This is a genomic window from Phenylobacterium sp. (assembly GCF_036677185.1).
Classification (GTDB): domain Bacteria; phylum Pseudomonadota; class Alphaproteobacteria; order Caulobacterales; family Caulobacteraceae; genus Phenylobacterium.
Genome location: NZ_JAKFEN010000013.1, coordinates 111,065 through 223,569 on the forward strand (window position 1 = coordinate 111,065; position 112,505 = coordinate 223,569).

Consider the following 112,505-nt stretch of genomic DNA (forward strand, 5'->3'; position numbering starts at 1 on the left):
TCCAGCCTTTCTGAAGGTCATGGAAAAGGCTGACCATCGGCGGCTACGGGGAAAATGGGGCGACTTGCCCAGGTATGATCCGATACGCAGAGCTTGGATTGGATCGCCTGACTGGATGAAGGCGGTTCCGGCTTGGATCGCTGCTCGCGGTTATGACACCCTCACGAAGCCGCAGATCAATGAGGCGACGTCCAAGCCGCTGCCTCGATCGCCTTATGGCGAGCGGCCATTGAGGTAGGTCCTCTTGCCCGGGAGACGAGCTGATGGTCGGAGAAACGCGCTCAGCGCGCGCGCGATTGTCGAGCACTGAGGCCTTTGCCTTCCCGCTCTTCTGTTTCACACACGATTCCGACATTTGGACCGTCAGAGACCGGTTCGAACTAACCACCTGCGGGCCCGAGACGCTGGAGACTAATATCCAGGTCGGGATGGAGATGGTCGATGTCGAAGGTCGGACTTGGAAGGTCATCGCGGTCGAACACCTCGGATACGCGCCATTCCGGTGGCGCAAAATCTTCGCGCCTCGAATGAAACGTGTCGACCATATGCTTGAGGCGGGGCCTGTGTGGTCGTTGGCCACCGTTCAGGATCGGGTCTGCGCCTCAATGGATGCTTTTCCAGAGTACTTTTGCGAGCCCAGCGAATTCGAGACGGTGCTCGTGGAGCGAAAGGCGGAGGTCCGCGCGGCGAAATCCATCGCCGACATTCACGAGCTGATAGGCCCTGACTATTTCAGCTACTAGGCCCACCGCCTCCACGGTGGGAGCCACGTCCCCCTGCGACGGTTAATCCATTCGACTTGCAAGGCTTGCCCGGCCGATACTCCGAGTTGATTCGGACCGGCGGGCTTATGCGACAGTTCACGTCGGTGGCGCTTGCGGCCACCTATCTCTGCCTTGCGCTGATCGTCGCCCTCCTCCTGTGGCGGAACGGCGGCGGCTGGGCCGCTGGCGTCGCGGCCCTTGTGGGCGGCCTGGCGCTCTGCGCCTCCATCCACGCCATGATCTCCGCCAACCTGAAGATGCGCACCCTGCAGCGGGGCCTCGACATGGTGCGCGAGGCCAACACCATCCTGCTGCTGCAGATGGAGAAGATCGACACCCGCCTGTCGGAGGTCGTCGAGACCATGACCGACGAGGCCGTCCGCCGCTCCGAGGAGTTGCACGACGAGGTCCACATCCTGGAGGACCTGGTCCAACGCATGGGCCAGCGGCTGGAGGAGCGGGTAGCCAGCGCCCCCGTCCCCGACCGCCAGCACGACAGCCGCCGCAGCCACCAGTCCGCCGCCCTGCTGGGGACCGTCCGCGACGCCCTGGCCGAGAACCGCGTCGACCTCTACCTGCAACCGATCGTCGGCCTGCCCCAGCGGCGCACCGTCTTCTACGAGAGCTATTCGCGGCTGCGCGACGAGACCGGCCGGGTGCTGATGCCGGCCGAGTACCTGACCGTGGCCGAGCCCGAAGGGCTGATGACCTCCATCGACAACCTGCTGCTGTTCCGCTGCGTGCAGATCGTCCGGCGGCTGGCCAAGCAGGACCGCAAGGTCGGGATCTTCTGCAACGTCTCCACCTCCAGCCTGGCCGACGAGACCTTCTTCCCGCAGTTCCTGGAACTGCTGGCCGCCAACAAGGACCTGGCCGGGGCCCTGATCTTCGAGCTGGGACAGGCCGCCTTCGACGCCCGCGGCTCGGTCGAGGCGCGCAACATGGGCAAGCTGGCCGAGCTCGGCTTCCGCTTCAGCCTGGACAAGGTCATCGACCTCGACATCGACTTCCAGGACCTGGCCCGATCCGACGTGAAGTTCCTGAAGATAAGCGCCCAGGTGCTGTTGGACGAACTGACCGAGACTGACGAGGGCCTGGTGCTCCGCTCCATGCCGGATTTGGCGGCCCAGGACTTCGCCGCGCTCACCCGCCGCTACGGGGTCGACCTCATCGCCGAGAAGGTGGAGAGCGAGCGCCAGATCGTCGACATCCTGGAACTCGATATCCAGTACGGCCAGGGCCACCTGTTCGGCGAACCGCGCCCGATCCGCGACGCCGTCCTGGCCGAGACCGATCCCCCCGCTGACTTCCTGCGCCCCACCCTGCGCAGCCGGACCGGCCGGCGCGCCTAGGATTGACCCGCAGCGCGGCGCCCGCTACCGCCCCGGCATGACCGAGCCCAAGCTGATCTCCGGCCTCGCCGAGCTCTCCGACCGCTACGACGTCCTGCTCTCCGACGTCTGGGGCGTGATCCACAACGGGCGCGAGAGCTTTCCCGACGCCTGCGCCGCCCTGGTGAAGTGGCGCGCCGAGCGCGGGCCGGTGATCCTGATCTCCAACGCCCCGCGCCCCTCCAGCGCCGTCCATGACCAGCTCGACCAGCTGGGCGTGCCGCGCGACGCCTGGTCGGCCTTCGTCTCCTCGGGCGACGCCACCCGGCTGATGCTGGGCGCCCGCGCGCCCGGCCCCGCCTGGGCCATCGGCCCGGACCGCGACGCCCCGCTCTATGAGGGGCTCGACCTCACCTTCGCGGGCCCCGACGAGGCGGCCTTCATCTCCTGCACCGGACCCTATGACGACGAGGTCGAGGGGCCGGACGACTACGAGGAGCGCTTCAAGGCGACCATCGCGCGCGGCCTGCCGATGATCTGCGCCAATCCCGACATCGTGGTGCAGCGCGGCGACCGGCTGATCTATTGCGGCGGGGCTCTGGCCCAGCGCTACGCCGAACTTGGCGGCGAGGTGATCATGGCCGGCAAGCCCTTCGCCCCGATCTACGGCCTGTGCCTGGCCGAGGCCGAGGTGATCCTGGGCCGGAGCGTCGATCATGCCCGCGTGCTCTGCATCGGCGACGCGGTGGCCACCGACGCCAAGGGCGCCAACGACCAGGGCCTGGACGTGCTGTTCATCGCCAGCGGCATCCATGGCGCGGAGACCATCGGGCCCGACGGCCTGGACGCCCAGGCGGTGGGGTCCCTGCTCGCCAAGGACGGCGCGCGGGCCAGCTACGCCATCGCCGATCTGGCGTGGTGAGCAAAAGCCGCTAACTAGAGCATCTAACCGGGAGCGGGCGGCGTGCAGGGACTGTTCTTCGAGGATCTGGCCGAGGGCCAGTCGGCCGAGACCACCAAGATCGTGGGCGCGGCCGACGTGGAGGCCTTCGCCGCCGTGTCAGGCGACACCAACCCCGTCCACCTAGACGAGGCCTATGCCCGGACCACCCCGTTCCAGGGCCGCATCGCTCACGGCATGCTGTCGGCGGCCTATATCTCCGCGGTGCTGGGCACTCGCCTGCCCGGGCCGGGCGCCATCTACCTCTCGCAGTCGCTCCGCTTCCGCCGGCCGGTGAAGCTGGGCGATCCGGTGGTGACCCGTGTCACGGTCCAGAGCCTGGACGAACGCCGCGGATACGCCACCCTCGCCACCGTCTGCCAGGTGGACGGCAAGACCGTGGTCGATGGCGAGGCCGTGGTCATGGTCCCGCGGAAGCCCAAGTGACGCCCATGCGGATCGTTCACGGCTGGAAGGGGTTGTCGGAGGCCGATAAGGGCGCGGCCGTGGCGCTCGGCAATTTCGACGGCGTCCATCGCGGCCACCAGAAGGTCATCGCCCAGGCGGCCAAGGCGGCCGGCGCGCTCAAGGCCCCCCTGGGGGTGATCAGCTTCGACCCCCATCCGCGCCAGATCTTCCAGCCGTCCGCCCCCAGCTTCCGGATCATGAAGCCCGACCAGCAGGCCCGGGCGCTCGCGGCCCTGGGCGTCGAGATCTTCCACGTCCTGCCCTTCGACGCGGAAATGGCCAACCTCACCGACCGGCAATTCGCCGCCGAGGTGCTGGCCAAGGGGCTGGGCGTGCGCCACGTGGCCGTCGGCTTCGACATCTCCTTCGGCAAGGGCCGCACCGGCAGCCCCGAGCTGATGGCCAAATATGGCGTCGAGCTGGGCTTCACGGTCTCCATCGCCGAAGCCCTGGGCGAGGGCGAGACCAAATACTCCTCCACCGGCGTGCGCGAGGCGCTGCGCGACGGCCGGCCTCAGGACGCCGCGGCCATCCTCGGCCGGCCGTTCGCCATCGAGGGCATGGTCGAGCGCGGTCGCCAACTCGGTCGGACCCTGGGCTTCCCCACCGCCAATGTGGCGCTCACCGACTATGTGATCCCCAAGTTCGGGTCCTACGCCACCCGCACCCGCCTGCCCGACGGCCGCGAGATCGCCGGCGTGGCCAATATCGGCGTCAATCCCCAAATCCCCGGCGAGATCGCCCCGCGCCTGGAGGTCTGGCTGTTCGATTTCGACGAGGACATCTACGATCAGGTGATCGAGACCGACCTGATCGCCTTCCTACGGCCCGAGGCGAAGTTCGCGGACCTTCCGACCATGGTCGCCCAGGTCATGGCCGACGCCGCCCAGGCCCGCGCCCTGCTGTTGCCGGACTTCTGAGACCTTGGGTTTCGCGCCGGCCTCTGCTACGACCCCGGCGATGACTTCGGTTCGGAAATCCCTGCGAATTATCCGCCCGGCGTGACGCCGCCGGACGATCGATCCAGCGCGCGCCGGGTTTCACCCGCACCCTTTTTGTTTCCGAGCCAAGCTGGAAAGTCCTATGGCCGACGACGCCGAAACCCCTACGCGGGACTACCGCGAGACCGTCTTTCTTCCCGACACCCCGTTCCCGATGCGCGGCGGCCTGCCCCAGAAGGAGCCCGAGATCCTCGCGCGCTGGGCGCAGATGGATCTCTACAACACGATCCGCGCGGCCCGTCAGAAGGCCGGCGCGCCGTTGTTCGTGCTGCATGACGGCCCGCCCTACGCCAATGGCGCCATCCATATCGGCCACGCCCTGCAGAAGACCCTGAAGGACTTCGTGGTCCGCTCGCGCTTCGCGCTCGGCCACGACGTCGACTACGTGCCCGGCTGGGACTGCCACGGCCTGCCGATCGAGTGGAAGATCGAGGAGGAGCTGCGCGGCCAGGGCCGGCGCAAGGACGAGGTCTCCAAGGCCGAGTTCCGCGAGCGCTGCCGCGAATACGCCGCCCACTGGATCGAGGTCCAGATGGAAGGCTTCAAGCGCCTGGGCGTGCTGGGCGACTGGGAGAACCGCTACGCCACCATGGACTATGGCAGCGAGGCGGCCATCGTCGCGGAGTTCCATAAGTTCGTGGCCTCGGGCCAGCTCTATCGCGGCTCCAAGCCGGTGATGTGGAGCCCGGTGGAGCGCACGGCCCTGGCCGACGCCGAGGTCGAGTACCACGACCACATCTCGCCCACCGTCTGGGTGAAGTTCCCGGTGGTCGACTACACGCCCTACGAAGGCCTGTCGGGCGACGCCGACCAGGACGAGGCCATGCCGGCCGGCACCGCCGAGGCCCAGGCCCAGGTGGACTCCTCGCTGAACGGCGACCAGGCCTGCATCGTCATCTGGACGACCACGCCCTGGACCCTGCCGGCCAACCGGGCGATCTCGTACAACCGCGCGATCTCATATGGGGTCTACGAGGTCGAGGCCATGGAGACCGGCCTGGAGTTCGAGCCCTGGGCCAAGTCCGGCGACCGCCTGATCCTGGCCGACAAGCTGACCGCCGACGTCTTCGCCGCCGCCAAGATCGCCTCGGCCCGCCGTTTGGAGACCTTCGACCCGGCCGGCATGGTCTGCGAGCATCCGCTGGCGGCGCTGGACACCCACTACAGCTTCCAGGTCCCGTTGTTGGACGGCGACCACGTCACCGATGACGCGGGCACCGGCTTCGTCCACACCGCCCCCGGACACGGGGCCGACGACTATGCGGTCTGGCTGGCCCACGGTCATCGGGAGATCCCCGAGACCGTCGATCCGGACGGCGCCTACTATCCCAATGTCGCGCTGTTCGGCGGCCTGAAGGTGCTGGAGACCGAGGGCAAGAAGGCCGGCAAGTTCGGCCCCGCCAACGGCGCGGTGATGGACAAGCTGATCGAGGCCGGTCGCCTGCTGGCCCGAGGCCGGCTGTCCCATTCCTATCCGCACTCCTGGCGTTCCAAGGCGCCGGTCATCTTCCGCAACACGCCGCAGTGGTTCATCCGCATGGACGAACCCCTGAAGGACGGCCGCACCCTGCGCGAGACCGCCATCGAGGCGATCGAGGCCACCGCCTTCCATCCCGAGGCCGGGCGCAACCGTATCCGCGCCATGGTCGAGAGCCGGCCGGACTGGCTGATCAGCCGCCAGCGCGCCTGGGGCTCGCCGCTGGCGATGTTCGTCGACAAGGAGACCGGCCATCCGCTGCACGACGAGGACGTCAACGCCCGCATCGTCGAGCTGATCGCCAAGGAAGGCGCCGACGCCTGGTTCACCCGGCCGGTCGCCGACTTCCTGGGCGTCCACGATCCCGAGCGCTTTGAGAAGGTCGAGGACATCCTCGACGTCTGGTTCGATTCCGGTTCGACCCACGCCTTCACCCTGGAAGGCCGCCAGAACACGCGCTGGCCCGCCGACCTCTATCTGGAAGGCTCCGACCAGCATCGCGGCTGGTTCCAGTCCTCGCTGCTGGAGAGCTCCGGCACGCGCGGCCGGGCGCCCTACGACGCGGTCCTCACCCACGGCTTCACCGTCGACGAGAACGGCGAGAAGATGTCGAAGTCGAAGGGCAACACCATCGAGCCCCAGACGGTGATCAAGGACTCCGGCGCGGAGATCCTGCGCCTGTGGGCGGCCATGGCCGACTACACCGACGACCAGCGGATCGGCAAGACGGTGCTGGCCACCACCACCGACGCCTATCGCAAGCTGCGCAACACCGTGCGCTATCTGCTGGGCGCGCTCGCGGGCTTCACGGACGAGGAAGAGGTCGACTATGCCGACCTGCCGCCCCTGGAGCGCTTCATCCTCCATCGCCTGTGGGAGTTGGACGGCCAGGTGCGCGCCGCCTATCGCGACTACATCTTCCAGGATGTCTCCCGGCCGGTGCTGGAGTTCTGCCAGAACGAGCTGTCCTCGCTGTTCTTCGACATCCGCCGCGACGCCCTCTATTGCGACCAGCCCGACAGCCTGCGCCGACGCGCCGCGCGCACGGTCATGGACCTGGTCTTCGAGCGCCTGACCATCTGGATGAGCCCGCTCATCCCGTTCACCACCGAGGAAGCCTGGACCACCCGCTTCCCCGACGCCGGCTCCAACAGCCTGCGGGTGTTCCCGGAGACGCCCGCCGAATGGGCCAATCCCGCCGAGGCCGAACGCTGGGCCAAGGTGCAGGCGGTGACCTCGGTGGTCACCGGCGCCCTGGAGATCGAGCGCCGCGAGAAGCGGATGGGCGCGGCCCTTGAGGCCGCTCCCAAGGTGCATGTGGCCGACCTGGGCGTGATCGCCGCCTTCGACGGACTGGACCCCGCCGAGGTGTTCCGCACCAGCCAGGCGACCCTGGTTCAGGGCGACGGTCCGGCCGGGGCGTTCCGCCTGGCCGAGTCGCCCGGGGTGGCCGTTGAGCCCCTTCGGGCCGAAGGGACCAAGTGCGCCCGCTCCTGGCGAATCCTGCCGGAGGTGGGCTCCGATCCCCGCTATCCCGACCTCAGCCTGCGGGACGCCGAGGCGGTGGCCGCCTGGGACGCGGCGCGCGCGTGAGCACCCCCTCCGTCTCCAAGTTCGGCTGGTGGGCCTATCTGCTGGCCGCCGTCATCATCGCCGCCGACCAGGCGTCCAAGTACTGGATCCTGGCGGTCTATGACCTGCCGTCGCGGTTCTCGGTCCCGATCGCCGGGCCGTTCTCCCTGACCATGGTCTGGAACAGGGGGGTCAGCTTCGGCCTGTTCCGCGCCGACCAGGACCTGACCCGCTGGCTGCTGAGCGCCTTCGCGGTGATCGTCGCGGGCGTGCTGGCCTGGTGGGCGCGCCAGGCCCCCCGCGCCTCCCTGGCGTTGGGGCTGGGCCTGGTGATCGGCGGGGCGCTGGGCAACGCCATCGACCGGATCCGGTTCGGCGCGGTGGCCGATTTCCTGGACTTCCAGCGGCTGGGGTTCTTCCCCTGGGTGTTCAACGTCGCCGACAGCGCCATCACCGTGGGGGTGGTCTTCTTATTGCTCGATTCCCTGCGTAAAGAGCCTGCGACCTAATCCGCGTTGGCGTGGTTTACGCTTTGCGTTATTCAAACTCCCTTCCCGGCCGGGGGGCGGCCTTAGGAGCTATGTTTTTATGAGCTTGAACCGTGTGATCGTGGCGACCGCCCTGCTGGCGGCGACGGGTCTTTCGGCCTGCAGTTCCACGCGCAACGCGCTCGGCATGACCAAGGTCACCCCCGACGAGTTCCGTGTGGTCTCCAAGGCGCCCCTGGTGGTGCCGCCGGATTACGCCCTGCGTCCGCCCGCCCCCGGCGAGCCGCGCCCGCAGGAGCTGCAGCCGGAGAGCGCCGCGCGCAACGCCCTGCTGGGCCAGCGCGACGCCCAGGCCCGCTCCGACGGCGAGAAGCTGCTGGTGGCCAAGGCCGGCGCCGACAAGGCCGACCCGCTGATCCGCTACGTGGTCGACGACGAGACCGGCGACCTGTCGCACAAGGAAAAGAGCTTCGCCGACCGGGTGATGTTCTGGAAGAGCGACAAGGCCCCCGCCACGGCGGCGACCACCGCCGCGGCCGGCGACAATGTCGAGGCCCCGATCGACGCCGCGGCCGAAGAGGCCCGGGTCAAGGCCCTGACCGGCGGCGGCGCGGTGGTCATCTCCCGCGAGAAGTCGTCGCGTATCAAGCTGCCGGGCCTCTAGACCACGCGCTCAAGTCCTCGAGCAGGGTCCGGGCCGCGCGGCTGAGAAAGCCGTTGCGGCGCACCACCGCCACCACCGGCTGAGCCGCGTCGAGGTCGCCGACCGCGATCTCGGCCAACTGGCCGGAGGCTAACTCCTCGTCGACGTCGCTGCGCGGCATCAGGGCCAGGCCGAAGCCGGCCGCGGCCAGCCGCTTCTGGGCGGTCAGGCTGTCGATCGCGGTCCAAGCGACATCGCCCATGCCGCGGGTCAGGAACAACGCGAAGATGTGGCTGGCGGCGATCTCCGGACGTCCGCCGGAGTCCGGGAAGGCGAGCCAGCGCTCGGCCCGCAGCTCCGCCAGCGCCGCCACCAGCCGGCCCGCCAGGGGATGCCCCGGAGCGCAGACCACCACCAGGGGCTCCATCGTCACCAGCCGTGCATCCAGGTCGAGAGACGGATCGTGGTGATAGCGGAGGCCGACATGCGCCTCCCCGCCCCGGACCAGGTCGCTCACCTGGGCGCTGGTGGCGGTGCGCAGGGTCAGGTCGACCCGGGGATGATCGCGCCGGAAGCGCGCCAGGGCTGAAGTCAGCCGGTCCCCGGCCAGGGTGCCCACGACAACCAGCGACACCGGGCCGGCGTCCTCAGTGGCCAGGGCCGAGACGGCGCCGCGGGCGTCCTCGATGGCCGCCAGGGCGCGTTCGGCATAGGGCAGCAGGACCCGCCCCGCCTGGCTGAGCGCCGCCCCGCCCGCGCTCCTGTCGAATAATGACGCGCCAAGCTCCTGCTCAAGCAAGGCGATGCGTCGGCTGATCGCCGGCTGCGATCTCAGCAACAGCCCCGCGGCCTGCGAGAACCCGCCGGCGCGATGGACCGCGATGAACGTCCTCAGCCCGTCACCGTCCATGGTGAGCTCCATGCAAATAACTGATCTATGATCGCCATACTATGCATTCGACGGATCAGCGGGTCCAGGCGAGGATGGGCTCGAAATCCCTCGGAGCCCGCCCATGGCCGATGATCGCCAACGCACCACCGCCGCCGCCTTCAAGGCCCTGCACGCCGCGCCCGGCGGCTTCGTCATGCCCAACGCCTGGGACGCCGGCAGCGCGTTCATCCTCGCCCAGGCGGGTTTCAAGGCCATCGCCACCACCAGCGCGGGCGTGGCCTTCTCCCTGGGCAGGCCGGACTACGCCGTGCCGGACAGCCGGCTGGCGGTCGGCCGCGAGGAGATGTTCGACCGCATCCGGCAGATCACCGACCTGGTCGACGGACCGGTGAACGGCGATCTCGAAGCCGGCTACGGCGATGCGCCGGAGACCGTCGCCGAGACCATCCGTCTGGCCATCGGCGCGGGCCTGGCCGGTGGCAATATCGAGGACGCCAAGCCGCGATCGGCGGGGCTCTATGAAGAAGACCTCGCCGTGGAGCGCATCGCCACGGCGCGCGAGGCGATCGGGGACAATCCCTTCGTGCTCACCGCCCGCACCGACGTCTTCCTGCTCCCGGACGGCGACCTGGGCGCCTGCGTCCGGCGGGCGAACCGCTATCTCGAGGCCGGCGCCGACTGCGTCTTCACCCCCGGGGCCCGCGACCTGGAAACCATCGCCACCCTGGCGCGGGAGATCCACGGCCCGCTGAACATCGTCATGGGCCTGGGCGCGGCGCCGAGCGACGCCACGGCCATCCTGGCGGCCGGCGTGCAGCGGATCAGCCTCGGCGGCACCTTCGCCCGCGCGGCGCTGGCCTTCATCCGCCGCGGCGCCGAGGAGTTGCGAGATCGCGGAACCATCGACTTCGCCGCCGGCCAGATTCCGCAAGGCGAACTGAACGCCCTGTTCGGCGCGGCGCGAGCCTAGGGCTCACCCGGAGTCTTCACCTCGAACCCCTTGGCCTGCAGGCGGTCCAGCACCCCGCCCTGGCTGAGCAGGGGACGCAGCTGCACCACCGCCACGGCGTGGCCGGGCTTGGCCAGGGCCCGCTCGATGGCGGCGACCTGCTCGGCCTTGAAGCGGGCGTCGAGGTTGAGCGCGCCCGGCACGCTGGCCAGGCACCGCTCGTAGCCGCGCTCCTGGTTCAGCGCGCCGCGAACGTCGCCATCGGCCCAGGCGGCGCCCGCACGACGCGCGCCGGCGGAACCGGCCTCGATCTCGTCGAGCGCATCCTCCAGGCAGGCGCGTTGCGCCGCGGACCCCATGCGCGTGGCCTGGCCCAGCACCGGGCCCAGGGACAGGGACCGGCTCTCGGTCTTGATCTTCCGGGCCTTGGCCATCCGCGCCACGGTCTTGCCGGGGTCGGCCGCGGTCAGCTTGACGCTGTCGCGGTAGTCGCCGACCAGGATCAGGCCCACCAGCAGCTCGTTCTTGTAGGCGTAGCGCTTGGCCGGCTGGCCTGCGCCCTCGCGGGCGGCGACGAAGCGGCGGCGGATGTCGCCCGACAGCCGCTCCTCCATCGGCTTGCCCTTCAACCGCACCCACTGCAGGGCGAGCCCCGGCACGCTGAGCAGGCTGATGCTGACGCTGTTGAACGGCAGGATGACGGTGTGGGCGCCGTTCAGCCGCCGCTCCAGAACCGCCTGGTCCCAGGCCTGACCCTTGGGCAGCACGCCGGGCGCGCCGAGCACATAGACCGTGGTGTCAGCGTCGGAGACGCGCCACCAGGCCGGGCCCTTGTCGATGGCGGTCACCACCAACTCCTCGAGCAGCACGGCGTCGGGATCGAGCGGGTCGGGGACGGCGGGCGCCTGGGCCGAGGCCGGGACCGCCAGGGCGAGGATCAGACAGCCGACGGCCACGGCTTTGGCGAAACTCATGGTGCTCCTTCCGGACGCGCCCCCCGGAATCGAACTATATAGAATGGATATCGAAATCGCGTTCAAAGCTTGACCATGACGATCCGCCGCCTCCCGCCGGAAACCGTGAACCGCATCGCCGCCGGCGAGGTGGTGGAACGGCCTGCCAGCGCGGTCAAGGAGCTGGTGGAGAACGCCCTGGACGCCGGGGCGCGGTCCGTCGAGGTCCAGGCCGACGGCGGGGGCCTGACCCGCATCCTGGTGGCCGACGACGGCGCGGGGCTCACGCCCGACGAGCTGCCCCTGGCGGTCGAACGCCACGCCACCTCCAAGCTCAGTCCCGACGCGGCTGGCGACTACGACCTGCTGCGCATCGCCACGCTCGGTTTCCGCGGCGAGGCCCTGCCGTCGATCGGTTCGGTGGCGCGGCTATCGATCTCGTCGCGGGCCAGGGGTTCTGCCGACGCCTACGCCATCCTGGTGGAAGGCGGCGCCATGGGGGCGGTGGCGCCCTCGGGGTTCCCTGGTCCGCACGGGGCGCGGGTCGAGGTGCGCGACCTGTTCTACGCCACCCCGGCGCGGCTGAAGTTCATGAAGTCCGAGCGATCGGAAGCCATGGCCATCGCCGAGGAGATCAAGCGCCAGGCCATGGCCCATGAGGCGGTCAGCTTCGCCCTGGACATCGATGGGCGCCGGGTCCTGCGCCTGCCGGCCGAGAGCCAGGGACCCGACGGACGCCTGGCCCGGCTGTCGGCGATCATGGGCCGGGAGTTCTCCGAGAACGCCATCGCCATCGACCAGGAGCGCGACGGGGTGCGGCTGTCGGGCTTCGCGGGCCTGCCCACCTACAACCGCGGCAACAGCGCCCACCAGTATTTGTTCGTGAACGGACGACCGGTGCGTGACCGCCTGCTGCAGGGCGCGCTGCGGGGCGCATACGCCGACTTCCTGGCCCGCGACCGCCATCCGCTGGTGGCGCTCTATCTGGAGCTTGACGGGTCGCTGGTGGACGTCAATGTCCACCCCGCCAAGGCCGAGGTGCGGTTCCGCGATCCGTCCCTGGTGCGCGGCCTGATCGTCGGCGGCCTTCGCCACGCCCTGGCCGGCGCCGGGCACCGGGCCTCGACCACCGTGGCCAGCGAGACCCTGAGCCACATCCGCCCCGGCTGGTCGCCGCAGCCGCAGCCCTCGGCCCAGGGCTTCTCCGCCTGGCAGATGGGCGGCTGGAGCCAGGTCGCCCAGGCCATTCCGGGCCTCACCGAGGTCTCGGCCCGCGCCGAGCCCGAGACCTGGAACCCGCCGTCGGTGGGCCTGCAGGAAGCCCCCGCCCCCTCGGTGGTCTTCGACCCCGTCGACTTCCCGCTGGGCGCGGCCCGGGCCCAGGTGCACGAGACCTATATCGTCGCCCAGACCCGCGACGGGGTGGTGATCGTCGACCAGCACGCCGCCCATGAGCGCCTGGTCTACGAACGGATGAAGGTGGAGATGGCCGACGGCGGCGTCGCCCGCCAGGTGCTGCTGCTGCCCGAGGTGGTCGAGCTCGACCCCGCCGAGGCCGAGCGTGTCACGGGCCGCGCCGAGGAGCTGCAGGCGTTGGGCTTGATGGTGGAGGCCTTCGGCCCCGGCGCGGTGCTGGTGCGCGAGACCCCCGCCCTGCTGGGCGAGACCGACGTGGCCGGCCTGATCCGCGACATCGCCGACGACCTGGCCGAGAACGGTCAGGCGCTGGCCCTGCGCGAACGGCTGGAGGAGGTCTGCTCCACCATGGCCTGCCACGGCTCGGTGCGGGCCGGCCGCCGGCTCACCGCGCCGGAGATGAACGCCCTGCTGCGCCAGATGGAGGCCACCCCCCATTCCGGCCAGTGCAACCACGGCCGCCCCACCTATGTGGAGCTGAAGCTGGCCGACATCGAGCGGCTGTTCGGGCGCAGATAGGTAAATCCCGCTCATCCCGGCGAAGGCCGGGACCCAGATTCATCCGGAGCGCTTGGTGGGTTTCACCTGGGTCCCGGCCTTCGCCGGGATGAGCGGTTGAGGTTTCTGCGGGTCACCACCAGGTCAAATCCGTCCGCTTGCCGTCGAGGATGACGCCCTTGAGGCGGGCGCGGCCGTCGTCACCCACCGAGATCACCGCGAAGGCCGGGACCGCCTGGCCGTTACGGCGGGCGCGCAGGGCCTTCTCCATGGCCTCGGCCTCCTGCTGGTCGGCATGGAAGCGGTCCACGCCGACGTCCAGGGTGACGGCGTTGGTCACGGCGTCGTCGGCCATCACGCGCGAGCAGTAGACGCCGCCCTGGACGGCCAGGTCGCCGCCGGCGGCGAGCGCGGCCTGCCGGGTCGCGCCGGACCCGATGAACCGCCCGTCGGCGGCGCGCAGCGACAGCCAGACGTGCTCCTCGATGGGCTGGGTCCGGGTGGGGCAGGCCTGGCCGGGATCGAGCCTCTGGATCAGTTGCAGGGCCACATAGTGGCCGGTCAGCAATTCGCGCGGGTCGAAGGCCTCCATGGGCAAGGCCACCTCGCGCCCGGCCGCGCGGGCGCGGCCCTCCGAGATCACCAGGACGACCAGCACGGCCGTCAGCAACAGTCCGGCCGCGAGGATGCGGAGAGGAAGGACCCTGATCATGCCTTGGCCCTCCCGCGCATCACGAAGCCGGCCGCCAGGGCGATCAGGGCGCAGGCGCCGAACAGGGCCGCCGCCGTCATCAGGCCGAGGCCCAGGTCGAACAGGATCGTGCAGACCGCGGCGATCATCGCCACCACTCCGGCGGCGGTGATCATCGGCTGACGGTCGTGCATGCCGAGCGCGATGACGCCGCCGGCCAGGACCAGCCAGGCCGCGCGGTGGGCGATCAGGGCCGCGCCCTTCAGATCGTCGAAGCCCGCCACGGCGAACAGCAGCAGGGCGCCCCAGACGAACCACAGCATGAAGATCACCGCGGTCCGGCGATCCGAGACCTGCCGCGCGGCGCCCGCCATCGCGGCCAGGATCGCCCCGCCCGCCAGGAAGCCCGCCGCGCCCCATTCCCGTTCATAGAGCGAGATCAAGGCGATCAGGCCGACGATCATGGCCAGACTCGCCACATGGGCCAGGGGCCTGGAGTTCCAGAGCCAGGCCAGACCCAGGCCCACCGGGGCGGCGAAGATCAGCCAGCGGGTGTTTCCGCCGTCGAACCGGCCGGCGAATTCGCCCACGCCGATCAAGACCAGGGCCGCGACCCCCGCACCACTGGAGCGGCCGGCGATGGCCAGCAGGCCGGCCGCCAGGCCCGCGGCGCGCAGCGCCCGCTGCGGGTCACCGGCGATGTCGAAGACCTGTCCCGTCAGGCCGATGGCGGCGGCGTAGATCAGGGCGGCGACCATCAACAGCGTGTTGGTCAGGATCGGCCGCGCATCGGCCCGCGAGGTCCAGGCCGCGCCGCCCGTCACCGCCAGGAACACCGCCAGGATCAGGCCGAACCGCGCCAGCCTGGGGATGGCGTCCCAGTTGGCGGCGACGAAGGCGATGGCCGCGATCCCCAGCAGCAGGGCGCCGACCACGCCGAGCGCAACGGAGGCGTCGACGCGCCGGCCGTCGGCGACGCTGGCCAGGATGGCGCCGCGGTTGTCGGCCGGCACCAGGCCGTCCTCGATCCATCGGTCCAGGTCCCGTTCCAGCCGAGCCTTGTAGCCCGCCATCGGTGTCTCCCCGCGTCCGCCCGGACCCTCGCCCAAGTGGAGCTTGGGCGCAACCTCAGGCCGCGGCCTGGCGGCCCTCGGTCTCGAACAGGCCGTTGATGGCGTCCAGCAGGCGTTCGGCCTTGATCGGCTTCTCGACCACCCCGTCCATCCCCTGGGCGAGGTAGCTGGCCGCGTCCCAAGGATCGGCGTTGGCGGTGAGCGCCAGAATGGGGATGTCGGCCGCCGCGCCCGCCATGCCGCGGATCTTCCGCGTCGCTCCAACCCCGTCGAGATTGGGCATCTTGATGTCCATAAGGATCAGGTCGAAGCGACCGCTGGCGGCGGCGGCCGCCGCCTGCTCCCCGTCCTCGACGCTCTCGGTGGTGCAGCCGAACATGCCGCACAGGGTCTCGGCCACCAGCCGGTTGGTGGCGTTGTCGTCGGCGATCAGCACGTGCAGGCCGCCGGCGGAGCCCCCGATCAGGTCCGGCTCGTCCGCGATGTCCTCCCCGGTCGGGGCCGGGACGTCGAACAGCGGAAACTCAAAGCGGAAGGTGGCGCCGACGCCCGGGTTGGAGCGGGCCTCGATGCTCCCGCCCATCTGCTGGACGAGCTGGCGGCAGATCGAGAGGCCGAGCCCGGCCCCGCCCTCGCGCACCCCGGCCTCGGTCTGGCTGAAGGGCTGGAAGATGTTGGCCAGGCGATGTTCGGGCACGCCCACCCCGGTGTCGCGGACCACGCCCTCAAGATGGACGTGGATGTCGTCGCGCCGGACCTTCAGCGCCACCTCGACCCCGCCCGAATAGGTGAACTTCAGCGCATTGCCGATCAGGTTGTTGAACACCTGCTTGATCCGCACCGCGTCGCCCAACGCCCACTGATCCGGCGCGCCCTCATAGCTGAAGGCGAGGCTGAGGTTCTTCTGGTCGGCCCGGGCGGTCCACAGGGCGGCCAGGTCCTCCAGCAGGGCCGGGACGCAGAAACCGTCCTCCGCGAGCTCCAGCTGGCCGGCGTCGGCGCGGGTCAGGTCCAGGGCGTCGGTCAGCAGCCGCAACAGGGTCTGGCCCGAGTCCTGGATGGTGGTGACGTAGGGTTTCAGCTCGGGGTTGGCGAGCTTGCGCTGCAGGATGTCGGCGATGGCCAGCACCCCGTTCAGGGGCGTGCGGATCTCGTGGCTCATCACCGCTAGGAACTGCGACTTGGCGGTCAGCGCCGTCTGGGCCTCCAGCTTGGCCTGGTTGAGGGTCTCGGCTAGGCGGGTCATCTCCTGGGCGTGGGCGCGGTTGGCCGCGCTGGTGGCCTGCAGCAGCGACAGGGTCGAGCCGACCCCGGCGTAGCGGCCGCCGTTCAGCACCACGAAACCCTTCATCACCTCGTTGGAGCGATCGGCCAGCACCTCGCCACAGAACTCCGCCACCGGGGTGTCGCCGTCGGCGACCAGCGGACTGGGGTTCATCAGCAGGGAGATCGGGCGAAGGGCGTAGAGCGCCCGGCCATAGTGGGCGGCCATGGCCACGAAGAAGGCGTTGCGCTCCACTAGCCCGACCGGCGCCCCCGCCTCGTCCACGACCGCGATGGCCAGGGTCTCGGGCTCGGCCTGGAAGCGGTCATAGACGTCCTGCCCCAGGGTCTGCGGCGAGATGGGCGCGATCGGCTGGATCAGGTCGAGGAGGGTGGCGGTCATGGGGAGCCTTCCGCTGTTCCAGCGTGGCTGTAGACAACCTCGACTAATGATGGGTGAATCTTACTTCACACCATGCGATTTTGACCTGACCCTTTCTGTTATAAAATCGTCACATAAGCGTCATGATTTCGAATAACTTGAACCGTCCAAGAGATATCGAAGTAATCATTGCGATTCCAGTCTCGGACTGGACGATCTCGCGGAGCTTCGCCATGATCTCCGCGTCCAAGCCCCGAGGGGAGTTCATGTCTGAGATTGCGTTCGAGGCCCGGGCCTAACCGCCGAACCGGCGTCCTCGTCTGAAATCGGCTGTCAGGTCCGTATCGTCCGCGCCCCCTCCTGGAGCGGGCGCGTGGTTTCACGCCTGACCTCGGACAACCCAGTGAACATATCGAAAGCGCAGCAACGGACGCTGCACGCCCTCGCCCAGGGCGGAACCATCGTGCTCGAACGCGACGAGCGGGGCCGCATCGTCGGCGCCTATTGCCAGACCCGCGACGGGTGGGCCCTGGCCGACTGCGACCTGCTGGTCTTCAAGGCTTTGCGGAAGAACGGCCTGATCGTCAGCCGGGGTGGCGGCCCCTATCGGATCAACCGCGAGGGGCTCGCCAACCTGCGCAGCCAGCTCGACAACCGGACCTCAAGCCGGCTGTGGTGAGTACCTGACAAAGTGGACGCGCGCGGCGCCATAGTCGCGCGCGTCCAGCTTCTCGAAATTCTCGACCGTGAAATCGGCCTCGTCCGAGCCGCGCTCGAAGACGATCAGGGCGCCCGGCGCCAGCCAGCCGCCGGCGGCGAGCTTGGCGAGGGCGATCTCCCCCAGGCCCTTGGCGTAGGGTGGGTCGAGGAAGGCCAGATCGAAGGCCGGGCCGTCGCCGCCCGGCCGCTGGCCGAGGTCGGTGGCGTCGCGGCGATGCACCCGGGTGCGGCCGAACAGGGACAGCGCGTCGACGTTCTCGCGGATCGCGCCGCGGGCGGCTTCGTCGGTCTCCACGAACAGGCAGAAGGCCGCGCCGCGCGACAGGGCCTCGAAGCCCAGGGCCCCCGCCCCGGCGAACAGGTCGATGACCCGGAGATCGCGCAGGCCCGGCGACCAGGCGGCATGCTCGAGGATGTTGAACACCGCCTGGCGGGCGCGGTCGGAGGTCGGCCGGGTGCGGTCGCCCGAGGGCGCGGCCAGGGCCTTGCCGCGAAATTCTCCCGAGACGATGCGCAACAGAGGCTCCTTGCCGTTTCGCCGCGACCTTGCCGCGCCGCCGCCCGCGATCCAAGCTCGCGGCCGAATAAATCGATGGGAGGACGCGATGGGCCTGGTGAGCGTGGAACGCAAGGCCGGGACGGCGGTGATCACCTACGCCAACCCGCCGCTCGGGACCATGACGGCCCAGGGCTCGAACGAAATCCTGGCGGCCTTCGAGGCCTGCGTGGCTGACGACGCGGTGCGCGTGGTGGTGCTGACCGGCGGCCTGCCGGGCATCTTCATCCGCCACTACGACGTGGGCGAGCTGTCGGTGATGAGCGACGCCATCCAGGACGCCCCACCGCCAGCCGCCGAGGCGACCCCGCCGCGCCCGGGCGGCGCCTTCGGGGCCTTTGTCGACCTGCTGGCCAGCGCCCCCAAGCCGGTGATCGCGGCGATCAACGGCCTGTGCATGGGCGGCGGGTTCGAGATCAGCCTGGCCTGCGACCTGCGGATCGCCGCGCTGGACGCCGCGGCCATCGGCCTGCCGGAGACGCGGGCCGGCATCTTTCCCGGCGGCGGCGGCACCCAGCGCCTGCCCCGGGTCATCGGCGAGGCCAAGGCCCTGGAGATGATCCTGCTGGGCAAGGTGGTGACCGGCGAGCAGGCCGCCGAGATCGGCCTGGTGCACGAGGCCGTCGCCGACCCCCTGGCGCGGGCCCTGGAGATCGCCGCCGAGTTGGAGACGCGCGGCAGGGACGGCCTGGCCTACGCCAAGCGCCTCACCCGCGCCGCTTTGGACCGCCCCCTGGCCGAGGGGCTGGCGGACGAGCGCCGGAGCTTCGTGGAGATCCTGAAGACGGCTTCGGCCCGCGAGGGCCTGAGGGCCGCGCGTCCGCCCGCGGCGATCCAGGACCTTTAGAGCCGACAGGCGACTTGCCGCGATAGGGCGAGGGCTTGCCGTCGGCGTCGGGACGCGGCGACCGCGGGCGCTCGAAGGACTTGCCGCCCTCCTCGCGCTTGGGGCCGGCCTTGTAGTCCGGGCGCGGACCGCGCGGCGGGCCGTCGGAGCGCGGCGCGCGCGGACGGTCAGACGATGGGCCGCCCTCACGTTTCGGGCCGGCCTTGTAGTCGGGGCGGGGACCTCGCGGCGCGTCGGAACGGGGCGGCCGCGGGGCGTCGGAGGCGTAGGCGCGCTTCGGACCTTCGCCGCGCGGCGGACGGTCGGGGCCGCGCGGGCCGCCTTCGCGTTTGGGTCCGTCCTTGTAGGCGGGACGCGGCTTGTCGGAGGCGTAGGACCGCGGGCGGTCGCCGGAGGCGCCTTCGCGCTTGGGCCCGTTCTTGAAATCGCGGGCCGGGCGCGGGCCGTCGGCGGAATAGGGCCGGCGGTCGATCAGGGTGGAGCCCTTGGACTTCGGACGTCCGGCGGCCCGGGGCGCGCTCGAGCGCGCCGGGACCGAGGGGGCCAGCGGCGCGCCGGGGCTGAAGGTGCGGATGCCGCCCGGCTTGTCGGCCACCAGGCGCGAGGACCGGGCGCGGGGCGCCAGGGGAACCTCGCCGTGCGGCTTGGCCGGGCCCGCCGCCGGGGTCTCGACGCCAGGGCGCGGGGCGCGGCGGCGCTGGCCGGCATGGGCCTTGACCTCGATCTTGGGCGTCGCCCAGCCGGACTTGTAGACGGTCTTCTTCTTCGGCTCCGGCGCACCGGTGCCGCCGGTGGGAGCACGGCGCCCGCCGCTGGAGCGGCCGGACTTGTCGACGAACAGCGGCCGGTCGCCCTGCGGCAGGTTGGTCGGGGCGATGTGTTCGGCGAGCTGTTCGCGGATCACCCGCGGACCTACCTCCTCGACCTGACCCATTTCCAGGGTTCCCAGCGCGAAGGGGCCGTAGGAGAGCCGGATCAGCCGGCCCACCGTCAGGCCGATGGATTGCATCACCCGGCGGACTTCGCGGTTCTTGCCTTCGGCCAGGGTGACGGTGATCCAGATATTGGCGCCCTGCGGTCCTTCCTTGGCCTTGTCGATCTTGGCCTCGATCGGGCCGTAGGTGACGCCCTCGACGGTGACACCCTTGGCCAGCTTGTCGAGCTCGGGCTGGGTGATGCGGCCGCGCGCCCGGACCCGATAGCGGCGTACGATCCCGTTGGCGGGGCTTTCCAGGGCGCGCGCCAGCTCGCCGTCATTGGTCAGCAGCAGCAGGCCTTCGGAATTGATGTCGAGACGGCCGACCGAGATCAGCCGCGGCAGGCCGGCGGGCAGGTGGTCGAACACCGTCGGCCGTCCCTGCGGGTCCTTGTGGGTGGTCAGCAGGTCCACCGGCTTGTGGTAGCGGAAGAGGCGCGTGGGCTCTGGCGCGTTCACCACCTTGCCATCGATGGTGAGGACGTCGCCGGCCTCGACCTTCACCGCGGGGGTGGTCAGAACCTCGCCATTGAGGGCGACGCGGCCGGCCTCGATGAGCTTTTCGACGTCGCGGCGGGAGGCGACGCCGGCGCGGGCCAGGGCTTTTGCGACGCGCTCACCTTGACCGGGAGCCGTCTCGTCGTTGTCTTGGGAGTCGTGGATCATGATCAACGCACCATGCGCATCGCGCTTCAAGCCGCGCAAGACGCCGCCGCACGTGGCGAAACGCCCGTGGGGGCCGTCGTGGTCGATCCGGCGACCGGCGAAGTGGTCGCCATCGGCGCCAATGGCCCCATCGGCGCGCACGATCCGACCGCCCATGCGGAGATCGTCGCCCTGCGCGCGGCGGCCGCAAAGCGGGGCAATTACCGGCTCACCGACCTGACCCTGGTGGTGACGCTGGAGCCCTGCGCCATGTGCGCCGGGGCGATCAGCCACGCCAGGATCGGGCGGCTGGTGTTCGGGGCGCAGGACCCCAAGGGCGGCGCCGTGGTGCATGGCCCGAAATTCTTCGACCAGCCCACCTGCCACTGGCGGCCGCAGGTGGTGGGCGGAGTGCTGGCGCAGGAGAGTTCGGACCTGCTGAAGGGCTTCTTCCAAGCCCGGCGGAAAAAGAAGGACTAGCTCATGCGCAAGACGATCATCGCCGTGCTGCTGCTGGCGGCCGGGTCCGCCCGGGCCGCGCCCGCCGACGACGTCCAGGCGCTGGCCTGGATGGCCGGGTCCTGGGTCCATGAGGCGGACGGGGTGACTGTTCGAGAAACCTGGCTGACCCCGATCGGCGGCGCCATGGCCGGGGCGGCCCAAACCAACCGGCCGGGCAAGCGGCCTAGCCTGGAGTTCACCAGCATCACCGCCGAGCCGGCCGGGGCCACCTTCACCGCCCGGGTCGGGACCCAGCCGCCGACGCCCTTCGTGCTGAAGCCAGGGCCAGCGGGCGAGGCGGTGTTCGAGAACCTGGCCCACGATTTCCCGCAGCGGGTCATCTACCGCCGCTGCGGCGAGGACCTCTGCGCACGGGTCGAGGGGACGATGAACGGCAAGCTCGAAGGCGAGGACTGGCGCTATACGCGCGTCCGCTAGCCCCGGAACAGATCCAGGAACGCCGCGAGGTCGGCCGGCGAGCCCTTCTCCAGCTTCACTTTGCCGGAGGTAAGCGCCGCCTGCAGGGCGGCGGGCGAGGCGACGGCGCCGACCCAGTCGGCCTTGGTCGCGGCCACCACCAGGGGGACCTCCGCCGCCACGCCCGAAGAGGTCTCGGCCACGCCCCGCCGCACGCCGATGGTCCAGTCGCCCTCGCCGGTCAGTTTTAGCCCCATGGCCCGCTCGACCTGGGCGGCCTTCTCGGCGTTCAGCCGCACGGGGAAGGTGGCGACGATGGCGGCGGCCGGCAGGCCCGCGGCCTGGGCGCCGCCCTGACGGGCCCCGACGATCTGGGCCCAGCCGGGGGCCTTCTTGTCCAGCTCGGCGGCGCGCTGCAGGTAGTAGTTGCGGCCGTTGGGCGAGACGCTGTCATAGCCGAGCTGGCGCAGCGCCCTGGCCTGCAGGGCGTCGGCTTGGGGCTTCAGGGCCGGATCGGCGCGGCCCACATGGCCCGCCAGCTCCGCCGTCCACTTCCAGCGGCCCTGGTCGTAGGCGGCCTGGGCCTGGGCCAGCGCCGGCGCCGCGCCGCCGGCCAGGGCGACGATCTCCTTGGCCCTGACGTCGGGGGCGTCGAAGGAGAGGGTCGCCGGATCGCCGCCGAACCAGCCCATATATCCCGTGACCACCGAGCGCACCGACCACTCCACCGTCCCGTAGTGCTCGAAGAGGAAGGGATCGGCCGCCAGGTGGGCGGGCAGCCTCACCTTCTCGACGATCTCGTCGGGGCTGAGGCCGGCGTTCATCCAGCGCACCGCCTGGTCGTGAGTGAAGCGGATGGCGTCGCGATAGTTGGTCAGCGTGCCCATGATCGCCGGCGCGCCGACGATGGGCCGGGTGTGCGAGGGGACCAGGACCTCCGGCCGCAGCGCCCGCATCCGGTCGACCGAAGCCGCCCACTGGACCGGGTCGCGATAGCTGGTGCCGCGGATCGTGTAGAGGTTGGGGAAGGCCTTGTAGACATTGTCGCCCGGGAACAGGATTTTCCGCGCCGGCATCCAGACCAGGATCTGGTCCTCGGTCTCGCCGGGCGCATGCTCCAGCACGAAGCGCTCGCCGCCCAGGGTCAGCTCCAGCCGGTCCTTGAAGGTGACGTTGGGGGCGATGAACCCCCCCGCCCCGCCGCCGCCGAAGGCGGAGAGATAGGGTCCGATCCCGACATTGACGAAGCCGTCCGGCGTCCCCTTGGGCAGGAAGACCCCGTACATCCGCGCGGCGCGGGCGGCGATGGCCGGGGCGGCGACCCCGTTCCACTTGGCGGCCTCGCGCAGCAGGGTCTCGTGGGCGATGACCTTGCCGCCCTTGGCCAGGGGGAAGCCCGCCGCGCCGTTGATGTGGTCGTTGTGATTGTGGGTGTAGATGATCGCCACCACCGGCTTGCCGCCGGCACGCGGCGCGAACTCGGCCCAGACCTTCTTGGCCTCCTCCAGGCTGTCGGTTGTGTCGATGATCACCACGCCGGTCTTGCCCACCACCATGATCGAATTGGCGATACCGTAGCCGACGGCGGAGAAGACGCCGGGCGCGGGTTCATAGACCTTGGGCGGAGCGAACTCGGCGGTGTGGGCGGCGAGCGAGGGGGCGATGCGCGGACCCGGCTCCTGAGCGTGGGCGGCGCCGGCCAGGCTGGCCGCAAGAACGATGGCGCGGATCATGTCGTTTTCCCCCGTGGCGCGGTTGCTGGATGCTTGCCAGCGTCCATACCGGGCCCAATGATGGCGCCATAATTAGATCATTCGGGAGCGACGTCATGGGTCTGTTGGATGGGAAGGTGGCGATTGTCACGGGCGCCGGCGGCGGTCTGGGCGAGGCCTACGCCAAGCTGTTCGCCAAGGAGGGCGCCTCGGTCGTCGTCAACGACCTGGGCGGATCGCGCGACGGGTCGGGGTCTGGGACCAGCGCCGCGGCCCAGAAGGTGGTCGACGAGATCGTGGCGGCCGGCGGCAAGGCCGTGGCCAACGGCGACGACGTCTCCACCATGGAAGGCGGCGAGCGGATCGCCAAGACCGCGCTGGATAACTACGGCCAGATCGACATCCTGGTCTGCAACGCCGGCATCCTGCGCGACAAGACCTTCGCCAACACCTCCGAGCAGGACTGGGACCTGGTGGTGAAGGTCCACCTGAAGGGGACCTATTGCTGCACCATGCCGGTATGGAAATGGATGAAAGACAATGGCAAGCCCGGGGCCATCGTCATGACCAGCTCGACCTCGGGCCTCTACGGCAATTTCGGCCAGTCCAACTACGGGGCGGCCAAGGCCGGCATCTACGGCTTCATGCGCGTGCTCTCCATCGAGGGGCGCAAGTACGGCATCCGGGTCATGGGCCTGGCCCCGGGCGCCTTCACCCGCATGACCTCCGATCTGCCCGGCCGGCAGGGCAAGGAGCCCGACGCCATGAGCCTGCCGGAGAACATCGCGCCGGGCGTGCTCTACATGGTCTCGGACCTCGCCGCCGACCACACCGGCAAGGTGCTGGGGGTCTCCTCGCGCGGGGTGCGGGAGATCAAGATGCTGCAGACCGACGGCTTCCAGCCCGGCCGGCCCTACACCGCCCAGGAGGTGGCCGAACACGCGGGCGAGGTGTTCTTCCCGGCCGCGGCGGAGCGGACGGCGGCCAGCGCCTAGACGAAGGCCGCGAGCCGGACATCCAGCCGATCGCGGACGGCCGGCCATTCGTCGTCGAGGATCGAGAACACCACCGTATCGCGGACGCGGCCGGTCCAGGTGAGGCGGTCCCTGCGGAAGATCCCCTCCTGCACGGCGCCCATCTTCAGCACCGCGGCGCGGGAGCGGGCGTTGATGGCGTCGACGCGGTAGACCACCCGCCGGGCGCCGGTGTCGAAGGCCTCGCCCATCATCAGCCGCTTGGCCGCCGGGTTGGTCGCCCCGCCGCGGAAGTCGGGGTGGTAGTAGGTGCCGCCGACCTCGACCACGGCGTTCACCGGGTCGGCGCCGATGAAGCAGGTCATGCCGATGCAGCGCCCGTCCACCACCACGGCGTAGTGCATCCAGGCCCCGGTGGCGCGGTCGCGCGGCATCTGGTTGGTCCAGCGCGCGTCGAAGGCCTCGCCCAGCATGGAATAGGGATAGAGGTCGTGGAACAGGGCGGGGTCGGCGGCGCAGGCCGCGCGCAGGTCTTCCTTGTGGACCTCGGCCATGGGTTCCAGCCGCACGAAGCGGTTCTCCAGGACCTTGGGTACGATCTTCATCCGCCGCCTCGCATGAACAGTTGAGCGGCCTGGATCAGATAGACGACGCCCACCCCGGTCACGATCCACTTTGTCCAGGACTTGAAGTCCACATCGGTCATGCGGTCGAGGATCTTGCCCCCCACCCAGGTGCCGCACATGGAGAGCGGAATGGCGACGGCGAAGATTTGCCAAGGCGGCATGTCCTGGCTGGGCGTGGTCAGCAGGGGCGCGCCGTAGACGACGATCTTGGCCAGGTGGGCGAAGACCTGGGTGGCGGCCTTGGTGGCGACGATCGCGTGGCGGGTCAGCACCGTGCGCACGAAGAAGATGTCGAGCAGCGGCCCGGCGACCCCGGCGATCAGGTTGAGGCCGGTCACCAGGAAGCCCGAGGTGAAGGCGTGGACCGGCTTGGCCGCGTCCAGCCGCAGCCAGGTCTTCGGAAGCCAGACCAGGCCGGGCACCAGGCCCAGCGCCAGGTAGAGCAAGCCCTTGGAGGGCACGAAGGAGATCAGCGCCACCAGCAGGCCAGCCAGCAAGGAGGCCGCCGCATACCAGCCGACGATGTCCCAGCGCACGTGCCGGGCATGCAGCACCGCGCGCCAGCCATTGGCGAACAGCTGCAGGACGCCATGGGTGACGAAGGCCGCCGAGACCGGCAGGACCAGGGCGAGCGCCCCCATCAGAACCAGGCCGCCGGCCATGCCGAAGACGCCTGAGAGGGTGGCGGTGACGAAGGCCGTCACAACGATGAAAACAGCCGCGAGAATATGCACTGGGTCGTCCTCCGGGTTGCGACCCGCGCCCTATGGGGTGGACACAGGCCACCCCCGCTCGCGGATCTGCTGCGCATCGCGCGCGAAAATGTGCGGGTCCGCCCGCGCACCTTCCGGAGGAAGGCGGTGTTTTCCAGGCTGGGGATCACGACGTCGGATCGACCCGGCTGCCGCTGGAGCACGCGCCTGCTCTACACCCGAACAAGCGGGGCCGTCGAGCCGGGCTCAGATGTCCTTGTAGAAGACAACCGTGCCGCAGGGCCGGCCATCGGGCATCAGGGCGTAGCGCGGTATGACGCCCACCCGCACCCAGCCCAGCCGGGCGTAGAGCCGCTCGGCGGCCTCGCCCTCCACGGTGTCGAGGGTCAGCAGGCTCTTGCCCAGGTCGCGGCCAGCCTGCTCGGCGGCGCGCATCAGGGCCTCGCCCACACCCCGGCGGCGTCCGCGGCGATGGACCAGCATCTTGGCGACGTCGCCCCGGTGCGACTGGTTGGGCGGGCCGGCGGGGATCACCTCGACGACGCCAACCGGGCCGTCATCGTCCTCCGCCACGATCACCGCGCGGCCGTCGGCGGCCTGGGCCTCGGCGACGCCAATCCAGAACGCCAGGGCGTCGGCGAGGGTCATGTCGGCCATGAACGAGACCGAGGCCCCGCCCTCCACGCAGTCCTTGAGGATGGCCGCCAGGGCCGGGGCGGCGGCTCGGGTCGCGGCCGCCTCGAGGCGGCGGATGCGGAAGGGCTGGGTCATGAGTGTCGCCCCTACACCGGCAATCGCCGTCTCGCGACAGACGAAGGCCCCCGCGTGTGTCGCAACGCGGGGGCCTGGTCAAACTAGGGGCAGACTGCCCGCAAGCCTAGCTGCGGAAGACCGCGGCCATGGAGTTGTCGACCGGCATTTCGCGATATTGACGCAGCTCGTTGCGGCCCACGACCATGTGGTGGACCTCGTCCGGACCGTCGGCGAGCCGCAGGGTGCGGGTGTTGGCGTACATCTTGGCCAGCGGGGTGTGCTGCGAGACGCCGAGCGCGCCGTGCATCTGGATCGCCTGGTCGATGATCTTGCAGACCCGTTCCGGCACCATGGCCTTGACCATGTGGATCCAGATGCGGGCTTCCTGATTGCCCAGGACGTCCATGGCCTTGGCGGCCTTGAGCACCATCAGGCGCATGGCCTCGATCTCGATCCGCGCACGCGAGATGATCTCGATATTGCCGCCGAGCTGCACCAAGGGCTTGCCGAAGGCCTCGCGGGTCAGGCCGCGGGTGACCAGCAGGTCCAGGGCCTTCTCGGCCGAGCCGATGGCGCGCATGCAGTGGTGGATGCGGCCCGGACCCAGGCGAAGCTGGCTGATCTCGAAGCCCCGGCCCTCGCCCAACAGCATGTTCGACGCCGGCACGCGGACGTTGTCGAAGATGATGTGCATATGGCCATGCGGCGCGTCAGGATCGCCGAACACGTGCTGCGGCCCCACGATCCGCACGCCGGGCGCGTCGGTGGGCACCAGGATCTGCGACTGGCGCAGGTTGGGCGGGCCGTCCGGGCTGGTCTGGACCATGGTGATCATGACCTTGCAGCGCGGGTCGCCGGCGCCGGAGATGTAGTGCTTCTCGCCGTTGATCACATACTCGTCGCCCACCAGGGTGGCGCGGGTGTTGACGTTCTTGGCGTCCGAGGAGGCGGAGTTCAGCTCGGTCATGGCGAAGGCCGAGCGGATCTTGCCCTCCAGCAGCGGCTCCAGCCATTGCTTCTTCTGGGCTGGGGTGCCGACGCGCTCGAGGACTTCCATGTTGCCGGTGTCCGGGGCGGCGCAGTTCATGGTCTCGGAGGCCAGGCGGTTCTTGCCCAGCTCAACGGCGATATAGGCGTAGTCCAGGTTCGACAGGCCCTCGCCGGTCTCGGCGTTGGGCAGGAAGAAGTTCCACAGGCCCGCGGCCTTGGCCTTGTCCTTGGCCGCTTCCAGCGCTTCGAGTTGGCCGGGCGCATAGGACCAGATGTTCGGGTTGCCTTCGCCCAGGCGGTGGAACTCCTCGCTCATCGGCTCGACGACGTCTTTGATGAACGCCTTCACCTTATTGAGCAGCGGCAGCGCCTTTTCCGACATCCGCAGGTCGTTGAGGTCGTCCATCGGGTTCAGCTTAAAGCTGGAATCCGCCCGGTCCGCGGTCATGGTCATCTTGTCTCTCCCATAGCTGTTGTTGCGATCGGACCCCGCGTCGCGGCGCCCTGCATTGACGTGGTCGGGCAGCCGCCTCGCGCCCGAAAGGATAGGCCGATAGCTTTGGCCCCATATTGAGCAGAAATCAAACAAGCGTTTTAATTTTTCGCTGTAAATGTCCGAGCGCGCGCGGCGACGCCCCGCAGTCGCCGCTCAGACCACCCGCAGGCGCCCGGTCTCCAACGCCTCCCGCGCCGACTCCACGCTGGCCCTGAGGTCCAGGCCGGTGGTGTCCAGGACGTGGGGCTCGAAGCCGCCCAGGTTGGCGAACTGGTCCCACATCGCGCCGATGACCTGCTCGTCGCGCATGGGGTGGCCCTCACGCCCCGTCCCGCGGGCGACGGCGGTGGCCCGGTCGGGGCGCAGGACCAGGTAGTCGAGGCGCACCCCGGCGGCCTCGGCCGCTTCACGGAAAAGCTGCACGAACCACGGCCCGACAATGCCGTCGAAGATGACCGGATAGGCCTGGGCGAGCGTCGTGGCGGCGGCGGCCATGGCGCGGGTGACCACGACGTTCTGGTCGTGGGACTCCGGCTTCCAGGGCGGGATGTAGCCCTTCGCGAACCAGGTCCACACGTCGTCGGAATGGGCGTGGAGGGCGGCCTCGGCGGGCCAATCCCTGGCCAGACGCCGCGCCAGGGTGCTCTTGCCCACCCCCGGCGACCCGGTGACGATCACCAGCCGTCCAACCATGAGCTCCCCCGATCGCGTGCGCCGATCGGTCGATTATACCCCATGCCTCCGGGCGCCCGCCGGGGACGTCCGGTTCAGGCGTAGAGGGGCGCCGGGAGGGTCAGGACGATCGCCGCGCTGGACATCAGCAGGATGGCGATCGCGGGGGCCAATTTCAGCAAGGTCATCATGGCGCGGCAGATAGGGACCCGCGGCCCGCGGCGCCAGTTAAGCTTCTGACAGATTTACTGAGGCGCGTGACAGACCGCCTCGATGTTGTGGCCGTCGGGGTCCAGGACGAAGGCGCCGTAATAGTTCGGGTGGTAGTGGGCGCGCACGCCCGGCGGACCATTGTCGGCTCCACCTGCCGCCAGGGCCGCGGCGTGGAAGGCGTCCACCTTGGCGCGGTCGCCGGCGGCGAAGGCCACGTGCAGCCGCCCGGTCGGCGGGCCGCCCGTCCCGATCCAGAAATAGGGCCGCCCCTCCGAGCCATAGCCCATATGGTTCTGGCCGCCGGTCAGCTCCGGGGGCACCTCCATGACCTTGGCGATGCCGAGGGGCGCCAGGGCGGCGTCGAAGAAGGCGCGCGCCCTGGCGAAGTCGCTGACGGTCAGGCCGATATGGTCGAGCATGGGATCCTCACGTTTCTGATGGCGGCGAGACTAGGTCCTCGCGCGCCGGATCCTGTCAGCAGCGGCGCCTATTTGGACGCGAGCTGGTCCGCGCCGGCGCAGGCTGAGGCCAGCAGGGCCTTGTCGTCGGCGCTCTTGGCCGGGACGGCGTTGCCGGTCCGCCAGTTGGCCGACAGCTCCAGCGGCTTGGAGGGGGTGTAGGACCCGATCATGATCAAGGTCTTGCCCTTGCAGTCCAGGGCCACGACGTTGCCCACGCCGTCCGGCTTGCCCGGCGCCGAGGGGCCCAGCCGCGGCTCGGCGCCGGGCTTGCTGATCGCCTGCATGACCACAACCCGGCCGGTCTGGACATCGCGATAGCTGTAGTCGGCGTCGTAGGCCCACTGGATGCCCTTGTCGCTGGGCGCGCCATAGGGCTTCCAGGTCTCAGCCTGGGCGGCGCCGGCGGCGGCCATGGCGGATAGGACGGTGATCGCAACGACGCGGCGCATGGAAATACTCCTGGTTCAAATTCCCTCGCCGCGACCCTATCTGGCCGGGCAGGCGGGCACAAAGCCGAATCCATTTCCGTGGCTGAGCTTGACTTGGCGCCCCCCCGAGCCTACCTCCAGCCCGGCGTTAGCACTCAGGGGCGCCGGCTGCTAACGGCCCTGCTCCGAGCGCTTTCACCACAGCATTTTCAACCGTCCCGAACGGAGACTTAAAGATATGGCGTTTCGTCCTCTGGGAGACCGCGTCCTCGTGAAGCGCGTCGAGGAAGAAGAAAAGACCAAGGGCGGGATCATCATCCCCGACACCGCCAAGGAGAAGCCGCAGGAAGGCGAGATCATCGCCGTCGGCCCCGGCGCGCGTGACGACAACGGCAAGGTTCAGCCGCTGGACGTCAAGAAGGGCGACAAGATCCTGTTCGGCAAGTGGTCCGGCACCGAGATCAAGATCGACGGTCAGGACCTCCTGATCATGAAGGAAAGCGACGTCCTGGGCGTGGTCGAGTAACCCGCCGGACCCCCTTCCCCCCATCAACATCCTTCTGAAAGAGCAGGAAAATGGCCGCTAAAGACGTCTATTTCGCTTCCGACGCGCGCGACCGCATGCTGCGCGGCGTCAACATCCTCGCCAACGCCGTCAAGGTGACCCTCGGCCCCAAGGGCCGCAACGTGGTCATCGAGAAGTCGTTCGGCGCCCCGCGCTCGACCAAGGACGGCGTTTCCGTCGCCAAGGAAATCGAGCTGGCTGACCGCTTCGAGAACCTCGGCGCCCAGCTGATCCGCGAAGTCGCCTCCAAGACCAACGACAAGGCCGGCGACGGCACCACCACCGCCACCGTCCTGGCGCAAGCCATCGTCGTGGAAGGCCTCAAGTCGGTCGCGGCCGGCATGAACCCGATGGACCTGAAGCGCGGCGTCGACAAGGCCGTGACCAAGGTGATCGAGGAGATCAAGTCGTCCTCGCGCAAGGTCACCACCAACGCCGAGATCGCCCAGGTCGGAACCATCTCCGCCAACGGCGACACCGAAGTCGGTGAGATGATCGCCAAGGCCATGGCCAAGGTCGGCAACGAAGGCGTCATCACGGTGGAAGAGGCCAAGAGCCTCGAGACCGAACTGGACGTCGTCGAAGGGATGCAGTTCGACCGCGGCTACCTGTCGCCGTACTTCATCACCAACGCCGACAAGATGGAGGTCGAACTCGAAGAGCCTCTGATCCTGCTCTTCGAAAAGAAGGTCTCCTCGCTGCAGCCCCTGCTGCCGGTGCTGGAAGCGGTGGTCCAGTCGGGCCGTCCGCTGCTGATCATCGCCGAGGACGTCGAGGGCGAAGCCCTGGCCACCCTGGTGGTCAACAAGCTGCGCGGCGGCCTGAAGGTCGCGGCCGTCAAGGCTCCGGGCTTCGGCGATCGCCGCAAGGCCATGCTGGAAGACCTCGCCATCCTCACGGGCGGTGAGCTGATCAGCGAAGACCTGGGCATCAAGCTCGAGAACGTCACCATCGACATGCTCGGCCGCGCCAAGAAGGTCTCGATCACCAAGGACGACACCACCATCGTCGACGGCGTCGGCGCCAAGGACGCGATCGAGGGCCGCATCGCCCAGATCAAGCGTCAGATCGAGGACACCACCTCGGACTACGACAAGGAAAAGCTGCAAGAGCGTCTGGCCAAGCTGGCCGGCGGCGTCGCGGTGATCCGTGTCGGCGGCGCGACGGAAGTCGAAGTGAAGGAAAAGAAGGACCGCGTCGACGACGCCCTGAACGCGACCCGCGCGGCCGTGGAAGAAGGCATCGTCCCCGGCGGCGGCGTCGCTCTGCTGAAGGCCTCGAAGGTTCTCGACGGCTTCAAGGGCGACAATGACGACCAGGAAGCCGGCGTGGCCATCGTGCGCCGCGCCCTGCAGGCCCCGATCCGTCAGATCTCGGAAAACGCCGGGGTCGAAGGCTCGATCGTGGTCGGCAAGGTGCTGGAAAACCCGTCGCCGACCTTCGGCTTCAACGCCCAGACCGAGGAATATGTCGATCTGGTCGCGGCCGGCGTCATCGACCCCGCCAAGGTGGTTCGGACGGCTCTGCAGGACGCGGCCTCGGTCGCCGGCCTGCTGATCACCACCGAAGCCGCCATCGTCGAAGCCCCCAAGAAGGGCGGCGGCGGCCAAGCCGGCGGCATGGGCGGCGGCATGGGCGGCATGGGCGACATGGACTTCTAAGTCCACGCACCCGACGCTTTGCAAAGATCGAGGGCGGGGCCGAAAGGCTCCGCCCTTTTTCTATGGAGAAATTCCTTGGGAGGTCGCGAGGATTCTCCTCCTTCCCAGCTCGTCATGGCCGGCCTTTGTGCCGGCCACCCATGATCTCGGTCAGAAGAGATTTGGGTACAGGTCGTCCCAGTTCGGATTGTCCTGCTCGATCAGATTGATCTTCCAGTCGCGCCGATACTTCTTCAGCCGCTTCTCCCACCAGATGGCCTCGACCACCGTGAAACACCGGCGGAACCAGACGAGGCGCTTCACGCCGTAGCGGCTGGTGAAGCCGGGTCTCAGGTCTTCGCGATGCTCATGGATGCGTTTGATCAGGTCGCTGGTCACGCCGACATAGAGCGTGCCGTGTTTGCGGCTTGCCAGCATGTAGACGGCGTTGTTCGCAGGCGCCGGATCCATGGCCAAGCTTGGAGTCTATGGGTGGCCGGGACAAGCCCGGCCATGACGAGCCGGGGGTGGGAGTGCGTCGGTTGGGGGGCGCCTCAGACCTTCTTGGCGTCGCCGATAACGATGGCGCCGATCCAGCTCACCACCCCGGTGATGATGGCGGCGAGCAGGCCGGCGACCAGGCCCGTGACCGTGAAGCCCGGCAGCAGCCAGGCCACCAGCCCGATCATCGCGGCGTTCAGCACCAGCAGCCAAAGGCCCAGCGTGATGACCGTGAGCGGCAGGGTGAGCACGAACAGGATCGGCCGCAGGATGGCGTTGACGATCCCCAGCAGCAGGGCGGCGATCAGCAGGTCGACGATCCCGCTATAGCTCACGCCCGGCAGCAGGTAGGCGGCGAGCGCGAGGCCGAGCGCCCCGAAGACGATGCGGGCGAGGAAACGGGTCATGCCGGACTCCATGAGGCTTGCGGCGGAGCTTTGCGCGCTTAAGTGTCGGCGGCAACCGCCAAGGAGGTCCCATGCCCTACGTCAATATCCGCATCACGCCCGGCGCCACCGAAGCCCAGAAGGCCGAGCTGATCGCGGGGGCGACGGACCTGCTGGTCAAGGTGCTGAACAAGAACCCCGCCACCACCTTCGTGATCATCGACGAGGTGGAGACGGAGAACTGGGGCGTGGCCGGCGAGAGCGTGGCGGCGCGCAACCGCAAGGCCGCGGCGGGATAGTTTCAGCGCGGAGACCTTTCCGCCCCGCTTTGGCCTCAGGCGGCCGCCAGCTTGGCCGTGCGCCCGCTCCCCCAGGGCGCGAGGGATGAGTCCTATGCTGCGCAATCTTCTCCTGGCCGGCGCCCTGGCGGCGCTCGGCGCCCCCGCCTTCGCCCAGGTTCCGCCGCCTGGCGGGGGCCTGTTCATCAGCCCTTGCGGCGAACCGTTCCGCGGCGGCGAGGGCAAGGGCGCCTGGTTCGCCGGGGCCGACGCCGACCATGACGGCGTCCTGACCCTGGCCGAGTTCCGGGCCGACGCCGCGCGATTCTTCAAGCTGCTGGACGTCAATGCCGACGGCCAGGTCGACGGGGCCGAGAACCAGCGCTACGAGCGCGAGATCGCCCCGGAGATCACCGGCATGGGCCTCGGCCGTCCCCCCGGCGGACCGCGCGGCGAGCGTCCCGGCGAGGGGCGGTTCATCAAGCGTATCGGACCGAAGCAGGCCCCGCGCGAAGGCGCAGCACGCTTCTCCATGCTCAACGAGCCCCAGCCGGTGCGCGGCGGCGACGGCGATCTCAACCAGCGGGTCAGCGCCGAGGAATGGGCCAAGGTCGCCGGGCGACGGTTCGGGCTGCTGGACGCCGACGCGGACGGCAAGCTGACGCTCGACACCCTGCCGCGGCGGCCCTAGCCGACGCTCACCGCTTCCAGCGAAGGCACGGTTTCCTGCAGCCGGCCGCCGATGCGGATGGGTTCGACGCGGCGGGCCAGGCCGGTGGCGTCGTCGGTCTCCACATAGACCCCGCAGACCGTCGCCGGACCCTCGGCGGGCTTGAAGCGGCCGCCGGAGACCCGGGTGGTGAACCGGCGCAGCGGCTCTTCCTTCTGGTTGCCGATGACGCTGTCATAGTCGGCGCAGGCGCCGGCGTCGGTCTGATAGGCGGTGCCGCCCGGCAGGATCTGGCAGTCGGCGGTCGGGACGTGGGTGTGGGTGCCCACCACCAGGCTGGCGCGGCCGTCGCAAAAATGGCCCATGGCCATCTTCTCCGAGGTGATCTCGGCGTGCATGTCGATCACGATGGCGTCCACCGCCACCCCCAGAGGGCAGGCTTCCAGCTCCCGGTCCACCGCGCCGAACGGATCGTCGAGCGAATCCATGTGGATGCGTCCCAGCACGTTGACCACAAGGATGCGCTTGCCGGCCTGGGTCTCGAACATCTGCGAGCCGCGGCCCGGGGTGTCGGCGAACAGCGGGTAATTGACCGGGCGGATCAGGCGCGGCTCGCGCACGATATAGGTCAGGGCCTCCTTCTGGTCGAAGGAGTGGTTGCCGAGGGTCAGGCAGTCGGCGCCGGCGTCGAACAGCTCCCGCGCGGTGTTCTCGGTGATCCCGAACCCGGCGGCGGCGTTCTCGGCGTTGACGATGACGAACTCGAGGTCGAGCCGGCGGCGCAGGGCGGGCAGATAGTCGGCGAGGCCATCGCGGCCGGCGCGGCCCACCACATCCCCGAAGAAAGCGAAACGCATGGAATTTAGTCCTTTCGGACGCGGATATAGCCGCTTTCGGTGAGAATGGCGTCCAACCTCTGATCATGCGGCTCGCAGGGGACGGACCGCACCTCCTGGCCGGCATAGGCCAGGCCCAGGACGAAGACCGGCTTGTGGGCCCGCAGCTCGGCGATGGTGCGGTCGTAGTGGCCGCCGCCCTGCCCCAGCCGCCCGCCCTGGCGGTCGAAGGCCAGCAGCGGACAGACGATCAGGTCGGGATGCAGCACCGGGGCGTGGCGCGGCGGGGCCGGCACGCCGAACAGGTCGGGCTGGGGGAGGTCGCGTTCGTCCCAGGCGCGGAACACCAGGGGCGCTTCGTGTTCCTCGCAGACCGGCAGGGCGAAGAAGGCGCCGGTGCGCGCCAGCCGGCGGATCAGCGGGCTGGGATCGATCTCCGCCCCCACGGCATGGTAGCCGCTGAAACAGGCGAAGGCGGGCAGGTGCTCGAGGACCAGGTGCTCGGCCGCGGCCTGGGCGGCATGGGGCGCGGCCTGGGCCAGCTTGCGGCGGCGGCGGCGAAGTTCCGCGCGTAGATCTGACTTGGTAGGATCGGAGCTCACGCCCGGAGCATAGGCGAAGGGTGGCGGCGCCGCGAGAGCCGTGAAGGACGGTTGAATCCCCTCGACCTGGATAACCAGGTGGGCGCCGTATTGCCCGGTCCCACGGGACCGGACAGGGACAGCTCCCTTAGAGTGAATTAAGGTCGCTGGGAAAATTTGCCTTCGACGAGAGCCGCAGCAGGCCCGCCACCTGGCAAGATAGGCCTTCCCCGCCAAGTTCTCAAGGCAAGCCTCCCAGACGCCTGATCAGATAGGGGGCTTGCCCGTTTGCGACCACATTCCTATGCGTTTCCTCCGCCCCCTTGCTAAGGCGCCGGAGCGGCGGCCCAGGATGGAGTACGAAAACATGACCGCGACGCCCCCCAGCGGCGGGTCCTGGCGACCGCAAACCCACCTGAAGCCGCGGATCGTGGTGATCGGCGTCGGCGGCGCCGGGGTCAACGCGGTCGACAACATGATCACCGCGGGTCTGCAGGGGGTGGACTTCGTGGTGGCCAACACCGACGCCCAGCAGCTCTCGCTCTCCAAGGCCGACCAGCGCGTCCAGCTCGGAGTGCGCACCACCCAGGGCCTGGGCGCCGGCGCCAGCCCCGGCGCGGGCCTGGCGGCGGCCGAGGAGTCGGCGGACGAGATCGTCCGGCACCTGGAAAGCGCCGACATGGTGTTCATCACCGCCGGCATGGGCGGCGGCACCGGCACGGGGGCGGCGCCCTTCGTGGCCAAGTGCGCCCGCGAGCGCGGCATCCTCACCGTGGCGGTGGTCTCCAAGCCCTTCCGCTTCGAGGGCCGCCACCGGATGCGCATGGCCGACACCGGCCTGACCGAGCTTCAGCGCTATGTGGACACCTCCATCGTGGTGCCCAACCAGAACCTGTTCCGCATCGCCACCGAGCAGACAACCTTCGCCGACGCCTTCACCCTGGCCGACCAGGTGTTGCACGCCGGGGTGCGTTCGATCACCGACCTGATGGTGCTGCCGGGCCTGATCAATCTCGACTTCGCCGACGTGCTGTCGGTCATGGGCGGCATGGGCAACGCCATGATGGGCACCGGCGAGGCCACCGGCGACGGCCGCGCCCGCATGGCCGCGCAGAACGCCATCGCCAATCCCCTGCTGGACGAGACCTCCCTGGCCGGCGCCAAGGCGGTGCTGGTCAATGTCACCGGCGGGAACGACATGACGCTGCTGGAGGTCGACGAGGCGGCCAACGCCATCTCCGAGCAGGTCGACCCCGACGCCAACATCATCTTCGGCGCGGCCCTGGACCAGGCCCTGGAGGGCAAGCTGCGGGTCTCGGTGGTGGCCACGGGGATGAACGGCGCCGAGGTCCCGCCCGAAAAGCCCGCCTTCGGCGAGCCATCCAACTCTGACTTGGGGCGGACGAAGCCGTTCTGGGATCGGTAGACCGACACCCAACGATCGTCATCCTCCGGTCGTCTGAAGGACGATCGGGGGGACCCAAGCCGAGTCCGCCATGTCCTGAGAGTCAGCTTGGGTCCCCCGGATCAGGCTTCGCCTGACCGGAGGATGACGAGCTTTTTGGGATATTACTCCGCCGCCAGCTTCTCGATGCGCTTGGCGGCGTTCTCCAGGGCGCCCACGACCCGGCTCTCGGCGCGGGCGTGGTCGGACTGGGCGCGGGCGAGTTCGGCCTGGGCGGCGCCCAGGCGGGTCTTCAGGTCCATCAGCTCATCGGCCAACAGCAGCGAACCCATGAGAAAGAGGCGCGTCTCGCCCAGCTGGCCCATGTCCTGCGACACCTGGCGGACCTGGCGGTCGAAGATCCGCGCCAGCTCCATCAGGTGGTTCTCCTGGCCGTCCTCGCAGCCCACCGCATAGGGCCGGCCGTTCACGTTGATATTGATCTGGGCCATGGCTCAGGCCTCCTCGGTCTCTTCGGCGGGGGCGGCGTGCAGGGCGGTCTTGATCTCGGCGATCGCGCGGCCTAGCGCCGCAGAGGCCTCGGCGCCGGCCGCCTCCAGTTCCTTTTCGCGCGCACGGGCCTCATCGAGTTCGGCCGCGAGCCTGGCGTCGCCCTGTTCGAACAGGCCGCCCTCCGCGCCGCCGCCCTTGCTCAGGCGTTGCTCCAGTTGGGACAGCGCCCGGTCCAACCGCTTCACGGCCTGGTCGAGGGCGTTCTCGCCCGCCGGCTCCCGCATGATTCCAAGCTCCGAAAGTGTGACCGTTAATCTATAGACCCGCCCGGGCGCGCGCCGAAACCCGCTGTGTGAACCCTGGGTTCCTTGACCCTTCAGGCCTCGCGTGCGACCCCGCGCGCAATCGCGCCCAGACTCGTCTCAAGACTCACCCCCGGAAGATATTAATGTCCGCACCGCTCCAGACCATGGCCGACGCCATCCGCGTGCTTTCGATGGACGCGGTCCACAAGGCCAAGTCCGGTCACCAGGGCATGCCGATGGGCATGGCCGACGTGGCCACGGTGCTCTGGACCAAGTTCCTGAAGTACGACGCGGCCAAGCCCGACTGGGCCGATCGCGACCGGTTCGTGCTGTCGGCGGGCCACGGCTCGATGCTGATCTACTCGCTGCTGCACCTGACCGGCTTCAAGGCCGTGACCATGGATCAGATCCGCGACTTCCGTCAGTGGGGCTCCAACACCGCGGGCCACCCGGAATACGGCCACACGCCGGGCGTGGAGACCACCACCGGCCCCCTGGGCCAGGGCCTGGCCACCGCGGTCGGCATGGCCATGGCCGAGCGCCACCTCAACTCGCGCTTCGGCGACGAGGTGGTCGACCATCGCACGTGGGTGATCGCCGGCGACGGCTGCCTGATGGAGGGCGTCAGCCATGAGGCCGCCTCCATCGCCGGGCGCTTCAAGCTGGCCAAGCTCACCGTGCTGTTCGACGACAACAACACCACCATCGACGGCGAGGCGACCATCTCGGAGACCGGCGACCAGCTGGCCCGCTTCAAGGCCTATGGCTGGGCGGTCAAGGAGGTCGACGGCCACCACTTCGGCAAGATCGCCGGGGCGATGAAGTGGGCCACGCGACAGAACCGCCCGACCCTGATCGCCTGCAAGACCAAGATTTCCAAGGGCGCGGGCCGCAAGGAAGGCGACCCCCACAGCCACGGCTACACCCTGTTCGACGACGAGATCGCCGACGCCCGCCTGGCCATGGGCTGGACCCATCCGCCCTTCGTGGTGCCGGACGAGGTGCTGAAGCCCTGGCGCTCGGCCGGGAAGAAGGGCGGCAAGGCCCGCAAGCACTGGCAGGCCAAGCTCGACAAGTCGCCGCTCAAGTCCGAGTTCGAACGGGCCATGAAGGGCGACCTGCCGGCCGGCGCCTTCGATCGCCTGGACGCCTATACAGCGGAGGCCGCCGCGTCCAAGCCCGCCGCCGCCACCCGCCAGCACTCGGGCTCGGCCCTGGAGCAACTGGTCCCGGCCATCCCGGAGATGGTCGGCGGCTCGGCGGACCTGACCGGCTCCAACAACACCTACGTCAAGGGAACCAAGGCCTTCGACCTGCCCCACTATGACGGCCGCTACGTCCACTACGGCGTGCGCGAGCACGGCATGGCCGCGGCGATGAACGGCATGGCCCTGCACGGCGGGGTGATCCCCTTCTCCGGCACCTTCCTGGTGTTCTCCGACTACAGCCGCCCGGCCATTCGCCTGGGCGCCCTGATGGGGACCCGGGTGGTCCATGTCATGACCCACGACTCCATCGGGGTCGGCGAGGACGGCCCCACCCACCAGCCGGTGGAGCATGTGGGCTCCCTGCGGATGATCCCGAACCTCAACGTCTATCGCCCCGCCGACGCGGTGGAGGCGGCCGAGTGCTGGAAGCTGGCGCTCTCCACCAAGACCACCCCCTCGGTCATGGCCCTGTCGCGCCAGAAGGTCCCGGCGGTGCGCGGCTCGGCGACCGAGAACCTTTCGGCCAAGGGCGCCTATGAGCTCAGCCCCGCCAGCGGCCCGGCCCAGGTGACCCTCTTCGGCTCCGGCACCGAGGTCTCGGTGGCGGTGGCCGCGCAGAAGCTGCTGGAAGCCGAGGGCATCGCCACCCGCGTGGTCTCGACGCCGTGCTGGGAGCTGTTCTTCGCCCAGCCGGCCGCCTATCGGAAATCCGTGATCGGCGACGCCAAGGTCCGGGTCGCGGTCGAGGCCCAGGTAGGCTTCGGCTGGGAGCGGTTCATCGGCGAGGACGGGGTGTTCGTAGGCATGACCGGCTTCGGCGCCAGCGCCCCGGCCGAGGTGCTCTACAAGCAGTTCGGCATCACCGGCGAGGCCGTGGCCGCCGCCGCCAAGGCCAAGCTGTTCGCCAACGAACCCGCCTAAGGAACAGCCGCATGCGCCTCGGCACGCCGCTCTCGCCCACCGCCGTCAAGGTCATGCTGCTGGGCTCCGGCGAGCTCGGCAAGGAGGTGGCCATCGAGCTGCAGCGGCTGGGCTGCGAGGTGATCGCCGTCGACCGCTATGCAAACGCCCCGGCCCACCAGGTGGCCCATCGCAGCCACGTCATCGCCATGACCGACGCCAAGGCCCTGCGCGCCCTGGTCGAGCTGGAACGGCCGCACCTGATCGTGCCGGAGATCGAGGCCATCGCCACCGACGAGCTGGTGCGCATCGAGGCCGAGGGCCTGGCCACGGTCATCCCCACCGCCCGCGCCGCCCAGCTGACCATGAACCGCGAGGGCATCCGCCGGCTGGCCGCCGAGACCCTAAGACTGCCCACCTCGCCCTACGCCTTCGCCGCGACGGAGGCGGAATTGGCGGCGGGCGCGGAGGCCACCGGCTTCCCCTGTTTCGTCAAGCCGGTGATGTCCTCCTCCGGCAAGGGCCAGTCCTATGTGGAAGGCCCCGAGGGGATCGCCGCGGCCTGGCGCTACGCCCTGGAGGCCGGCCGCGTCGAACAGGCCCTGGTGATCGTCGAGGGCAAGATCGACTTCGAGTTCGAGATCACCCTGCTGACCGTCCGCTCCAAGGGGCTTGGCGGCGAGACCCTCACCAGCTTCTGCGCCCCCGTCGGCCATCGTCAGGTGAAGGGCGACTATGTGGAGAGCTGGCAGCCCCAGGCCATGAGCCCCGCCGCCCTCGACCGGGCCCGCGAGATCGCCGCCGCCGTGACGGGCGAGCTGGGCGGGTTCGGCCTGTTCGGCGTCGAGCTCTTCGTGCGCGGCGACGAGGTGTGGTTCTCCGAGGTCAGCCCCCGGCCGCACGACACCGGTCTCGTCACCCTTGCCACCCAGGCCCAGAGCGAGTTCGCCCTGCACGCTCGCGCCATCCTCGGCCTGCCGGTCGACACCCGGCTGCGTGAACCCGGCGCCAGCGCGGTGATCTATGGCGGCATGGAGGCCAGGGGGATCGCCTTCGAGGGCGTCGCCGAGGCCCTGTCCGTGCCCGGCGCCGACCTGCGTCTGTTCGGCAAGCCCGAGGCCTTCGAACGCCGCCGCATGGGCGTGGCCCTGGCCCGCGCCGCCGACGTGGACGAAGCCCGCGCCCGGGCGCGGGAAGCCGCCTCGCGTGTGAAGCCGACCGCCGGCTAGGGCGCCACCTAGAGTTTGCCGCCCGTCGCGGCTCCGCCTAGCATCCCGGCCAATGTCGGGAGAATTTCCATGCGCAAGCTTCTGGTCGCCGCCGCGGCCCTCACCCTGGGGATGGGCGCGATGACCGCCCAAGCCGCCCCCAGCGTTTCCGCCCCGCTGATCGAGCGGACCAAGTTCTTCGGCAATCCCAGCCGCAGCCAGGGCCGCATCAGCCCGGACGGCAAGTGGCTGGCCTGGATCGCCCCGCGCGACGGGGTGCAGAACATCTGGGTCGCGCCGATCGCCGACCCGGCCAAGGCCAAGCCGCTCACAGACGAGAAGAAACGCCCGATCCGCAGCTATTTCTGGGCGCCGAACTCGTCCCAGATCCTGTTCGTCAACGACAAGGGCGGCGACGAGAACTTCCTGCTCTACGGGGTAGACGTGACCAGCAGCGTGCAAACGACCCTGACCCCCTTCGAAAAGACCCGCGTCCAGGTGCTGAACATCAGCCGCGAGGTGAAGGACCGCATCCTCGTCGGCCTGAATAACCGCGATCCGCGCTGGCACGACGTCCACAGCTTGGACCTCGCGAGCGGCAAGCTGACCCTGGTGTTCCAGAATGACGGCTTCGGCGATTTCACCCTGGACGAACAGCTCCGGGTGCGCGGGGGCTCCAAGCCGCGGGCCGACGGCGGGGTGGACTATTACCAGATTGTGGACGGCAAGCCGGGCGACAAGCCCGTCGAGAGCATCGGGTTCGAGGACGCCGGGGCGACCGGGCCCATCGGCTTCGCCAACGACGGATACACCCTCTACTGGGTCGACAGCCGCGGCCGCGACACCTCCGTGCTGCTGGCCCAGGATGTGACCACCGGGGCCCGCACCGTACTGGGCGAGAGCCCCAAGGCCGACGTCGGCGACGCCATGATCAATCCCAAGACCGGCAAGGTGGAGGCCTATGCGGTCAACTACCTGACCACCGAGTGGAAGCCGCTCGACCCGGCGGTCAACGGCGACCTGGAATTCCTGGCCAAGAACCTGAAGGGCGAGGTCCAGGTCACCTCGCGCACGGACGCCGACGACCTCTGGACCGTGGCGGTCGATCCGGTCACCGCGCCCTCGGCGCTCTACCTCTACGATCGCAAGGCCAAGACGCTGAACAAGCTCTACGTCACGCGGCCGGAGCTGGAGGGCGCGACCCTGGCGCCCATGCATCCGGTGGAGATCAAGTCCCGCGACGGCCTGGTCCAGGCCTCGTACCTGACCCTGCCGCCGGGCTCGGACAGCGATGGCGACGGCAGGCCGGACAAGCCGCTGCCCATGGTCCTGCTGGTCCACGGCGGACCCTGGGGCCGCGACGTCTACGGCTATAACGGCCAGCACCAGTGGCTGGCCAACCGCGGCTATGCGGTGCTGTCGGCCAATTTCCGCGCCTCCACCGGTTTCGGGAAGTCCTATGTCAACGCCGGCAACCTGCAATGGGGCGCCAAGATGCACGACGACCTGCTGGACGCCGTCGACTGGGCGGTGAAGAGCGGCGTCACCACCAAGGACCAGGTGGCGATCATGGGTGGCTCCTATGGCGGCTACGCCACCCTGGCGGGCCTGGCGTTCACCCCCGACGTCTTCGCCTGCGGGGTGGACATCGTCGGCCCCTCGAACCTCAACACCCTGCTCTCGACCGTGCCCGCCTATTGGGAGGCCGGCCGCAAGCAGATGTACCGCCGGATGGGCGATCCCGGCACGCCGGAGGGCGCGGCCCTGTTGAAGGAACGCTCGCCGCTCACCAAGGCCGACCAGATCCGGAAGCCCCTGCTGATCGGCCAGGGCGCCAACGACCCCCGCGTGAACCAGGCCGAGAGCGACCAGATCGTGAAGGCCCTGCAGGCCAAGAACATCCCGGTGACCTACGCCCTGTTCCCGGACGAGGGCCACGGCTTCGCCCGGCCGGAAAACAACATCGCCTTCTATGCGACCGCCGAGCACTTCCTGGGGCGCTGCCTGGGCGGCCGGGCCGAGCCCTTCGGCGCGGCCCTGGCCAAGACCTCGATGACCGTGCCGCACGGCGCGGCGTTCGCGCCCGGCCTGGAGGCGGCGCTCAAGGCGAAGGTTGGGCAGCCGTAGCGCCTAGCGGCGTTGCAGCTCCACCTCATAGTGTCATCCCGGAAAGCGCGTAGCGCTTGTCCGGGACCCATGAACACCTGATCAGGTAGGATGACCTACTACGTCTACATCCTCGCCAGCGGCTTACACGGCACGCTTTATGTCGGAGTCACCAACAGCCTTGAATGGCGCATCGCCGAGCACAAGGCGAAGGAAGTCGCCGGCTTCACGAAGCGATACGAGGTCGACCGGCTGGTCTGGAGGCGGCCGTTCGGTGAGATTGGAGAGGCGATCCGTTTCGAGAAGCAGCTCAAGCGCTGGCGGCGCGAATGGAAGGTCCGGCTCATCGAAAACGAGAACCCTCATTGGGGCGATCTCTACCCGGCGATGATGGCGCCATAAGCGAGGCCATCAGGTGTTCATGGGTCCCGGACAGCCGCTACGCGGCTTCCGGGATGACAGGGGTTTGTGGTTAGCGAGGGAATTGAAGCAGCGTCGCCGTCACAAAACGCAGCCAGAGTTGACCCCGCCAGGGGTTGACTAAACGCGCCCGCGCCTGAAGAAACCGCCGCAATCACTTGGCTCAGGAGTTCTCTCGATGACCGTACGCGTCGCCATCAATGGTTTCGGCCGCATCGGCAGGCTGGTCCTGCGCTCGATCGTCGAACATGCGCGCCGCGATATCGAGGTCGTCGCGATCAACGACCTGGGCCCCGTCGAGACCAACGCCCACCTGCTACGCTACGACAGCGTGCACGGCCGGTTCCCCGGCATGGTCACCGTCGACGGCGACAGCATCGATGTGGGCCTGGGCAAGATCAAGGTCACCGCGATCCGCAATCCGGCCGAGCTGCCGCACAAGGAGCTCGGCGTCGACATCGCCTTCGAGTGCACCGGCCTGTTCACCTCCAAGGACAAGGCCAAGGCCCACCTGGACGCCGGAGCCAAGCGCGTCCTGGTCTCCGCCCCCTGCACCGACGCCGACAAGACCATCGTCTACGGGGTGAACCACGAGACCCTGACCGCCGCCGACCTGGTGGTCTCCAACGCCTCGTGCACGACCAACTGCCTGGCGCCGATCGCCAAGGTGCTGCACGACCTGGCCGGCATCGAGCGCGGCTACATGACCACCATCCACTCCTACACCGGCGACCAGCCGACCCTGGACACCATGCACTCGGACCTCTACCGGGCGCGGGCCGCGGCCATGTCGATGATCCCGACCTCCACGGGCGCCGCCAAGGCGCTGGGCCTGGTGATCCCGGAACTGCAGGGCAAGCTGGACGGCTCCTCGATCCGCGTGCCGACCCCCAACGTCTCGGTGGTGGACCTGACCTGGGTCCCCGGCCGCAAGCTGACCAAGGAAGAGATCAACGAGGCCCTGACCGCCGCGGCGGCCACCGGGCCCCTGAAGGGCGTGCTGGCGGTGACCAACGATCCGCTGGTCTCCATCGACTTCAACCACATCGCCGCCTCCTCGACGGCGGCGCTGGCCCAGACCCAGGTCATCGACGGCGGCCTCGGCCGGGTGCTCTCCTGGTACGACAACGAATGGGGCTTCTCCACTCGGATGGCCGACACCGCGCTCGCCATGGCGAAACTGATCTAGATCAGAACCATGACCTTCCGCACCCTCGACGACGCCGAACTCCAGGGCCGGCGCGCCCTGGTGCGCGTGGATCTCAACGTTCCCATGGCCGACGGCCAGGTGTCCGACGACACCCGCCTGCGCGCCGTGGTCCCAACCATCGTCAAGCTCGCCAAGGGCGGCGCCAAGGTGGTCCTGCTGGCCCACTTCGACCGGCCCAAGGGCAAGGTGGTCCCCGAGATGAGCCTGGCGCCCATCGCCCCGGCGTTGGCCAAGGTGCTGGGCGCCTCGGTGGACTTCGCCGCCGAATGCACGGGCGAGGTCGCGGCTTCCGCCATCGCGGCCATGAAGCCGGGCGAGGTCCTGCTGCTGGAGAACGTCCGCTTCCATCCTGGCGAGGAGAAGAACGACCCCGACTTCGCCAAGGCCCTGGCCGCCAACGGCGACCTCTATGTGAACGACGCCTTCTCCGCCGCCCACCGGGCGCACGCCTCCACCGAAGGGATCGCCCGCCTGCTGCCGGCCTATGCGGGCGAGCAGATGCGCCGCGAGCTGGAAATGCTGGAGGCCGCGCTCGGCAAGCCCAAGCGCCCGGTCCTGGGCATCGTCGGGGGCTCCAAGGTCTCCACCAAGCTCGACCTGCTGAACAACCTCGTGAAGAAGCTGGATCGCCTCTCCATCGGTGGCGGCATGGCCAACACCTTCCTGGCGGCCCAGGGCGTCGATGTGGGCGCCTCACTCTGCGAGCACGACCTGGCCGACACCGCCCGCGAGATCATGAAGAGCGCCAAGGCCGCTGGCTGCGAGCTGCTGCTGCCCATCGACGTGGTGGTCGCCCAGGAGGTGAAGCCCGGCGTGGACGCCCGGGTTCGCGACCTGGCCGACATCCAGGCCGCCGACCGCATCCTCGACGCGGGCCCCAGGACGCTCGCCAAGCTGATCGTGGCCATCGACGCCTCGGCGACCCTGATCTGGAACGGCCCGCTGGGGGTCTTCGAGGTCCCGCCCTTCGACAAGGCCACCGTGGAAGCGGCCCGTCACGCGGCCGAACGGGCCACGGCCGGCAAGCTGGTGGCCGTGGCGGGCGGGGGTGATACAGTCGCGGCCCTGAACGTTGCTGGCGTCGCCGACGATTTCACGTTCGTCTCGACGGCGGGCGGCGCGTTTCTTGAATGGATGGAAGGCAAGGAGCTGCCCGGAGTGGCGGCGCTGGCCATTTAGATACGACTTTTGGAGGGCAGGGCATGGCCCGGGTTACTTTGAGACAGCTTCTGGATCACGCGGCCGAGCAGGGCTACGGGGTTCCGGCGTTCAATATCAATAACATGGAACAGGGCCTGGCGATCATGGAGGCCGCCGACGCGGTCGACGCGCCGGTCATCATCCAAGCCAGCCGGGGCGCGCGCTCCTACGCCAACGACATCGTGCTGAAGCACCTGATCGACGCCCTGGCCGAGATGTATCCGCACATCCCGATCTGCATGCACCAGGACCACGGCAACAACGAAGCCACCTGCGCGACCGCGATCCAGTACGGCTTCACCTCGGTGATGATGGACGGCTCGCTGAAAGCCGACGGCAAGACGCCGGCCGACTACGACTACAACGTCAAGGTCACCCGCAATGTGGTCGACATGGCCCACTGGGTGGGCGCCTCGGTCGAGGGCGAGTTGGGCGTGCTGGGGTCTCTGGAGACCGGCATGGGCGAGAAGGAGGACGGCCACGGCTTCGAGGGCAAGCTTGGCCATGACCAGCTGCTGACCGACCCCGACCAGGCCGTCGAGTTCGTGAAGGCCACCGAGGTCGACGCGCTCGCCATCGCCATGGGCACCAGCCACGGCGCCTACAAGTTCACCCGCAAGCCGGACGGCGACGTCCTGGCCATGGGCGTGATCGAGGAGATCCATCGCCGCCTGCCCAACACCCACCTGGTGATGCACGGCTCCTCCTCGGTGCCGCAGGACCTGCAGGACATCATCAACCAGTACGGCGGCGAGATGCCCCAGACCTGGGGCGTGCCGGTGGAAGAGATCCAGCGCGGGATCAAGCACGGCGTGCGCAAGATCAATATCGACACCGACAACCGGATGGCCATGACCGGCGCCATCCGCAAGATCTTCGCCGAGCACCCGGGCGAGTTCGACCCGCGCAAGTATCTGAAGCCCGCCATGGACGCCATGCGCGCGGTTTGTCGCCAGCGCATGGAAGAGTTCGGCGCCGCGGGCCAGGCCGGCAAGATCACCCCGATCCCGCTGTCGGTCATGGCTAAGCGCTACGCCGCCGGCGAACTGGCCCCGACCATGGGCATCGCCCGCCACGCGGCGGAATAGGCCGCCGCCGAGGCTGAGAAAAATATCGACCCCTCCTGTCGGGTCGCTCTTGGACCACGCGTCCTAGGGGCATGAAGCGCGACCGCTCCGGTCGTGACTGCCGACAGGAGTAGGTCATGTTCAAACTGATGCGTTCGACCCTGGTCGCCGCGGCCCTGGCGGCCGTGGCCGCGCCCACGGCCGTGCAGGCCGCGCCGACCGCCGCCGCGGTCGCCGCCCCTCGCCCCGCCAAGAGCGGCCACGTCGAGGTCGATGGCGTCCGTTACTATTACGAGGTCCGCGGCGAAGGCGCGCCGCTGCTGCTGCTGCATGGCGGCCTCGGCTCCATCGACATGTTCGCCCCCCTCATGCCGGCGCTCACCGCCAAGCATCAGGTGATCGCCGTCGACCTGCACGGTCACGGCCGCACGGCGCTGGGCGAGCGGCCCTTCACCCTGCAGGCCCAGGGCGCCGACATGGACGCTATCCTCGGCAAGCTGGGCTACGGCAAGGTCGACGTCATGGGCTATTCCATGGGCGGCGGCGTCGCCTTCCAGCTGGCGGTTCAGCATCCCGAGCGGGTCAACCGGCTGGTCCTGATCTCGGCCGGCTACGCCGCCCACGGCTTCTATGCCGATATGCGCAAGCAGCAGGCGCAAGTGAACGGCCAGGCGGCCGCCTTCATGAAGGACACGCCCATGTACCAATCCTACATGGCGGTGGCGCCCCGGCCCCAGGACTTCCCCAAGCTGCTGGACACCGTCGGCGACTTCATGCGCAAGGACTACGACTACGCCGCCGAGGTGGCCAAGCTGACCATGCCAACCCTGCTGGTGTTCGGCGACGCCGACATGTACCGGCCCGAGCATGAGGTGAAGTTCTTCCAACTGCTGGGCGGCGGACTGCGCGACGCCGGCTGGCAGCGGGAGCACGTGTCGAAGAACCGCCTGGCGATCCTGCCCGGCCGCACCCACTACGACATCTTCCTCGCGCCGGAACTGGTGCAGACCTCGCTCAACTTCATCGAGGGCGAACCGCGGGCGGCCGACTGGACGGCGTCGACCAAGTAGACCCCGATCGGCGACGCGGGGGGCGGAACCTCCCCGCGTCTCACCGATTTGCTACGGTATGACGCGTTTCGTTCCGATCCTGCTCGCCCTCGCCGGCCTGGCCGGCGTGGCCGCGTTCGGCGGCTGGACCTTCTATGCCGGGTCGAGCATCGGCGGCGGCTGGTCGAGTCTCGGGCCGGTCATGCTCTATGTGTTGGGCGGCCTGCTTGTGGTGGGCGCGCTGGCCGGGGGCCTGATGTGGCTGGCCTTCTATTCCTCGCGTAAGGGCTATGACGAGCCCTATGATGTGACCAAGCCCAATGGCGGCGGGCGCCCCTAGTCGTCGACATTGGCCCCGCGCATCTCCCTGACGAACAGGAAGCCGATGACGGCGGTCGCGAGCGCGATGACCACCGGATACCAGAGCCCGAAATAGATGTTGCCCGTGGCCGCCACCATGGCGAAGGCGGTGGTGGGCAGGAAGCCGCCGAACCATCCGTTGCCGATATGGTAGGGCAGCGACATGGAGGTGTAGCGGATCCGCGCCGGGAACATCTCCACCAGGGCCGCGGCGACCGGGCCGTAGACCATGGTCACATAGAGCATCAGCACGAACAGCAGACCCACCACGGCGGGCTTGTTGACCTTCTCGGGGTCGGCCTTGGCGGGATAGCCGGCCTCGCCGAGCGCCGCGGTCAACATCTTGGTCCAGTCGGCCTTGGCGGCGGCGAACTCGAGTTTCGCGAGCGGCCGGCCGTCGAAGCTGCGGACCTCGGCGCCGCCGATCCTGATGACCGCCGTGGCGCCGGCGGGGGCGACCTGGTTCTCATAGGTCACCCCTGCGGTGGCCAGGGCCGACTTGGCCACGTCGCAGGACGAGGTGAAGGCGGTCTTGCCGACCGGGTCGAACTGGAACGAGCAGTCGGCGGGGTCGGCGATCACCGTCACCGGGGCGCTGGCCGAGGCCACCGCCAGAACCGGATTGGCCGCCACCGTGAGCGCGTTGAAGATCGGGAAATAGGTCACGGCCGCCAGCAGGCAGCCGGCCAGGATGATCGGCTTGCGGCCGATCTTGTCCGACAGCCAGCCGAACACCACGAAGAACGGCGTCCCCAGCAGCAAGGCCACGGCGATCAGGGTGTTGGTCAGCGCCCCGTCGACCTTCAGGGTCTTCTCCAGGAAGAACAGGGCGTAGAACTGGCCGGTGTACCAGACCACCGCCTGGCCGGCGGTGAGGCCGGCCAGGGCCAGGATCACGATCTTCAGGTTCTTCCACTCCCCGAAGGCCTCGGTGAGCGGCTTCTTCGAGGTCGTGCCCTCATCGACCATCTTCTGGAAGACCGGGCTTTCGTTTAACCTTAAACGAATCCACAGGGAGACGCCCAGCAGCACCGAGGAGACCAGGAACGGGATGCGCCAGGCCCAGGCCTTGAACACCTCCTCGCCCAGCATCGTGCGGACCAGCAGGATGACGATCAGGCTGAGGAAGAGGCCCAGAGTCGCGGTGGTCTGGATCCAGCTCGTATAGAGGCCGCGCTTACCCGGCGGCGCGTGCTCGGCCACATAGGTCGCCGCCCCGCCGTACTCGCCGCCGAGCGCTAGGCCCTGCAGCAGGCGCATCAGGATCAGCGCGATCGGCGCGGCCACCCCGATCTGGTCGTAGCCTGGCAGCAGGCCGACCGCGAAGGTCGAGAGCCCCATCAGCAGCATGGTGACAAGAAAGGTGTTCTTGCGGCCCCAGAGGTCGCCCAGGCGGCCGAACACCAGGGCCCCGAACGGACGCACCGCGAAGCCGGCGGCGAAGGCCAGCAAGGCGAAGATGTAGCCGGTGGTTTCGTTGACCCCCGAGAAGAAGTGCTGGGTGATGAACCCGGCCAGGGAGCCATAGAGGTAGAAGTCGTACCACTCGAAGACCGTGCCGGCCGAGGCGGCGCCGATGATCAGCCGATGGTTCTTGGTCCGAACGTCGCCGACCCGTCCTTCCGCCACTGCGTCCTGCGCCATCCCGCTCCCCCACTGATGTCGGGGCGAGCCTAGCGCTATTTCCGCGGCCGCCGATAGCGGTTCGCGCCGCCGCTAGTGTCCGCCGCCGCCTTCGAGTTCGCCGAGCGCGCTTTGCAGGTAGTTCTGCTCGCCCAGCGAGCGGACCAGGGACAGCTGGGTCTCCAGGAAGTCGATGTGCTCCTCGGTATCGGTGAGGATCTCGCGCAGGATCTGGCGGGAGACGAAGTCGGCCGCCGCCTCGCACTCCTTGATGCCCGCGATCTGATCGGCGCGGCCGCCGACCTCCACCGCCAGGTCGGACGCCATGCATTCGGGCACGGTCTCGCCGATCTTCAGCTTGTGCAGGTCCTGCAGGTTGGGCAGGCCATCGAGGAACAGGATGCGCTTGATCAGCTTGTCGGCGTGCTTCATCTCGCCGATCGACTCGTCATAAGTGATCTTGGCGAGCTTCGCGAAGCCCCAGTTCTCGTACATCCGCGCATGCAGGAAGTACTGGTTCACCGAGGTCAGCTCATTGGTGAGCACGGCGTTCAGCCGCCGGATGATCGCCTTGTCGCCTTGCATGTGAACCTCCTCGAATCCCGTCTCGAGGCGCAACCTCTTCCGCTGCGGAACCGCTGTCAAAGCCTATGTTTGCAAGTGATTCCGCGTTTCGTTCGCAAGCCCGCAAAGCACGCGGAGATCAGGCGAGGTGGCGCGTCTGGCTGGCGATGGACTTGGTCATTGGGCTGTCGACGTCGCCGGTGTGGGCGGTCCCGGCAGGCTCGATCAGCATGATCCAGGCCTCCTCCAGCGCCATCGGCGCGTGCTCGACGCCCTTCGGCACCACGTGGAAGTCGCCCGGGCCCAGCACCGCGTCCGCGCGATCACGATAGCGGATCGTCAGCGTCCCGCGATGGACCATGAAGAACTCGTCCTCGTCGGCATGGGCGTGCCAGACGAACTCGCCCTTGGCCTTGGCGAGTTTCACGTACTGGCCGTTGGCGGCGGCCACCACCCGCGGCGACCAGTAGTCGGCGATGGCGGCGAATTCGTCCTCGAGGCGGCTGGGCATGGGGAGACCCTCGTCGGTGATGGCGCGAGGCTGTCTATACCATCGGATCGCGGCCGGCGCCTGCGCCGGCGCGGGGCCTATTCGGCGGCGAAGCGCAGGGCTTCGTCCTGCTCGGCGATCATCTCGCGCATGTCGCAGACGCAGCGGGCGCATCGGGGCTTCGAGCCGCAGGCGCGGAACACCTGAGCCGGGTGGCGGGCGCCGGACTCGATGGCGGCGCGGACTTCGCGCTCACGGATGCCGTTGCAGTTGCAGACGTACAAAGCAGGTTCTCTCCGACGACGGCCCAAGTGTACCAAATGCGAACGCCGTTGCAACTCATTTGCAACAACCGCGCCTGGCGCCCGATCGCCTGCGTCGGTTTGTCGCTGCGGCCAAGCTTGGCGTAACGCGTTTTACGGCGTGAGAGTGCGCCCCCGCTGGCGATCAACGAAGATCGCCGGCGCCAGCCAAGGTTCGGACCATGGACGTCGACGCCCTGTTGCTGTCGCGGCTTCAGTTCGCCTTCACCATTGCGTTCCACATCATCTTTCCCAGCTTCACGATCGGGCTGGCCAGTTACCTGGCGGTGCTGGAGGGCTTGTGGCTGACCAGCCGCAACGAGGTATTCAAGACCCTCTACCTGTTCTGGCTGAAGATCTTCGCGATCTCCTTCGGCATGGGCGTCGTCACCGGCGTGGTGATGAGCTACGAGCTCGGCGCCAACTGGAGCGTGTTCTCGGCCGTGGCCGCGCCGGTGATCGGACCGCTCCTGGCCTTCGAGGTGCTGACCGCCTTCTTCCTGGAGGCGAGCTTCCTGGGGATCATGCTGTTCGGCTGGAAGAAGGTCGGACCCGGCCTGCACTTCACGGCCACCGTGCTGGTGGCGGTCGGCACGCTGATCTCGGCCTTCTGGATCATCTCGGCCAACAGCTGGATGCAGCACCCGACCGGCTTCGCCCGCACGGCCGAGGGCGGGCTGATCGCAGTGGACTGGATGAAGGTGATCTTCTCGCCCAGCTTCCCCGAGCGGCTGATGCACATGTCGCTGGCGGCCTATCTGACCACCGCCCTGGTGGTGGGCGCAGCCTCGGCCTGGCGGCTGCTCAGGCGGCCCGACGAGCCTGAATCCGGCATGGCCCTGCGCATGGCCATCGGCATGTTCGCCATCGTGGCCCCGCTGCAGCTCGTGGCCGGCGACCTCTCGGGCAAGGACGTTCTGCGGCTGCAGCCGGCCAAGCTGGCGGCCATCGAGGCGTTCTGGGAAACCAAGCCCGAGCAGGCTTTCCACGTCGTCGCCTGGCCCGATCGCAAGCTCGAGGCCAACCTCTGGGAGCTGTCCATTCCCCGGGTCGGCAGCCTGATCACGGCCGGCAGCTTCGACGCCGAGGTCAAGGGCCTGAAGGCCTTCGCGCCGCAGGACCGTCCGCCGGTCGGTCTGGTGTTCTGGTCCTTCCGGGTGATGGTGGGCCTGGGCCTGGCGATGATCGGCCTGGGCGTCTGGGGCGCGTGGCTGTGCTGGCGCGGCGGGCCCGAGCGCTCGGTGTGGTTCCTGCGCGCCTGCATCGCCATGGGGCCGGCCGGCTTCGTCGCCGTCATCTCCGGCTGGATCGTCGCCGAGGTGGGCCGCCAGCCCTGGGTGATCTACGGTGTCCTGCGCACCGCCGACGCCGTGTCGCCGGTGGGCGCGGGCCAGGTCTCGGCCTCCTTGCTGGGCTTCCTCATTGTCTATGCGGTCATCTTCTCGGTCGGGGTGCTCTACATCCTGCGCATGATCGCCGAGGGTCCGGCGGTCGGATCGGAGGAGGCGCTGCCCGAGGGCCTGCGCGCGCCGGGTTCGGCCATGGCCGCCGCGCCGCTCGACCCGGGCCAGGGAGGCGCGCCATGAACGGTCTGGACCTGCCGCTGATCTGGGCCGGGATCATCGCCACGGCCGTGCTGCTCTACGTGTTGCTGGACGGCTTCGATCTGGGCGTCGGCATCCTCTTCCCCTTCGCGCGCACACCGAAGGACCGCGACGTGATGATGGATTCCATCGCCCCGGTCTGGGACGGCAATGAGACCTGGCTGGTGCTGGGCGGCGGCGGCCTGTTCGCGGCCTTCCCGCTCGCCTATTCCGCCATCCTGCCGGCCCTCTACCTGCCGGTCATCCTGATGTTGCTGGCGCTGATCCTGCGCGGGGTGGCCTTCGAGTTCCGCATCCGCGGGCGTCGGCGCGGCAAGGCGTTCTGGACCGCGGCCTTCGCCGGCGGTTCGCTCACCGCCGCCGTCGCCCAAGGCTTCATCCTGGGCGGCTTCATCCAGGGCGTGACGCTCAAGGGCGCGCAATTCGCCGGAGGGCCCTTCGACTGGCTCACCCCCTACACCGTGCTGGTGGCCGCGGGCCTGGTCGCCGGTTACGCCCTGCTGGGCGCCACCTGGCTGGTCTGGCGCACCGAGACCGAGCTTCACGCCGACGCGCGCCGCTGGGCGGGGCTCGCCGCGGCCGCCGTCGCCGGCCTGCTGGCGGCGGTCAGCCTCGCCACCCTCTTCGTCCATCCCCGGATCGCCGAGCGTTGGGGCTTGGCGGGCGGCGCCATAGACCCGGCCGCCTTCCTGCCGCACCTGCCTATTCCGCTGCTGGGCCTGGCCGGCCTCGCCGTCGTCGCCGTGGGTCTTCGCCGCAAGTCGCACGGCTGGCCGCATGTGGGGGCGACCGTGGTCTTCCTGTCGGGCTATGCGGGCCTCGCCGCCGGGTTCTTCCCCAATATCGTGCCCTACGACATGACCTTCCGGCAGGCGGCCAACCAGGACAATGCGCTCGCCCTCATGCTGGGCGGGGTGGCGATCTTGCTGCCGGTGATCCTGGGCTACACGATCTGGGTCTATTGGCTGTTCCGCGGCAAGGTCACGCCCGATGCGGGCTATCATTGAGCCGCCGCCCGAACCGGGCGATCCCCTGCCGCCGATCTGGAAGCGGCTCTCCTGGTTCGTGGGCTTGGCGGTGGCGGGATCGCTCAGCGTGATGGCCGTCGCCTACCTGCTGAAGGCGCTGTTGCGCTGAGGCGGAGGCGGTTAGAACCGCGCTCATGACCGCCGACTGCCGCCTCTACATCATCACCCCGCCGCGCATCGACGACCTGGCCGTCTTCGGCCGGAGCCTGGCGCACGCCATGGACGCCGGCGATGTGGCCGCCCTGCAGATCCGCCTGAAGGACCAGCCCGACGAGATCATCGCCGCGGCCGTGGACGTGCTGATGCCGATCGCCCATGCGCGCGGCGCCGCGGTGATCCTCAACGACCGGCCCGACCTCGCCGCCCGGCTGGGCTGCGACGGCGTCCATGTAGGCCAGTCGGACACGCCCTATGCCGAAGCCCGCCGCATCATGGGCGCCGACGCCATGATCGGGGTAACCTGCCACGACAGCCTGCACCTGGCCATGGAGGCGGCGGAGGCCGGCGCCGACTATGTGGCCTTCGGGGCCTTCTACCCGACCAGCACAAAGGACGCGCCCACCCGCGCCGATCCGGAAATCCTCACCGGCTGGCAGTCGCATGTGGAGACCCCCTGCGTGGCCATCGGCGGCATCACCGCCGACAACGCCGCGCCCCTGGCCGCCGCCGGCGCCGACTTCCTGGCGGTCTCCGCCGGGATCTGGGCGCACCCGCAGGGTCCGGAGGTCGCCGTGAAGGCGCTCAACGCCGCCATCGCCGAAGGGCTCGCCCAGCGCGGCTAGGGCGCTCGCCTTGCTTTAAGTCCCCCGTCCAACTAGGTTCCGCGCCCGAATTTCCCGTGTGCGCGCGCAAAGCGACCCCATGTCCAAGATCTCCGCCAACCTGATCAAGCCCGGCTATATCCTGCAGCACGAGGGCGCTCTGTGGGTGGCGGTGAAGGCCGTCCATGTGAAGCCCGGCAAGGGCGGCGCCTTCGCCCAGGTGGAACTGAAGAACATCCTCGACGGCCGCAAGCTGAACGAACGCTGGCGCACCTCCGACACCGTCGAACAGGTGCATCTGGACCAGAAGGACTGCACCTTCCTCTACGAGCAGGGCGACACCCTGGTCTTCATGGACCAGGCCAATTACGAGCAGACTGAACTCTCCAAGGACTTCGTCGGCGAGGACCAGGTGCGCTTCCTGCAGGACGGCATGGCCGTGAAGCTGCAGACCTTCGAGGAGCGCCCCATCAGCATCGCCTTGCCCGACCACGTGGTCCTGACCATCGTCGAGGCCGACGCCGTGGTGAAGAACCAGACGGCGTCCTCATCCTACAAGCCCGCCAAGGCCGACAACGGCATGCGGATCCTCATCCCGCCCTATATGGAAGCCGGCGAGCGCGTTCTGGTCTCCACCGAGACCGGCGAATACGTCCGCCGCGCCGACTGATCGGAACTTAAGCCGTGTCCACGCAAACCGCCCTCCTGAAGGTCATGACCGACGCCGCCCGCAAGGCCGCGCGGGGTCTCAATCGCGACTTCGGCGAGCTGTCCGAGCTGCAGGTGGCCAAGAAGGCGCCGGCCGACTTCGTCTCCGCCGCCGACCTGAAGGCCGAGCAGACCATCTTCGAGGTGCTGCAGCACGCCCGTCCCGGCTACGGCTTCCTGGGCGAGGAGCGGGGCCTGATCGAAGGCACCGACAAGACCCACACCTGGATCGTCGACCCGTTAGACGGCACCACCAACTTCCTGCACGCCATCCCGCATTTCGCCATCAACATCGCCCTGCAGCGCGATGGCGCGATCGTGGCGGCGGTCACCTACAACCCGGTGACCAACGAGCTGTTCTGGGCCGAAAAGGGCAAGGGCTGCTTCGTCAACGACAAGCGCCTGCGGGTGGCCCAGCGCACGCGCCTGGACGATAGCGTCCTGGGCACGGGCATCCCCTGGCTGGGCCACGGCCAGCACGCCAAGTTCCTCAAGGAGCTGCACCAGATCAGCCAGCGGGTGGCGGGCGTGCGCCGGTTCGGCGCCGCGGCGCTCGACCTGGCCTATGTCGCGGCCGGCCGGCTGGACGGCTTCTGGGAACGCGACCTGAAGCCCTGGGACATGGCCGCGGGCATGCTGCTGATCACCGAGGCGGGCGGCAAGGTCACCTCCGCCGACGGCGGCGACGACATCTTCGAGGCCGGCAGCATCTGCGGGGCTAATCTCGACCTGCAGCCGCTGATGATCGAACGCCTGAGGGCCGCGGCTTAAGACCTTCCTAGTTCCTCCCCCAGCGCGGAGCGCGATTTGGGGGAGGTGGATCGTCGCCTCTTCGCGACGAGACGGAGGGGGCTTCACCCACGGCGGATGGATTCAAAGTCCCCCTCAGTCAGCTTCGCTGACAGCTCCCCCAGGAGGGGAGCAACTAGGTCTGCGCCCAGTCAGCGAGCGCCGCGGCGATCTCGGCCATGGCCTGGGGCCACTGGTCGAGTTGCGGCGGGTTGAACACCCGGGCCTGGGGATACCAAGGATAGGCGTCCGTCCCGAGCTGGGTCCAGGCGCATCGCGGGGTGATCAGCCAGAGCGCCGCCCCCGTCGCCCCGGCCAGGTTGGTGGTGACATTGGACGGCCCGATCACCAGGTCCAGCGCGCCGCAGAGGGCGGCGACGTCGTCCAGGTCGTCCTTCAGGTCGAGGCCCGGCGGCGTCCAGAGGCCGGAGACCGCGCCCACGCCGTACTGCAGGTTGACGAAGGTGACGCCGGGCGTGGCCAGCACCGGGGCCCAGGCCTCGAAGGGCGCGAAATAGCGCAGCCGTTCGGCGTCCATCACCAGGCTCCGCCAGAGCACGCCGACCTTGCGGCCGGGGCCCGCCTGGGCGAGCACCCCGCGCCAATGCTCCACCCGCGCCAGATCGGCCTTCAGGAAGCCGCCGGCGCCGAACGCCTCGGCCGTCCGGCGAAGCCGCGCCAGGGGCTGGCCCATGGTCGCCCAGGCGTCGATCTCACCCTGGCGATCTTTCAGGAACGGGACGGCGCGGGCGCTGTGATGATCGACCTTGAAGCTGGCGTGGCCGCCGACCTCGGCCTGGGGAAACGAGCGGGCGAACAGTGGGACCAGCCGCGGCTCGACGGCCAGGATCAAGCGCCCGTCGGGACCGAGTTCGCCGATCAGATCGGGCAGGGTCTGGGCGAACAGGATCTCGTCGCCGACCCCCTGCTCGCCGACCATCAGCAGGGTCTTTCCGGCCAGGTCGAGATCGTCGCGCCAGGCCGGCGCCTCGATGGCGAAGTGGACGGCGTCCTCATAGACGGGATCATGACGCGCGGCATAGGCGGCCCAACCCTCGGCGAGATCGCCGAGCGCCAGCAGGGCCCAGGCGCGGGCCACCCGCATGGCGCCGGCCTCCTCGGCGGGGACCGCGGCGATGGCGGCGTCGAAGTCGGCGATGACGCCTTCCACCACCCCCGCGGCCAACCGCGCCATGGCGCGGTTGTAGAGCGCGCCGGCGAAGCCCGGCTCCAGCCGCAGGGCCTCGCCGTAGAAGACCAGAGCCTGCTCGGTTTGGCCCTGCAGGGTCAGGACCGAGGCCAGGGTGTTCCACAGCATGGCGCTGTCCGGATTGGCCTGGATGGCGCCGCGCAGGGTCTCGATGGCCGCGGCGAACTTCATCTGGTCGCGCTGGGCGACGCCCAGATTGTTGAGCGCGTCGACCGAGCCGGGCCGCCGGGCCAGATAGCTTCGCAGCAGGCCCTCGGCGACGGGGGCCATGCCCATCTTCAGCGCCAGCCGCGCCAGGTCGCTGGCCAGTTCCGGCTCGTCGGGCGAGAAGCCCAGGGCCGCCTCATAGGCCTGCAGGGCGCCGGTGAAGTCGCCCGATTTCTCGCGGCAGACGCCCAGGATGTGCCAGGCCGCGGCGCTGGTCTCGTCGACGTCCAGGGCCTGGAGCGCCGCCTTGGCCGCCTCGTCGCGGCGCCCGGCGCGGACGGCGTCGAGCGCCTTGCGCAGCAAGGGCTGGAGCGCGGGCGCCACAGGCTTAAGGGGACTGGTGATGGCGGCCATCCGGAAGCGGCGAGACGGACCGAAGGTAGCGCATGATCGCGGTTACCGCTCGGCTAACGGGAAGCTTGACGAAAGCGTCGCAGGACGGGGCTAGATGGGGTCATGTCCCTGACTCGACGCGCCCTCGCCGCCGCCGCCCTCGCCGCCGCCACCCCGGCGCTCGCCAAGCCCCGCCCCATCGTCATCGCCCACCGCGGGGCCAGCGGCGAGCGGCCCGAGCACACGCCCATGGCCTACCGCCTGGCCATCGCCCAGGGTTGCGACTTCATCGAGCCCGACCTGGTGCTGACCAGGGACGGCGTGCTGGTGGTGCGCCACGAGAACGAGATCGGCGGAACCACAGACGTCGCCGCGCGCCCGGAGTTCGCCGCGCGCCGGACCGCCAAGATCATCGACGGCGAACGCCTGGACGGATGGTTCGCCGAGGACTTCACCCTGGCCGAGCTGAAGACCCTACGGACCCGCGAGCGCCTGCCGGAGCTGCGGGGGACCAGCCATGACGGCCGCGAGGCGATCCCGACCTTCCAGGAGGTGATCGACCTGGCCAAGGCCGAGAGCCGTCGCGTGAAGCGCACCATCGGCCTCTATCCGGAGATGAAGCACCCGGCCTTCCTGGCCAGCCAGGGCCTGCCGATCGAGGCGCGGCTAGCCGACGCGCTGAAGGCCAACGGCCTGGACAGCCGCACCGCGCCGGTCTTCGTGCAGTGCTTCGAGGCCGAACCGCTGAAGACCTTCGCCAAGCTGTCCAAGGCCCGCCGCGTGCAGCTGGTCGGCGGGGACCAGCGCGAGATGGTCTCCGCCGAGGGCCTGAAGGCCATAGCCGCCTATGCCGACGGGGTCGGGCCTGACTGGTCTCTGGTCCTGCCGACCGTGGACGGCGCGCTTGGCCCGCCGACGCTCCTGGTGGAACAGGCCCATGCGCTCGGCCTGGCCGTCCATCCCTGGACCGTGCGAGCGGAAAACCGCTATCTGCCGGCCAGGCTGAGGCGGGGAGCTTCGTTGGCCGAGCATGGCGACGCGGAGGCGCTCTGCCGCGCGCTCTACGCCGCCGGGGTCGACGGACTGTTCAGCGACTTCCCGGCCATCGCTGTCGCCGCGCGGGCTTAGGCGGCCGCGTCGCCGAACTGCAGGGCCGCCAGCCGCGCATAGAGACCGCCGCGCGCCGAGAGCTCGGCATGAGTGCCCTGATCCACCACCCGACCGGCCTCCATCACCACGATCCGGTCGGCCTTGAGCACGGTGGCCAGCCGGTGGGCGATGACCAGGGTGGTGTGGCCGACCATGGCCTCCTCCAGCGCCTTCTGGACCAGCCGCTCGTTCTCGGCGTCCAGCGCGCTGGTGGCTTCGTCCAGCAGCAGGATCGGGGTCTCGCGGATCAACGCCCGGGCGATGGCCAGGCGTTGCTTCTGGCCGCCGGACAGGCTCTTGGCCCGATCTCCCAGCGGGGTGTCGAAGCCCTGCGGCAGGGCGTCGAGGAAGGTCTCGGCCTGGGCCGCACGAGCGGCCTGGCGGATCTCGCCGTCACCGGCGGTCTCGCGGCCGAAACGGATGTTCTCGATGGCCGAGCCGGAGAACATCGGGGAGTCCTGAGCCACCAGGGCCATGCGGGCGCGGACCTCGCTCGGGTCGGCGTCGCGGATATCCACCCCGTCCAGGCGAATCGTCCCCGACTGGGGATCGTAGAATCGCAGCAGCAGGCGGAAGACCGTGCTCTTGCCTGCCCCAGACGGGCCCACCAGGGCCACCCGCTCGCCGGGGGCGACCTTCAGGTCGAAGCCTACGAGGGCGGGCAGGTCGGGACGCGCGGGATAGGCGAAGTCGACGTTCTCGAACACGATCTCGCCGCGCGCCGGCGACGGCAAAGGCCTGGGGTTGGCCGGGGCGGCGATGCTGGGCCGGGCGGCCAGCAGTTCGGAAACCCGCTCCATGGCGCCGGCCGCCTTCTGGACGTCGCCCCAGGTCTCGCCGAGCGCGCCCACCGCGCCGGCGGCGAGCACGGAGAGGAAGGCGAACTGGAACAGGGTCCCCCAGCTCATGTCGCCGCGCAGGCCCGCATGGACCCCCAGCCAGAAGATGCCGACCACGCCGCCGAACACGGTGGCGATGACCAGGGCGGTCATCACCGCCCGCGCCGTCATGCGACGCAGGGAGGTCCTGAACGAGGCCTCCACGGCCTCGCCGAAACGGTGAGCGCCGGCCGCCTCGCGGCCGAAGGCCTGGACGGTCTCCAGGGCGTCGAGGGTCTCCCCCGCATGGCCCACGGCGGCGGCGAACTTGTCCTGGGTCGAGGTGGTGAGTTTGCGCACCCGGCGGCCGAACAGGAACAGCGGCAGGATCACCACCGGGAAGGTCAGCACCACCAGGCCGGTCAGGCCCGGGCTCACCACCACCAGCAGGATCAGGGCGCCGATCAGGGTCAGCAGGTTGCGCAGGGCCACCGAGATGGAGGTGGAAAGCAGGCTCTCTACGATCTGGATGTCGGTGGTCAGCCGCGATAGCACTTCCCCCGTCCGCGTGGTCAGGAAGAAGGTGGGATCCAGGGTCAGGATATGGGCGTAGGCGGCCTTGCGCAGGTCCGCTGTGATCCGCTCGCCCAGCTTGGTGACGAAGAAATAACGCAGGGCCGAGGATAGGGCTAAGGCGACGGCCACGCCGCCCAGCAGCCAGAACCAGGGATCCACCGCCTCGGCGCTGAGGTTGGGGGCGGTGAGCTGGTCCACCAGCAGGCGCACGGCGCCGGAGAGCCCCAGGGTCGCGGCCGTGGCGGTCAACAGGAAGACCCCGGCCATGGCCGCATCGAGCTTGTGCATGGCCAGGAAGGGCAGCAGATGACCCAGGGCCTTGACGTTGCGGCTGCGGGCGCGCCGCTCGGCGGCCTCGCTCAGATCCTGCGCCAGGGCGGCGCCGGCGCTGGGCCGTCCATCGACGGCCTCGGCGGCCAAATCACTCATGAAAACCAGCGCCCTTGCTCTTGCCCCGCCTTTTCCTGTATAGGCGCGGCTTCCTCGCGCCCGGCCCCGTGGCCAGGCGTGTATATTTCTGCCGCTCCTTTACGTCGGTTGCCCTCGCGATGAAACAAGACACCCACCCCGACTACCACTTCATCACCGTGGTGATGACGGACGGCACCAGCTATCAGACCCGGTCGACCTACCAGAAAGAGGGCGCGACCCTGAACCTGGACATCGACCCGAAAACGCACCCGGCCTGGACCGGCGGCAACCAGACCCTGCTGGACCGCGGCGGTCGCGTTTCGCGCTTCAACGCCAAGTTCGCCGGCTTCACCCGCAAGTAAGCGCTGGCGCTCGAACGAGCGCCGCGCCCACGGCGATCACGAAAACGCCGCGCTCATCGCGCGGCGTTTTTTGCTGTGGGATTTTCCTCACCCGTTTGCGGGGGAGGGGGACCGCCGATAGGCGGTGGAGGGGGCGGCCTCAAGCTCAGAGCCCGGTCTCGCCCCCACCACCATCCTGGCGGATGGTCCCCCTCCCCCATGAATGGGGGAGGAGAAGGGAGCGTCACGCTCGAGTTCTAGGCCCCGAACGCGGCCTGCAGGCGGTCGAACTGGTTCTGGACCGGATTGGGGGTCTCGCCCTCCGCCTCTTCCACATACATGCGGCGGTCGAGGTGGCGGACACGCTCATAGAGGCGTTCCGACCGGTCGAGCAGGACCAGCAGGCCCGTGGGCAGGTCCTCCTCGGTGGCGCCGCGGCAGACATCTTCCGCGCCCAGGCGGTAGCGATCCTCGCGGGCGTTTTCCGCCGGCATGTCGCCCTCGCGCACGGCGCGCTGGACCAGCAGCCAGGAGGCCACCTGCATCAGCCGGGTGGTGAGGCGCATGCTCTCGCCGGCATAGGCGAGTGCGGCGTTACGCGACAGGAGCTTGGATTCCTGGCGGCCCGAACCATCCAGATAGGTGGCGGTCTCCTCGACCAGATCCATGCCTTCCTGGAAGGTGCGGTCGAAGAGCTCCGAGCGGGCGAAGTCCTGGATGACATCCGTCCGCCAGGCTCCGGCCTGGACAATTCCTTCGTTCATTTAAGCACTTCGCCTCTAAATCGTCGCCCACGGACGGACGGTGGTCTTGGGCTCGAGGACTGCAACCCCCGTGCCAAGGCCGAACGCCGAGTATCGACGATCCCCCGTTTACGCATCGTTATCCCTGGTTTTCAGCCTGGACGGGAAAACAGCGCGTCGGCCTGCGCCCGGACGGCGCCCTTCTTTTCGATCTGGGCGCGGCAACGGGCGATTTCGGCCTCGAGCGCCTCGATGCGCTCCTCCAGCTCGCCCACGCCATAGAGTTCCAGGTCCTCGCGCATGGCCTCGGTGAGCCGCTGGCCGCGCGCGATTCGGACTTCCGCCGGTTCTTCCATCAAAGGCCTCCCTTTGCCGGGCGTCGTTGGACGTCTATCTGACTTGCCGACAAGTTAGCGGCAATGATCCGGAGAGTCCCCCATGAGCGACACCATGACCGCCATCGCCGTGGAGGACGGCAAAGGACCCGCGCAAGCCCTGAAGCCGGCGATCCTCGCCCGGCCGGTTCCCGGCCCAGGACAGATCCTGATCAGGGTGGCGGCCGCCGGCGTCAACCGGCCCGACATCATCCAGCGCATGGGTTTCTATCCGCCGCCGCCCGGCGCGCCCGCCACGCTGGGCCTGGAGGTCGCCGGCGTGGTCGAGGTCGGAGCCGGGCGATGGAAGGCCGGCGACAAGGTCTGCGCCCTGCTGGGCGGCGGCGGCTATGCCGAATACGCCGTCTGTGACGCCCGCCACGCCCTGCCGATCCCCGACGGCCTCGATTTCGTCGAGGCCGCCGCCCTGCCCGAGACCGTGTTCACCGTCTTCGCCAATGTGTTCGAGCACGGGAGCCTGAAGGCCGGCGAGACCTTGTTGGTGCATGGCGCCACGTCCGGCATCGGCACGACGGCGATCCAGATGGGCAAGGCGGCGGGCGCCAAGGTGATCGCCACCGCCCGCGGCGCGGCCAAGGCGCAGGAGGCCAAGGCGCTCGGCGCCGACGTGGCCATCGACGCCGGCGCCGAGGATTTCGCCGAGGTGGCCAAGACTCACGGCGGCGCCGACGTCGTGCTGGACATGGTCGGCGGCGACTATTTCGCCAAGGACCTCGACGCGCTCAAGACCGGCGGCCGGATCGTGTTCATCGCCGCTCAGGCCGGGGGCGAGGTCAATCTCAGCATCATGCGCCTGATGCAGAAGCGCGCTCTGGTCACCGGCTCGACCCTCCGGCCCCGCGACGCCGACGAGAAAGCCCGCCTGGCCGCCGAGATCGAACGCGTGGTCTGGCCGTGGATCGCCGCGGGCAAGGTGAAACCGCAGATCGACAAGACCTTCCCCCTGGCGCAAGCCGCCGCCGCTCATGCCCACCTCGAGAGCGGCGGCCATGTCGGCAAGGTGATGTTGATCGCCTAGGCAAGGGCCTCGACCGCCGGAGCGATCTCGCTCCGGATAGAGGCGGCGAAGCCCTCGTCCTGGTCCTTCCACAGGTAGTAGATCGTCGCGCCGGCCGGCCCATCCTCCGGCCGAGTTCATCGTTCTCGCCGCGGTTTCCGACGTCCTCGACGTCGTGCCGCGGAGGGACGAGCGGCCCTGGCCTGGCCCGAACCGCGCGCCGGGCCCGAGGCTGATCCCAGAACAACCTCCGGTGATGACGGCGACCGGGCCCTTCAGCCGCTCCAGGCCCTCGCGCCCTCGCCTTCGGAGCGCCCCCGGCGCACGCCGCCCCTTCCGCAGCAAGCGTCGCCATGTGTTCCGCAAACCGAAAACTCGAAGCCTTGATCCGCCGGTTTGGGTTGTGGCGAAATGGTGGCGGTACATTACATGGTTGTAATAAAATCCATTGACGCCCTGTCTTCCATACCCCAGCCTAAAAGAAAACGCAGTAATCGCGTGGCCAATAGAGCCAGGGTCGGGGAGGACCATGATGCTTCATAGAATTCACCTTATGGTGTCTACTGCCATGTCTGTCGCTCTCCTAGCGGGGACGGCCGAAGCGCAGACGACAATCGAAGAACTGGTCGTCACGGCCGAGCGCCGTGAACAAAGCCTTCAGGACGTCCCTGTCGCCGTCACCGCGTTCACGTCGGAAAAGCGCGACCTGATCGGCGTCAACACCATCGCCGACCTCACGAATTTCACACCCGGTTTGCAGTATTCCAGCCAGCTCGACCGCACGAGCCTGCGCGGGGTCGGACGCCTGACCAACGTTCACGCCGCCGATGGCGCGGTCGCGATCTACACGGATGGCGTCTACAACTCGTCCACCGTGCTCTCAGCCGCCAAGGGGCCGATCTTCGTCGACCGCGTCGAGGTGTTGCGCGGCCCGCAGGGCACCCTCTACGGCCGCAACTCCATCGGCGGGGCGATCAACGTCATCTCCAAACGGCCTACCGACGAGATGGAGGCTGAGGTTCGCGCGAATATCGCGAACTATGAGCGCACGACCCTGGAAGCCGCCATCTCGGGCCCGACGACGATCCAGGGTGTGAACTTCCGCCTGGTGGCCAGTTGGGACAAGCAGCGCAAGGGTTGGATCGAGAACATCGTTCCGGGTTACCCGGACGAAGGCAACATCGTCGACACCAAGATCGTGGAGGGACAACTCCAGTTCGAGTTCAACGAAAACTTCGAGGGCTGGATCGGCGTCACGCTTCAGAAATGGGACAACGGCGGCGGCGGGCCCGGCTCGCGGCAGACCTGGACCCCCGCACCCTACCCGACCTATTCGTCCGTCGCCTCGGGCCTGATCATGAACCCCGGCTACGGCTGCAGCGGCGTGCCGACCAATGTGGTCAACGCCTCGCCCATGGGCTGCGTGAACCCGGCGCTCACCGATCCGCGCAAGATCGCCTCGACCGTGCCCTACAAGGTCAAGCTCAACGATACGGTCGTGGTGACGAGCGAGTGGATCTACCACTTCGACGACATCGACCTGAAGTACATCACCGGCGGCACGCGCTATCACTACTACCTGCGCGGCCCGACCCCGGCCGACCAGACCGCGCCGATCACCTCCTTCACCCTGCCGGGCGGACTGGTGATCAATCCGCGCTACGAGTTCGACTATCAGGAGATCGAGCAGTGGTGGAGCCACGAGCTCAACCTGGCCTCCACCCATATGGGGCCGCTCCAGTGGCTGGCCGGCCTCTACTATTTCCACGAAACCTACGACCAGCCGGTCTTCACCGAGATGAAGAGCCAGCCCCAGGTGGCCGGACCGTTCGGCCTGCCGAACACCTTCTGCGCCCGCACGTTCAACCGCTGCGCGCCCAACGCCAACCAGCGCATCTACGACAACAAACCCCACCTCGACATCGAGTCGTACGCGGCCTTCGGCCAGATCGACTGGGAGTTCGCTGAAACCTGGAAGCTGACGCTCGGCCTGCGCTATTCCAAGGACAAGAAGTACGGCTACGAGGAGGTGCGGGTCCTGTGCTTCGCGGTGGCCAGCTGCTTCGCCGCGCCGGAGGTCAATCCGGTCGTCCCGGGCGGCATTCCGGTGGTCGACCTGACCCAGCTCGCCTCGGTGGTCTCCTCGCCCGCCCCCGGCGCGCCCCTGCCCAAGGGGGTTTCGACCTATACCAGCTACGACCCGGCCAGCGGCTTCGCCCGGCGCGGCTATGACGACAGCTGGTCGGCGGTCACCGGCACGGCGGGCCTGCAGTGGGAGCCCAACGACGACACCATGGTCTACGGCCGTTACAGCCGCGGCTACAAGGCTGGGGGCTATCGGATCGGCATCGACACGGTGCTGGGCGCCGCGCCCTTCACCGACGAAGAGACCGCCGACGCCTTCGAGATCGGCATGAAGAAGAACTTCGCCAACCTGCAGACCAATGTCGCGATCTTCCACTACACCTATCAAAACGCCCAGGTGCCGCTCACCGTGGCGGCGACGTCGGGCGGCCTCGCCCAGGCCCAGTCGATCTTCTACAACATCCCCGAGGCCATCTCGCAGGGCTTCGAGCTGGAGGCGATCTGGCAGCCGATCGACAACCTGCAGATCCTGTTCAACTATTCCTACAACGACGCCCATATCACCGAGTCCGTCGGCACCGTCGACCCGGCCGATCCGGCCGCCCTCGACAAGGACGCCAAGCCGGTGGGCGCCACCACGACCACCGACGTCTTCACCGCCGGCGTCCCCGGCGGCGGCTTCCAGCGCGGCCAAAACCTGGACGGCCAACACCTGCCCAACGCGGCCAAGAACAAGTTCGCGATCAATGTGAACTACACCTGGGAGCTGTCGGGCGGCGGCGCGATCACCCCGTCGGTCAGCTACATCTGGCGCGACGAGCAGTACGGCAGCGTCTTCAACCGGTCCTACACCCTGTCGCCGTCCTGGGATCAGATCGACGCGCGGATCACCTGGCTGGCGCCCGGCGAGAAGCTGAAGGTCATCCTCTGGGGCAAGAACCTCGGCGACGACGTCGGCTACGAGGGCGGCGCCACCGGCTTCCGCCGCGCGGGGGTCGTGAACCGCAACACCCTGGCGGGCCAGCCGCCGATCAATGTGGTCCAGGGGATCGCCAGCACCTATCCGCTCACCCCGCCGCGCACCTTCGGGATCGAGCTGCAGTACAAGTTCTTCTGATCGGTCGCCGGCGGGTTCGCCCGCCGGCGATCCAGGCCTTCTGCAAGTGACGCGTAGGTGTTCCTCACCAAGCCATCCTTGGGCGTCCTGACCACCGGGGCGCCCAATTTTTGCAGACCGCCGGCCCGAAAATGACTCGGTCGCCCGCCGCCCGGAGGCCTTCCGATTCCAGGCGCGCGGGCCCTTTGCTTTTCAGGCTCGACACAATCTCCATTGACGCCTGGTCGACCATACCCCACCCTCGAAAAAACGCAGTAATCGCGTGGCCTAGAGAGCCGTTGTCGGGGAGGACAATCGATGCGTCAGAGACTTCATCTCATGGCCACAAGTGCGTTGGCCGCTACAATCTTTACGGGCGCCGCACACGCGCAAACAGTCGGCGGTGTGACGACGATCGAGGAACTGGTCATCACGGCCGAGAAGCGCGAACAAAGCCTTCAAGACGTGCCGGTCGCAGTCTCCGCCTTCACCTCCGAAGCGCGCGACCTGGTGGGGATCAACTCCGTCCAGGACATGACCAACTTCACGCCTGGGTTGACCTACAACAACTCGGGGGACCGCATCACGCTGCGGGGCATCGGCCGTATTTCCAACGTGCAATCGGCCGACGGGGCCGTAGCCATCTATTCGGACGGCATCTACGAGTCGACGACGTTCCAGGCCAGCAAACCCCCGATGTTCATCGATCGGGTGGAGGTCCTTCGCGGACCGCAGGGCACGCTGTATGGGCGCAACTCCATCGGCGGCGCGATCAATGTCATCTCCAAGCGGCCGACCGAGGAATTCGAGGCCGAGGTCCGCGCCACCGTCGCCAACTACGACTACACCCTCTTCCAGGGCACGGTGTCGGGGCCGCTGTCGGACAGCCTGCGCTTCCGTTTCAATGCGAGCTGGGAGAAGCAGCGCGACGGCTGGTTCGACAACATCGTCCCGGGGATGCCCGACGAGGGCAACGTCATTGACCAGAACTATACCGAACTCCAGCTCGACATGGACTTCGGGGAGAACCTCGAGGGATGGTTCAAGATCACGCGCTACGAGTGGAACAACGGCGGCGGCGGCCTGGGCGGCCGCGCGGCCTATACGCCCTCGCCCTACAACACCACCCAGGAAGCGCCTTCGATCTTCTACCTGAACCAGGGCTATGCGTTCAGCGGCCAGGTGGGCGGCGTGGTCAATCCGTCCGGGACCTCGGTCAATCCGGCGATCAACGATCCGCGCAAGTTCGCCACCAACACCCCTTCGACGGTGAGCGTGGATGACACCTTCTTCGTGGCGACGGAATTCACCTACCACATGGAAAACATGGACCTGCGCTATATCGGCGGCGGGGCGAAGTACCACTACACCCTGATCGCCGACAACGATAACGGGCCGGTCGACTCCTATGTCGTGCCGCTCACCGGAACCGGGACCTGCTCGGCCTTCCTGGTCTCGATCGGCGCCTGCACGCCGCTGACCATCTTCCCCAAGGCGATCACCAACTACCAGGAAGACAAGCGCTGGATCAGCCACGAGCTGAACCTGACCTCTACCCACGACGGCGACTTCCAGTGGCTGGCCGGCGCCTACTTCTACTATGAGCACTACAAGCAGCCGGTCTCGGTGCAGCTTCCCAACCAGCCGCAGTTCGCCGCCCCGGTGAACGGGCCGCGCAATCTGCAGCGCTACTGGTACGACACCCGTCCGGAGTTCAAGGATCGCTCCTACGCGGTCTTCGGCCAGATCGACTGGCAATTCACCGAGACCCTGAAGCTGACGGCCGGCCTGCGCTATTCGCACGACCACAAGTTCGGTCAGGAGGAGGCGCGGCTGATCTGCTTCGCCCTCGCCGCCTGCGGGACCTCGCCGCAGCTCCTGGGCAGCTTCACCCCCGCCGTCGACATCACCGCCGCGGCGGTGGGTTCGGGCCGCCGGGCCGACGGCACGCTGCTGCCTGGCGTGGCCGTCGCCACGGTCATCGATCCGGTCAGCGGCCTGGCCAAGCGGATCCTCGACGCGTCCTGGCAGGCGACCACCGGCACCATCGGCGTCGACTGGAAACCCAACGACGACATCCTGGCCTACGCCAAGTTCAGCCGCGGCTACAAGGCGGGCGGCTTCAACTCCGGCATCGTCGCTCCGGTCGTGACCAACCCCTTCACCGACAAGGAAAGCAACAACGCCTACGAACTCGGCGTGAAGTGGAATTTCGCCCGGACGTTCCAGGCCAACATCTCGGCCTTCTACTACGACTACGAGAACTTCCAGGCCCCGGTGACCATCGTCAACAACACCGGCGCGGTCGGCACCGCCCAGACCCTGTTCTACAACATCCCCAAGGCCATCTCGAAGGGCTTCGAGATCGAGGCGATCTGGACGCCGATCGACCATCTGCGGCTACTGGCCACCTATGCCTATAACGACGCCTATATCGACGAGGCCTCGGGCATCGTCGACTCCACCGACCCGACCGCCGTCGCGCCCGGCGCGCGGCCCAGCGGACCGCCCAGCCCGACCACAGACATCTATACCGGCCGCAAGGAACAGGGTCAGGACCTCAGCGGCAACTCCCTGCCGCAGGCGCCGAAGAACAAGTTCGCGCTGAACGCCCTCTACACCTGGGAGTTCTCGCCCGGGACGCTGATGGCCTCGGCCAGCTACATCTACCGGGACAAGATGTACGGCTCGATCTTCACCCGCTCCTACAACGAGTCCCCGTCCTGGGATCAGGTCGACCTGCGCCTGACCTGGACCGACGCCGACGACCGCTACACGATCATCGCCTACGGCAAGAATATCTTCGACGACCTCGGCTATTACGAGGGCGCCACCTCCACCCGCCGGGCCGGGATCAACCCCGCCGTCGGCCCGGTGGTCCAGGGGATCAACACCACCTACGGCCTTACCCCGCCCCGCACGTTCGGGGTGGAGGTCCAGTACCGCTTCTAGGCTTCGTTCGCGAAGGTTCCACGGGCGCGCCGGTCTCCGGCGCGCCCGTTTTGCTGTCCGCTTGACGCCGGTTTCTTGCGCCCGGAATGTTTTACGAACATTCCGGTCCGCGGCGGCCACGCCTTGCGGTGTCGGGCCTGGGCGAAGGCCTTTGTGTCAGGAATGTAAGATCAAAATCGTTGACGGTACGGAACAGGTCCCGCAGGTTTCCGCCATAGAAACTTGGACGCTGCGCCGCGCTTCAACGAGCCGGTCTGGCGACCGCCAATGAATTTGTCCGCGCGGTCGGCCGCGCGGCGGGAGGAGCGCATTGGATCGCGGTCGCCACGCGCCGATCGTCCGTGGCCCCATCGCCGGGCCCGCCGTCCAACCGACTCCGATTTTCGACCAAACGACTTTTGAACGCGCCGCCGCTTGGCGCAGCCGGCCGCCGTCGTTTTCGGGATGCGGCCGGAGCCATTACGCCTGGAGACCCGCATGACCGCGACGGCGACCATCATCGACCGCCCGCCCCTCGGCTTCGCCACCAAGCTGCTCTACGCCGTGGGATCCGTCGCCAGCGCCGTCAAGCTCCGCAGCCTCTCCACCTTCCTGATGATCTTCTACAATCAGGTGGTCGGCCTGCCCCCGGCGAGGGTCACCTTCGTCCTGATGATCGCGCTGACCTTCGACGCCATCGTCGATCCGTTGATCGGCCAGACGTCCGACAACTTCAAATCCAAGCTCGGGCGGCGCCATCCGTTCATGTACGCCGCGGCCATTCCGTTCTCGCTGGCCTTCTTCATGTTGTGGAACCCGCCCCAGGGCTGGAGCGACGACGCCCTGGTCGGCTACCTGCTGGCCTGCCTTCTGACCCTGAGATTCTTCGACACCTTCTTCGAGCTGCCGCACAGCGCCCTGGCCCCTGAACTGGCCAAGGACTACCACGAGCGCACCAGCCTAATTTCCATGCGCATGCTGTTCGCCGTGATCGGCGGCCTCGGCATGACGATCATGGCCTACAAGGTCTTCCTCAAGGAGAACCCGGACGGCTCGGGCGGGGTGCTCGCCCGCGACGGCTACTTCGCCTATTCGCTGACCGCCGCGATCCTCGTCTTCACCGCGATCCTGGTGTCGACCCGAGGCACGCAGAACCAGATTCCGTATCTTCGCGCGGCGCCCACCCGAAAGGTCACGTTCAAGGCCATGGCCCGGGAAGTGGCCCACACGCTCAACAACCGCGCCTTCGTGGTCGCCACCCTGACCGGCATGTGCATCGCCATCGCCGCCGGCGCGCGAGGCGGGCTGGAAATCTATTTCGGCCTCTATTTCTGGGAATTGACCCAGGGCCAACTCGCCATGCTGACCACGATCAGCGTGGCGGGCAGCGCCGTCGGCGTCATGCTGGCGCCCCGGATCGCCAAGCGGATGGGAAAGAAGTACGGCGCGATCACGATGTTCGCCAGCGCCCTGGTGGTCGGGATTTCGCCGGTGGTGGCGCGGCTGTTCGGGCTGCTGCCACCCAACGGAACCGACATCCTGTTCGCCCTGCTGATCGCCGAGACCTTCGTGAACACCGGGCTCGCCGCCGCGACCGGCGTGATGCTGCTGTCCCTGGTCGCCGACGTCATCGAGGACGCCGAGGTCAAGACCGGCCGACGATCCGAAGGCCTGCTGCTTTCAGCCGACAACCTGTTCAAGAAGGTCGTCTCGGGGGTCGGCGTGTTCATCGCCGGCGCCATGCTGACCTTCATCAACTTCCCGGAGAACGCCCGGCGCGGGCAGGTCGACCCGGACGTCATCCAGCACCTGGGCCTGGTCTATATCCCCACGGTCGGCCTGCTTTACGGCCTGGGCATCGTGTGTCTGTTCGCCTTCAACATCGACAAGACCAAGCACGAGGACAACCTCCGCCGCCTGCGCGAGACGGCCGAGCAGGCCGGAACGATCGAGGAGGCGTCCGGGGCGACCGGCGTGGCCGGCGGCGTCGCGCCGCTGGGCTCCAAGGCCTAGATCCGGAGCCACGATCATGACCGACGCCGTCGCCGGCCTGCCGCCGCGCCCGCCCATCGTCCTGCGCACCAAGGTCCTCTACGGCCTGGGGGCGGCGGCCAACATCATCAAGCAGCGCGGGATCACCACCTTCCTGCTGCTGTTCTACAATCAGGTCGTGGGCCTGCCGCCGGCCATGGTGTCGACGGCGATCATGATCGCCCTGATCTTCGACGCGTTCGTCGATCCGACCATCGGCCAGATCTCGGACAACACCCGCTCCCGCTGGGGCCGGCGCCATCCGTTCATGTACGCCGCGGCCTTGCCGGTCTCGATCGCCTTCTACCTGATCTGGAATCCGCCGGTCGGCTGGGAGAACGAGGCGCTGTTCGGCTACATGCTGGTCTGTCTGCTGACCATCCGGCTGTTCGACACCTTCTTCGAGCTGCCGTCCTCGGCCCTGCTGGCGGAACTGACCGCCGACTACGACGAGCGGACCAGCATTATCGCCATCCGCTCGTTCTGCGGCGTGGCCGGCGGGTTGATCATGCAGCTCCTAGTCTATCAGGTCTTCCTCAAGAAGAACGCCGATGGGACGGGGGGCCTGCTGGAGCGCGACGGCTGGCAGCTCTATTCCATCGTCGCGGCGATCACGATCTTCACCATCATCCTGATCTCCAGCGCCGGCACGCACCACCAGATCCCCTATCTGCGCAAGCCGCCGACCCGGAAGATCACCATCCCCGCCATGCTGCGCGAGGTGGGCGCGACCCTGAACAACCGCTCCTTCGTGGTGCTGACCATCTCCGGCATGTTCATGAACGTGTCGCTGGGCCTCAAGACGGCGCTGGAGCTCTATTTCAATCTCTATTTCTGGGGCCTGACCCAGGGCCAGTTGGCGATCATGACCGTCACCGGGGTGGTGGCCAGCATCGCGGGCGTCACCCTGGCGCCGATCATCGCCGGCAAGATCGGCAAGCGCTACGCGGCCATCACCATGTTCTTCGGCGCGGTGGTCGCCCTGCTGCTGCCCATCGGCCTGCGCATCCTGGGGGTCATGCCGCCGAACGGCACGCCGCTGCTGTTCGGCATCCTGATCGTGGACTTCATGGCCAACGGGATCATGGCGATCATGACCGGGGTGATGCTGCAGTCGATGATCGCCGACGTGGTGGAGGACAGCGAAGTCAAAACCGGGCGCCGGTCGGAGGGCCTGCTGTTCTCGGCCGACAACCTGTTCAAGAAGATCGTCTCGGGCGTGGGGGTCTTCGTCTCGGGGGTGCTGCTGACCTTCGTGGCCTTCCCGCAGGGGGCCAAGCCGAACGAAGTCGATCCAGAGCTGCTGCGCAACCTGGCGCTCATCTACCTGCCGACCATCGGCGGCTTCTACGCCGTCGCGATCAGCTGCCTGTTCCTCTACAAGATCGACAAGTCGGTCCACGAGGACAACCTGCGCAAGCTGGCGCAGGGCGCGCTCGACGCCCGCACCACCGACGCCCAGATCGAGACCGGAGCGCCAGCCGCGACCGGCCCCGCGGGCGATCTGAGCCCGGTGGTCCCACGCCCCTGAACCGCGCCGGAGGCCAGAGCGTGACAGCCTGCAGTGGTTACCGGTTCAGGCGGCCGTCACGCTCTAGACTTTTGAAGATCGACCCTTTTCGTCCATCCAGGTGATCGCGCCAGAACGGAAAGGGGCTGGCGCGCGGTTTCGCCGCGTTCACAATTTTTCCCTTTTCGAACCGGCGTTTTGCCGCGAATGTCGTACCGAAAATTCGAAGGGCATGCGGCTTGAACCGTAGCCACAGGGAAGAAGAAACGCCCATGTCCGATATCGCCGCAGGCGCCACGAATCTCGTCCCGGCCCCGGCCAAGCTGGGCGTCCCCACCAAGGTGCTCTACGGCTTCGGCTCTGTGGCCTTCGGGGTCGCGAGCCTCGGGCTCTCGTCCTCCCTGCTGCAGCCCTATCTGAACCGGGTCATCGGCTTGCCCGCCCTATGGGTGGGGACGGCGATCATGCTGTCGCTGATGCTGGACGCGGTGATCGATCCCGGCATCGGCCGCTGGTCGGACAAGTTGCGCACCCGCTGGGGTCGGCGCCACCCGTTGATGTACGCCGCGGTCCCCCTGGTGGCCATGGCCTGCCTCGGCTTCTGGAACTCGCCGGCCGACTGGCCGCTGGAAGCGACCGGGCTTTACCTGATCGGCATGCTGGTGCTGCTGCGACTCTGCGTCAGTCTGTACGAGGTGCCCAGCGCGGCTCTCGCCCCCGAGCTGACCACCGACTACCACCAGCGCACCAGCCTGTTCGGCTACCGCTACTTCTTCGGCGTGGTCGGCGGCCTGGGCATGAACGTGGTGCTCTACCAGGTCTTCCTGAGCCCCGCGGCCGGCGGGGTGCTGAACCGCGGCGCCTATGCCCAGTACGGCCTGCTGGCGGCCGCGGTGATGGCGACTTCGATCCTGGTTTCGGCCCTCGGCACGCACAGTCAGATCCCGCGCCTCAGCAGGCCGGCGGTGCGCCAGATCAGTTTCCGCGCGGCGGTGAAAGAGGTCGTCAGCACCCTAAGCAACCGTTCCCTGGTGGTGGTCATGCTGTCGGGCCTCTGCTCGGGCATCGGCACCGGGATGAGCTACGCGCTCAGCCAGTATTTCTATCTGGAGCTCTGGGGCCTCTCGGCCGCTCAGATTTCCTACCTGTCCGTGGCCGGCGCCTTGGCCTCGATCAGCGCCATCCTGATCGCCGGGCCGGCCTCCAAGGCGCTGGGCAAGAAGAACGCGATGCTGGTGCTGTTCTCCGCCTACTGGGCGACCTCGCTCCTGCCGCTGACCCTCAAGCTGGCGGGCCTGATGCCGCCCAACAATTCGCCGGCCGTGTTCCTGTTCCTGCTGGCGGACGGCTTCATCTACACGACCCTGGTGGTGGCCGGCCTGATCATCGTCTCCTCGATGATCGCCGACGTGGTGGAGGATGCGGCGGTGAAGACCGGGGTGCGCTCCGAGGGCCTGCTGTTCGCCGCCAACGGCCTGCTGCCCAAGTTCACCGCCGGCATCGGGGTGTTCGTGGCCGGCCTGCTGCTGACCCTCGTGCAGTTCCCGACCAATGCGGGCCAGGGGTCGGTGGACCCGGCGATCATGCTGAGGCTCGTCTCGATCTACCTGCCTGTCATCGCCGTCATGAATGGGCTGTCGGTCCTGGTGCTGGTCTTCTATCGCATCGACCAGAACACCCATGAGCAGAACCTCGCCACCCTGAAGGAAGCCGCCGCGGATCTCGAGAAGGCTTCCGAAGTCGCGCCGGACCTGATCCCGCCCCGCGCCTAGCGACTCCTTGTTACGATTTACATCGTATAACATAATTGCGTCGACGGCGGCCGAGCGCTGAGGAGCCGTCCGACGAGCCTCGGAGGAAACTGCCTTGCCCCCACCCGCCCCGACCGCGTCCGGCAAGCTCAGCATCCCCACCAAGCTCTTCTACGGCTTCGGCTCGGTGGCCTTCGGGGTGAAGGACCAGGGGTTCTCTTACCTGCTGCTGATCTTCTACAATCAGGTGGTCGGGCTGCCGTCGGCGACGGTGGGCCTGGCGATCATGGTCGCCCTGCTGTTCGACTCGCTGCTCGACCCGATCATGGGCCAGGTGTCGGACAACTGGCGCTCCAAATGGGGCCGCCGCCATCCCTTCATGTACGCCGCCGCCATCCCGGTGGCGGTCTCCTACCTGCTGCTCTGGAACCCGCCCAACTGGTCGCACGAGGCGCTGTTCTTCTACCTCATCGTGGTCGCCATCGTGATCCGCAGCTTCATCACCATGTACGAGATCCCCTCCTCGGCCCTCGCACCTGAGCTGACCACCGACTACGACGAGCGCACCAAGGTTCTCTCCTACCGCTATTTCTTCGGCTGGTTCGGCGGGCTGACCATGACGGTCCTGGCCCTGCAGGTCTTCCTCAAGCCGGACGCCACCCACCCGGTCGGCCAGCTCAATCCGGCGGGCTATCAGGTCTACGCCCTGGTCGCCTCGGCGATCATGTTCGGCGCGATCATGATCTCGGCCATGGGCACCCACAAACACATCGCCAGGTTCAAGACGCCCCCCGTCCGGAAGATCTCGATCGGTCAGCTGGCCAAGGAGATGTTCAGCACCCTCACCCACCAGTCGTTCTTGGTGCTCATGGGCGCGGGACTGTTCAACGCCATGGCCCAGGGTCTGGTCCTGTCGCTAAGCCTCTATTTCAACACCTATTTCTGGGAGCTGTCGGCGGGTCAGGTCGCCTTCCTGGCCGCCGGTAACTTTGTCTCGGCGGCGCTCGCCTTCGCCCTGGCCGCGCCGCTCTCCAAACGGCTGGGCAAGAAGCCGGCGGCCCAGCTCACCAAGGTGCTGGCCTTCGTGATCTCGTTCATCCCCATCGGCCTGCGGCTGTTCGACGTCTTCCCGGCCAATGGCGCGCCGGCGGTGATCCCGATCCTGTTCCTGCAGACCATCTTGTCGACGGCCTTCTCGATCATCGCCTCGATCCTGATCTCGTCGATGATCGCCGACGTCGTGGAGGACTCGGAGCTGCGCACCGGTCGCCGGTCGGAGGGCCTGTTCTTCTCGGCCGCGGCCTTCGTGGCCAAGGCGGTCTCGGGCGTCGGCATCTTCGCCTCGAGCATGATCCTGGTGTTCGTCGGCTTCCCGCAGGGCGCCAAGCCCGGCCAGGTGCCGATCGACGTGATCCGCGAACTGGGGGTGGTCTATCTGATCGTCCTGGCGGCGCTCTACGGCGCGGCGATCACCTGCGTCTCACTCTACCGCATCACCCGCGCGGGCCACGCCGAGACCCTGAGCCGGCTCGCCGCGGCGGCGGCCAAGGAAGGCGAAGGCCCCGCCCACATTTCGTAGGCGAGGCCCCGAAGTTCAGACTGGAGGGTCTGTCGGCTATTTCGCGAGGCGCAGGGAGTTGATGTCCTGGCCGATGGCCTTGAAAGCGTCCTTCAGGGCCGCGCCGCTGCCAGGGAGGTAGACGTGCTTTTCGTCGGTGGCGCAGGAGTTCATGACATCGACGGCGCTCGCATTGCCGCCCAGCGCGAACCCGACTGTGTAAACGATCACCCCCTGAGCCTTCATATTGGTGCAGAGCGTCTTGGCCTGGGTGAAGGCGCTGCCGTTCGAGGCGTTGCAGTTGATCTTTTCGGAGTTGCCGTTGCCAGTCGATTCCCGGGAAACCACGCCCTTACAGTATTGGGTGTTGAACTCGCCGTCGGTCATCAGGATGACCACCTTCAGCAGGTCGTCCGTCCCATAGGCGGCGGGTCTGCTCGCGGTCGGCCACAGGTAGGCGAAGTTCGGCGAGACCATGTACCAGCCCCAGGCCAGGCCGATATGACCGGCGGTCACGCCGGTGGCGGTGAAGCCGTTGATCTTGTTCTTCAGTGTCGTCTTGTTCGTGCTCAGCGGCTCGATCGCCGACACGGCCGTGCAGGCGCTGGTCGAGGACTGGTAGTTGTGGCCGACCAGGGCGGTGGACGGCGCGACGTCGGTATAGGCGTTGGCGCCCGTCCGCTCCGTCACGCAGGTGTTGATCGGCCAGGCGCTGGTGTTGGTCAGGACCGTGCCGTCGTTCTTCGTGAACTTGAACTTCGAATACGGCGGCGACGTGTTTGTGCCCCCGGTTGGGTTCGTGCCCGACTTCGGCGTGCCCCGCACCGAATTGGCGTAGGTGCTGCTGACATTGACCGCCATCGAATAGGGAACGATGGCCATCTTGGAGTAGTAGGGCGTCTGGATGTCCTGGACGACGATGTCGACCAGGTCCTTGGCCGCGGTCTTCATGTCGGTCAGTTTCTGGCCGCTCATCGAGCCGGTGGTGTCGAGCACCAGGGCGACCTCGACATGGTTCGAATTGCGGACCACTTCGGAGGTGGCGCGGAGGTTCTGCTGGTTCCAGATCTGCGGCGAGATGCCGGGCGGGGTGATGGCCGCGGAGCTGACGACCTTGACGCCGTCCAGCACGAAGTTGGATTCGACGATGTTCTCGCCCTCGGGCAGGACCAGGTTGGCGATCAGGGCCGCGTCGCCGATCGAGTCGATCTCAGCCGTGGTGGTCGCCGAGGACCGGGCCGCATAGAGCGTGGCCGTGTCGAGGGCGTCCTGCAGCTGACCGCGTTGGGTGGTGCTGATGTAGACGTCGACCAAGCCCAGCGTCATCGGCGTGAGCATCAGCAGGGCCACGGCGAAGAACACCGCCGAGGCGCCGCCTTCGTCGCGGGTCATGCGCCGGGCGAAACCGATCACGGTCCTGCCGAAGCGGGCGAGGCGCCCGCGGATTTGGTTCGAATTCGTGTCCACGCCCGGACCCCCGCTCGTAGGATTCGAGCGAAATTGACAGGTCAGCGTAAACAAACGGGCGCCGGACAAGGTGAATCAAAAACTATTGTCCAGCGCACTGAAGGCGAAACGGACCCCGGGCTAGGCCCTCACCAGCCGCATTTCTCGCCCTTGTTCTGGGCGGTCAGCCAGATGTTCAGCGGCTTGAAATAGTCGGCCACGGCGCTGGCGTCAGTCTTGGTCTCGCCGGTGAAAGCCGCCAGTTCTTCCGGCCACGGCTTGGAGGCGCCCATCTCCATCATGGCGTTGAATTTCGCGCCCACCTCCTTCTGTCCGTAGACCGAGCACCGGTGCAGCGGACCTTTCCAGCCCATCTGGCGGCAGGCCGCGCGCTGGAACTGGAACTGGTAGATGTGGGCCAGGAAGTAGCGGGTGTAGGGCACATTGCCGGGCACGTGATATTTCGCGCCGGGATCGAAGGCGTCGGCGGGGCGCGGTCCGGGCGGGACAAGGCCCTGATACTGCAGCCGCAGCTTCAGCCAGTCGTCATTGTAGCGCTCCGGCGTGGTCTGGCCGGAAAACACCTGCCAGCGCCAGCGGTCGACCATCAGGCCGAAGGGCAGGAAGGCGATCTTGTCGAGCGCCATCTTCAGCAGGAACGGGATGTCCTCCTCGACGCCGGGGACCTTCTCCAGCAGCCCGATCTGGTTGAGATAGGTGGGCGTGGTGGCCGAGAGCGCCGCGAAGTCGCCGATCGCCTCGTGGAACCCGTCGTTCGCCCCGTTCTTGAACAGGAACGGCTGATCCTTGTAGGCGCGCTGGTAGTAGTTGTGGCCCAGCTCGTGGTGCACGGTGCGGAAGTCGTCGGCGTTGACCTTGGTGCACATCTTGATGCGGATGTCGTCGCGGTCGTCCAGGTCCCAGGCCGAGGCATGGCAGACCACCTCGCGGTCACGCGGACGCGTGATCATCGAGCGCTCCCAGAAGGTCTGCGGCAAGGGCGTCAGGCCGAGCGACGAGTAGAAACCCTCGCCGGTCTTGACCATCTTCACAGGGTCGTAGCCGTGACCCTCTAGCAGCTTGTCCAGGTTGTAGCTCGAGGTCGCCGTCTTCGGCTGGACCACGTCATAGATGTTGCCCCACTGCTGGGCCCACATGTTGCCCAGCAGGTCGGCGCGGATCGGGCCGCTGCGCTTCTGGACCGCGTCGCCGTACTTTTCGTTCAGCCGGGCGCGCACATAGCAGTGCAGGTTCTTGTAGAAGGGCTCCACCTGCTTCCACAGCCGGTCGGTCTCGGCGCCGAAGGCGTCGGGGTCCATGTCGTAGTTGGAGCGCCACAGGGCGCCGGTATCCTTGAAGCCCAGGCCCTGGGCGCCCTCGTTGGAGAGCGCCGCCAGCTTGGCGTAGTCCGGGCGCATCACCGGCGAGATCGAGTGCCAGCCCTCCCACACCGCCTTCAGCTCGGCCGGGTCGCGGCTGGCCCCCAGGATGTCCTCGGCGTCGTTCAGGGTCAGGGTCTTGCCGCCATGCTGGAACTTGCCGCTGGAATAGGTGGAGTCCAGCTTGGTCGAGAGGGTGGCGAGCTCGGCCGCCGCGCCGGGCCGGTCGGGCGCGGGCGACACCAGATAGAGCTTCAGCAGCTTCAGCTTGCGTGCCGTGACCGGATCGACCGCGACCCCGTCATACTTGGCGGCCTGTTTGGCGTAGCGGGTGACCAGCTCATTCTGCTCGCCGGTGGCCTTGGCCTCCAGCCACTGGGTGTCCTCGGTGATGTAGGTGGCGCGCACCCAGGAGGACTTGGCGACGTATTCGTTGAACGCCGCCAGCTCGGCCTCGGCCTTGTCGACGAAGGCCTTGGCCTCGGCGGGTGTCGGCTTGGCGTCTTGCGCGGCGGCGGGCGCGAAGGCCAGCAGGGCGACCGCCGTGGCGGTCAGCAACTTCGATTTCATGACGACGGACGTTCCTGGACGGGGGCGCGCGAAGCACGCTTCTGACCGGGACTGGACCGCTGGGAGACGGGATCGTCAAGGGAGGGTGGGGGCGAGCCTTAGGCGCGAAGCTCCGAGGCCGCACGCGCGATCGCCGATTCCACGGCCGCCTGGGCGCCGGACTGGCTCAGGTCCGTCCCCTGGGCGACGGTCTCGCCCTCTTCGTCGACGATGCGCCAGGCCCAACCGGCCTCGGCGTGGGACAGGGAATAGGCGAACGGCTTTTCCGTCACAAGCGCCTCCAGAACTCATGCTGCAATGCGGCATATGTCGACAATAGCAACTCCAACGCCTGTATGAGTCAAGCGTTGCCGGAGACCGCGCCGCAACACGATAATGTTGGCTGCGGCCCTGGAACCGGTTGCCGGAGGCCTCGGGACCTTGCGGGAATATGGGTTGCGTACGGAGGAACCTCGATGAACGACCAAGCCCTGCAAACCCGTTCGGCGGGGTCAAGCAATCGGGCTACGGCCGCGAGGGCTCGGTCTACGGCGTCGACGATTATCCGCAGGTGAAGGCACTGACGCTCGCCCTCCGGTAGCCGTCGTCGATTGACGCCGCCCGGGCTTTCGCGTCCCATCGGCGGTGCGACATTCTGTCAGGCGGGAGGGCCCAATGGCGAGCGACGAGACGCCGAGCGCGCCGACGTCTCGTCTGCGGGCCTGGGCGCAGAAGGTCCGCGCCAGCCGCATCCCCGGCGCGGTGGCGGCCGGCCTGCTGGTGGCGGCCTTCGGCGGCGGCTTCCTGGCGGCCAAGGGGATCGAGGCCTTCACTCAGGCCGAGCCGGCGGTCGCCGCGCCCGGCGCCCAGGGTTGGTCGCTGTTCGGCAAGCCGCGGGGCGCCAATGCGGCGCGGCGCGGCATCCCCAAGCCGGAAGGCTTCGCCGTCTGGCGCAACCGCATCGACACCTCGAAGTCCGAACCCCTGGCCTGCGTGGAACTGACCCGGCCGCTGGACCCCTCCAAGCCCTATGCCGACTTCGTGCTGGTCTCGCCGGATCTCGGCCGCAGCCCGGCCGTCCAGGTCAAGGGCTCTGAGCTCTGCGTCGCCGGCCTGGGCTTCACCGACCGCCGCGTGACCCTGCTGAAGGGCCTGCCGTCCAAGGGCGGCGAGACCCTGGCCGCCAACGCCGATGTCGACTTCACCTTCGGGGAGAAGCCGCCCTATGTGGGCTTTGCGGGCGAGGGCGTGATCCTGCCGCGCGAGGACGCCGACGGGATCGGCATCGAGACGGTCAATGTCAGCCGCCTGCAGATCGAGGTCTGGCGGGTGGTCGACCGCAACCTGGTGCGCAAGTCGATCAGCGCCCCCGACCCCACCGGAGACGGGCAATATTCCGACGACTACGGCTCCGACAGCCCCAATGACGAGGGCCGCGTGGTCTGGAAGGGCGAGGTCGCCGTCCAGACCCAGGGGACCGGCGAGCGGGTGACCACCGTCTTCCCCCTGGGCGCGGTGCTGAAGGAGATGAAGGCCGGCGCCTACGTGGTGAAGGCCCGCGACGCCTCGGGCGGTCGCGGCCTGAAAGCCGGCGAGAACGAAGAGGACGACTACGATCCGAATCCACCGGCCCAGGCGCGACGCTGGGTGGTGTTCACGGACATGGCCCTGGCCGGTTATGACGGGTCCGAGGCGCTGGACGTGGTGGTCCGCTCGCTGAAGAGCGCCAAGACCCTGGCCGGAATCCGCGTGGCCCTGGTGGCGCGCAACGGAGAGGACCTGGCCGAAGCCCGGACCGACGCCCAGGGCCACGTGCGCTTCGACCGCCCGTTGCTCGAAGGTAAGGGCGCGGAAGACGCCAAGATGGTCATGGCCTATGGGCCGCAGGGCGACCTAGCGGTGCTCGACCTCGACCGCGCCCCGGTCGACCTCTCCAAGCAGGGGATAGGCGGGCGGACCGAGGAGGGCGGCGGGACGTCGGGCCGCTCGATCGTCTCGGCCATCGACGGCTATCTCTATGCCGACCGCGGCATCTATCGGCCCGGCGAGACGGTCCACCTCAACGCTCTGCTGCGCGACCGCGAGGCCAAGGCCGTCAAAGACCGCAAGGGCGCCGTCGTGGTGCGGCGGCCCTCGGGCGTGGAGTTCCGGCGCTACCCCTTCGACGGAAGCCCCAACGGCGCGGTGACCGTCGACATCGCCGTGCCTAAGAGCGCGCCGCGCGGGCGCTGGACCGCCAGGCTGGAGATCGAAGGCCTCGACAAGCCGGCCGGCGAGCTTTCGTTCTCGGTGGAGGACTTCGCGCCCCAGCGGCTGGCGGTCACCGTGGTCGGCCAGGAAGCCGTGCCGATGAAGGCCGGCGAGACCCGCAATATCGACGTCAACGCCCGCTTCCTCTACGGCGCGGCCGGCGCCGGGCTGCAGACCCAGGGCGAGGCCCGGCTGCGGGTCGATCCCAACCCCTTCCCGCAATTCGAAGGCTACCAGTGGGGCGACCAGCGCACGCCCTTCGAGGAGAAGTTCCTGGAGATCGGCCAGACCGTCACCGACGGCGACGGCCGCGCGGTCCTGGCCATTTCTTCGGCCGAGGCCGGCGACACGCCCCAGCCCCTGTCTGCGACCTTCACGGCCAGCGTCTTCGAGCCGGGCGGGCGTCCGGTGCGCGAGGGGCTGGACCTCAAGGTCCGCACCAAGCCGCTCTATCTGGGCGTCAAGATCGACCAGGGCGACACCGACTCGCGCGGCGATCCGACCATGCTGCTGGACGTCATCGCCGCCGACGCGGCGGGCAAGCGGATCGCCGCCAAGGGCTCGACCTACAGCCTGGTGGCCGAGAACTGGGACTATGACTGGTTCCAGCAGGACGGCCGCTGGCAGTGGCGGCGCACCAGCCGCGACGTGGTGGTGGCGCGCGGCACGATCAATATCGACGCCGCCAAGCCCGCGCGTATCGCCAAGCGCCTGGGCTGGGGCGACTACCGGCTGGAGCTGACCGGGCCTGGCGGGGCCGCGAGCGTCATCCGCTTCGCCTCCGGCTGGGGCGCCCCGGCCAAGGACGTGGAGGCGCCCGACTTCGTGCGGGTCACGGCGGGCCCCAAGGCCTATGGCCAGGGCGACACGGTCGAGATCACCTTGAAGCCGCCCTATGCCGGCGAGGCTCAGATCGCGGTGGCCACCGACCGGCTGATCGACTTCAAGACCGTCACGGTCGGCAAGAACGGGACGACGGTGCGGCTCAAGACCAACGGCGCCTGGGGCGGCGGGGCCTATGTGCTGGTGAGCGTCATCCAGCCGCGCGATCCGGTGGCCTCGCCCAAGCCGCGCCGCGCGCTCGGCCTGGTCTATGTCCCACTCGATCCCAAGAACCGCAGGCTGGCGGTGGAGATCGACACCCCGACCAAGGTCGACTCCAAGTCCGTGCTGGAGGTGCCGATCACCATCAAGGGCGCGGGCTTCGGCGGCCGCGCGCGGGTGACCCTGGCGGCGGTGGACGAGGGCATCCTGCGCCTCACCCGCTTCGAGAGCCCCGATCCGGTGAAATGGTACTTCGGCAAGCGGGCGCTGACCCTCGACTATCGCGACGACTACGGCCGGCTGCTCGACCCAAACCTGGGCGCTCCGGCCAATGTCAGCTTCGGCGCCGACGGCATCGGCGGCGAGGGCCTGACCGTCACCCCGATCAAGACCGTGGCCCTGTGGTCGGGCGTGGTGGAGACCGGCCTGGACGGCAAGGCGGTGATCAAGCTGCCGGCCCCGGACTTCAACGGCGAGCTGCGGCTGATGGCCGTGGCCTGGACCGACACCGCGGTGGGCTCGGCGTCCAAGCCGCTCACCGTGCGCGAGCCGGTGGTGACGGAGCTCTCCCTGCCCCGCTTCCTGGCCCCCGGCGACAAGGCCTTCGCGACCCTCGAACTGCATAATCTTGAGGGCAAGGTCGGGGCCTATGTGGCCGAGCTCACCGCCCAGGGCGGGGTGATCGCGCCCTTCCGCAAGGCCTTCCAACTGGCGCTCGGCCAAAGGATCGCCGAACGGATTCCGTTCAACGCCCCGAGCCGGGCCGGGATCGGCAAGGTGGGCTTCAAGGTCACCGGACCGGGCTTCGCCACCGGCCGAGACTATCCGATCCAGACTCGGTTGGGCTGGAGCCAGATCACCCGGACGACCATCGAACTGCAGCGGGCGGGCGGGTCCTACACGCCGATTCCCGGACTGCTGGCCGGCCTGGCGGCGGGGGACGCCACCCTGCAGGTCAGCTACTCCCCCTTCCGCGGCTTCGACCCCGGGCCGATCGCCCAGGCCCTGTCGCGCTATCCCTATGGCTGCACCGAACAGACCGTGTCAGGCGCCTATCCCCTGCTCTACGCCCAGGAAGTCTCCGCCGATCCGAAGCTGCGGCGGACCTCCGCGGCCCTGAACCAGGCCGTGGGCAAGCTGTTGGACCGCCAGACCCTGGACGGCGCCTTCGGCCTCTGGCGGGTGGGCGACGGCGAGGCCGACGCCTGGCTGGGCGCGTACGCCACCGACTTCCTGATCGAAGCCCAGAAGGCCGGCGCGCCGGCGCCGCAACAGTCCATTGACCGGGCGCTGACCGCGATGCGCCAGATCTCCCGGCCCGAGGGCTGGGCCTCGGTCTCCTACCGGCTGGAATATCCGACCTGGTGGGCGGGCTCGCCGGAGGCCTCGAAAAAGGCCACCACGATCATGCGCAGCCGCGCCTCGGCCTACGCCCTCTATGTCCTGGCCAAGGGCGGCAAGGGCGACCTCGCCCGCCTTCGCTGGTGGCACGACGTCCAGATGAAGACCGAGGCCTCGCCGCTCGCCAAGGCCCAGGTCGGCGCCGGCCTGGCCCTGATGGGCGACCGGGCCCGGGCCCGTTCGGCCTTCCGCCAGGCGGTCCGGTCGCTGGGCTATCGCGAGGAAAGCGACTGGTACCAGAGCCCGCTGCGCGACATCGCCGGGGTCATCGCGCTCGCCTACGAGGCCGGCGAGACCGACCTCGCGAGAAGCCTGCAAGGGCGGCTGGAGAACGCCGTGAAGGACCCCGACGCGCTCAACACCCAGGAACAGGCCCGCCTGTTGCAGGCCGCCCACTGGATGCTTAAGGCGGCCGGTACGATGAGGATCGACGCCACCGGCGCCATCCCTCTGAAGGCCTCGGGCGGCGCGCCGCGCTGGGCCGTGGGCAGGCTAGCGGAGGCGAGGTTCGTCAACGCCGGCTCCGGCGCCCTATGGCGGACGGTGACGGTGACCGGCGCGCCCGTCGCCCCGCCGGCGCCCGTGCAGAATGGCATCACGTTGTCAAAGCGGCTCGTAGGCTTCACCGGGGGGAGCGTCGATCCCTCGGCGCTGCGCCAGGGGGACCGGGTGATCGTGCTCGTCTCCGGCCGTTCGGGCCAGGCCCGCTCCATGGCTCTGGTGGTGGACGACCCCCTGCCGGCCGGGTTCGAGATCGAGACCGTGCTGGGCCCCGACGACGCCCAGAGCGGGCCATTCAAGTTCCTCGGGACCCTGACCGGCGCCGACGTCCAGGAATCCCGCGACGACCGCTACATCGCCGCCCTGGACCTGGAGGGTCACTCCAACTTCGCCTTCGCCTATGTGGCCCGCGCCGTCACGGCGGGTGAGTTCCTGCTGCCGGGGGCGGAAGCCCGCGACATGTACCGGCCGAGTCTCAATGCCCGGACGGCGGCCGGCCGCACGGTGATCGCGCCGGGGCAATGACGACTGGCGATACCTCTTCCTCCCCTGCGCAGCGGGGGAGGGGGACCGCCCGCAGGGTGGTGGAGGGGGCGAGACCGGGCGCTGAGCTTGAGGCCGCCCCCTCCACCGCTTCGCGGTCCCCCTCCCCCGTAAACGTGGGAGGAAGAATCCGGGCCATCACCCTCGCCCTGATCGTCCTCCTCGCTGTCGAGGTCGCCGTCTTCAACTTCGACGCCATGCTGCCGCCGGACCTCTCGCGGGGCGAGCGGTCGTCGCCGGTGGCGCTGGATCGGCGGGGGGTGTGGCTGCGCGCCCTGCCGGTGGAGAACGGCCGCTGGCGGATCCGCGCGGACCTCAGCCGCACCGACCCCAGCTTCCTGCGTCGGCTGATCGCCGTCGAGGACGAGCGCTTCTGGCTGCATCGCGGGGTCGATCCCCTGGCCGTCGCCCGCGCCGGCGGTAGCGCCGTCGCCAGCGGCGCGGTCACCTCCGGCGCCTCGACGCTGACCATGCAAACCGCGCGGCTGCTGGAGCCCCGGCCGCGCAATCTCGGTTCCAAGCTGATCGAGATGATCCGAAGCCTGCAGATCGAAGCGCGGCTTTCGAAGCGCGAGATCCTGGCGCTCTATCTGACGCTCGCTCCCTATGGCGGCAACCTGGAGGGCGTTCGCGCCGCCAGCCTCTCCTATTTCGGCCAGGAGCCCGAGACCCTGACCCTCGGCCAGCAGGCCCTGCTGATCGCCCTGCCCCAGTCGCCCGAGGCCCGCCGACCCGACCGCCACCCGGAGGCCGCCCGCCCCGCCCGCCGCCAGGTGCTGGACAAGATGGTCCGCGTCCGCGTGATCACGGAGGCGCAGGCGCTCGAGGCCGAGACCGAGCCCCTGCCCGGCCGCGCGCCGTTCCCGGCCATGGCCTGGCACGCGGCCGGCGAGCTGGCCCGCGCCGCGCCGGTCAGCCAGGCCACGGTGGTCTCGACGCTCGACGCGCGGCTGCAATCCAAGCTCGAACCCCTGGCCGCCCAGGTCGCCCGCAGCCAGGGCCCCGAGGCCACCGCCGCCATCCTCGTGGTCGAGATCGAGGGCCGCGCCGTGCGCGGCGCCGTGGGCTCCGGCGGGCTGCAGCGGCCCGGCGGCTGGATCGACATGACCCGCGCCGTCCGGTCGCCCGGCTCGGCGCTGAAGCCCTTCATCTACGGCTTCGCCTTCGACGACGGGATCGCCGCGCCCGACACCCAGATCGACGATGCCGCCCGTCGGTTCGGCGACTACCAGCCGGAGAATTTCGACCGGGTGTTCCGCGGCAAGGTCACGGCCCGTGAGGCCCTGGCCAATTCCCTCAACGTCCCGGCGGTGGAGCTGCTGGACAAGCTCGGCCCCGCCGCCTTCGAGGCCCGGGTCGACGCGGCGGGCGTGAATCTGGTCCGGCCGCGGGCCGAGACCCGCGCGGCGGGCCTGGCCATGGCGCTGGGCGGGGTAGGGATCACCCTGCGCGACCTGGCGGTGCTCTATGCGGCGCTCGGCGACGGCGGCGTGGCCAAGCCGCTGGCCTGGACGCAGGTCGAGGCGGCGCGGCGCCAGGGCCAGGACGGCGAGCGGCTGATGCGCGTCGAGGCGGCCGCCCAGGTGCTGGACATCCTGCGCGAGACTCCGCCGCCGGCCGGCTCGACCCCCGTGGCCCTGACCCGGGACCGCCCGGTCATGGCCTTCAAGACCGGGACCTCCTACGGCTTCCGCGACGCCGTGGCCGCCGGGATCGTCGGGCGCTACGTCATCGTGGTCTGGACCGGGCGGGCCGATGGCGGGGCGCGCGGCGGACTGACCGGCCGCGACGCCGCCCTACCCCTGCTGTTCGACGTCGCTGACCAGCTCGACGCGCCGGCCTCGGCGCCCCGCCCTATCGCGCCGCGCGCGGCGCCTCAGGCGCTGGAGAGATTGGAACAGGCCGACCAAGGCCCGCGCCTGATCTTTCCGCCGGACGGCTCGACCGTGCAGGTGGAGGCCTTCGGCCCGGACGCGCGAGGGCTGGTGCTCGCCGCCGGCGGCGAGGACCTGGCCTGGTATGTCGAAGGCGCGCCGCTGGCCACCGACCCCGTTTCGGGCCGCACGGTCTGGCGCCCGAAGGGGCCGGGCTTCTACCGGCTGACCGTGGTGGACACGCAGGGCCGCAAGGCCTCGGCCCGGGTACGGGTCAAGGGCGGCTAGACCGGCTTCGCGTCGGGCTGGTTGTCCGGATGGGCGGCGATGAAGGCGTGGTGCTGGGCGGCGTGATCGGCCACGGCGCGGATGGCCGGGAACGGCTCCAGGTCGACCTTGTAGCGCTGGGCCGAATAGACCTGCGGGATCAGGCAGCAGTCGGTGATGGTGGGCGTGTCGCCGAAGGCGAAGCCCTGGCCGTATTTCGCCACCATCGGCTCCAGGGTCTGGAAGCCGTCGACGATCCAGCGTTCCACCCACTTGGCCCGGCGAGGCGCGCTGACCTCCATGGCCTCCAGGGCCCGGTTCACCCGCATATTGTTCAGCGGATGGATGTCGCAGGCGACGATGTCGGCCATGGCCCGCACCCGGGCGCGGTCGAGCGCGGCCTTGGGCAGCAGGGCCGGCTCGGGATGGGTCTCGTCCAGCCATTCGAGGATGGCCAGGCTCTGGGTCAGGATCTCGCCGTCGCCGATGTCCAGGGCCGGGGTCAGGCGCTGCGGGTTGACCGCGCGATAGGCCGCCTGGTGCTGGTTCCCCTCCAGCAGGTTCACCGCGACATAGCCGTAGTCGAGGCCCTTGAGCTGCAGGCCGATGCGCACGCGGTAGGGGGCGGTCGCCCGCCAGTAGGAGTGCAGGATCAGGCTCATGCGGTCACCGTGAACTGGAGTTGGCCGACGCCCTCGACCTCGCCCGTCACGAGATCGCCGACCGCCACGGGGCCGACGCCCTCGGGCGTGCCGGTGAAGATCAGGTCGCCGGGGGCCAGGGTCCAGAGCTTGGAGGCTTCGGAGATGATCTCGGCCAGGTTCCAGATCATGTCGGCCACCGTGGCGTCCTGACGGACCTCGCCATTGACGCTGAGCGAGATGCGACCCTGAGGCGCCTCGCCGGTCCAGGGGCGGATGGCCGAGATCGGGGCCGAGGCGTCGAAGCCTTTGGAGGCGTCCCACGGCTGGCCCTTGTCCTTGGCGGCGTTCTGCAGATCGCGGCGGGTGAGGTCGACGCCGACCGCGTAGCCGTAGACGCAGCCCAGGGCGGCATCCACCGGAATGTCCTTGCCGCCCGCCTTCAGCGCCACCACCAGCTCGATTTCATGGTGCAGGTTGGCCGTACGCGGCGGATAGGGCACGGCCCCGCCCGGCGGGACCACGGCGTCGGCCGGCTTGGCGAAGAAGAATGGCGGGTCGCGGTCGTCCCCGCCCATCTCGCGGCGGTGGGCGGCGTAGTTGCGGCCGACGCAGAGGATCCGGCGGACGGGAAAGGCGCGGGCCTCCCCCTGCACGGGCACGGCCACGAGGGACGGCGGGGTAAGGACATAGGCGCTCATGGCGCCGCCTTACGCCCGGGCGCGACCGATGTGAACCCCTGCCGCGGTGGGCGGGATCGCGTAGTGCAAACGGATCATGCGAGAAGCCCCCGCAGCCTCTACCTCGGCCCTTCCGCGCCCACGGGGCGCTTGAGCGGCCCGCGCCGCAATCTGGAGGTTTCATGCGTCGAGTTTCCCTGTTGGCCCTGGCCATGGTCGCCTTGGCCGACGGCCCCGCCGAGGCCGCGTCGCTGATCAACGGCGGCTTCGAACAGCCCGGTGTCGCCGCATCCATCTATCTGTCGCCCGGCAGCACCTACATCACCGGCTGGACGACGGTCGACGCCACGCCAGGCGGCGATAGCGACCTGCAATACTCGAACAACGCGGCGTTCATCAGCTATGGCGTCGTCGCTTCGGAAGGCAGCCACTATATCGACCTGACCGGCGTCAGCGGGCGCGGCAAGGGGGTGATCTCGGACGCGGTGGCGGTCACGGCCGGCAGCCTGTACAGGGTCTCGTTCGACGTCGGCGCCTTCTATGTCCGCGGCCAGGGCAGCTATGGCGACGCGACGGTCGATCTTCTGATCGACGGCGCGCTGGCGGGAAGCTTCACCAACGCCATGAGCCTGGGCTCGCCCGGTTCGGACTGGCAGCGGTTTTCCTACGACTTTACGGCTGACTCGCCGAGCGTGCGGTTGACCTTCCTCTCCAGCACGTCCCTGGCCTCCAGCAGCCTCGGCGTCGGGCTGGACAATGTCACCTTCGACAGCCTGGGCGGCCAGGCCGGCGGCAGCGCCGTGCCCGAGCCGGCGACCTGGGCGATGATGATCGCGGGCTTCGGCCTGGCAGGGGCCGGCCTGCGCCGTCGCCGCCAGGCCGCCGCGCTCGCCTGAAAGATCGCCGCGGCTCCTTCCACGCCATTGACAGGCGCGGCGGCGCCCCGCTCCAAGAGCGCGGACGCACATGGGAAGGAGCCGCAGATGAGCCACGCCGACAACAACGGGCCGCTGAAGGGCCTGAGGGTCGTCGAGATGGGCACCCTGATCGCCGGCCCGTTCTGCGGCCAGATCCTGGGGGATTTCGGCGCCGACGTGGTCAAGATCGAGGATCCGGGCACGGGCGATCCCATGCGCCAGTGGGGCCGCAGCCTGCCCAAAGGGCTGTCGCCCTGGTGGCCGGTGATCGGGCGCAACAAGCGCTCGGTGACGCTGAACCTGCGCACGCCGGAAGGGCGCGAGATCGCCGGCAAGCTGATCGACCAGGCCGACGTGCTGATCGAGAACTTCCGGCCCGGCACGCTGGAGAAGTGGGGCATGGGCTATGAAGCCCTGTCGGCCCGCAACCCGCGCCTGATCATGGCCAGGGTCTCCGGCTTCGGCCAGACCGGGCCCTATGCCAGCCGGGCGGGCTATGGCTTGATCGGCGAGGCCATGGGCGGCTTGCGCCACGTCACCGGCGAGCCCGACCGCCCTCCGGCGCGGGCCGGCATCTCCATCGGCGACAGCCTGACGGCCATGCACGCGGTCATGGGCATCACCATGGCCCTGCACGCGCGCACCAACACCGGCCGCGGCCAGGTCATCGACGCGGCCCTCTACGAGAGCGTGCTGGCGGTGATGGAGAACCTGGTCACCGAATACGACCTGACCGGCTATGTCCGCGAACGCTCGGGCTCGATCCTGCCCGGCATCGCGCCGTCCAACGTCTATCCCTGCGCCGGCGAGGGCATGATCCTGATCGGCGGCAACGGGGACACGGTCTTCGCGCGGCTCTGCGAGACCATGGGACGACCGGACCTGGCCAAGGACCCGAAGTTCGTCGACCACGCCGCGCGCGGGACGAACCAGCACGAGCTCGACCAGATCATCGCCGCCTGGACCAAGGGCTTCGAACTCGACGCCCTGCTGGCCCTGCTGGAGGAGAAGGCCATCCCCTCGGGCCGGGTGTTCCGCGCCCCGGACATGCTGGAGAACGAGCAATACCTGGCCCGCGACGCCATCGTGGAGACCGACCATCCGGTGTTCGGCAAGGTGAAGATGCAGAACGCCTTCCCGAAGATGTCGGAGACCCCCGGCGCGGTCCGCTGGCCGGGTCCGGAGCTGGGCCAGCACACCGACGAGGTGCTGGGGGGCCTGGGCCTGGACACGGCGAGGGTGGCGGAGCTGCGGGCCAAGGGGGTAGTCTGAGCCGATCCCTCGGAGCGGCCCATGTCCGACGACATCCCTGAAGACGGCTGGAAGCACAGCGGCGTCCGCGTCATCCCCGGCGACCAGCTCGACGACAACACCCCCCAGACGCCCGGCATGCATCGGGCCGCGGCGATCAACTTCGCCCGGGTCGGGGCCCAGAAGCTGTGGGCCGGGACGGTCCACATCCACGCCGACGCCAAGACCGGCGCCCACCATCACGGCCCCCTGGAGAGCGTGATCTACGTCCTGAAGGGCCGGGCGCGGATGCGCTGGGGCGAGAAGCTGGAATTCACCGCCGAGGCCGGTCCCGGTGATTTCATCTATGTGCCGCCCTTCGTGCCGCACCAGGAGATCAACGCCTCCACCGACGAGACCCTGGAATGCGTGCTGGTGCGTAGCGACAACGAGGCCGTGGTGGTCAATCTCGACATCGAGCCGGCGGAGAAGCCGGAGGGCGTCGCCTGGATCGACCCGATCCATAAGGCCTAAGCGTCGGCCGCGTAGCGCTCCACCAGACGGACCAAGGCGTCCTCGAGGCGAGGATCCTGCAGGTAGGGCGAGCCCTCCAGCACGGCGGCGCGGATCACGCCGAGGGTGGCCCGCGTCATCACGAAAGCGTCCAACGCCCCGCCATCGCCCGGCTGCCGGATCAGCCGCCCCGTAAGCCTGGCCTCCCGGTCCAGGGACTCCACGCTCTCCGCGGCCAGGATGGCCTTCAGCGCCGCGCGCCGCGTGGCGGGGCGATCGGCCAGGATCTCGATCTGCGCGCGGATGGCGAGGCGGGCCGGCGAAAGCTCCGGTCCCTCGGTCGCGAGCCTGGCCCGCACCTTCTCGTTCTCCCGCTTGGCGATGGCCACCAGGATCGCCTGCTTGTCGGCGAAGTACTCGTAGAGCGTCCCCACGCTCACCCCGGCCCTGGCGGCGATGGCGTTGGTGGTCAGGACGGCCTCGCCGCCCTCCTCTAGAATCCGAGCCGTCGCCTCGAAGATGGCGTCTCGCGTGGCCAGCGCACGCACCTGCTTTGGTTGTCGGCGTTGGGGTTTCGACATGGCGGACCGTTCTTCGATAAAGCCGAGTAGTCATAAGCGAGCTTAGCTCGGATTCTGCCGTCTTCGGAATGGAGACCGCAATGACCTGGGCGACCGAGAGACTGGATCAGATTAAGGCCGGCGTGGTCGATGCGCCCCCTGTCGTACGAACCCTTCACCTTGGATTGATCGACGACTGGGGCCCCGGCTGGGTTCGCAAGCGCTGGGAGCCGAAATCCGAGATCCTGAACGGCGACGGTTCGATGTTCGGCGGCTATGTCGCCGCCCTCGCGGACCAGATCCTGGCCTTCGCCACCATGACGGCGATCGCCGACGACGCCACCTATCGGACCATCAACCTGCAGGTCCAGTTCGTGAAGGTCGGCCGCGCCCACCCATTGATCATCGAGGGCCGGGTCGTGGCGTCGAGCCGCCAGCTGATCACCGTCGAGGCCGACTTCCGTCGCGAGGACGGCGAGCTGATCGCCAGGGCCGGGGCGCAACAGATCGTCCTGCCGGGCGCGCCCGTCTTCGGATGACCTTGGCTTCCCCGTCGTCACGGCGCGATGATGCCGCAACGAAATTGGGAGACGCGCCATGACGACCGCCATCGATGTGACCACCACCGACTGGACCTGTTTCGCCGTCACCATCGAGGACCATGTCGCGCACATCCAGTTGAAGCGGCCCGAGGCGATGAACACCATGGTCCGCGCCTTCTGGAACGAGCTGCCGGCCATCGTGAAAGACATCGACCACAACGCCCGCGCCCGGGCGATCGTCATCTCCTCCACCGGCAAGCACTTCAGCGCCGGGATGGACCTGGCGGTGTTCGGCGGCGGGGGCTCGACCTCCCAGAACCAGATTCAGGACCGCCACATCAACGCCGAGCAGCAGCGCCACCATATCCACTGGCTGCAGGACTGCTTCGGCTGCCTGGACGACGCGCGGATCCCGGTGATCGTGGCCATCCAGGGCGGCTGCATCGGCGGGGCGGTGGACATGACCAGCGCCTGCGACATCCGCTACGCCAGCGCCGACGCCTTCTTCTGCATCCAGGAGATCAACATCGGCATGACGGCCGACGTCGGCACCTTCCCGCGGCTGTGCAAACTGATCCCCGAGGGATGGGTGCGCGAGATGGCCTATACCGGCCGTCGCATGCCGGCCCAGAAGGCCAAGGAGATCGGCTGGGTCAACGAGGTGTTCGACACCCACGAGCAGTGCGTCGACCACGCGCTCGCCACCGCTCGCGAGATTGCGAACAAGGCGCCGCTGGCGGTCACCGGGTCCAAGGTGATGATCAACTACGCCCGCGACCACACCATCCGCGACGGGCTCGACTATATCGCCGTCTGGCAGACCGGCATGTTCTCCGGCGCCCACATGGGCGAGGCCTTCAAGGCCAAGGCGGAGAAGCGCGATCCCGAGTTCCAGGACCTGCAGCCCCTGCGCCACGAGATGTAGCCGGCGCCTAGACCTCCAGCTCCGCCCCGGCCAGGTCGCACAGCTCCATCCGCGCCTCATGCAGGTCGGCGCCCAGGAACCGCGCGCGGCGGGCGTGGGCGGTGCGTAGATCGGCATGACGCAGGGTCGCCCGCGACAGATCCGTGCGTGCGTAGCGGCCCGGCCCGATCTCGAGGGGGCCGAGTTGGGCCCCGCGCAGATTGGCCCGGCCGAGCTGGGCGTCGATCAGCTTGGCGCCGCGCAGGTCAGCCCCGCGCAGGTTCACGCCGCGCAGGTCGCAGCGGGAAAGGTCGGCGCCCTGCAGTTCGACGCCCTCCATGTCGAGGCCGAAGAACACCGAGCCCGGGGCGTGCAGGCCACTGAGCTTGCGGCGCCTGAGATTGCGCATGGGGCGGAAGTCGACGCCGTCGAGGCGGACCGCCTCGCCCGAGTCGCCGCCGCTGACGCAAAACGCCTCGTGGGCGTTGACCAGGCCCACCAGAGGCCGGTCGTCCACATAGACCACGGCCGGCGGGGTGTGCAGCGCCTCCGACAGGTCGGCGCCCTCCACCGTGGCGAAGGACAGGTCCACCCGCACCAGCACGGCGCGCCGCAGCGAGGCGCCCGAGAGGTCGGCCCCGGCGATGTCGGCGCCGGTGAGGTCGGCCCCGTCCAGGCGGGCCTTGATCAGCCGCGCCCCGCCCAGGAACGCCCCGGCCAGATTGGCCTCGGTGAAGTCGGTGGCGAGCGCGTTGGCGTTGGTCATCTGCGCGCCCGCGAGATTGGCGCCCGACAGCACGGCGAAGGACAGTTCGCCCGGCCCGCCGGTGTGGTCGAGATAGCGGAAGCCCTGGACGCGATCCTGCAGGGCGATGCGGCCCTCGCGCAGGTCGCAGCCGGCCAGGTTGGCGTCAGCCAGGTTGGCGCCGCGCAGGGAGGCGCCGCGCAGGTCGGCCTTGGCCAGGTTGGCCTTGCGCAGGTCGATGTCGCGCAGATCGGCGCCGAACAGCACCGCGCCGGCTAGATTGGCCCCGGCCATCAGGGCGCCGTTCAGCCGCGCCCCGGTCAGGTCGGCGTCGCGCAGATCGACCTTCTCGAGCTTGAGATGGCTAAGTTCCAAGTAACTAAGATTCGCTCGCCGGCCACCCGTGCGGCCCGAAAGATAACGCCGATGGAGGTCGAGCGCCTGACGCAACCTATCGGGATCGATACTTCTGAATATACTGGCGACAGCTGACATTCGGACCACGATAAGCTGGAAGGTCCGTAAGATGGTCTTACGCGCTTAAGGAACGGTTGCGACGCTAGGCCGGAATTTCCGTCAACCTTACCGTGGAAGCTTGGCTGTAGCGGTCGCGCGGCTACAGCCAGCCCTTCTTCTTGAACCACCAGAAGGGCGCAATGGCGGTCAGCACCATCAGCAACATGGCGAACGGATAGCCGAGCAGCCAGTGCAACTCCGGCATGTGGTCGAAGTTCATGCCGTAGATCGAGGCCACCAGGGTGGCCGGCAGGAACACCACCGCCACCACGGAGAAGAACTTGATGATGCTGTTCTGCTCGATGTTGATCAGGCCCAGCGCCGCATCGAGCAGGAACGAGATGTGGTTCGACAGGAAGCCGGAGTGCTCGGTGAGCGCCTGGATGTCGTGCTGGATGGAGACCAAGTGGCCGCGGCGGCCTTCGCGGTCCTGCAACTCGGGGGCCAGGGCGGCGAAACTGGCCAGCCGGCTGAGCGAGAGCTGGCTCTTGCGGATCATCGAGGTGACCGACTGGGCGCGCGCCAGGTCGCTGAGCATCGGGGCGAAGGCGGTCGAGGGCGGCCGGTTGAAGATCGCTACGGAGGTCTCCTGCACCAGGCTGGATTCCCGCTCCAGCACCTCGGCGGCCCGCTCGATCACCGCGTCCAGCAGCTCCAGCAGAACCTCGGCGCCCTCCTCGATCTGAACGTGCTTGCAGCGCTCGGCGAAGATGCGGAACGCCTTGAGCTGCTCATAGCGGATGGTGATCAGCACCCCCCGGGCCAGGACGAAGGTCACCGGCGTCGGGATCGGGTGCTGGTCCTCGCTATGCGACAGCAGGGTGGCGGTGAGGAAGGTCACCCCGTCCTCCTGGTAGAGCCGCGAGGACGGCTCCAGGTGGGCCATCTCCTCACGGGTGGGCAGGTCGATCTCGAAGGCCGCTTCGACCGCCAGCTCCTCCTCGCGGGTGGGCGAGACCAGGTCGATCCAGATGGCGTCCTCGGGCGGGCGCCAGGCCGCGCCGACGGGGTCCGTGACGAGGCCGGGCGCGGCGCGGCGAAGCAGGTTCAGCATGGGAATCTCCGCCACGGGCTCGACCCCATGTGCGGTGCTGCGCGCGAGCCGTCAACCGGCTCGCGCCAGGCGCTAGTCTTCCGTGGAGGGCTGGGTGGCGGCCTGGATGAGAGCGGCGATCCGGTCGGTGGAGTCGGCGGCCTGACCCAGCATCTGCAGGGGACCGGCGCCCGGACGGACCACCGAGACCACCTGGTTGGCCGCGCCTTGGGCCACGGCGATGGCGGCGTTCTGGGCCGAGTTGAAGCCGGAGCTGGCGGTGCGAACCGCCACGGCGTCCTGATAGATGAAGCCGTGGGTGGGATAGGTGGACGAGCCGAGGTCGCGGACAGGATCGTACCAGACCTTGACCTGCGACCAGTCGCCGGTGGGCGAGACGTCGATGACTGTGACGTCCTTCTCGATCTGACCGCGGGTCCCGCCAATGCGCGACCAGTTGGCGTGGCTGATCTGGATAACCCGGTCCGTGAGCACCTGGCTGACCACGGCCACGTGGCCCAGGCGCATCTTGCCGTTGGGCTTGAAGCAGAGGACCGCGCCGGCCTTCGGCGAAACGCCCGTGTCGTACTTCCCGACCGCCTGCTTCCACCAGGTCCAGGCGTCGCCATAGATCTGCACGCCGGACATCAGCCGGGCGAAGGGCACGCACTGCCAGTAGGTATCGGCAACGGCCCCGGAGACCGGCGCCAAGGTCATAACCGCTATGGCGGCCAGGGAGCCCAGAAGGGCTCTCGGTCGTTTCAGCATGTTAGAGGAACTCCCCACGAGTTACGTGCGTAGGGTTACCCATCCTCCATCCGGATGAAAAGACTCTTTATGCCTGTGCGGCCGAAGGTCGCCGCGACTCCCAAGAGTCAGCCATGAGCTTCATACGGGCGCGGGCCGGCTTTTCTATCAGATGATAGGAGGCCGCGGCCAGTGGAACCACGGATCCCAAGAAAACTAACCACAGCCATAGGGGCAGGCGTTCGTCAGTGATCTGCAAAACCTTGGACGCTGCATTCACGAACACTATCTTCCACGGCACGCAGACCATGTAGACGGAGTAGCTAACCTCGCCCAGATAGACGAGCGGGCGTTGCCCCAAGACCTCGCCACCCGTCTGGGCGGTGCGAGCCATGAAGAAGATCACCGCCCCCAGGCCGGTCACGATTAAGGCATCTGGGGCGCCGAAAGCCGACATTGTGAGCACGGCGCCCGTGGAAGCGGCAGATGCGACGGCCGCCGCCAGCCGATTCTGCGCTGGCTTGGCGCGCCAGAGCGAATGCAGGGCGCAGCCAAGGGCGAAACAGGGGACGATCCGCAGCGCGCCCCAGGCGATGGTGGCTTGGGTCAGCGGGAAGCCCGCCAGGGCCTGGAACGCCGCATAGAGGCCGGCCAGGAAAACCACCGCCAGGCCGACGGCCAGATAGGGCCGGTCCTTGAGCGCAAGCGCCGCCCAGGCGAAGGCCGGGAAGGACAGATAGGCGAACCACTCCGCCGAGATCGACCAGGAGGGATGGTTGAAGGCCGCCTGCGGGGCCAGGCCCCAGGCCTGCAGCATCAGCAGGTTCGCCGGCAGCGACTCCCAGGAGAGGATGTTGGCGTCGATGGCGAAACCGGCGAGGCCCGCGCCCACACCCAGCGCGATCATGCCCAGCAAGGTCGCCAGATGCAGCGGATAGACCCGCGCCAGCCGGTTCCAGAGGAAGGATCCGTAGCGGAAACGCCCGTCCTCCACGCTGGTCCGGTAGACGTGGCAGAGGATGAAGCCGGAGAGGATGAAGAACAGCTCCACCCCCAGATAGCCCTTCTCCACCACCATCGGGACGGCGCCGGCCACGTCGAGCTTGGGCCAGTAGTGGTAGATGACCACCCACATGGCCGCGAAGAACCTCAGCGAGGTCAGCGGCCGGATATTCTGCGCGTCGGTCATGGTCCCGTCCCGATTCGGCGCCGGGGAGGCGCGCTCGAAGGCCGGCGTGCAAACATCGTACGCGACCGACCCCAGGATGGCGCCAAAGCCTCACCATCCGGTTACGCGGTCATGTAACGGTCCCAGAAGCCTTCCGCGGGCTCGACCTGTTCGATGATGTCGACCCACAGGCCCGAGGGATCGAAGAAGCCGAACCGCAGCTGGCCGAAGGGCTCCTCGGTCAGCGGATAGTCGCAAACCAGGCCCTTGGCCCGGCAGGTCTCATAGGCCTGGGCCGCGTCCTCCACCTGCAGCTCGAAGCACATGCCCTTGCCTGGGAAGGGCTCCGGACCGGGCGGGGCCGAGGGATGGTCGGGGCTCATGAAGGCCATGGTCGCGCCCACCGCCTGCAGCAGGACGAACCAGTCGGCCTCGAAGACGACCTCGAACCCCAGGCGGGCGGTCCAGAAGTCGCGGCATTCGGCCAGCTTGGGCGTGACGATGATCGGATAGCGATCGACGAACCGCATGACGTTTTCCCTTGATCCGCACGGGTGGCGATCTAAGATACAGACAGTCTGTATGTCTAATGGAGAATCGCATGGGCGTGAAGGCGCAGAAGGCCGAGGCGACCCGCGCGGCCCTGATCGCCTCAGCCCGCGCCCTATTCGCCCGCGACGGCTACGGCGCCACCGGCACCGAGGCGATCCTGGCGGCCGCCGGCATGACGCGGGGCGCGCTCTACCACCACTTCGCCGACAAGCAGGCCCTGTTCGCCGCGGTCTGCGAGACCCTGCACGCCGAGGGCGAGCGCGCGATCGAGACCCATGCCGACGCCGCCCCTAACGCCTTCGCGGCCCTGATCGACGGTTGCCTGGCCTTCCTGGACTTCGTGGTGCGGCCCGAGGTGCGCCGCATCCTGATCCTGGAGGCGCCGGGGGTGCTGGGCTGGGACCAGTGGAACGAGATGGACCGCCGCCACGGTTTCGGCCTGCTGATCGAGGGGGTGGGGGCCGCGGTGGCCGAGGGCTCGCTCCACGGCGACCCGCAGACCCTGGCGGTGATGATCAACGGGGCGCTCAACTACGGCGTGGTCTGGGCCGGACAGTCGGACGATCCCACGGCCCTGCGGCGGCTGAAGGCCGGCTTCGTCGACCTGATGGAGTCCCTGCGCCGATAAGCGGCCCTGGCGGGGGCGGCGTTCTGCGTTAGATACAAGCGACCGACACCTCGAGAGGATCCCTATGGATAGCCTGATGGCCCTTGCCGCCGATCCCACGGTATGGGCGGCGCTGATCACGCTTATCGTCATGGAGGTCGTCCTCGGGATCGATAATCTGGTCTTCATCTCGATCCTCTCCAACAAGCTGCCCGCCGAACAGCGCACCCGCGCCCGGCGCATCGGCATTGGCCTGGCCCTGGTCATGCGCCTGGTGCTGCTGTCCACCCTCGCCTTCATCGTGGGGCTGACCGCGCCGGTGTTCGAACTGCCCTGGCAAGGCGCGTTGGACGCGCATGGCGAACCGGCCTGGGAGCTCGCCTTCTCATGGCGCGACCTGATCCTGATCGCCGGCGGCCTGTTCCTGGTCTGGAAGGCCACCACCGAGATTCACCACACCATGGACCCGACGCCCAACGACGACGTCTTCGACACCAAGGCCGTGGTGGGCCTGAACTTCGGCGCGGCCATCGTCCAGATCATCCTGTTGGACATCGTGTTCTCGATCGACTCGATCCTCACCGCCGTCGGCATGACCGACCACCTGGTGGTGATGATCGTCGCCGTGGTGATCACGGTGGGCATCATGCTGGTCGCCGCCGATCCCCTGGCCGACTTCATCAACAACAACCCGACCGTGGTGATGCTGGCCCTGGGCTTCCTGCTGATGATCGGCGCGGTGCTGATCGCCGACGGCTTCGGCGTGCATGTGCCCAAGGGCTATATCTACGCGGCCATGGCGTTCTCAGGCTTGGTGGAGGGCCTCAACATGGCCTCGCGCGCCGCCAGCCGGAAACGTAACCCGCCGGAAACACAGGGCGGCGAAACGCCTGATAGACTGCACTAGGTTTCATCGTGGGACGGATGATCATTCTTCCGTTCGTCCCGCCGGAACCCGACTGAGAATAATAGATTGGGGGCGGCCCATTTTGGCCGCTACGGAAACGCCGATTGAACGAGCCTCACGTCCATAGCGACGACGAGCGCCGGCTTACGCTCATCTCCGTGATGATCGTCTTCCTGCTGGCCGCCATGAGCCAGACAGTCATCGCCACCGCCATGCCGCGGATCGTCGGCGACCTGTCGGGGCTGCACCTCTACGCCTGGGCCACCACCGCCTATCTACTGGCCTCCACGGTCATGGTGCCGATCTGGGGCAAGCTGGGCGACCTCTATGGGCGCAAGGTGGTCCTGCTCACCGGCATCGGCCTGTTCCTGGCCGGCTCCTGGCTGGCCGGGCTGGCGGGCGAGTTCGGCGACCTGCCGCTGCTGGGCGGCGGCATGACCCAGCTCATCGCCTTCCGGGGGATCCAGGGCCTGGGCGGCGGGGCGCTCTTCACCACCGCCTTCGCCATCCTCGCCGACCTGTTCGCGCCGCGAGAGCGGGCCAAGTTCTCGGGCCTGTTCGGCTCGATCTTCGGAATCTCCAGCCTGTTCGGACCCCTGGTGGGCGGGTTCCTGACCGACCACGGGACGGTGATCCTGTTCGGCCACCTGATCGCCGGCTGGCGTTGGGTGTTCTTCTTCAACATCCCGTTCGCGCTGGCGGCCGTCGCCATGATCGTCTGGAAGATGCCCACCCTGCCCCAGCGGGGCGGCGGCGGGATCGACTGGTTCGGGGCGGCCCTGATCGTGGCGGCCTTCGTCCCCCTGCTGCTGGCCATCACCTGGGGCGGACGCGAGCATCCCTGGGGCTCGCCGCTGATCGTCGGCATGCTGGCCTGGTCAGCCGCCGGGGTGGCGGCCTTCCTGTGGATCGAGACCAAGGTCCGAGATCCCATCCTGCCGCTGGAACTGTTCGCCAACCGCACCTTCGTCACCGCCAATGGCGCGGCCTTCGTCTACTCCATGGCCTTCATGGGAGTGTCGAGCTTCCTGCCGCTCTATATGCAGGTGGGCCAGGGCATCCCGGCCACCACCAGCGGCCTGACCATGCTGGCCCTGATGGGCGGCTTCGTCTTATCCTCGACGATCTGTGGCCAGCTGGTCACCCGCACTGGCCACTTCAAGCCGTTCATGATCGGCGGCGGCGCCATGCTGGTGCTGGGCGCCGTCCTGCTCTGCTTCATCGGCCCGGACACCTCGATGCTCGACCTGGCCTGGCGGCTGCTGATCTTCGGCATCGGCCTGGGACCGGGCCAAAGCCTATTCAGCCTGGCGGTGCAGAACGCCGTGCCCTTCCATCAGCTTGGCGTGGCGACCTCGTCGAGCCAGTTCACCCGCCAGATCGGCTCGACCATCGGCGTGGCCCTGTTCGGCGCCCTGCTGACCGCGGGCCTAGCCGGGGAGCTGGAGCGCCACGCCGCCGCCGATCCCGCCGCCCAGGTACGGGTGCTGGATCTCGGCGACCTGCAGAGGATGGCCCTGGACCGCACCCTACACCCGGAAGAGGCCGTCGCCCGCGCCGCCGACCCGGTGCTCCGCGCCCAGGAACGGACCGTGCGCGAGAGCTTCTCCGTGGCCATCGTCCACGGGATGATCTTCACCCTGGTCGTGCTGGTGGCGGGCTTCGTGCTGATGCTGATGGTGCCCGCCGCGCCCCTGCGCGAGAGCCCGCTCCGGCCGGCGGCCAAGCCGGAGGCGGCGGAATAGAGCGCCTCCTTTCCCTCCCCTTTATGGGGAGGGCAGACCGCGTAGCGGTCGAGGGTGGGGCTTTCCGAAGCTCCGATGAGGTGGCCGGAAGTCCCCCATCCTGATCCCTTCGGGATCGTCCCTCCCCATAAAGGGGAGGGAAAAGGGACTCACAGAAAACTGTACGGATCCACGTCGATCGACACCCGGATCGCGCCGGGCGGTCGCACCCGCGCCCGCCAGGTCGCCAGATAGGCCGAGAGGTCCACCGTGCGATCGGCCCGCACCAGGAACCGCTTGCGGCGGCGCCCGCGCACCAGGCCCAAGGGCGCGTCGGCGGGGCCGTAGACCTCCACCCCCTCGGCGTTGGGCGCGGCCTCGGCCATGGTCCGCACGAAGGCTTCCAGGGCTTGGGGGTCGGGGCCCGAGACCACGATCGCCCCCAGCCGGCCGAACGGCGGCAGCTTCATGATCTCGCGCTCGGCCATCTCGGCCTCGACGAAGGCGTCGCGGTCCTGGGCCTTGAGCGCCTGCATCACCGCATGCTCGGGCGCGTAGGTCTGCAGCAGGGCGCGGCCCGGCCGGTCCTTGCGCCCGGCCCGGCCCGTGGCCTGGGCCAGCAGCTGGTAGGTCCGCTCGGCCGCCCGCAGGTCGCCGCCGCGCAGGCCGAGGTCGGCGTCGACCACCCCCACCAGGGTCAGCTTGGGGAAGTTGTGGCCCTTAGCCGCGGCCTGGGTCGCCACTAGAATATCGATCTCGCCCTCGGCCATGGAGGCCACTAGCCGCCGCGCCTCCTTGGCGTCCCAGACAGTGTCGGACGAGAAGACCGAGATCCGCGCCTCCGGGAAGAGGCCGCGCGCCTCCTCCTCCACCCGCTCCACGCCCGGGCCGATGGAGGTCAGGCTGTCGCGGGCGCCGCAATGGGGGCACTTCTCCGGCTTGGGCATGGAGAAGCCGGTGAGGTGGCAGACCAGCCGGCCGGTATAGCGGTGCTCCACCAGCCAGGAATCGGAGTCCGGCGAGGTCATCCGCTCGCCGCAGGCCTTGCACAACACCAGGGGCGCATAGCCCCGGCGGTTGAGGAACAGCAGGGTCTGCTCCCCGGCGGCGAAGGTCTCCACCATGGCCTGGACCAAGGGCGGCGAAAGCCAGCGCCCGGTCTCCGGCGGGGTCTCCCGCAGGTCGATCAGCGAGATGTCCGGCAGCCGCGCCACCCCATGGCGCGAGGAGAGCTTCAGCCAGCGATAGCGGCCCGTCTCGGCGTTGCGCAGGGATTCCAGGGACGGGGTCGCCGAGGCCAGGACCACGGCGGCCCGCTCGATCATGCCGCGCGCCACCGCCAGGTCACGGGCCTGGTAGATGAAGCCCTCGTCCTGCTTGTAGGAGCTGTCGTGCTCCTCATCGACGACGATCAGGGCCAGGTTGGTGAAGGGCAGGAAGAGCGCGGAGCGGGCGCCGACCACGATGCGGCAGCCGCCGGTGGCGACCGCCTCCCAGACCCTGCGGCGCATGGGCGGGGCGACGTCGGAATGCCACTCGCCGGGCCGGGCGCCGAACCGACTCTCGAAGCGAGCGATCACCGCCTGAGTCAGGGCGATCTCCGGCAGCAGCACGAGGACCTGGGCGGCGGGATCGCGGGCCAGGGCCTCGGCGGCGGCCTCCAGATAGACCTCGGTCTTGCCCGAGCCCGTCACCCCGTCCAGCAGGGCGACATTGAAGCCGCCTTCACGGACCATGGCCTTCAGGGCTTCGGCGGCGGCGGACTGGCTGGCGTTGAGCGGATGGCCGGCCAGGGCCAGGTCGGGCTCGGGATAGCGGCTCTCGGGGACGATCAGCTTGAGGATCAGGGCGCCGTCGTCCACCAGGCCCTTGACCACGCCTGAGGACACTCCGGCGGCCCGGGCCAGATCGGCCGGCGAAAGGGGATCGACGGCGGCCTCAAGCACCTTGGCGCGGGCGGGGGTCATCCGGGCGGGCGCGACGCCGGTGAGCTCCATCACCTTTTCCGGCCTCGCCTTGGGCGCGCGAGCGCCGCGGGTGGCGATGGCGAGCGGCGATCCCGGTGAATCGACCGAATAGCGCGCCGCCCATTGGATGAACTCCAGGGTGCCGGGCGGCAGCGGCGGATCGTCCAGCTTGGCCTCGATGGCCTTCAGCGGCCGGTTGCCGCCGGCGGCCTCGCGCAGGGCGGTGACCACGCCGCGCAACAGCCGGGGCCCCAGGGGCGCGGCCACCTGGTCGCCGACCTGCAGGTCCATGCCCTCCGGCTCGGCATAGTCGAACGCCTCGGGCAGGGGCATGGGCAGGAGGACGGAGGCGATGCGGCTCATGGCCTCGCCCAGATAGGCTGGTCCACGCGCCGCGCAACCGCTAAACAGCCGGCCGAACCCCGCGCCAGAAGGTCACCCATGCAGCTCTTTCTCGACACCACCGACACGGCCGTCCTCAAGGATCTCGCCGCCACCGGCCTGGTCGACGGGGTGACCACCAATCCGACGCTGATCGCCAAGTCCGGCCGTCCCATGCTGGAGGTCATCGCCGAGATTTGCGACCTCGTCGAGGGGCCTGTGAGCGCCGAGGTCACCTCGACCGACGCCGCCGGCATGCTGGCCGAGGGCGCGAAGCTCGCCGCTGTCGCCACCAACGTCGTGGTCAAGGTGCCGCTCACCCGCGATGGCTTGATCGCCTGCGCGGAATTCGCCGTCCAGGGCATCTCCACCAATGTCACCCTGTGCTTCTCCGCGGCCCAGGCCCTGCTGGCCGCCAAGGCCGGCGCCACCTACATCTCGCCCTTCATCGGCCGCCTGGACGACTACGGCATGGAGGGGATGGACCTGATCAGCGAGATCCGCGCCATCTACGACAACTATGATTTCGACACCGAAATCCTGGCCGCCTCGATCCGGAATCCGGGCCACGTAACGGCCGCCGCGCTTGCCGGCGCCGACTGTGCGACCATTCCGCCCAGTGTTTTCTTGGACCTCTTCAAGCACCCGTTAACCGAGAAGGGGCTTGAAATGTTCTTGAGCGACTGGGCCAAGACGGGTCAGTCCATCCTGTAAAACACGGGGACTGAACATGGACGGCGCGCAGGCGAAGGATCACGGTTTGGGGTCCGACGAGGTCCGGGCCTTCCTGTCCGACAATCCGCAGTTCCTGCGCGACGATCCCGCCCTGCTGGCCGAGCTGGGCCTGCGGCCCGACGCGGCCAATGTGCTCGACTTCGGTCCGGCGGCGCTGGCCCGGGTGCACGAGGCCCACAAGCGCGAGGCCGGCGCGCGCCGCCGCCTCGAGGCCACCGCCCGCGCCAACTTCGCCGCCCAGGCCCAGACCCACGGCGCCGTGGTCGACCTGCTGGAGGCCCGCAACCACGCCGACCTGGCCCGCCGGGTGGACGAACTGGCCCAGCTCCGCTTCGGCCTGGCCGCAGGCGTGGTGGCCCTATCCGGTCCCGAGCGCACGCCGGCCGGCTGGCGCATGCTGGTCGAGGGCCAGATCGACATGATCATCGGCCACCAGCGCGTGGCCCTGATGGGCTTCCAGCCCACGGCGCTCGGCCTGTTCGGCGACCGCGCCGACAGCGTCCGCTCCATGGCCATGGTCCGCATGGCGATCTGGGAGCCGTCCCGCGAGGGCCTGCTGGCCTTCGGCTCGGCCGACGAGAACGGCTTCACCGAGGACATGGGCGCCGAACTGGTCGCCTTCCTCGCCCGTGTGGTCGAAAGGACCGCGGAGCGTTGGCCAGTCCTTTAACTTCAAGTTCTTTAGCCGCCCGCGACGCCCTGCGGCTCTGGCTGGAGCACCTGGCCAAGGAGCGCCGCGCCTCGCCCCGCACAGTCGAGGCCTACAGCTTCGCCGCCGGCCGCTACATCGCCTTCCTGGAACAGTATCGCGGCGAGGCCCTGTCCCTCGCCGCCATGGGCACGCTCAGCGCCGGCGAGGTCCGCGCCTGGCTGGCGCACCTGCGACAGGGCGACAAGCCACTATCGCCGCGCTCGCTCTCCCAGGCCCTGTCGGCGATCCGCACCTTCCACCGCTATCTCGACATCCGCCTCGACACGCCCAACCCCGCCGTCGCCTTGGTGCGCGGACCTCGCGTGGTCCCCAGCGCGCCGCGTCCGGTCAGCGAGGACCAGGCGCGCGGCATGCTGGCCGAGCCCGGCCTCGATCCCGACCGCGAGGACTGGGAGGCCAGCCGCGACGAGGCCGTTCTGACCCTGCTCTATGGTTGCGGCCTGCGGATCTCCGAAGCCCTGTCGCTGAAGCGCTCCGACGCGCCGCTGGGCGCCTCGCTCAGGATCCTCGGCAAGGGCTCGAAGACTCGCATCGTCCCGGTGCTGCCCGCCGTGCGCGACGCCGTCGACGCCTATCTGGCCGACCTGCCCTTCGCGCTATCCCCCGACCAGCCGCTGTTCCGCGCCAAGCGTGGCGGCGCCCTAAGTCCGCGCCACGTCCAGGCCACGGTGCAAATGCTGCGCGGGCGGCTCGGCCTGCCCGACAGCGCCACGCCCCATGCCCTGCGCCACTCCTTCGCCACCCATCTGCTGGGGGCCGGCGCGGACCTGCGCTCGATCCAGGAACTGCTCGGCCACGCCTCGCTGTCGACCACCCAGCGCTACACCGAAGTCGACGCCGAGGCCCTGCTCGGGGCCTACGCCAAGGCCCATCCGCACGCCTGAGCTATTTGGTGAAGCGCCCGTCGCCCTCGACGTTCTCGCGGACGACCGTCGAGACAGCGCAACCGCCGACCGAGCGGGCGACGGCGAGTTCCAGGTTCGCGGGCGGCATGCCTTCGAGCGACCGGGCGCCGCCATCGCCCCGTTGGTCCTGGGGACGCAGCAGGAGCGCGGGCTCCCTGGAGCGGACCATCATTCGGCCCTCGGCCGGGCAATCCCCCGGCCGGACACGGTGCATCGTCATGCGGAGCGGCGGCGGGGCCGCCACAAGGCTCGCGGCGAGCAGGGCAGAGACGATCATGGCGAACCCTCCTGTAGACGATGGAGACTAGACCCGGCGCCGGCTGCCCGGAAGTTAACTCGCCGTCAGGCCTGCATGGTCCAGCCCTCGACGCCCATGGCCGCCTGGCGGCCGGCCTCGGAGCGGGTCGGATGAGGATGGCAGGTGCGCGCCACGTCCTCGCTGGCGGCCTTGAAGGCCATGGCCACGCAATATTCGCCGATCATCTCGCCGGCCTGGGGACCGACGATGTGGACGCCCAGGATCTCGTCGGTCTTGGCGTCGGCCAAGACCTTGGCGAAGCCCTCGGTCTCGTGGTTGATCTTCGCCCGGCTGTTGGCGCTGAACGGGAACTTGCCGGCCTTGTAGGTCACGCCGGCCTCCTTGAGCTGCTCCTCGGTCTGGCCGACCCAGGCCACTTCCGGCGAGGTGTAGACCACGCTGGGGACCAGATTGTAGTCCACGTGGCCCCACTTGCCGGCGATCATCTCGATGCAGGCCACCGCGTCTTCCTCGGCCTTGTGGGCCAGCATGGGACCCAGGATGGCGTCACCGATCGCCCAGACGCCCGGGGCGGAGGTCTTGAAGTGGTCGGTGGGAATGAAGCCGCGCTTGTCGGGGACGACACCCACGCTCTCCAGGCCCAGGCCCTCGGTATAGGGCCGCCGACCGATGGCCAGCAGGACATAGTCGGCGGTCAGCGTCTCAGCCGCGCCGCCGGCCACCGGCTCGACGGTCAGCGAGACGTTCGACTTGCCGGCCTTGGCGGCGGTCACCTTCGACGACAGCTTGAAGGCGATCCCCTGCTTGGTCAGGGAGCGCTGGAAGGTCTTGGCCGTCTCGGCGTCCATGCCAGGCGTGATGCGGTCCAGGAACTCCACCACGGTGACCTCGGCGCCGAGACGGCGCCACACCGAGCCCAGCTCCAGGCCGATGATGCCGGCGCCGATGACGATCAAGCTCTTGGGGACTTCCGGCAGCGACAGGGCGCCGGTGGAATCGACGATGCGCTTCTGGTCGACCTCGACGCCCGGCAGGGGCGAGGGCTCCGAGCCGGTGGCGATGACGATATTGGCGGTCTCGAGCGTGGTGACGGCGCCGTCCTCGGCGGTGACCTCGACCTTGCCCTGGCCGACGATCTTGCCGGCGCCCTTCACCCAGTCGACCTTGTTCTTCTTGAACAGGAACTCGACGCCCTTGGTGAGAGCCGTCACCGACTCCCCCTTCTGCTTCATCATCTGAACCAGGTTGAGCTTGGGCTTCACCTCGATGCCCAGGGTGGCGAACTCGGCGCCGGCCGCGGCCTCGTAAAGTTCTGAGGCGTGCAACAGGGCCTTGGAGGGCATGCAGCCGACGTTCAGGCAGGTGCCGCCCAGGGTCACCCGCTTCTCCACCACCGCGACCTTGAGGCCGAGCTGACCCGCGCGGATGCCCGCATTGTATCCGCCGGGGCCGCCCCCGATGATGATGACGTCGTATTGGGCCATGGGTTCTCAAGACCTGCTGGAAGGAGTGCGGCCCAGATATAGGAGCTTCGCGCGCGAGGCGAGGCTTGGACTCGATTTTCAGGAGTTTGGCGGTGCGTCGATCGGCGTGTTCTGGTCGACCACCAGGCCCCAGCGCCCGCTCTCCAGGGCGAAGGTCAGGGCCAGCCAGGAGGTGATGTGCTTCGGCGCGCCGCCGACTCCGTTCGAAGTGTAGCGGTAGCGGATCAGGGCGTGGGCCAGTCCAGGGGATTCGATCACCCTGACGATCTCCGGCTCCAGCTTTCCATCATCCTTCGACTCGAACCAGGCCTGGTGGAAGTCCACGTACTGTTGCCGCGTCTCCAGCGCCTGGCCGCCGGGCATGATCATGATCAACGCCTTGCCGGCCGTGAGGGTCGGCAGCAGAGCCGGCATGTCACGGGCCGCGATCGCCGCCACGTGCGTCTCGACGGTGGCGCGGGCTGACGGCGCGGCCATGGCCATGGGCGCCCAGGCCGCGAGCGTGGTCGCGACTCCGGCGGCGGTCAGACTGGCGAGGGCGTGGCGACGGCCCCTCGGCGTGCGGTTCGACATCTCGTTGCTCCCATTTGCGGACGGCGCGCGGCGCCTGATGCAAACAGCGACGAACGAGGGCGCCGCGGATCGACGTGCGACCTGCGATTTCCGCCCTAGACGTCCAGCAGCAGCCGTTGCGGGTCTTCGAGGGCTTCCTTGACCCGGACCAGGAAGGTCACCGCGCCCTGGCCGTCGACGATGCGGTGGTCGTAGCTGAGCGCCAGGTACATCATCGGCCGGATCACCACCTGGCCGCCCATGGCCATGGGCCGATCCTGGATCTTGTGCATGCCGAGGATCCCCGACTGCGGCGCGTTGAGGATCGGGGTCGACATCAGCGATCCGTAGACCCCGCCGTTGGAGATGGTGAAGGTGCCGCCCTGCAGGTCTTCCAGGGCCAGATGGCCGTCGCGGGCCTTCTTGCCCAGCGCGGCGATACCCTTCTCGACACCCGACAGCGACAGAGTGTCGGCGTCGCGCAGGACCGGGACCACCAGGCCCTTCTCGGTGCCGACCGCCACCCCGATGTCGTAGTGATTCTTGTAGATGATGTCCGTGCCGTCGATCTCGGCATTGACGTCGGGCACGTGCTTCAGGCCGTGGATCACCGCCTTCACGAAGAAGCTCATGAAGCCGAGCTTGACCCCGTGGGCCTTCTCGAAGCCGTCCTTGTACTGGTTGCGCAGCGCCATGATGGCGCTCATGTCGACCTCGTTGAACGTGGTCAGCATGGCCGCCGCGTTCTGGGCCTCCTTCAGCCGGCGCGCGATGGTCTGGCGCAGGCGGGTCATCTTCACGCGCTCTTCGCGCTCGTGGATCTCGCGCGGGGCCGAGGGCGCCGGAGCCGGGGCCGGAGCCTTGGCGCGGGCCTCCAGGGCCGCCAGGGCGTCGCCCTTGGTCACCCGGCCATCCTTGCCGGAGCCGGCGATGGCTGAGGCGTCGAGGCTGTTCTCGGCCACGATGCGCTGGGCCGACGGCGCCAGCGGCGCGGCGGCAGGCTTCGGAGCCTCCGCCTTGGGGGCCGGGGCGGGTTCGGGCGCCTTGGCGGGAGCGGCCTCGGCCTTGGGCGCCGGAGCCGGCTTGGCGCCGGCCGCGCCCTCGGTCAGGCGGCCCAGGACCGCGCCGGGCTCGACCGTGGCGCCTTCTTCGGCGTTGATCTCGGTCAGCACCCCGTCGGCGGGGGCGGCGACTTCCAGGCTGACCTTGTCGGTTTCCAGCTCGACCAGGATCTCGTCCTTCCGAACCGCGTCCCCGGCTTTCTTGGTCCAGCGCGCCACCGTCGCCTCGGTGACGGACTCGCCCAGGGCGGGAGTCATGATGTCGGCCATTGGAAGTTCCTGTCTCTCTTAAGTCGTTTTGTTCTTTGGGGCCGCCGCGAGCCTAGGCGAGGGCTTCGGCGAGGAAGGACTGTAGCTCACGAAGGTGACGGCTCATCTGGCCGGCGGCGGTGGAGGCCGTCGCCGGGCGGCCGACATAGCGAGCCCGCTTGGCCTTGACCTTCAGGCGCTCGAGGGTGAGCTCCAGCCAGGGATCGACGAAGGTCCAGCCGCCCATGTTCTTGGGTTCTTCCTGGCACCAGACCAACTCGGCGTTGGGGAAGCGCGACAGCTCGGTCGACAGCGACTTCACCGGCCACGGATAGAACTGCTCCAACCGCATCAGATAGACGTCGTCGACGCCCTTCTCCTCGCGGGCCTCCAGCAGGTCATAATAGACCTTGCCCGAGCACAGCACGACGCGGCGGATCTTCTCCGGGGCGACCAGCACGGTGGCGGTGTTCTGGCCGCGCTCGGCGTCGTCGTGCAGGACCCGGTGGAACGACGAGCCCTCGGCCATGTCGCTCAGCTTGGAGACCGCCTTCTTGTGCCGCAGCAGCGACTTGGGCGTCATCACCACCAGCGGCTTGCGGAACTCGCGGCGCATCTGGCGGCGCAGGGCGTGGAAGTAGTTGGCCGGGGTCGTGCAGTTGACGACCTGGAGGTTGTCTTCCGCGCAGAGCTGCAGGAAGCGTTCGAGACGGGCGGAGGAGTGCTCCGGGCCCTGGCCCTCGTAGCCGTGCGGCAGTAGCAGGACCAGGCCGCTCATCCGCAGCCACTTGCGTTCGCCCGACGAGATGAACTGGTCAATGACCACCTGCGCGCCGTTGGCGAAGTCGCCGAACTGGGCCTCCCACATGGTCAAGGTCTTCGGGTCGGCCAGCGAGAAGCCGTATTCGAAGCCCAGCACCGCCTCTTCCGACAGCGGCGAGTCGATGATCTCGAAGTGGGCCTGGCCGGGGCGCAGATGCAGGAGCGGGGTGTAGTGCTCCTCCGTCGTCTGGTCGATGATGTCGGCGTGGCGTTGGGTGAAGGTGCCGCGCACGGTGTCCTGGCCGGTGAAGCGCACGGGGAAGCCGTCGTCCAGCAAGGTGGCGATGGCCAGGTGTTCGCCGGTCGCCCAGTCGATCCCCTCGCCCGTCTGGATGGCGGCGCGACGGTTCTCGATCACCCGACGGACGTTCTTGTGCACGTCCAGCCGCTCGGGAATGGCCGTGACCTGGCCTCCGAGATCCAGCAGCTTCTGCATCTTGACGCTGGTGTCGCCGCGGCGGTCGTCGCTGTCGGGCAGGGCCAGGCCCGACCAGGCGCCGTCCAGCCAGTCGGCCTTGTTGGCCTTGTAGGTCTTGCCGGCGTCGAACTCCTTGTCGAGGAAGTCGTCGAACTCGGCGATCCAGCCCGTGAGTTCGTCCTCGGTGATCACGCCCTGGCCGATCAGCTTGCGGCTATAGATCTCGCGGGTCGACGGGTGGTCCTTGATCTTGGCGTACATCAAGGGCGAGGTCATCGTCGGGTCGTCGCCCTCGTTGTGACCGAACCGCCGGTAGCAGAACATGTCGATGACCACGTCCTTGCCGAACTGCTGGCGGAACTCGGTGGCCACCTTGGCGGCGAAGGTGCAGGCCTCCGGATCGTCGCCGTTCACGTGGAAGATCGGCGCCTCGACCATCAGCGCCACGTCGGAGGGATAGGGTGAGGAGCGGGAATATTTCGGCGCGGTGGTGAAGCCGATCTGGTTGTTGACGATGAAGTGGATCGTGCCGCCGGTGCGGTAGCCCCGCACCCCCGACAGGGTGAAGCACTCGGCGATGACGCCCTGGCCCGCGAAGGCCGCATCGCCGTGCAGGAGCAACGGCAGGACGTGACCACGACCGGCGTCGGCGTTCTCGCGCAGGGCGAAGGCCTGCTTGGCGCGCGCCTTGCCCAGCACCACCGGGTTGACGATCTCCAGGTGGGACGGGTTGGCGGTCAGCGAAAGGTGGACGCTATTGCCGTCGAAGGCGCGGTCCGAGGACGCGCCCATGTGGTACTTCACGTCGCCCGAGCCCTCGACGTCCGAGGGCAGGGTCGAGCCGCCTTGGAACTCGTGGAAGATCACGTGGTAGGGCTTGGCCATCACCGCGGCCAGGACGTTCAGGCGGCCCCGGTGGGGCATGCCGATGACAATGTCGCGCACGCCCAGCGCGCCGCCGCGCTTGATGATCTGCTCCAGGGCCGGGACCATGGCCTCGCCGCCGTCCAGGCCGAACCGCTTGGTTCCGGGGAAGCGCTTGTGCAGGAAGCGCTCGAAGCCCTCGGCCTCGATTAGCTTCTTCAGGATGGCGACCTTGCCCTCCTTGGTGAACACGATCTCCTTGTCGCGCCCCTCGATGCGCTCCTGCAGCCAGGCCTTCTGGGCCGGGTCGGAGATGTGCATGTACTGCACGCCGACGTCGCTGCAGTAGGTTCGCTTCACGATCTGCAGGATTTCGCGGACCGTTCCGGTCTCGAGGCCCAGCACGAAGTCCAGGAAGATCGGCCGGTCGTAGTCGGCCTCCGAGAAGCCGTAGGTCGCCGGATCCAGCTCCGAGGCGTCGCCCTCGGGAATGGCGATGCCCAGCGGGTCGAGATTGGCCCGCAGGTGGCCGCGCATGCGATAGGCGCGGATCATCATGATGGCGCGCAGGGAATCCAGGGTCGCGGCGCGGACCGATTCCGGCGAAGCGGCGGGCGGGGCCCGTTCGGCGATCTTCGCGCCGACCTTGGCCTCGATGGCGGGCCACATGCCGTCGAGCGCCGACAGCCAGTCGGGTCGCGCGGCGGGGGCGCCGGCCTTGGTCCAGGATCGGTCGCCGGCGGCGGCCTTCACCTCGTCGGCGCGGTCGTGCAGGGAGGCGAAGAAGACGCGCCAGGAGCCGTCGACCGAATTGGGGTCGGCCGCCCACCGCGCGTAGAGATCCTCCACGAAGGCGGCGTTGCCGCCGTAGAGGAATGAGGTCTCGGCGAGCACCTCGTTGATCAGACCTGCGTCGTCCGCCATTTCGTCCGTTTCCCGGGGGGTCGCCCACGGACT

The 112,505-nt window shown here is 68.7% G+C and carries 102 protein-coding genes, 1 other RNA gene and 3 pseudogenes (1 of these 106 cut by a window edge); 59 read left to right on the forward strand and 47 right to left on the reverse strand.

Annotated features, from left to right (window positions below):
• The 9 genes from V6M51_RS04165 to V6M51_RS04205 form a co-directional block, all read left to right on the forward strand.
• A protein-coding gene (locus V6M51_RS04165; RefSeq protein WP_332764892.1) for a hypothetical protein crosses the window boundary here: on the forward strand, positions 1–238 show its 3' portion. 512 nt of this gene lie to the left of the window's left edge; only the last 238 of its 750 coding nucleotides appear in the window; the start codon falls outside the window, past its left edge; it ends in the stop codon at positions 236–238.
• A gap of 25 nt (positions 239–263) precedes the next feature.
• Complete coding sequence (locus V6M51_RS04170; protein ID WP_332764894.1) at positions 264–743, forward strand: hypothetical protein; 480 nt, start codon at positions 264–266, stop codon at positions 741–743.
• Positions 744–850: 107 nt separating this feature from the next.
• Positions 851–2,116: a flagella assembly cyclic-di-GMP phosphodiesterase TipF gene (tipF, locus tag V6M51_RS04175; RefSeq protein ID WP_332764896.1), complete on the forward strand. Its 1,266-nt coding sequence runs from the start codon at positions 851–853 to the stop codon at positions 2,114–2,116.
• 37 nt (positions 2,117–2,153) lie between these two features.
• Positions 2,154–3,017, forward strand: a complete 864-nt coding sequence (locus V6M51_RS04180) for a TIGR01459 family HAD-type hydrolase (protein ID WP_332764898.1) — start codon at positions 2,154–2,156, stop codon at positions 3,015–3,017.
• A 42-nt stretch (positions 3,018–3,059) separates the two neighbouring features.
• Complete coding sequence (locus V6M51_RS04185; RefSeq protein WP_332764900.1) at positions 3,060–3,482, forward strand: MaoC family dehydratase; 423 nt, start codon at positions 3,060–3,062, stop codon at positions 3,480–3,482.
• Positions 3,483–3,487: 5 nt separating this feature from the next.
• The gene (locus tag V6M51_RS04190) at positions 3,488–4,423 is read left to right on the forward strand and encodes a bifunctional riboflavin kinase/FAD synthetase (protein WP_332764902.1); all 936 of its coding nucleotides are present in this window, start codon (positions 3,488–3,490) and stop codon (positions 4,421–4,423) included.
• A gap of 163 nt (positions 4,424–4,586) precedes the next feature.
• Positions 4,587–7,574, forward strand: coding sequence for an isoleucine--tRNA ligase (ileS, locus tag V6M51_RS04195; protein WP_332764903.1), 2,988 nt, complete (start codon positions 4,587–4,589; stop codon positions 7,572–7,574).
• On the forward strand, positions 7,571–8,062 hold the full coding sequence (gene lspA / locus V6M51_RS04200) for a signal peptidase II (RefSeq protein ID WP_332764904.1): 492 nt from the start codon (positions 7,571–7,573) through the stop codon (positions 8,060–8,062). The genes ileS and lspA overlap by 4 nt, the downstream gene beginning before the upstream one ends.
• 79 nt (positions 8,063–8,141) lie before the next feature.
• Positions 8,142–8,705 (forward strand): DUF3035 domain-containing protein, encoded by a 564-nt coding sequence (locus V6M51_RS04205; protein ID WP_332764906.1) that lies wholly within the window; start codon positions 8,142–8,144, stop codon positions 8,703–8,705.
• On the opposite strand, the gene V6M51_RS04210 is transcribed toward V6M51_RS04205, so the two are convergent.
• Positions 8,686–9,594 carry a LysR family transcriptional regulator gene (locus V6M51_RS04210; protein ID WP_332764908.1) on the reverse strand — a complete coding sequence of 303 codons (909 nt, stop codon included), beginning with the start codon at positions 9,592–9,594 and terminating at the stop codon, positions 8,686–8,688. The two genes, V6M51_RS04205 and V6M51_RS04210, sit on opposite strands and share 20 nt — an antisense overlap.
• Before the next feature lie 103 nt (positions 9,595–9,697).
• Here V6M51_RS04210 and V6M51_RS04215 point away from each other — a divergent pair, with 103 nt between their 5' ends.
• Complete coding sequence (locus tag V6M51_RS04215; RefSeq protein WP_332764910.1) at positions 9,698–10,546, forward strand: isocitrate lyase/PEP mutase family protein; 849 nt, start codon at positions 9,698–9,700, stop codon at positions 10,544–10,546.
• Here V6M51_RS04215 and V6M51_RS04220 read toward each other — a convergent pair.
• On the reverse strand, positions 10,543–11,499 hold the full coding sequence (locus V6M51_RS04220) for a TraB/GumN family protein (protein ID WP_332764912.1): 957 nt from the start codon (positions 11,497–11,499) through the stop codon (positions 10,543–10,545). The two genes, V6M51_RS04215 and V6M51_RS04220, sit on opposite strands and share 4 nt — an antisense overlap.
• Before the next feature lie 75 nt (positions 11,500–11,574).
• On the opposite strand from V6M51_RS04220, the gene mutL reads away from it, so the two are divergent.
• Positions 11,575–13,413 (forward strand): DNA mismatch repair endonuclease MutL, encoded by a 1,839-nt coding sequence (mutL, locus tag V6M51_RS04225; protein WP_332764913.1) that lies wholly within the window; start codon positions 11,575–11,577, stop codon positions 13,411–13,413.
• 112 nt (positions 13,414–13,525) lie between these two features.
• Here the strand turns inward: mutL and V6M51_RS04230 are convergent, their stop codons facing one another.
• The 3 genes from V6M51_RS04230 to V6M51_RS04240 are packed head-to-tail and all read right to left on the reverse strand — an operon-like array spanning position 13,526 to position 16,822.
• Positions 13,526–14,104, reverse strand: coding sequence for a GDYXXLXY domain-containing protein (locus tag V6M51_RS04230; RefSeq protein ID WP_332764914.1), 579 nt, complete (start codon positions 14,102–14,104; stop codon positions 13,526–13,528).
• Complete coding sequence (locus V6M51_RS04235; RefSeq protein WP_332764915.1) at positions 14,101–15,156, reverse strand: DUF2157 domain-containing protein; 1,056 nt, start codon at positions 15,154–15,156, stop codon at positions 14,101–14,103. Before V6M51_RS04235 ends, V6M51_RS04230 begins: the two co-directional genes overlap by 4 nt.
• Before the next feature lie 55 nt (positions 15,157–15,211).
• Positions 15,212–16,822 carry an ATP-binding protein gene (locus tag V6M51_RS04240; protein ID WP_332764916.1) on the reverse strand — a complete coding sequence of 537 codons (1,611 nt, stop codon included), beginning with the start codon at positions 16,820–16,822 and terminating at the stop codon, positions 15,212–15,214.
• 382 nt (positions 16,823–17,204) lie between these two features.
• On the opposite strand from V6M51_RS04240, the gene V6M51_RS04245 reads away from it, so the two are divergent.
• The gene (locus V6M51_RS04245; RefSeq protein ID WP_332764917.1) at positions 17,205–17,480 is read left to right on the forward strand and encodes a YjhX family toxin; all 276 of its coding nucleotides are present in this window, start codon (positions 17,205–17,207) and stop codon (positions 17,478–17,480) included.
• Here V6M51_RS04245 and rsmD read toward each other — a convergent pair.
• Positions 17,463–18,038 carry a 16S rRNA (guanine(966)-N(2))-methyltransferase RsmD gene (gene rsmD, locus V6M51_RS04250; protein WP_332764918.1) on the reverse strand — a complete coding sequence of 192 codons (576 nt, stop codon included), beginning with the start codon at positions 18,036–18,038 and terminating at the stop codon, positions 17,463–17,465. The two genes, V6M51_RS04245 and rsmD, sit on opposite strands and share 18 nt — an antisense overlap.
• A gap of 88 nt (positions 18,039–18,126) precedes the next feature.
• On the opposite strand from rsmD, the gene V6M51_RS04255 reads away from it, so the two are divergent.
• Entirely contained in the window at positions 18,127–18,924 is a 798-nt protein-coding gene (locus V6M51_RS04255) for an enoyl-CoA hydratase/isomerase family protein (protein WP_442957641.1), read from the forward strand.
• Between the two features lie 973 nt (positions 18,925–19,897).
• Here V6M51_RS04255 and V6M51_RS23845 read toward each other — a convergent pair.
• Positions 19,898–20,566 (reverse strand): annotated as a pseudogene (locus tag V6M51_RS23845) (pseudouridine synthase); the annotation flags it as partial.
• A 12-nt stretch (positions 20,567–20,578) separates the two neighbouring features.
• Between V6M51_RS23845 and tadA the strand changes: the two are divergent.
• Positions 20,579–21,025 (forward strand): tRNA adenosine(34) deaminase TadA, encoded by a 447-nt coding sequence (tadA, locus tag V6M51_RS04265; RefSeq protein WP_332764920.1) that lies wholly within the window; start codon positions 20,579–20,581, stop codon positions 21,023–21,025.
• A 3-nt stretch (positions 21,026–21,028) separates the two neighbouring features.
• Entirely contained in the window at positions 21,029–21,484 is a 456-nt protein-coding gene (locus tag V6M51_RS04270) for a DUF6265 family protein (RefSeq protein ID WP_332764921.1), read from the forward strand.
• On the opposite strand, the gene V6M51_RS04275 is transcribed toward V6M51_RS04270, so the two are convergent.
• The gene (locus V6M51_RS04275; protein ID WP_332764922.1) at positions 21,481–23,196 is read right to left on the reverse strand and encodes an alkyl sulfatase dimerization domain-containing protein; all 1,716 of its coding nucleotides are present in this window, start codon (positions 23,194–23,196) and stop codon (positions 21,481–21,483) included. The two genes, V6M51_RS04270 and V6M51_RS04275, sit on opposite strands and share 4 nt — an antisense overlap.
• Before the next feature lie 116 nt (positions 23,197–23,312).
• On the opposite strand from V6M51_RS04275, the gene V6M51_RS04280 reads away from it, so the two are divergent.
• Positions 23,313–24,170, forward strand: coding sequence for an SDR family NAD(P)-dependent oxidoreductase (locus V6M51_RS04280; protein WP_332764923.1), 858 nt, complete (start codon positions 23,313–23,315; stop codon positions 24,168–24,170).
• Here the strand turns inward: V6M51_RS04280 and V6M51_RS04285 are convergent.
• The 7 genes from V6M51_RS04285 to V6M51_RS04315 form a co-directional block, all read right to left on the reverse strand.
• Positions 24,167–24,754 carry a GNAT family N-acetyltransferase gene (locus tag V6M51_RS04285; RefSeq protein ID WP_332764925.1) on the reverse strand — a complete coding sequence of 196 codons (588 nt, stop codon included), beginning with the start codon at positions 24,752–24,754 and terminating at the stop codon, positions 24,167–24,169. The genes V6M51_RS04280 and V6M51_RS04285 overlap by 4 nt on opposite strands.
• A complete protein-coding gene (locus V6M51_RS04290) occupies positions 24,751–25,509 on the reverse strand; it encodes a sulfite exporter TauE/SafE family protein (RefSeq protein ID WP_332764927.1) in 759 nt (252 codons plus the stop codon). The genes V6M51_RS04285 and V6M51_RS04290 overlap by 4 nt, the downstream gene beginning before the upstream one ends.
• Before the next feature lie 225 nt (positions 25,510–25,734).
• Positions 25,735–26,259: a GNAT family N-acetyltransferase gene (locus tag V6M51_RS04295; RefSeq protein WP_332764928.1), complete on the reverse strand. Its 525-nt coding sequence runs from the start codon at positions 26,257–26,259 to the stop codon at positions 25,735–25,737.
• 106 nt (positions 26,260–26,365) lie between these two features.
• Positions 26,366–27,685, reverse strand: coding sequence for an acyl-CoA dehydrogenase family protein (locus tag V6M51_RS04300; RefSeq protein ID WP_442957640.1), 1,320 nt, complete (start codon positions 27,683–27,685; stop codon positions 26,366–26,368).
• Between the two features lie 195 nt (positions 27,686–27,880).
• Positions 27,881–28,420, reverse strand: a complete 540-nt coding sequence (locus tag V6M51_RS04305) for an AAA family ATPase (RefSeq protein WP_332764929.1) — start codon at positions 28,418–28,420, stop codon at positions 27,881–27,883.
• 224 nt (positions 28,421–28,644) lie between these two features.
• The gene (locus tag V6M51_RS04310; protein ID WP_332764931.1) at positions 28,645–29,031 is read right to left on the reverse strand and encodes a VOC family protein; all 387 of its coding nucleotides are present in this window, start codon (positions 29,029–29,031) and stop codon (positions 28,645–28,647) included.
• Between the two features lie 68 nt (positions 29,032–29,099).
• Positions 29,100–29,522, reverse strand: coding sequence for a hypothetical protein (locus V6M51_RS04315; RefSeq protein WP_332764932.1), 423 nt, complete (start codon positions 29,520–29,522; stop codon positions 29,100–29,102).
• Between the two features lie 217 nt (positions 29,523–29,739).
• Between V6M51_RS04315 and groES the strand changes: the two genes are divergently transcribed.
• Together groES and groL are read left to right on the forward strand one after the other, a co-directional pair.
• Positions 29,740–30,027 carry a co-chaperone GroES gene (gene groES, locus V6M51_RS04320; RefSeq protein ID WP_332764934.1) on the forward strand — a complete coding sequence of 96 codons (288 nt, stop codon included), beginning with the start codon at positions 29,740–29,742 and terminating at the stop codon, positions 30,025–30,027.
• A gap of 50 nt (positions 30,028–30,077) precedes the next feature.
• Entirely contained in the window at positions 30,078–31,727 is a 1,650-nt protein-coding gene (groL, locus tag V6M51_RS04325; protein ID WP_332764936.1) for a chaperonin GroEL, read from the forward strand.
• 150 nt (positions 31,728–31,877) lie between these two features.
• Here the strand turns inward: groL and V6M51_RS04330 are convergent, their stop codons facing one another.
• The gene (locus V6M51_RS04330) at positions 31,878–32,177 is read right to left on the reverse strand and encodes a GIY-YIG nuclease family protein (protein ID WP_332764938.1); all 300 of its coding nucleotides are present in this window, start codon (positions 32,175–32,177) and stop codon (positions 31,878–31,880) included.
• 83 nt (positions 32,178–32,260) lie between these two features.
• Positions 32,261–32,614, reverse strand: a complete 354-nt coding sequence (locus V6M51_RS04335) for a phage holin family protein (protein ID WP_332764940.1) — start codon at positions 32,612–32,614, stop codon at positions 32,261–32,263.
• A 71-nt stretch (positions 32,615–32,685) separates the two neighbouring features.
• Between V6M51_RS04335 and V6M51_RS04340 the strand changes: the two genes are divergently transcribed.
• Positions 32,686–32,892, forward strand: a complete 207-nt coding sequence (locus V6M51_RS04340; RefSeq protein WP_332764942.1) for a tautomerase family protein — start codon at positions 32,686–32,688, stop codon at positions 32,890–32,892.
• 94 nt (positions 32,893–32,986) lie between these two features.
• Entirely contained in the window at positions 32,987–33,562 is a 576-nt protein-coding gene (locus V6M51_RS04345) for a hypothetical protein (protein ID WP_332764944.1), read from the forward strand.
• Here the strand turns inward: V6M51_RS04345 and V6M51_RS04350 are convergent.
• The 3 genes from V6M51_RS04350 to ssrS form a co-directional block, all read right to left on the reverse strand.
• On the reverse strand, positions 33,559–34,398 hold the full coding sequence (locus V6M51_RS04350; protein ID WP_332764946.1) for a TIGR00282 family metallophosphoesterase: 840 nt from the start codon (positions 34,396–34,398) through the stop codon (positions 33,559–33,561). The genes V6M51_RS04345 and V6M51_RS04350 overlap by 4 nt on opposite strands.
• A gap of 5 nt (positions 34,399–34,403) precedes the next feature.
• Positions 34,404–34,979 carry a 5-formyltetrahydrofolate cyclo-ligase gene (locus tag V6M51_RS04355; RefSeq protein WP_332764948.1) on the reverse strand — a complete coding sequence of 192 codons (576 nt, stop codon included), beginning with the start codon at positions 34,977–34,979 and terminating at the stop codon, positions 34,404–34,406.
• A 24-nt stretch (positions 34,980–35,003) separates the two neighbouring features.
• Positions 35,004–35,163, reverse strand: a non-coding RNA gene (gene ssrS / locus V6M51_RS04360) — 6S RNA.
• A gap of 162 nt (positions 35,164–35,325) precedes the next feature.
• On the opposite strand from ssrS, the pseudogene ftsZ reads away from it, so the two are divergent.
• Positions 35,326–36,324: pseudogene (gene ftsZ / locus V6M51_RS04365) on the forward strand (cell division protein FtsZ); the annotation flags it as partial.
• Between the two features lie 203 nt (positions 36,325–36,527).
• Here the strand turns inward: ftsZ and V6M51_RS04370 are convergent.
• Positions 36,528–36,854, reverse strand: a complete 327-nt coding sequence (locus V6M51_RS04370) for a cell division protein ZapA (protein WP_305674709.1) — start codon at positions 36,852–36,854, stop codon at positions 36,528–36,530.
• Positions 36,855–36,857: 3 nt separating this feature from the next.
• Positions 36,858–37,139, reverse strand: coding sequence for a DUF4164 family protein (locus V6M51_RS04375; protein WP_332764951.1), 282 nt, complete (start codon positions 37,137–37,139; stop codon positions 36,858–36,860).
• 164 nt (positions 37,140–37,303) lie between these two features.
• Between V6M51_RS04375 and tkt the strand changes: the two genes are divergently transcribed.
• The 9 genes from tkt to V6M51_RS04420 all read left to right on the forward strand — a co-directional run bounded on the left by tkt (position 37,304) and on the right by V6M51_RS04420 (position 47,868).
• Positions 37,304–39,289 (forward strand): transketolase, encoded by a 1,986-nt coding sequence (gene tkt / locus V6M51_RS04380; protein WP_332764953.1) that lies wholly within the window; start codon positions 37,304–37,306, stop codon positions 39,287–39,289.
• Between the two features lie 11 nt (positions 39,290–39,300).
• Positions 39,301–40,497: a formate-dependent phosphoribosylglycinamide formyltransferase gene (gene purT, locus V6M51_RS04385; RefSeq protein WP_332764955.1), complete on the forward strand. Its 1,197-nt coding sequence runs from the start codon at positions 39,301–39,303 to the stop codon at positions 40,495–40,497.
• Positions 40,498–40,566: 69 nt separating this feature from the next.
• Positions 40,567–42,603, forward strand: coding sequence for a S9 family peptidase (locus tag V6M51_RS04390; RefSeq protein ID WP_332764957.1), 2,037 nt, complete (start codon positions 40,567–40,569; stop codon positions 42,601–42,603).
• 90 nt (positions 42,604–42,693) lie between these two features.
• A complete protein-coding gene (locus V6M51_RS04395; protein ID WP_332764959.1) occupies positions 42,694–42,984 on the forward strand; it encodes a GIY-YIG nuclease family protein in 291 nt (96 codons plus the stop codon).
• Between the two features lie 196 nt (positions 42,985–43,180).
• Positions 43,181–44,191, forward strand: coding sequence for a type I glyceraldehyde-3-phosphate dehydrogenase (gap, locus tag V6M51_RS04400; RefSeq protein WP_332764961.1), 1,011 nt, complete (start codon positions 43,181–43,183; stop codon positions 44,189–44,191).
• Positions 44,192–44,200: 9 nt separating this feature from the next.
• Positions 44,201–45,391 (forward strand): phosphoglycerate kinase, encoded by a 1,191-nt coding sequence (locus tag V6M51_RS04405; protein WP_332764963.1) that lies wholly within the window; start codon positions 44,201–44,203, stop codon positions 45,389–45,391.
• Positions 45,392–45,414: 23 nt separating this feature from the next.
• Entirely contained in the window at positions 45,415–46,500 is a 1,086-nt protein-coding gene (gene fba / locus V6M51_RS04410; protein ID WP_332764965.1) for a class II fructose-bisphosphate aldolase, read from the forward strand.
• Positions 46,501–46,616: 116 nt separating this feature from the next.
• A complete protein-coding gene (locus tag V6M51_RS04415) occupies positions 46,617–47,549 on the forward strand; it encodes an alpha/beta fold hydrolase (protein ID WP_332764967.1) in 933 nt (310 codons plus the stop codon).
• A 58-nt stretch (positions 47,550–47,607) separates the two neighbouring features.
• A complete protein-coding gene (locus V6M51_RS04420; protein WP_332764969.1) occupies positions 47,608–47,868 on the forward strand; it encodes a hypothetical protein in 261 nt (86 codons plus the stop codon).
• Here the strand turns inward: V6M51_RS04420 and V6M51_RS04425 are convergent.
• The 4 genes from V6M51_RS04425 to V6M51_RS04440 all read right to left on the reverse strand — a co-directional run bounded on the left by V6M51_RS04425 (position 47,865) and on the right by V6M51_RS04440 (position 50,849).
• Complete coding sequence (locus V6M51_RS04425; RefSeq protein ID WP_332764970.1) at positions 47,865–49,532, reverse strand: MFS transporter; 1,668 nt, start codon at positions 49,530–49,532, stop codon at positions 47,865–47,867. The two genes, V6M51_RS04420 and V6M51_RS04425, sit on opposite strands and share 4 nt — an antisense overlap.
• Before the next feature lie 72 nt (positions 49,533–49,604).
• Positions 49,605–50,096, reverse strand: a complete 492-nt coding sequence (bfr, locus tag V6M51_RS04430; RefSeq protein ID WP_332764972.1) for a bacterioferritin — start codon at positions 50,094–50,096, stop codon at positions 49,605–49,607.
• A 118-nt stretch (positions 50,097–50,214) separates the two neighbouring features.
• Positions 50,215–50,586, reverse strand: coding sequence for a cupin domain-containing protein (locus V6M51_RS04435; protein WP_332764973.1), 372 nt, complete (start codon positions 50,584–50,586; stop codon positions 50,215–50,217).
• Between the two features lie 77 nt (positions 50,587–50,663).
• Entirely contained in the window at positions 50,664–50,849 is a 186-nt protein-coding gene (locus tag V6M51_RS04440; protein ID WP_332764975.1) for a (2Fe-2S)-binding protein, read from the reverse strand.
• 200 nt (positions 50,850–51,049) lie between these two features.
• On the opposite strand from V6M51_RS04440, the gene V6M51_RS04445 reads away from it, so the two are divergent.
• The 6 genes from V6M51_RS04445 (at position 51,050) to V6M51_RS04470 (ending at position 55,739) form a co-directional block, all read left to right on the forward strand.
• Complete coding sequence (locus tag V6M51_RS04445) at positions 51,050–52,453, forward strand: cytochrome ubiquinol oxidase subunit I (protein WP_332764977.1); 1,404 nt, start codon at positions 51,050–51,052, stop codon at positions 52,451–52,453.
• Positions 52,450–53,478 carry a cytochrome d ubiquinol oxidase subunit II gene (gene cydB / locus V6M51_RS04450; RefSeq protein ID WP_332764979.1) on the forward strand — a complete coding sequence of 343 codons (1,029 nt, stop codon included), beginning with the start codon at positions 52,450–52,452 and terminating at the stop codon, positions 53,476–53,478. The genes V6M51_RS04445 and cydB overlap by 4 nt, the downstream gene beginning before the upstream one ends.
• Positions 53,462–53,608 carry a hypothetical protein gene (locus V6M51_RS04455; RefSeq protein WP_332764981.1) on the forward strand — a complete coding sequence of 49 codons (147 nt, stop codon included), beginning with the start codon at positions 53,462–53,464 and terminating at the stop codon, positions 53,606–53,608. The genes cydB and V6M51_RS04455 overlap by 17 nt, the downstream gene beginning before the upstream one ends.
• Positions 53,609–53,633: 25 nt before the next feature.
• Positions 53,634–54,281 carry a thiamine phosphate synthase gene (thiE, locus tag V6M51_RS04460; protein ID WP_332764983.1) on the forward strand — a complete coding sequence of 216 codons (648 nt, stop codon included), beginning with the start codon at positions 53,634–53,636 and terminating at the stop codon, positions 54,279–54,281.
• 79 nt (positions 54,282–54,360) lie between these two features.
• Complete coding sequence (efp, locus tag V6M51_RS04465) at positions 54,361–54,930, forward strand: elongation factor P (protein ID WP_332764985.1); 570 nt, start codon at positions 54,361–54,363, stop codon at positions 54,928–54,930.
• Between the two features lie 14 nt (positions 54,931–54,944).
• The gene (locus V6M51_RS04470) at positions 54,945–55,739 is read left to right on the forward strand and encodes an inositol monophosphatase family protein (protein WP_332764987.1); all 795 of its coding nucleotides are present in this window, start codon (positions 54,945–54,947) and stop codon (positions 55,737–55,739) included.
• A 154-nt stretch (positions 55,740–55,893) separates the two neighbouring features.
• Here V6M51_RS04470 and V6M51_RS04475 read toward each other — a convergent pair whose 3' ends face one another.
• Positions 55,894–57,498: a tetratricopeptide repeat protein gene (locus V6M51_RS04475; protein ID WP_332764989.1), complete on the reverse strand. Its 1,605-nt coding sequence runs from the start codon at positions 57,496–57,498 to the stop codon at positions 55,894–55,896.
• A 132-nt stretch (positions 57,499–57,630) separates the two neighbouring features.
• Between V6M51_RS04475 and V6M51_RS04480 the strand changes: the two genes are divergently transcribed.
• Positions 57,631–58,635 carry a glycerophosphodiester phosphodiesterase gene (locus tag V6M51_RS04480; protein WP_332764991.1) on the forward strand — a complete coding sequence of 335 codons (1,005 nt, stop codon included), beginning with the start codon at positions 57,631–57,633 and terminating at the stop codon, positions 58,633–58,635.
• On the opposite strand, the gene V6M51_RS04485 is transcribed toward V6M51_RS04480, so the two are convergent.
• The gene (locus V6M51_RS04485; RefSeq protein WP_332764993.1) at positions 58,632–60,479 is read right to left on the reverse strand and encodes an ABC transporter transmembrane domain-containing protein; all 1,848 of its coding nucleotides are present in this window, start codon (positions 60,477–60,479) and stop codon (positions 58,632–58,634) included. The two genes, V6M51_RS04480 and V6M51_RS04485, sit on opposite strands and share 4 nt — an antisense overlap.
• 119 nt (positions 60,480–60,598) lie before the next feature.
• On the opposite strand from V6M51_RS04485, the gene rpmE reads away from it, so the two are divergent.
• Entirely contained in the window at positions 60,599–60,823 is a 225-nt protein-coding gene (rpmE, locus tag V6M51_RS04490; RefSeq protein ID WP_332764995.1) for a 50S ribosomal protein L31, read from the forward strand.
• A 236-nt stretch (positions 60,824–61,059) separates the two neighbouring features.
• On the opposite strand, the gene rcdA is transcribed toward rpmE, so the two are convergent.
• Together rcdA and V6M51_RS04500 are read right to left on the reverse strand one after the other, a co-directional pair.
• Positions 61,060–61,566 carry a protease adaptor protein RcdA gene (gene rcdA / locus V6M51_RS04495; protein ID WP_332764997.1) on the reverse strand — a complete coding sequence of 169 codons (507 nt, stop codon included), beginning with the start codon at positions 61,564–61,566 and terminating at the stop codon, positions 61,060–61,062.
• A 131-nt stretch (positions 61,567–61,697) separates the two neighbouring features.
• Positions 61,698–61,901, reverse strand: coding sequence for a DUF1192 domain-containing protein (locus tag V6M51_RS04500; RefSeq protein WP_305582550.1), 204 nt, complete (start codon positions 61,899–61,901; stop codon positions 61,698–61,700).
• An 82-nt stretch (positions 61,902–61,983) separates the two neighbouring features.
• On the opposite strand from V6M51_RS04500, the gene V6M51_RS04505 reads away from it, so the two are divergent.
• The 7 genes from V6M51_RS04505 to V6M51_RS04535 all read left to right on the forward strand — a co-directional run bounded on the left by V6M51_RS04505 (position 61,984) and on the right by V6M51_RS04535 (position 75,920).
• Entirely contained in the window at positions 61,984–62,958 is a 975-nt protein-coding gene (locus tag V6M51_RS04505) for an NAD(P)H-quinone oxidoreductase (RefSeq protein ID WP_332765001.1), read from the forward strand.
• Between the two features lie 547 nt (positions 62,959–63,505).
• A complete protein-coding gene (locus tag V6M51_RS04510) occupies positions 63,506–66,139 on the forward strand; it encodes a TonB-dependent receptor (RefSeq protein WP_332765003.1) in 2,634 nt (877 codons plus the stop codon).
• Positions 66,140–66,523: 384 nt separating this feature from the next.
• Entirely contained in the window at positions 66,524–69,070 is a 2,547-nt protein-coding gene (locus tag V6M51_RS04515; RefSeq protein ID WP_332765005.1) for a TonB-dependent receptor, read from the forward strand.
• 477 nt (positions 69,071–69,547) lie between these two features.
• On the forward strand, positions 69,548–71,062 hold the full coding sequence (locus V6M51_RS04520; protein WP_332765007.1) for an MFS transporter: 1,515 nt from the start codon (positions 69,548–69,550) through the stop codon (positions 71,060–71,062).
• A gap of 16 nt (positions 71,063–71,078) precedes the next feature.
• Positions 71,079–72,611, forward strand: a complete 1,533-nt coding sequence (locus V6M51_RS04525; protein WP_332765009.1) for an MFS transporter — start codon at positions 71,079–71,081, stop codon at positions 72,609–72,611.
• Positions 72,612–72,862: 251 nt separating this feature from the next.
• A complete protein-coding gene (locus tag V6M51_RS04530; RefSeq protein ID WP_332701529.1) occupies positions 72,863–74,362 on the forward strand; it encodes an MFS transporter in 1,500 nt (499 codons plus the stop codon).
• A gap of 94 nt (positions 74,363–74,456) precedes the next feature.
• Positions 74,457–75,920 (forward strand): MFS transporter, encoded by a 1,464-nt coding sequence (locus tag V6M51_RS04535; protein WP_332765011.1) that lies wholly within the window; start codon positions 74,457–74,459, stop codon positions 75,918–75,920.
• A 36-nt stretch (positions 75,921–75,956) separates the two neighbouring features.
• On the opposite strand, the gene V6M51_RS04540 is transcribed toward V6M51_RS04535, so the two are convergent.
• From V6M51_RS04540 to V6M51_RS04550, 3 genes are all read right to left on the reverse strand, one after another.
• Positions 75,957–77,366 (reverse strand): TadE/TadG family type IV pilus assembly protein, encoded by a 1,410-nt coding sequence (locus V6M51_RS04540; RefSeq protein WP_332765013.1) that lies wholly within the window; start codon positions 77,364–77,366, stop codon positions 75,957–75,959.
• 128 nt (positions 77,367–77,494) lie between these two features.
• Complete coding sequence (locus V6M51_RS04545) at positions 77,495–79,294, reverse strand: M2 family metallopeptidase (RefSeq protein WP_332765015.1); 1,800 nt, start codon at positions 79,292–79,294, stop codon at positions 77,495–77,497.
• A 98-nt stretch (positions 79,295–79,392) separates the two neighbouring features.
• Complete coding sequence (locus tag V6M51_RS04550; protein WP_332765016.1) at positions 79,393–79,566, reverse strand: hypothetical protein; 174 nt, start codon at positions 79,564–79,566, stop codon at positions 79,393–79,395.
• A 158-nt stretch (positions 79,567–79,724) separates the two neighbouring features.
• Between V6M51_RS04550 and V6M51_RS04555 the strand changes: the two genes are divergently transcribed.
• The 3 genes from V6M51_RS04555 to pbpC all read left to right on the forward strand — a co-directional run bounded on the left by V6M51_RS04555 (position 79,725) and on the right by pbpC (position 87,174).
• Positions 79,725–79,874, forward strand: coding sequence for an aldehyde dehydrogenase family protein (locus tag V6M51_RS04555; RefSeq protein ID WP_332765017.1), 150 nt, complete (start codon positions 79,725–79,727; stop codon positions 79,872–79,874).
• A gap of 74 nt (positions 79,875–79,948) precedes the next feature.
• Positions 79,949–84,994 carry an alpha-2-macroglobulin family protein gene (locus V6M51_RS04560; RefSeq protein WP_332765018.1) on the forward strand — a complete coding sequence of 1,682 codons (5,046 nt, stop codon included), beginning with the start codon at positions 79,949–79,951 and terminating at the stop codon, positions 84,992–84,994.
• Positions 84,995–85,128: 134 nt separating this feature from the next.
• Positions 85,129–87,174: a penicillin-binding protein 1C gene (gene pbpC, locus V6M51_RS04565; RefSeq protein ID WP_332765020.1), complete on the forward strand. Its 2,046-nt coding sequence runs from the start codon at positions 85,129–85,131 to the stop codon at positions 87,172–87,174.
• Here pbpC and maiA read toward each other — a convergent pair.
• Both maiA and V6M51_RS04575 read right to left on the reverse strand, forming a co-directional pair.
• On the reverse strand, positions 87,171–87,815 hold the full coding sequence (gene maiA, locus V6M51_RS04570; protein WP_332765022.1) for a maleylacetoacetate isomerase: 645 nt from the start codon (positions 87,813–87,815) through the stop codon (positions 87,171–87,173). The two genes, pbpC and maiA, sit on opposite strands and share 4 nt — an antisense overlap.
• Positions 87,812–88,495, reverse strand: coding sequence for a fumarylacetoacetate hydrolase family protein (locus V6M51_RS04575; RefSeq protein ID WP_332765024.1), 684 nt, complete (start codon positions 88,493–88,495; stop codon positions 87,812–87,814). The genes maiA and V6M51_RS04575 overlap by 4 nt, the downstream gene beginning before the upstream one ends.
• 239 nt (positions 88,496–88,734) lie before the next feature.
• Here V6M51_RS04575 and V6M51_RS04580 point away from each other — a divergent pair.
• The 3 genes and pseudogenes from V6M51_RS04580 to V6M51_RS04590 all read left to right on the forward strand — a co-directional run.
• A pseudogene (locus tag V6M51_RS04580) lies at positions 88,735–89,370 on the forward strand (PEPxxWA-CTERM sorting domain-containing protein); the annotation flags it as partial.
• Between the two features lie 87 nt (positions 89,371–89,457).
• Positions 89,458–90,663 carry a CaiB/BaiF CoA transferase family protein gene (locus V6M51_RS04585; protein WP_332765028.1) on the forward strand — a complete coding sequence of 402 codons (1,206 nt, stop codon included), beginning with the start codon at positions 89,458–89,460 and terminating at the stop codon, positions 90,661–90,663.
• A gap of 21 nt (positions 90,664–90,684) precedes the next feature.
• The gene (locus V6M51_RS04590; RefSeq protein WP_332765029.1) at positions 90,685–91,155 is read left to right on the forward strand and encodes a cupin domain-containing protein; all 471 of its coding nucleotides are present in this window, start codon (positions 90,685–90,687) and stop codon (positions 91,153–91,155) included.
• On the opposite strand, the gene V6M51_RS04595 is transcribed toward V6M51_RS04590, so the two are convergent.
• On the reverse strand, positions 91,152–91,715 hold the full coding sequence (locus tag V6M51_RS04595) for a TetR/AcrR family transcriptional regulator (RefSeq protein ID WP_332765031.1): 564 nt from the start codon (positions 91,713–91,715) through the stop codon (positions 91,152–91,154). The genes V6M51_RS04590 and V6M51_RS04595 overlap by 4 nt on opposite strands.
• 80 nt (positions 91,716–91,795) lie before the next feature.
• Here V6M51_RS04595 and V6M51_RS04600 point away from each other — a divergent pair, with 80 nt between their 5' ends.
• A complete protein-coding gene (locus V6M51_RS04600) occupies positions 91,796–92,233 on the forward strand; it encodes a PaaI family thioesterase (protein ID WP_332765033.1) in 438 nt (145 codons plus the stop codon).
• Between the two features lie 58 nt (positions 92,234–92,291).
• Positions 92,292–93,161, forward strand: coding sequence for a crotonase/enoyl-CoA hydratase family protein (locus V6M51_RS04605; RefSeq protein WP_332765035.1), 870 nt, complete (start codon positions 92,292–92,294; stop codon positions 93,159–93,161).
• Positions 93,162–93,168: 7 nt separating this feature from the next.
• Here V6M51_RS04605 and V6M51_RS04610 read toward each other — a convergent pair whose 3' ends face one another.
• The 5 genes from V6M51_RS04610 to V6M51_RS04630 all read right to left on the reverse strand — a co-directional run bounded on the left by V6M51_RS04610 (position 93,169) and on the right by V6M51_RS04630 (position 97,879).
• Entirely contained in the window at positions 93,169–94,260 is a 1,092-nt protein-coding gene (locus V6M51_RS04610) for a pentapeptide repeat-containing protein (RefSeq protein WP_332765037.1), read from the reverse strand.
• Positions 94,261–94,501: 241 nt separating this feature from the next.
• Complete coding sequence (gene corA / locus V6M51_RS04615) at positions 94,502–95,455, reverse strand: magnesium/cobalt transporter CorA (protein ID WP_332765039.1); 954 nt, start codon at positions 95,453–95,455, stop codon at positions 94,502–94,504.
• A 72-nt stretch (positions 95,456–95,527) separates the two neighbouring features.
• Entirely contained in the window at positions 95,528–96,202 is a 675-nt protein-coding gene (locus V6M51_RS04620) for a CHAP domain-containing protein (protein WP_332765041.1), read from the reverse strand.
• Between the two features lie 67 nt (positions 96,203–96,269).
• Positions 96,270–97,370: an acyltransferase family protein gene (locus V6M51_RS04625; RefSeq protein WP_332765043.1), complete on the reverse strand. Its 1,101-nt coding sequence runs from the start codon at positions 97,368–97,370 to the stop codon at positions 96,270–96,272.
• A 101-nt stretch (positions 97,371–97,471) separates the two neighbouring features.
• Positions 97,472–97,879, reverse strand: a complete 408-nt coding sequence (locus tag V6M51_RS04630) for a VOC family protein (protein WP_332765044.1) — start codon at positions 97,877–97,879, stop codon at positions 97,472–97,474.
• A 71-nt stretch (positions 97,880–97,950) separates the two neighbouring features.
• On the opposite strand from V6M51_RS04630, the gene V6M51_RS04635 reads away from it, so the two are divergent.
• The 3 genes from V6M51_RS04635 (at position 97,951) to V6M51_RS04645 (ending at position 101,160) form a co-directional block, all read left to right on the forward strand.
• Positions 97,951–98,529: a TetR/AcrR family transcriptional regulator gene (locus V6M51_RS04635; RefSeq protein WP_332765046.1), complete on the forward strand. Its 579-nt coding sequence runs from the start codon at positions 97,951–97,953 to the stop codon at positions 98,527–98,529.
• A 64-nt stretch (positions 98,530–98,593) separates the two neighbouring features.
• Complete coding sequence (locus tag V6M51_RS04640; RefSeq protein WP_332765047.1) at positions 98,594–99,415, forward strand: TerC family protein; 822 nt, start codon at positions 98,594–98,596, stop codon at positions 99,413–99,415.
• 104 nt (positions 99,416–99,519) lie between these two features.
• A complete protein-coding gene (locus tag V6M51_RS04645) occupies positions 99,520–101,160 on the forward strand; it encodes an MDR family MFS transporter (protein WP_332765048.1) in 1,641 nt (546 codons plus the stop codon).
• A 149-nt stretch (positions 101,161–101,309) separates the two neighbouring features.
• On the opposite strand, the gene V6M51_RS04650 is transcribed toward V6M51_RS04645, so the two are convergent.
• Positions 101,310–103,469: a primosomal protein N' gene (locus V6M51_RS04650; protein WP_332765049.1), complete on the reverse strand. Its 2,160-nt coding sequence runs from the start codon at positions 103,467–103,469 to the stop codon at positions 101,310–101,312.
• A gap of 78 nt (positions 103,470–103,547) precedes the next feature.
• Between V6M51_RS04650 and fsa the strand changes: the two genes are divergently transcribed.
• The 3 genes from fsa to V6M51_RS04665 are packed head-to-tail and all read left to right on the forward strand — an operon-like array spanning position 103,548 to position 105,818.
• Positions 103,548–104,201 carry a fructose-6-phosphate aldolase gene (gene fsa, locus V6M51_RS04655; RefSeq protein ID WP_332765051.1) on the forward strand — a complete coding sequence of 218 codons (654 nt, stop codon included), beginning with the start codon at positions 103,548–103,550 and terminating at the stop codon, positions 104,199–104,201.
• Positions 104,202–104,217: 16 nt separating this feature from the next.
• Positions 104,218–104,892: a DUF484 family protein gene (locus tag V6M51_RS04660; protein WP_332765053.1), complete on the forward strand. Its 675-nt coding sequence runs from the start codon at positions 104,218–104,220 to the stop codon at positions 104,890–104,892.
• A complete protein-coding gene (locus V6M51_RS04665; protein WP_332765055.1) occupies positions 104,877–105,818 on the forward strand; it encodes a tyrosine recombinase XerC in 942 nt (313 codons plus the stop codon). Before V6M51_RS04660 ends, V6M51_RS04665 begins: the two co-directional genes overlap by 16 nt.
• A gap of 1 nt (position 105,819) precedes the next feature.
• On the opposite strand, the gene V6M51_RS04670 is transcribed toward V6M51_RS04665, so the two are convergent.
• From V6M51_RS04670 to V6M51_RS04690, 5 genes are all read right to left on the reverse strand, one after another.
• Positions 105,820–106,116, reverse strand: a complete 297-nt coding sequence (locus V6M51_RS04670; protein WP_332765057.1) for a hypothetical protein — start codon at positions 106,114–106,116, stop codon at positions 105,820–105,822.
• Positions 106,117–106,181: 65 nt separating this feature from the next.
• Positions 106,182–107,582, reverse strand: a complete 1,401-nt coding sequence (gene lpdA / locus V6M51_RS04675; protein WP_332765058.1) for a dihydrolipoyl dehydrogenase — start codon at positions 107,580–107,582, stop codon at positions 106,182–106,184.
• Between the two features lie 78 nt (positions 107,583–107,660).
• On the reverse strand, positions 107,661–108,155 hold the full coding sequence (locus V6M51_RS04680; RefSeq protein WP_332765060.1) for a YybH family protein: 495 nt from the start codon (positions 108,153–108,155) through the stop codon (positions 107,661–107,663).
• Between the two features lie 95 nt (positions 108,156–108,250).
• The gene (odhB, locus tag V6M51_RS04685; protein ID WP_332765062.1) at positions 108,251–109,465 is read right to left on the reverse strand and encodes a 2-oxoglutarate dehydrogenase complex dihydrolipoyllysine-residue succinyltransferase; all 1,215 of its coding nucleotides are present in this window, start codon (positions 109,463–109,465) and stop codon (positions 108,251–108,253) included.
• 52 nt (positions 109,466–109,517) lie between these two features.
• Positions 109,518–112,472 (reverse strand): 2-oxoglutarate dehydrogenase E1 component, encoded by a 2,955-nt coding sequence (locus tag V6M51_RS04690; protein WP_332765064.1) that lies wholly within the window; start codon positions 112,470–112,472, stop codon positions 109,518–109,520.
• Between the last annotated feature and the right edge of the window lie 33 nt (positions 112,473–112,505).

Excerpts from the sequence above, each read along its gene's own strand:
- V6M51_RS04590 (WP_332765029.1), top strand. The coding sequence starts at position 90,685 with ATGTCCGACGACATCCCTGAAGACGGCTGGAAGCACAGCGGCGTCCGC.
- V6M51_RS04390 (WP_332764957.1), top strand. The coding sequence starts at position 40,567 with ATGCGCAAGCTTCTGGTCGCCGCCGCGGCCCTCACCCTGGGGATGGGC.
- V6M51_RS04455 (WP_332764981.1), top strand. The coding sequence starts at position 53,462 with ATGCGGGCTATCATTGAGCCGCCGCCCGAACCGGGCGATCCCCTGCCG.
- maiA (WP_332765022.1), bottom strand. The coding sequence starts at position 87,815 with ATGAGCCTGATCCTGCACTCCTACTGGCGGGCGACCGCCCCCTACCGC.
- ileS (WP_332764903.1), top strand. The coding sequence starts at position 4,587 with ATGGCCGACGACGCCGAAACCCCTACGCGGGACTACCGCGAGACCGTC.
- V6M51_RS04230 (WP_332764914.1), bottom strand. The coding sequence starts at position 14,104 with ATGATCAGGGTCCTTCCTCTCCGCATCCTCGCGGCCGGACTGTTGCTG.
- V6M51_RS04340 (WP_332764942.1), top strand. The coding sequence starts at position 32,686 with ATGCCCTACGTCAATATCCGCATCACGCCCGGCGCCACCGAAGCCCAG.
- V6M51_RS04530 (WP_332701529.1), top strand. The coding sequence starts at position 72,863 with ATGTCCGATATCGCCGCAGGCGCCACGAATCTCGTCCCGGCCCCGGCC.
- V6M51_RS04640 (WP_332765047.1), top strand. The coding sequence starts at position 98,594 with ATGGATAGCCTGATGGCCCTTGCCGCCGATCCCACGGTATGGGCGGCG.
- V6M51_RS04255 (WP_442957641.1), top strand. The coding sequence starts at position 18,127 with ATGGGCCTGGTGAGCGTGGAACGCAAGGCCGGGACGGCGGTGATCACC.
- V6M51_RS04235 (WP_332764915.1), bottom strand. The coding sequence starts at position 15,156 with ATGGCGGGCTACAAGGCTCGGCTGGAACGGGACCTGGACCGATGGATC.
- V6M51_RS04680 (WP_332765060.1), bottom strand. The coding sequence starts at position 108,155 with ATGTCGAACCGCACGCCGAGGGGCCGTCGCCACGCCCTCGCCAGTCTG.
- V6M51_RS04505 (WP_332765001.1), top strand. The coding sequence starts at position 61,984 with ATGAGCGACACCATGACCGCCATCGCCGTGGAGGACGGCAAAGGACCC.
- V6M51_RS04425 (WP_332764970.1), bottom strand. The coding sequence starts at position 49,532 with ATGGCGCAGGACGCAGTGGCGGAAGGACGGGTCGGCGACGTTCGGACC.
- V6M51_RS04500 (WP_305582550.1), bottom strand. The coding sequence starts at position 61,901 with ATGGAAGAACCGGCGGAAGTCCGAATCGCGCGCGGCCAGCGGCTCACC.
- V6M51_RS04375 (WP_332764951.1), bottom strand. The coding sequence starts at position 37,139 with ATGCGGGAGCCGGCGGGCGAGAACGCCCTCGACCAGGCCGTGAAGCGG.
- V6M51_RS04180 (WP_332764898.1), top strand. The coding sequence starts at position 2,154 with ATGACCGAGCCCAAGCTGATCTCCGGCCTCGCCGAGCTCTCCGACCGC.
- purT (WP_332764955.1), top strand. The coding sequence starts at position 39,301 with ATGCGCCTCGGCACGCCGCTCTCGCCCACCGCCGTCAAGGTCATGCTG.
- V6M51_RS04300 (WP_442957640.1), bottom strand. The coding sequence starts at position 27,685 with ATGACCATGACCGCGGACCGGGCGGATTCCAGCTTTAAGCTGAACCCG.
- V6M51_RS04170 (WP_332764894.1), top strand. The coding sequence starts at position 264 with ATGGTCGGAGAAACGCGCTCAGCGCGCGCGCGATTGTCGAGCACTGAG.
- V6M51_RS04415 (WP_332764967.1), top strand. The coding sequence starts at position 46,617 with ATGTTCAAACTGATGCGTTCGACCCTGGTCGCCGCGGCCCTGGCGGCC.
- gap (WP_332764961.1), top strand. The coding sequence starts at position 43,181 with ATGACCGTACGCGTCGCCATCAATGGTTTCGGCCGCATCGGCAGGCTG.
- V6M51_RS04395 (WP_332764959.1), top strand. The coding sequence starts at position 42,694 with ATGACCTACTACGTCTACATCCTCGCCAGCGGCTTACACGGCACGCTT.
- efp (WP_332764985.1), top strand. The coding sequence starts at position 54,361 with ATGTCCAAGATCTCCGCCAACCTGATCAAGCCCGGCTATATCCTGCAG.
- V6M51_RS04345 (WP_332764944.1), top strand. The coding sequence starts at position 32,987 with ATGCTGCGCAATCTTCTCCTGGCCGGCGCCCTGGCGGCGCTCGGCGCC.
- V6M51_RS04555 (WP_332765017.1), top strand. The coding sequence starts at position 79,725 with ATGGGTTGCGTACGGAGGAACCTCGATGAACGACCAAGCCCTGCAAAC.
- V6M51_RS04220 (WP_332764912.1), bottom strand. The coding sequence starts at position 11,499 with ATGAGTTTCGCCAAAGCCGTGGCCGTCGGCTGTCTGATCCTCGCCCTG.
- V6M51_RS04620 (WP_332765041.1), bottom strand. The coding sequence starts at position 96,202 with ATGCTGAAACGACCGAGAGCCCTTCTGGGCTCCCTGGCCGCCATAGCG.
- V6M51_RS04480 (WP_332764991.1), top strand. The coding sequence starts at position 57,631 with ATGTCCCTGACTCGACGCGCCCTCGCCGCCGCCGCCCTCGCCGCCGCC.
- V6M51_RS04650 (WP_332765049.1), bottom strand. The coding sequence starts at position 103,469 with ATGAGCCGCATCGCCTCCGTCCTCCTGCCCATGCCCCTGCCCGAGGCG.
- V6M51_RS04270 (WP_332764921.1), top strand. The coding sequence starts at position 21,029 with ATGCGCAAGACGATCATCGCCGTGCTGCTGCTGGCGGCCGGGTCCGCC.
- V6M51_RS04585 (WP_332765028.1), top strand. The coding sequence starts at position 89,458 with ATGAGCCACGCCGACAACAACGGGCCGCTGAAGGGCCTGAGGGTCGTC.
- V6M51_RS04670 (WP_332765057.1), bottom strand. The coding sequence starts at position 106,116 with ATGATCGTCTCTGCCCTGCTCGCCGCGAGCCTTGTGGCGGCCCCGCCG.
- V6M51_RS04660 (WP_332765053.1), top strand. The coding sequence starts at position 104,218 with ATGGACGGCGCGCAGGCGAAGGATCACGGTTTGGGGTCCGACGAGGTC.
- V6M51_RS04605 (WP_332765035.1), top strand. The coding sequence starts at position 92,292 with ATGACGACCGCCATCGATGTGACCACCACCGACTGGACCTGTTTCGCC.
- V6M51_RS04510 (WP_332765003.1), top strand. The coding sequence starts at position 63,506 with ATGTCTGTCGCTCTCCTAGCGGGGACGGCCGAAGCGCAGACGACAATC.
- rpmE (WP_332764995.1), top strand. The coding sequence starts at position 60,599 with ATGAAACAAGACACCCACCCCGACTACCACTTCATCACCGTGGTGATG.
- bfr (WP_332764972.1), bottom strand. The coding sequence starts at position 50,096 with ATGCAAGGCGACAAGGCGATCATCCGGCGGCTGAACGCCGTGCTCACC.
- V6M51_RS04630 (WP_332765044.1), bottom strand. The coding sequence starts at position 97,879 with ATGCGGTTCGTCGATCGCTATCCGATCATCGTCACGCCCAAGCTGGCC.
- V6M51_RS04275 (WP_332764922.1), bottom strand. The coding sequence starts at position 23,196 with ATGATCCGCGCCATCGTTCTTGCGGCCAGCCTGGCCGGCGCCGCCCAC.
- fba (WP_332764965.1), top strand. The coding sequence starts at position 45,415 with ATGGCCCGGGTTACTTTGAGACAGCTTCTGGATCACGCGGCCGAGCAG.
- rcdA (WP_332764997.1), bottom strand. The coding sequence starts at position 61,566 with ATGAACGAAGGAATTGTCCAGGCCGGAGCCTGGCGGACGGATGTCATC.
- V6M51_RS04525 (WP_332765009.1), top strand. The coding sequence starts at position 71,079 with ATGACCGACGCCGTCGCCGGCCTGCCGCCGCGCCCGCCCATCGTCCTG.
- V6M51_RS04690 (WP_332765064.1), bottom strand. The coding sequence starts at position 112,472 with ATGGCGGACGACGCAGGTCTGATCAACGAGGTGCTCGCCGAGACCTCA.
- V6M51_RS04405 (WP_332764963.1), top strand. The coding sequence starts at position 44,201 with ATGACCTTCCGCACCCTCGACGACGCCGAACTCCAGGGCCGGCGCGCC.
- V6M51_RS04595 (WP_332765031.1), bottom strand. The coding sequence starts at position 91,715 with ATGTCGAAACCCCAACGCCGACAACCAAAGCAGGTGCGTGCGCTGGCC.
- V6M51_RS04635 (WP_332765046.1), top strand. The coding sequence starts at position 97,951 with ATGGGCGTGAAGGCGCAGAAGGCCGAGGCGACCCGCGCGGCCCTGATC.
- groL (WP_332764936.1), top strand. The coding sequence starts at position 30,078 with ATGGCCGCTAAAGACGTCTATTTCGCTTCCGACGCGCGCGACCGCATG.
- V6M51_RS04215 (WP_332764910.1), top strand. The coding sequence starts at position 9,698 with ATGGCCGATGATCGCCAACGCACCACCGCCGCCGCCTTCAAGGCCCTG.
- V6M51_RS04520 (WP_332765007.1), top strand. The coding sequence starts at position 69,548 with ATGACCGCGACGGCGACCATCATCGACCGCCCGCCCCTCGGCTTCGCC.
- V6M51_RS04285 (WP_332764925.1), bottom strand. The coding sequence starts at position 24,754 with ATGAAGATCGTACCCAAGGTCCTGGAGAACCGCTTCGTGCGGCTGGAA.
- V6M51_RS04625 (WP_332765043.1), bottom strand. The coding sequence starts at position 97,370 with ATGACCGACGCGCAGAATATCCGGCCGCTGACCTCGCTGAGGTTCTTC.
- odhB (WP_332765062.1), bottom strand. The coding sequence starts at position 109,465 with ATGGCCGACATCATGACTCCCGCCCTGGGCGAGTCCGTCACCGAGGCG.
- V6M51_RS04205 (WP_332764906.1), top strand. The coding sequence starts at position 8,142 with ATGAGCTTGAACCGTGTGATCGTGGCGACCGCCCTGCTGGCGGCGACG.
- V6M51_RS04370 (WP_305674709.1), bottom strand. The coding sequence starts at position 36,854 with ATGGCCCAGATCAATATCAACGTGAACGGCCGGCCCTATGCGGTGGGC.
- V6M51_RS04575 (WP_332765024.1), bottom strand. The coding sequence starts at position 88,495 with ATGAGCGCCTATGTCCTTACCCCGCCGTCCCTCGTGGCCGTGCCCGTG.
- V6M51_RS04445 (WP_332764977.1), top strand. The coding sequence starts at position 51,050 with ATGGACGTCGACGCCCTGTTGCTGTCGCGGCTTCAGTTCGCCTTCACC.
- V6M51_RS04545 (WP_332765015.1), bottom strand. The coding sequence starts at position 79,294 with ATGAAATCGAAGTTGCTGACCGCCACGGCGGTCGCCCTGCTGGCCTTC.
- cydB (WP_332764979.1), top strand. The coding sequence starts at position 52,450 with ATGAACGGTCTGGACCTGCCGCTGATCTGGGCCGGGATCATCGCCACG.
- tipF (WP_332764896.1), top strand. The coding sequence starts at position 851 with ATGCGACAGTTCACGTCGGTGGCGCTTGCGGCCACCTATCTCTGCCTT.
- groES (WP_332764934.1), top strand. The coding sequence starts at position 29,740 with ATGGCGTTTCGTCCTCTGGGAGACCGCGTCCTCGTGAAGCGCGTCGAG.
- tadA (WP_332764920.1), top strand. The coding sequence starts at position 20,579 with ATGCGCATCGCGCTTCAAGCCGCGCAAGACGCCGCCGCACGTGGCGAA.
- thiE (WP_332764983.1), top strand. The coding sequence starts at position 53,634 with ATGACCGCCGACTGCCGCCTCTACATCATCACCCCGCCGCGCATCGAC.
- tkt (WP_332764953.1), top strand. The coding sequence starts at position 37,304 with ATGTCCGCACCGCTCCAGACCATGGCCGACGCCATCCGCGTGCTTTCG.
- corA (WP_332765039.1), bottom strand. The coding sequence starts at position 95,455 with ATGCTGAACCTGCTTCGCCGCGCCGCGCCCGGCCTCGTCACGGACCCC.
- V6M51_RS04240 (WP_332764916.1), bottom strand. The coding sequence starts at position 16,822 with ATGACCGCCACCCTCCTCGACCTGATCCAGCCGATCGCGCCCATCTCG.
- lpdA (WP_332765058.1), bottom strand. The coding sequence starts at position 107,582 with ATGGCCCAATACGACGTCATCATCATCGGGGGCGGCCCCGGCGGATAC.
- V6M51_RS04210 (WP_332764908.1), bottom strand. The coding sequence starts at position 9,594 with ATGGACGGTGACGGGCTGAGGACGTTCATCGCGGTCCATCGCGCCGGC.
- V6M51_RS04310 (WP_332764931.1), bottom strand. The coding sequence starts at position 29,031 with ATGCTCGACCATATCGGCCTGACCGTCAGCGACTTCGCCAGGGCGCGC.
- V6M51_RS04315 (WP_332764932.1), bottom strand. The coding sequence starts at position 29,522 with ATGCGCCGCGTCGTTGCGATCACCGTCCTATCCGCCATGGCCGCCGCC.
- V6M51_RS04350 (WP_332764946.1), bottom strand. The coding sequence starts at position 34,398 with ATGCGTTTCGCTTTCTTCGGGGATGTGGTGGGCCGCGCCGGCCGCGAT.
- V6M51_RS04435 (WP_332764973.1), bottom strand. The coding sequence starts at position 50,586 with ATGCCCAGCCGCCTCGAGGACGAATTCGCCGCCATCGCCGACTACTGG.
- V6M51_RS04485 (WP_332764993.1), bottom strand. The coding sequence starts at position 60,479 with ATGAGTGATTTGGCCGCCGAGGCCGTCGATGGACGGCCCAGCGCCGGC.
- mutL (WP_332764913.1), top strand. The coding sequence starts at position 11,575 with ATGACGATCCGCCGCCTCCCGCCGGAAACCGTGAACCGCATCGCCGCC.
- fsa (WP_332765051.1), top strand. The coding sequence starts at position 103,548 with ATGCAGCTCTTTCTCGACACCACCGACACGGCCGTCCTCAAGGATCTC.
- V6M51_RS04305 (WP_332764929.1), bottom strand. The coding sequence starts at position 28,420 with ATGGTTGGACGGCTGGTGATCGTCACCGGGTCGCCGGGGGTGGGCAAG.
- V6M51_RS04190 (WP_332764902.1), top strand. The coding sequence starts at position 3,488 with ATGCGGATCGTTCACGGCTGGAAGGGGTTGTCGGAGGCCGATAAGGGC.
- V6M51_RS04600 (WP_332765033.1), top strand. The coding sequence starts at position 91,796 with ATGACCTGGGCGACCGAGAGACTGGATCAGATTAAGGCCGGCGTGGTC.
- V6M51_RS04335 (WP_332764940.1), bottom strand. The coding sequence starts at position 32,614 with ATGACCCGTTTCCTCGCCCGCATCGTCTTCGGGGCGCTCGGCCTCGCG.
- V6M51_RS04560 (WP_332765018.1), top strand. The coding sequence starts at position 79,949 with ATGGCGAGCGACGAGACGCCGAGCGCGCCGACGTCTCGTCTGCGGGCC.
- V6M51_RS04420 (WP_332764969.1), top strand. The coding sequence starts at position 47,608 with ATGACGCGTTTCGTTCCGATCCTGCTCGCCCTCGCCGGCCTGGCCGGC.
- V6M51_RS04295 (WP_332764928.1), bottom strand. The coding sequence starts at position 26,259 with ATGACCCAGCCCTTCCGCATCCGCCGCCTCGAGGCGGCCGCGACCCGA.
- V6M51_RS04330 (WP_332764938.1), bottom strand. The coding sequence starts at position 32,177 with ATGGATCCGGCGCCTGCGAACAACGCCGTCTACATGCTGGCAAGCCGC.